Here is a 113596-nt window from a genome sequence, read left to right as displayed (position 1 = left end):
GATAACCTCGGGGCGGTCTTCAATCTGGAATGGGCCACCCCGGCAGACGGCTCCCCCGAGGCTCAGGGCAAAGCCGCGCTATACGACAGCATTTATAACCACTGGTATCTCAGCGGCGTGTTCAAGGGCGCATACCCGGCAAATGTCCTCGAAGAGCTGGAGCCGCACATGCCGCAGAACTGGCAGGACGACTTTCCAACCATCACCACCCCGGTCGATTGGTGCGGCCTGAACTACTATACGCGCAAGCTGATCGGCCCGGACGCCGGCCCATGGCCCGCCCTGAAAGAGATCGAAGGCCCCCTGCCAAAGACCCTCATGGGATGGGAGATATACCCGGAAGGCCTGTACAACTTCCTCACCCGGACCGCGCGTGACTACACAGGCGATCTGCCGCTGATCGTCACCGAAAACGGCCTTGCCTCGCCGGATGTGATCGAAAACGGCAATGTCGATGACCCGCAGCGCATCGCCTATCTCAATGCCCACATGGACAAAGTGCGGAAGGCGATCGCCGAAGGCGTGCCGGTAAAAGGCTATTATATCTGGAGCCTGCTGGACAATTACGAATGGGCCTGCGGCTATGAACAACGCTTTGGTTTGGTCCATGTGAACTTTGACACGCTTGAACGCACGCCCAAAGCCTCTTACCACGCACTGGCAAACAGCTTGAGGCGGTAGCATGACGGATCAACTGGCAGTGGTCGCCGATATTGGCGGAACCAACACACGGGTGGCTTTTTCGCGCGGCACACAGGTGCAGATGCACACGGTCAAACGCTACCGCAACGCCGACCAGTCCGGGATCGAGGTGATCCTGCGCGATTTCCTGGCAGGCACGGACGCCCGCCCGCACGCCGTCTGCGTCGACATGGCCGGTCCGGTCAAGGATGGCGTCGGGCAGATGACCAACCTCAGCTGGAGCATCGCCGCCGACAGCATCGCGGCAGAAACCGGCGCAAAGGTTGTCTCGGTGCTGAACGACATGCAGGCGCAGGGCTTTGCGGTGGCGCATCTGGATCATCACTCGCAAAAGCCGATATTGCCGGGGCGCCCGGCAGAGGCCAACGCGACCCGACTAGTGGTCAATGTCGGCACCGGGCTCAATGCCTCGCCGGTCTATCACATGGGCGGCCAGACCGTGGTGCCCCCCGCCGAGGCCGGTCACATCACCCTGCCTGTCCAGACCGAAGAAGAACTGCGCCTCAAGGAATGGGTGGCGCAAAAGCACGGCACGCCGGGCCTTGAGGATGTTCTGTCAGGGCGCGGCTTTGAGCGTATCCATGCCTGGCTCAGCCATGAGGCCGGTGATGACAGCGCGCCGCTGGACGCGGGCGCCATCATGCAGGCCTTTGAAAACGGCGATCCCCGCGCGACCCATGCCGCCAAACTGTTCGTGCGCTTCATGGGCCGCTATGCCGGGAACCTTGCGTTGATCACCCTGCCCTTTGGCGGCGTCTATCTGGTCGGCGGGGTTGTGCGCCACTTTGGCCCGCACCTGCTGCGCCTTGGCTTTGCCGAAAGCTTTGCCGACAAGGGCCGCTTTGGCCCCTATATGACGCAATTTCCGGTCCATCTGGTGGATGACGATTACGCCGCCCTGACCGGTTGCGCAGGCCATCTGGCCGAGCGTTTGGCAGAGTGAACGGCCAGATCCAAGCTTGGCTCAGAACAGGAAGTCATCCGCGCTCAGGTCGGCAATGGACAGATTTTCAAGAACGATAACCTTCAGGAAACCGGGGAGATTGAGCACGACATCGTTGCCGGCACCGCCTTCAAGCGTGTCGTTTCCAGTCCAACCATTCAGGACGTCATCGCTGTCCGCGCCAGACTGAATGCCGCTTTTCTCGTTCCCGTTCAGAATGTCGTTGCCCGGGGTGTCCTGCAATGCGTCATCCCCTGCGGTACCAACAATTGGACTTGCCATGGAAAACGCCTGCAAAAAAGACGGGGTACATGCAAGGCGCGGAACCGAGCGCCATCCAACTCCCCGCTAGACACATGGACGTTCAAAGCCTCAGAACAACTTTTCCTGCCAATAACCTGTGCCTGCCCTGAGCGCCGATGCTTTGCCCCCACGGGGCGCGCAGCGCCAACCCCGCGGCGCAATTCGAAAGATTGCCCTCAGCGCACCGCCAGACTTGCACGCTGGCCTGTTCCACGCGATACCTTTGTTAACGTTATCAGCACAGCCGAGGCCAACATCATGAGCATTCAGACCGTTGCCACCCAGCCCATCGCGGGCCAAAAGCCCGGCACCTCGGGGTTGCGCAAGACCACACCCGAGTTTCAGAAGCACCACTTCCTTGAGAATTTCATCCAGTCGATCTGGAACGGCATCGGCGGTGTCCAGGGCAAGACCCTTGTGCTGGGCGGCGACGGGCGCCACTTCAACACCGAAGCATCGCAGGTGGTTCTGCGCATGGCCGCGGCCTCGGGCGCAGCCAAGGTGATCGTCGGGCAGAACGCCCTGCTTTCGACCCCGGCAGCCTCGAACCTGATCCGCAAGCGCAAAGCAGACGGCGGGATCATCCTTTCAGCCAGCCACAACCCCGGCGGCCCCGAGGGCGACTTTGGCGTCAAGTACAACACCGCCAATGGTGGCCCCGCGCCTGAAAACGTCACCGCAAAAATCTATGCCGCCACGCAACAGATCAGCGAATACCTGATCTATGAAACGCAAGACATCGACCTGTCTGCCATCGGCGAAAGCACCTTGGGCGGCATGACCATCGAGGTGGTCGATCCGGTCGCCGATTACGCCGAGTTGATGGAGCAGATCTTTGACTTCGAGGCGCTCAAAGCAATGTTCGCGGGCGGCTTTCGGTTGCGCTTTGATGCCATGCATGCGGTCACCGGCCCCTATGCCAAGGCCATCCTCGAAGACAGGTTGGGCGCGGCGCCGGGCAGCGTGATCAACGGCGTGCCCTCGACCGATTTCGGCAAGGGTCACCCGGACCCGAACCCGATCTGGGCAAAACCCCTGGTCGATGAGATGATGGGTCCGGACGCGCCCGATTTCGGCGCGGCCAGCGATGGCGACGGCGACCGCAACATGATCGTAGGGCGCGGCATCTACGTCACCCCTTCGGACAGCCTTGCTGCCCTGGCGGCCAATGCGACGCTGGTGCCGGGTTATGCGGGTGGTCTGAAAGGCGTTGCACGCTCCATGCCGACCTCAAAGGCGGTGGACCGGGTCGCCGAGTCGCTTGGCATCGAATGTTTTGAAACCCCGACCGGCTGGAAATTCTTCGGAAATCTTCTGGACGCTGGCCGCGCAACGCTCTGCGGGGAAGAAAGCGCAGGCACCGGCAGCGACCATGTGCGCGAAAAGGACGGCCTTTGGGCAGTACTGTTCTGGCTGAACATCCTCGCCAAGCGGCAGATTTCGGTGGCCGATCTGATGGCCGATCACTGGAAAACCTACGGGCGCAACTATTATTCCCGCCACGATTACGAAGGTGTCGATGCCGAAGCGGCCAACGCTTTGATGGACAATCTGCGCGCCCGCTTGGCTGACTTGCCCGGCACAAGCGTCGCGGGGCTGACCGTGACCGCAGCAGATGATTTCGCCTACGACGATCCCATTGACGGCTCGCGCAGTGCCAAGCAGGGCATCCGCATCAGCTTTGACGGCGGTGCCCGCGTCGTGCTGCGCCTGTCCGGCACAGGCACGGTCGGCGCCACGTTGCGCGTCTATCTCGAGACCGTGGAAACCGAGGCGCTGGATATGGACGCCCAAGCGGCATTGTCCAAGGTCATCGCCGCCGCCGAGGAACTGGCGCAGATCAAGGCGCGCACCGGCCGCAACGAACCGGATGTGATCACCTGATTTGGACACTCTTCGCGCTATTTTCCTGATGATCCTGGCCATGGCTCTCCTGGCCGGGACGGATACCTTCATCAAACTGTCGACGCAGGTTGCCTCGATCGGGCAGACCATGTTGCTGCTCAGTGTTGGCGGCACCTTGCTGTTCATCCTGCTGGCAAGGCTGCGGCGCGTGGCGATCTTCACGGCCGACGCGCTGCACCCGATGATCTTTCTGCGCAACGCACTTGAGATCGTCGCCGCCGTCGGCATGATTGTCGGCGTCGCCAACACATCGTTGCCGGTTTTCGCCGCCATTACCCAGGCCGGGCCACTGGTCGTGACCATGGGCGCCGCGCTGTTCCTCGGGGAAGAAGTGGGCTGGCGTCGCTGGCTGGCGGTGATCGTCGGGCTGATTGGCATGCTGATCGTCATTCGCCCCTTTGGCGCCAGCTTTACCGGCTGGGAGCTTTTCGCAGTCATGGGCATCACCGCGTTGTCGGCCCGCGATCTGGTCACCCGGCTGTCACCCCTGCATGTCCCGGCGCTGGCGATCTCCACATGGGGGTTCATGGCCACGATCATTCCGGGGCTGATCCTGCTGGCCATGGCCGAAAGGCCCCTGACAACCGATCCGGCAACGCTGTGGTTCATTCTAGGCGCGGTCTTTGTGACCACCGCCGGATATCTGTCGATCACAACCGCCATGCGCATGGCACCGGCTTCGATCGTCTCGCCCTTTCGCTACACGCGGCTGATCTTTGCGACCCTTCTGAGCATCGTGGTTTTCGGTGTTTGGCCAGACACTTGGACCTTGGTCGGCGGTGCGCTGATCCTTGGCGCCGGGCTTTACAGTTTCCTGCGCGAAAGGCGGCTCGCCCGTGTCGCCGTTAGCGGCGATCGTTAGCGCAACCCCCTGCCACAAGGCTCCGTTAGCGTTAACGGAATTGTTTACATTCTCGCCATGCCTGATATGACAGCAGCAAATTTAATCGCCAAAGGGACCGACCCCATGAGCACCATCATCGACATCCACGCCCGCGAAATTCTGGACAGCCGGGGCAACCCGACCGTCGAGGTCGACGTCACCCTCGAAGACGGAACCATGGGCCGCGCCGCTGTCCCCTCTGGCGCCTCTACCGGCGTGCACGAGGCCGTCGAAAAGCGCGATGGTGACAAGTCGCGCTACATGGGCAAAGGCGTGTTGGAAGCCGTCGCCGCCGTGAACGGCGAGATTGCCGAGGCGATCCTTGGCTACGACGCTACCGAACAGGTCGCCATCGATATGGCGATGTGCGAACTCGACGGCACCGACAACAAAGGCCGCCTTGGCGCCAACGCCATCCTTGGTGTGTCGCTGGCCGTGGCCAAGGCCGCCGCGGACTTCACTGGCCAGCCGCTGTTCCGGTATGTCGGCGGCACCTCGGCCCGCGTGCTTCCCGTCCCGATGATGAACATCATCAATGGCGGCGAACATGCCGACAACCCGATCGACATTCAGGAATTCATGATCATGCCGGTCAGCGCCACGAACATCCGTGACGCCGTGCGCATGGGATCGGAAGTTTTCCACACCCTGAAAAAAGAGCTGTCCGCCGCGGGCCTGTCCACCGGCATCGGCGACGAAGGTGGCTTTGCCCCCAATATCGCCTCGACCCGCGAAGCGCTGGATTTCATCCTGCAGTCCATCGAAAAGGCCGGCTACAAACCGGGCGAAGACATCTACCTCGCGCTCGACTGCGCCTCGACTGAATATTTCAAGGACGGCAAATACGAGATGAAAGGCGAAGGCAAATCGCTGACATCCGATGAAAACGTCGCCTACCTTGCAGCGCTGTGCAGCGACTACCCGATCATCTCGATCGAAGATGGCTGCGCCGAGGATGACTGGGACGGCTGGCGCACCCTGACCGAGGTTCTGGGCGAAAAAATCCAGCTGGTCGGCGACGATCTGTTCGTCACCAACCCTGCGCGCCTTGCCATGGGGATCGAGAGCGGCTGCGCCAACTCCATGCTGGTCAAGGTCAACCAGATCGGCACGCTGACCGAAACCCTGCGCGCCGTTGACATGGCACACCGCGCCCGCATGACCAACGTCATGTCGCACCGTTCTGGCGAAACCGAGGACGCAACCATTGCCGATCTCGCGGTTGCCACCAACTGCGGTCAGATCAAGACCGGCAGCCTGGCTCGGTCGGACCGGCTCGCCAAATACAACCAGTTGATCCGCATCGAAGAGCTGCTGGGCGAGACCGCCGAATACGCAGGCCGGTCGATCCTGAAATAAGACTGCGTAGGGGCCGCCGGTGTGGTGGCCCCCAAACGCCTGCCCCCGTAATTGCCATCCCAAAGGACCCACCCTCCGGTTTTTCTTCCCAAATGGAAGTTTTGCGCGTAGCTTAACTGGCTAATAGTTAAGTGATTTGAACGGACCATATGTTTGGCAATTCGGTCGACGCCAAAATTGAAAAACTACGGCGCGCAGACTTTGGTTCCTGGGCAGAGGCGGCGTTTCGCTATGTCCTTGTTACAATTTCCATAACGCTGGTTTTTCTCGCGACGCGGAATGCCTTTTTCCTGTACTGGATCGCGGCCTACCTTCTTGCCGAATTCGTCTTTGCGGTCGCTCTTCATGTCAAACCCAAGAGCAACCGTGAACTGCAATTCGTGGTCTGCCTTGCGCTGTACAATATCTCGGCTCTCATTTTCCTTGCCTGTCCGCTCTACCTGATCACGCTGGAAGGCACGGCATATGTCTTCGTCGGGACGATTGGCTTGGTCGGACTGCTGCTTTACAATTTTCACCGAGGCGATGTTGATACCATCCTTGCGGCATCCGATGCGGTGCAATTTACCTTTGCCATTATCGTCTTGTTCGTCGTTCTGGCGCCCCGAATGGAAGGTATCTACCAGCTCGCCGCCGCAAGCTTTGCCTGTCTGGCCGTGTTGACCTACTATTATCGCGCCATTCTGGGACAGCAGGCACATAACAAGGCGCTGCGCGCGTCGCAGATGCGCTATGCGCAATCGCAAAAGGCCCGTGCGTTGACCCAGTTTGTCGGCGGCGTCGCGCATGATTTCAACAACATCCTGACCGCAATCCTTGGAAATCTGGAGCTGTACAGCGCCGTAATGGACGAAAAGGAGCGTGACCGCGCGGTCCATGATGCCCAACTGGCCGCGCAGCGCGCAGCAATGACCGTGCGCCAGTTGCTGGCCACAAGCGGACGCGCGCGTTTGCGTCCAGTCGCTCTCAAGGCCTCCTGCCTGCATGCGCACATGACGTCATTGCTGAACGACCTTCTGGATCGCGGCATTACCCTGCATTCAGAGGTACAGGATCCCGACTTTGCCGTCTTTGCAGACCGGGACATGCTGGACACCGTTTTGATACAGCTTTGCCTGAATGCGCAGGATGCCCTGAAAGGGCGCGGCACGATCTGGCTGAAGTCCCGCGTAGTCAACGAACGCCCCGGAACCGACGGCGCGCCGGAATCCGCCCCGCCCTATTTGGCGATCACGATCGAGGACGACGGGCCCGGAGTGGACGCGGAATCTTTGCCGATGCTGGCCGAGCCCTTCTTTACAACCAAAGCGGTTGGTCAGGGCCCCGGGCTTGGCCTTTCGTCCGTAAAGGGATTTGCGCAACAATCCGGCGGTGCCCTGAGCCTGGAAAACCGCCCCGAAGGCGGCCTGAGCGCCACCTTGCTGCTGCCGAAAGCCTAACTGCCCGGCTCTTTGTAAACGCCCTGCTCTTTCAGCGCGTCGACAACTTCTTTCGGCATGTAGTTTTCATCGTGTTTCGCAAGGATTTCATGCGCTTCAAAGGTGCCATTCACATAGCGCCCAGTGCCGACCATGCCTTGATTTTCGGCGAAAAGATCGGGCAGCACACCGGTATAAACCACCGGAATGGTCGCGCCGCCGTCGGTCACGCTAAAGCGGATCTCGTGGCCTTGCCCGCGCACCAACGATCCCTCTTCCACAAGCCCGCCAATACGGAACGTTTCAGACGGGCTCGGGGGCGAATCGAAAACCTGACTCGGCGAGCGAAAAAAGTTGATCCCGTCGCGCATGGCATAGCCGATCAAACCGGTGGAGACGATCAGGGCAACCGAGGCCAGTGCAATCACCTGCATCCGGCGTTTCTTTTTCAGCGACTTCAAAGCCATCCGAGGCCTCCTGCAATCGACGCGTTGTTCCAAACCTATATAAGCGATTCAGAATACGAAACGAAGCCCCCGCGCGATTTGCCGCGCCCGAAGCTCCGCCCGAACGGTCTCAGGCTTGGACTTACCCAGTCGCAGGCTGGGGTTTGGGGGCTTGCCCCCAAGGCCTGCGTGGCCTGAACGCATACCAACCTGTGCGCCTCAGGCGCCCCTTTGGATCAAGGAAAGCAAGGCGAAAGCATCAGGCCTGCCGTCTCATCTTCGCCGAGCATCAGGTTGGCGTTCTGCACCGCCTGCCCCGAACTGCCCTTGGTCAGATTGTCCAGGGCCGCCACCACGATGGTCCGCCCGGAGATACGGTCGGAAACCACACCAATATGGCAAAAATTCGAGCCGCGCACATGGTGCGTACTCGGCGTTTCGCCCATCGGGAGAACCTCGACAAACGGCTCCTCAGCATAAGCGCTCTGGAGCGTCTCCAGCACCGCCGATACATCCCCGCGCACATAGGCCGTCGCCAGAATGCCCCGGTTGAACGGTCCAAGATGCGGCGTGAACTGGATTTTCACCTCGCGTCCGGCAATGGCGCTGAATTCCTGATCGAATTCGCCCAGATGCCGGTGCGTGCCGCCGACCGAATAGGCATTTGTCCCCTCGGACAGTTCGGCATGCAGCAGGTTCTCTTTCAAGGACCGTCCTGCCCCCGACACGCCACATTGCAGATCAAGGATGATCTCATCGAGATCAATCACCCCGGCCGCAATCAACGGCCGCAGAATGAACTGACCGGTCGCCGCGTTGCATCCGGTGCCCGCCACCAGCCGCGCTTTGGAAATTTCGGCGCGGTAGAACTCAGTCAGCCCGTAGACCGCCTCTTTCTGCATTTCGATGGCAGCATGTTTGTTGCCATACCACTTTTCATATTCCGCAGGATCGCGGAGCCGGAAATCCGCGCTCAGATCAACGATCTTCACAGACGTCGGCAATTGCGAGATCACTTCCTGACTGGTCTTGTGCGGCAGGGCGCAGAAGCACAGGTCGATCTGGTCAAAGTCGATCTGTTCCCATGTCACCAGATCCGGCAGATCCAGATGGCGCAGATGCGGAAACACCTGAGCCATGCTCTGCCCCGCCTTGGAATTTGCGGCCAGGGCTTTGATTTCAAACGACGGGTGCGTGGCAATCAGCCGGACAAGCTCGGCGCCGGTATAGCCGGACGCGCCGATGATGGCGATGGAATGGGGCATGTGAGAACCTGAATGTAGAGGGGCGCCGGGACAGGCCAAAACGCCGGGATCAAGGGAAAACCAAGACTAAGCGACGTGTGCCGCGCTGGCGCGTTATCGTCGCAAGGACCGGACTGTCTTGGCAAGCATCTGTTGTCTCATTGCCCGTTGCTATATCGGCGCAGCGGTCCGGGATCAATCCTCTTCATTGTCCCCAACGCGCCGCCATCGTTTCCGGTTGGCCAAGGGCTGAACGGAGCCTTGTTTCAAAGACCTTGGCCCGCGCCAATATCGCGGCCTGTCAGGCCGAGGAAAATTCAATCTTGCGACGCAAGAATTGTGTCGCGTGCCGCGAGACTTTCTCGGGGTTGCCGGTGGTCAAAAAACAGCTGTCGGTGCCGCTGCCCAGCATTCCCGGATGGCGCGTCAGATAGTCGGCCAGCGACTCGGCCACCAGATTGGCCTGACTGTAGACATCCACCTCCGCGCCAAGGGCATCCTGGAATATCTCTTGCATCAACGGGTAGTGGGTGCAGCCCAAAATGGCCGCCTCGGGCTTTGGCATCTTGCGTTTCAGCGCGTCCACATGCGAGCGCACCAGCGCTTCGGCCAGGATCATGTCGCCCTCTTCGATGGCATCGACCAGACCGCCGCAGGCCTGCGCCTCCACATCGACCCCAATCGCGCGGAAGGCCAGTTCGCGCTGAAAGGCGCGGCTGGACACGGTGGCGGGCGTGGCAAACAAGGCCACATGTTTCACCGCCACTTCGCGCGGAGGCGAGTTGTCGCCCCACTGGCGTTCGGTCAGCGCCTCGATCAGCGGGACAAAGACGCCCAGTACCCGCTTGTCACGCGGAATCCAGCTTTCCTGCATCCGCCGCAGCGCTGCGGCGCTGGCCGTGTTACAGGCGAGGATCACCAGATCGCAGCCTTCGTCCCAAAGCCGTTCGGTCGCGGCGCAGGTCAGGTTGTAAACGTCATCCGCATCGCGCACGCCATAAGGCGCATGAGCGCTGTCCGCGAAATACGCAAAGGGGACATCCGGCAGCCGCTTGCTGACTGCATCCAGTACCGTGAGGCCGCCAAGGCCCGAATCGAAAACGCCAACTGCCATGGTTCAGGCTCCTGCCACTCAATATATGCGCCGAGGCGGCTCATCGCCGCTCTTTTGTTTTTCCTCGAACTCAAACCCGTACTCATAGGATTTGAGCGGGATTGGGGATAACTCATACGTCGCTTTTCTAAGGAAATCCATAAGCGCGCGCGCATCCCTGGCTCTTGCGGCGATCTGCTCGGGCGCGATGGGTTGGCCGATGGAGACCCGCACCGGTGTATCCACACGTTTGCGGAATTCCTTGATCAAAAGGCCCATGCGCAGGGTGCTGTGCAAGTGGCTGGCCAGTTGGAACAGCCGCGAGGTATGGCCGTCAAAATAGATCGGCACCACGCGCGCACCGGATTTGGCGATCATCTTGGCGGTGAAGGTGCGCCAGCCGGGATCCATCGGGCGCGCGAAGGGTGTAGCGCCAGTCGCCACCGTGCCGCCCGGGAAAATCCCGATGCACCCGCCCTGCCCCAGATAGTCCAGCGCGGCCTTGCGGGTTTCGAGGTTCAGGCGCAGTGCCTCTTTGCTGCCGTCGAAATCGACCGGCAGGATCACCTTGTTCAGATCCTCAGCCTTGCGAAAGACGCTGTTGGCGAGAATGCGGAAATCACCGCGCACCACCGACAGGATATGCCCCATCATCAGCCCATCGAGAATGCCGTAGGGGTGGTTGGCAATGACGATCAGCGGCCCGTCCTTCGGAATGTCATCCAGATGCCCCGCCATCACCTCAAGCCCAAGGCCGTAGCGTTCCACCATAACCTGCCAGAAATCGCGCCCCTCGGCGATCTCGGTCTCATAACCCTGCGCGCGTTTCATCAAGGACAGACGGCCCGTGGCATTCTCCATCAGGCGTATCACCGCCTTCCCGCCCCGCGTCGTGGCCGAGTAGCTGTAGGATATGTCGCGGGCAACCTGACGCCTCTGTGGCATCGCCATGGTCCTCATAATCAGTGCGCAGCTTTTAACGCTGTTTCCCCGTCATGGCGAGAGGATGTAACGCAGAGATAAAGGTTTTCTGACAGGGAAGCCGACAGGCCGCTATTCAGCGGCCTGCTTCATTGGGGCTGGCCCGGCACGCAGCGCGCCCAGCAGTTCTTCGCGCCGCTTTGCCGCCTTGGCCTCATTCGCTTGCTTGACCGCGCCAAACCCCCTGATCTGCAGGGGCAATTCGGCCAGGGCCACAAGCGCGTCCATCCGGTCTGGCCCCGCCTTGGGCAGCCATTCCGCCATGTCTTTCTCATATTGCTTGATCAAGGCGCGCTCCATCCGGCGTTCTTCCGAGCGGCCAAAGGGGTCAAAAGGTGTTCCCCGAAGGCGCTTCATCCGCGCCAGCAGCTTGAACCCGCGCAGCATCCCCGCGCCGTATTCCTTTTTCAGCGGGCGCCCGTCCGAGCCTTCTTTGGACAGGATCGGCGGGGCAAGATGGTAGGACACCTCGAAATCCCCATCGAACTGCTGTTTGGCCTTTTCGACGGTCTCAAGGTGCAGACGCGCGACCTCGTATTCGTCCTTGTAGGCCAGAAGCTTGTGATAACCCTTGGCCACCGCCTCGCGCAGGCGGGCGTCGCTGATCCCGTCCACCAGCTTGCGATAACGCTTGGCCAGCCGTTTGCCCTGAAACTTGACCAGATGATTGGCGCGGAAGGCGATCTTGTCCTCCAGCGATTTGGGAAGCTGAACGACACTGGGCGACACCATCGCCGCCGCTTCATCCGGATGCACCATGGCCCAACGGCCCATCTCAAAGGCGCGCTGGTTCTTTTCCACCGCCGCGCCATTCAGCGCAATCGCTTCGAAAATGGCCTCATGGGTCAACGGAACCAGCCCCTTTTGCCAGGCCGCGCCAAGGATCATCATGTTGGAAAAGATCGAATCCCCCAGCAGCGTCTTGGCCAGTTCCGAGGCGTCAAACAGGCTGAGACGGTCCTGCAGCCGCGCTTGAAGAGCAAGCTCCAACCTGTCGACAGGCAATGAGAATTCCGTATTTCGGGCAAAGTCCCCGGTGATGATTTCGTGGCTGTTGACCACTGCGCCGGTGCGGCCCGTGGTCATCAGGCCAAGGGTCTTGGCACCTGCCGAGACCACAAGGTCGCCGCCGATCAGCGCATCGGCCTCGCCTGTTGCAACGCGCACAGCCGAGATATCGTCAGGCTTTTCCGCCAGCCTCAGATGGATGTGCACCGCACCGCCCTTTTGTGCGAGGCCGGCCATCTCCATCATCGCGGCGCCTTTGCCGTCGATCTGCGCCGCCTGCGCCAGCACCGCACCGATGGTCACAACACCCGTGCCGCCAACGCCCGTGATCACCAGATTATGTGTGCCCTTGATCTTTGGCAGGTCCGGGGTCGGCAGATTTGGCAGGTCCAGCGATTTGGTCGTGGGTTTCTTGATCGTCGCTCCCTTGAGCGTCACGAAGGACGGACAGAACCCCTTGAGGCAGGAAAAATCCTTGTTGCAGCTGGATTGGTCAATCGCCCGCTTCCGGCCAAGCTCGGTCTCGATCGGCACGATCGAAACGCAGTTGGACTGCACCCCGCAATCGCCGCAGCCTTCGCAGACATCGGTGTTGATAAAGACGCGGCGATCCGGGTCGGGGAACTTGCCGCGCTTGCGCCGACGCCGCTTCTCCGCCGCGCAGGTCTGGATATACAGCAGCACCGACACGCCGTCGAAATCGGCCAGTTCCTTTTGCACCCGGTCCAGTTCGGCCCGCTCGTGCAATTCGGCACCCGAGGGATACCCCTTGAGATCGATTTCCTCTTTCTCATCATAGACTACGGCGATTTTCTTAACGCCCATTGCCGCCACTTCGGCAGCGATCCGTTCGGGCGACAAACCGCCTTCGTTGGGCTGCCCGCCCGTCATTGCAACCGCGTCGTTGTAGAGGATCTTGTAGGTGATATGCGTGTTGTTCAGCAGCGCCGCGCGGATCGCCTGCACGCCGGAATGGTTGTAGGTTCCGTCGCCAAGGTTCTGGAACACATGCCCGCGCTTGGAGAATGGCGCCTCGCCGATCCAATTCGCGCCTTCGCCGCCCATATGGGTAAAGCCGATGGTCGAACGGTCCATCCACTGCGCCATATAGTGGCAGCCGATCCCGGCATAAGCGCGGCTGCCCTCGGGCACCTTGGTGCTGGAATTGTGCGGACAGCCGGAACAAAAGTAGGGAATGCGCGCCGCGATTTCTTCGGCGTTGTCCGCTTTGGTTGCATCTTCAATAGCTTGCAGCCCGGCCTTCACACCATCAGTGCCGCGGCCTTCCTCGATCAGGATGTCGCCCAGCTTGCGGGCGATCCAGACCGGATCCAGCGCGCCGCGCGTCGGGAACAGCTCTTCGCGGTGCAGCGCCCCTGATCCGCCCTTGTACCAGCCATAGACGCGCCGCCCGCGCCGGTCATCAAAGATCGCTTCTTTGACCTGCACTTCGATCAGCTTGCGCTTTTCTTCGACGATGACGATCAGGTCCAGCCCCTCGGCCCAATCGTGAAAACCCTTCATGTCCAGCGGAAACACCTGCCCGACCTTGTAGGTGGTGATGCCCAGCCGCTCGGCCTCGGCCTCGTCGATCCCAAGCAGCGACAGGGCGTGCAGCAGGTCGAGCCAGTTCTTGCCCGCCGAAACAAACCCGATCTTGGCCCCCGGTTTGCCCCAGACCCGTTTGTCCATCTTGTTGGCATGGGAAAACGCCTCGGCGGCAAAGCGTTTGTAGTCGATCATCCGCGTTTCCTGCGCGGTGGGCGTGTCGATCAGGCGGATGTTCAACCCACCCTCGGGCATGTCGAACTCGGGCACCACCAGCTTCATGCGATCAGGGCGGCCATCGACCACGGCTGTCGCCTCCACCGTGTCTTTCATCGTCTTCAGGCCAACCCAGACACCGGCAAAGCGGCTGAGCGCATAGGCGTAAACGCCATAATCCATGATTTCCTGCACACCAGCGGGGGAGACGACCGGCATATAGGCATCGACCAGCGCCCATTCCGATTGGTGCAGCACGGTCGAGCTTTCGCCGGTATGGTCATCCCCCATGGCCATGATCACACCGCCGTTCGGCGAAGTGCCCGCCATATTGGCATGGCGCATCACATCGCCTGAGCGGTCCACCCCCGGCCCCTTGCCGTACCACAGGCCAAAGACCCCGTCGAATTTGCCTTCGCCGCGCAGTTCGGCCTGCTGGCTACCCCATAGGGCGGTCGCGGCGAGATCTTCGTTCAGCCCTTCGCGAAACAGAATATCCGCTTCGGTCAGGATCTTCTCGGCCCGGTGCATCTGTATATCAACCGCGCCAAGCGGCGACCCGCGATAGCCTGTCACATAGCCTGCGGTGTTCAGCCCGGCCGCGGCATCACGCATTTTCTGGATCAGCATGAGCCGGACAAGCGCCTGAGTGCCGTTCAACAGCACCTGCTCTTTGGAAAGATCGAAACGGTCGTTCAGTGAAATCTGGTGCGAGCTCATCGGCGCCTCCCAACGCTGAATATTTCGGCAGTATAGACCAAAGTTAGGTCATAAAAGCTGACCTGAACAGCGAATTTTTTGTGTTTTTCACCAGTTACAATAAGATGGCATTGATTTAGTCATTCGTTTCATCAGTGCCGCCTCAAAAGGAAAGATGTTGTCATTATGGACTGGGACAAGCTTAGAATCTTTCACGCGGTTGCGGACGCCGGCAGCCTGACCCATGCCGGGGATGCGCTGCACCTGTCGCAGTCCGCGGTTTCACGGCAGATTCGCGCGCTCGAAGAATCGCTGAACACCACGCTTTTCCACCGACATGCACGCGGATTGATTCTGACCGAACAGGGCGAACTGCTGTTCGACGCCACCCAATCCATGCTGAAACGGATCGACGCCGCCACCGCGCGGATTCGCGACAGCGAAGAAGAAGTCTTTGGCGAATTGCGCGTCACCACGACCTATGGGTTCGGCGCGCTTTGGCTGGCGCCGCGTCTGACCAAGCTCTACGAAAAGTTTCCAGATCTGAACATCGACCTGATGCTGGAAGAGCGTGTGCTTGACCTCCCCATGCGCGAGGCCGACGTCGCCATCCGCATGAAGGAACCAAGCCAGGCTGATCTGGTGCGCAAGCGTCTGATGACCGTAAAGATGCGGCTCTATGCTTCGCCCGAGTATCTCGAGGCGCATGGCACGCCACATTCGATGGAAGAAATCAGCACACACAGGTTGATCTCTCAGAACATCAAATCGGCCCAGGTCAGCGCCGGCATGCAACTGGTTCAAGAGCTTATGACCTATGACATTCAGGCGACCTTGACCGTCAACAACTATTTCGGCGTGCTTCAGGCCGTCCTGTCAAATCTGGGGATCGGCGTGCTGCCCGACTATATCATCGAGGACTTCCCGCATGTGGTGCGGGTTCTACCAGATGTTGAGTCCACCGAAGTGCCCGTCTTCCTCGCCTACCCCGAAGAGTTGCGACAATCCAAGCGCGTAGCCGCGTTCCGCGACTTCGTTCAGGAAGAAATTATCGCGCACCGGCGATCCCGGAAGGCGATGGGGGCGGACTGAAATCTACTTTAACGGGTGTGGCATGCATATCACGCATACCGGCAATGCTGCACTTGCGGCATGATTATCCTTGATTGAATCATTCTTGATGCAATATTTGGCACATGGATGATGAAGCGCTGATTGGCGCAGCATCTTCATACCTCCCTGTTGGACTACGGCCGAGCTTTTTGCTCGGCCTTTTTTTTGGTATTGCCACCGGCTCCACTCGGGTAGAATCGACTCCAGAAACCTCGGAGGCTTGGCATGACAGTGGACCGTACACTCAGTTGCAAATGTGGGTCGGTGCAATGGCAGGTTGAGCCGCAGGCCACAGGCACGCATCTGGCCTGCTACTGCAACGACTGTCAGGCTTACGCCCGCCACCTTGGCACTGACGAGACCTATCTGGACGCGCAGGGCGGCACCGAGATTTTCCAGACCACCCCTGCAAATCTCCGGTTCCTCAAAGGCGATGCGCATCTTAAGTGCCTGAGACTGCGCCCCGATGGATTGCTGCGCTGGTACGCGGACTGCTGCAAATCGCCTATCGGCAACACGCTGAACAGCCCCGCGCTACCGTTTGTCGGCCTCGTCCTGCCCGCCGGGGGGCAAGGCTTTGGCCCGATCCGGGCGCGGGTCAACACTGGATCGGCCAAGGGCGCGGTCCAGGCCAAGGGCCTGGCCGTGACCGTCGTCTCGTTTTTGTGGCGGGCGGCGCTGGCGAAACTGTCGGGGGCAGGACGCCGGACACCGTTCTTCGACGCGTCCGGTGCGCCGATGGCGGCCCCGTTGATCGTCAGCGAAGAACAGGCTTAAAGCGTCAGAAGCCGCCCGTAGCCCGGAATGGCATCGGTGATCCCGGACAGCCGCAGCATGTGCCACGCCAGAACCTGATTGCTGGACAACACCGGCAGGCCGGTCTCGTCCTCCAACCGCGCGATGATATCCAGCGTGCGCAAATTGGTGCAGGACAGGAACACTGCCTGCGCCCCTCCCTGCGCTGCGAGCGTCCGGCCCGCCGCCAACAGCGACTCGCCGTCGATGCGGGCGACCCGGGTTTCCTCGGCCTCGTTGAAGGTGCCGAAAACCGGCGTGGCGATTCCGGCCGCTTTGAGCACCCGGCGCAGGCCCTCTGACACATCGGGAAGATAGGGCGACAACAGCGCAAGATTGCTGATCTCCAGCGCCTCGCAGGCGGCGATCAGGGCTGACACGGGTTCTGTAACCGCGCGGGTCGCGCAGCCCTCGCGCACCAGATCGGCCACCTTCTGCGCTCCGATGACCGAAGTGCCCGAGGTGCAGCCATAGCCTACCGTGTCAAAGCCGATCGGGCGGGGCAGCCGACCTGCGGCATCGGGCATCAGCGCCTCCATCTGGGCCAGGGTGTCACTGGTCACCTCGGGCGCCGAAGGAATGCGTGAAACGAACAGGGATACCCCGGACTCCGGCACCAAACGCCGGAAATCATGCTCGATCGTTTCGTCCGATTGCAACACGACCAGCCCCAGTTTGGCGCGCTGGCCAAGGCTTGGGCCAAGGGTAAAGGGAAAGATCTGCGTCATGAGATCACCGGCAGATCGGGCGCAGCGGGCGGCGACAGTTGATCCACGCCGTAGTCAGTGACGGCAAAGACGTCCTCGTGCACCATGATCCCGCCGCCATCCAAGGCGATGCCCGGCTCAAGTGTGATCACCATTCCCGGTTGCAAGACCGTATGATCGCCGGGGATCAGCGACAGCCCTTCGGTCAGCTGCATCCCCAGGCCATGCCCCAAACGCCCGGCCTCGCCTCCGCCAACGATCCTGTGCATGGCATGGAACAATTCCGCGGCCGTGGTGCCGGGGCGGGCAATGTCGCGCGCCGCCGCCGTCGCCTCTTGCAAGCGGTGCCAGGCGTCAAGCGCCTTGGGGTCCGCGCGGCCCAGCGCCCAGTTGCGATCAAAGTCCGAGAAATAGCCGTCGAACACCAGCCCGGTGTCCAGCATCAGCACGTCTCCTGCCTGCAAGGGCGTGTCGGTGGCGGGCGAGATGACATCGTCATAGCCCAGCGCCCCGGCACCACCTGCCAGATAGGGCACCCAATCGGCCCCCTCGTCCAGACAAAGGCTCTGAAACTGCCGGAACACCTGCGCCAAAGGCACACCGGGCGTGGCAATCTCCGGCACCCGGTCAAAGGCGCGTCCGGCGATCTGGCACGCCTGCCGGATCTTGGCGATCTCAGCCGGGGATTTCGCCGCGCGCAAGGCTGCCACCAAGCCGCCATCGTCGATTATCGCCAAAGTGCCAAGCTCGGCCTCAAGCAGGTTGAAATCGTTCATGGGCATGCGCAACACGCTTTCGCGCCCCATGGGCATACCGACATGCCCGGCGCCCGTCACCTCGCGCAGCGTATCGGCCAAAAGGCTGATCCCATCATCCTGCGGATCGGGCGATGACCAGGTGCGGATATCCTCGACCCATGTCTTGGCCATCAACGCCGCACCAATCGAAGGGATCACGGCAACCGGTTTGCCCCGCGCCGGGATCACAAGGAACCATGGCCGTGACGGGCTTTCCCAAAAGCGGGTGAGATAGCCGGTGAAATAGCGAATCTCGGCTTCGGTGGTCAGCAGCAGCGCGCCCAGACCGGCCCGCGACATGCCGTCCTGCGCGCGCGTCAGCCGCATTTCATATTCGGACCGCTCGAACCCTCTCATGCTTCGGGTTCTTCGCTGAGGATCGCCAGAACGCGGCTGTCCGGCCCAAGGCCCAGCGCCGCCGGGTCCGCAAGGGCCGACGCCAGCCCCGCCCCGCCCGAGGGCGTCGTCTCCAGCCCCTCGGCCATGAGAACGGGCATGGCCTGCGCCGCTTCGCGTTCGGTGATCAGGGCAAAGGCGCTGGCGTCCTTCGACAGCCCCTTCAACGCGATCAGCGAAGGCGCCTTGCAATCCAGCCGCCCCATCGAGGACACCGGACCATGGGTTTCAACCGCATGGCCCGCCTGAATGCTTTCATAGAGCGCAGGCGCGGCGTCTGGTTCAACCACGATGATCCTTGGCCCAGCGCCATAGACTTTGCGGAAGAAGCCCGCGCAGGCCCCCGCCAGCCCGCCAACCCCGGCCTGCAACAGAATATGCGTCGGCGTGTCCATCTGCTGGGTGCATTCCTCGGCCAGACGCAGATACCCCTCCATCAGCCTATACGGCAGATCGGTATAGCCTTCCCAAGAGGAATCGCTCAGCAAGGTCCAGCCGTTTTGCTCTGCCCCCTCAAAGGCAGCCTGCATGCTGGCCTCATAGTCGTGACCGGCGCGCAAAACCTCGGCCCCTTTGGCGCGCAGCCTTGCGGCAAATCCTTCGGGCACGGTTTCGGACAGATAGACCACGGCGCGCGCGCCAAAGATGCGCGCCCCTGCCGCCACCGACAACCCGTGGTTCCCTGCACTGGCCGTCACATAGCACCGCCCGGTCAGCGCAGTAGCAAGATCCCCTCCGGACTGCACGGCCTCATGGGCAATCACATAGGCCGCCCCCAGCGCCTTGAAGCTGCCCAGCCCCATACGGGCGCGTTCATCCTTGACGTATACTCGGGCAACCCCCAGACGCTGCGCCAGCCCCGCGGCGTCAATCATCGGGGTCGTGCCATGTGCGGGACATTGCTCCAACAGCCTGGACGGAGTTTGATTGTCGGTGCTGGGCGCCGGAATATCCGGCATCGCCATCCCCTGCCCCTGATATGGATTGTCGAATATCTGCATAAGCTTCCTTGCCATCGCGCGCCCGGGCATCTGAACCCGCTTTGACAGGCCCGGTCAATCCCGCGGCAGCTTGAGCGGAATACACATCCCCCTCACCGTACAATTCTTCCGCAAACACTTCCCCCTTGCCCGCCCATGTCGTAAAGAGCGCCCGACGCCACACGTGGGGACGACATGCAAGAACCTGCCATCACACCAGAGCTGATCGAAGCACACGGCATCAAGCCGGACGAATACGCCGAGATCCTGCGCATCATGAACCGAGAGCCCACCTTTACCGAACTGGGCATCTTCTCGGCCATGTGGAACGAACATTGTTCCTACAAAAGCTCCAAGATCCACCTGAAGACCCTGCCGACAACCGGGCCCCAGGTCATCTGCGGGCCGGGCGAGAATGCCGGTGTCGTGGACATTGGCGATGGGCAGGCCGTGGTCTTCAAGATGGAAAGCCACAACCACCCCTCGTATATCGAACCCTATCAGGGGGCGGCGACCGGCGTGGGCGGCATTTTGCGCGACGTCTTTACCATGGGTGCGCGTCCCATCGCGGCGATGAACTCGCTCAGCTTTGGCGAGAAAGACCATTACAAGACCCGGCAACTGGTGCATGGCGTCGTCGAAGGTGTCGGCGGCTATGGCAACTGCTTTGGCGTGCCGACCGTGGGCGGCGAGGTCCGCTTCGATCCTGCCTACAATGGCAACTGCCTTGTGAACGCCTTTGCCGCAGGTCTGGCCGATACCGACAAGATCTTTTACTCGGCGGCCAGCGGCGTTGGCCGCCCGGTTGTCTACCTTGGTGCCAAGACCGGCCGCGACGGCGTTGGCGGGGCCACCATGGCCAGCGCCGAGTTTGACGAGACCATCGAGGAAAAGCGCCCCACCGTTCAGGTTGGCGACCCCTTCACCGAAAAGCGCCTGATGGAAGCCACGCTGGAGCTGATGCGGACCGGCGCTGTCATCTCTATCCAGGACATGGGCGCGGCCGGCCTGACGTGCTCGGCCGTGGAAATGGGCGACAAGGGCAAGCTCGGCATCCGGCTCGATCTGGAAAAGGTCCCCCAGCGCGAAGCCAACATGACCGCCTACGAGATGATGCTGTCGGAATCGCAGGAACGCATGCTTATGGTCCTGGACCCGGCCAAAGAAGCCGAGGCCAAGGCCGTCTTTGACAAATGGGATCTCGACTTTGCCATCGTTGGTGAAACCCTGCCCGAAGATCGCTTTCTCATCGTCCATAACGGCGACATCAAAGCCGACATGCCGCTGTCGCGCCTGTCCTCCTCGGCGCCCGAATATGATCGCCCATGGGAGCCCACCGCCCCCGCCGCCCCGCTGGAAGACGTGCCGCAGATCGATCCCATCGGCGGGCTGCGCGCGCTGATCTCCTCGCCGAACTACTGTTCGCGCGAATGGGTGTACGAGCAATACGACAGTCAGGTGATGGGCGACACCGTGCGCATCCCCGGTTTTGGCGCTGGCGTGATCCGCGTCGCCGATACCGACAAGAAGCTGGCCTTCACCAGCGATGTCACCCCGCGTTATGTGCGTGCCAACCCGGTCGAGGGCGGCAAACAAGCGGTCGCCGAAGCGTTCCGCAACCTCAGCGCCGTTGGGGCCAAACCGCTTGCCACCACCGACAACCTGAACTTCGGCAACCCCGAAAAGCCCGCCATCATGGGCCAGTTCGTCGGCGCGCTGGACGGCATTGGACAGGCCTGCATCGCGCTGGACATGCCGATCGTCTCGGGCAACGTCTCGCTTTATAACGAAACCGACGGTCAGGGCATCCTGCCGACACCGACCATCGGCGCCGTGGGTCTGATCGCGGCGGGCGAAGAACCGATCCTCGACTATGCCCGCGACGGCCATGTGGCCCTGCTGGTGGGCGAAACCACCGGGCATCTGGGCCAATCAGCCCTTTTGGCCGAGGTGTTCAACCGCCAGGACGGTGACGCCCCCCATGTCGATCTGCAGGCCGAGCGTCGCAACGGCGATTTCATCCGCGACAATCGTGCGCTGATCAAATCCTGCACCGACCTGTCGGATGGCGGTCTGGCCATGGCGGCCTTTGAAATGGCTGAAGCCTCGGGCGTCGGTGTGCATCTGGATGCCTCGGATACCCCGACCCTGTTTGGTGAAGATCAGGCGCGTTACCTTGTGGCCTGCAACTTCGATCAGGCCGAAGCGTTGATGGGCGCCGCCGCCAAAGCCGGTGTGCCGATAACGACGGTGGGCAAGTTCACCGGCGACACGGTCCGCATGGGCAGCTCCGAAGCGCCGCTGGCTGATCTCGCGGCGCTTTATCGCGGCGCCTTTGGCGATATGTTCGGCTGACCGGCCTGTTCCCCTGACCGCAAAGACGCCCTCGCAGAAACCTGCGGGGGCGTTTTCATGACTGGCCCGAACATGTCTGGTATGCTGCCATTGCGGCGCGTTATGCCGCCGTAGCCCCGGCCGAGCCCCATTCGAGCCAGACGCGTTCTTCAGGCGTCAGAAGGTCCGAAATCGCCGCATCGTAGGCCGCGAGATCGTCCTTGGTCAGCTGACCCTCCCATTTGTTGGACGTCGCGCTGTCGAAAAACCCGGCATCGGCCTTCCAGAACCCTTGCCCGGCGGACGGCGTAAAGCGGTGCGCGTTGGCCTTCATGCTGTCGAAACGCGCGGCGTCCACGATTGCCGCCATCAGCTCTGGCGGGTGCGTAATCCCGACATGGTCTGCAATCTTTGCCACCGCTGCCGCAAGATCGCGCGTCATGTCGGCATAGTGGAGACGAAGCAAATTGCCCCGATCTTCGCGCGCCAATGTCTGGGTGTAATGGTTGACGACGCCGGCAAGCGAGCCTTCCCCGTGATCGCCTCGCAGAAAGATACGAAAGCTCTCGGACGGATCGTCCGGATAGAGGGCATCGACCAAATCGATGTTCATATTGCGCACATGGTTGCGGAATGAAAAATGCACATCGATCGGATTGCGGTAGACCGTGATGTAGCGCAACTCACTCCAGTAGGGCAGCCCATCGAAGGGTGTATGCGATTTCACCTGCCGCCGATGATCCTGCGCGGCCAGACGGGCGAGCACATCTTCAAGAGGGCGCAGCTTCATATCGATCCACGGGCTTTTCATCGAGGTCTGGGCGTCCACATCCGGCTGCCCAGAAATGAGCATGGCAAGAATGCCCTGCGTCCATGTCGTACCTGATTTCGGCGGCGTGTTGACTACGATATCCCCGGCTCGTGGCTCGAACGAATTCCAGCGCGCAGGGTCGCTTTCGGGTCCGGAATAGGTCGTTTGGGCGGGCTCAAATGGTGTGAGCATGGTCTTCCTCTTTTTCGAACCAGCGTAAGGGTGCAGGTGGCAAGATCCCAAGTGAAAAGTTAGCGAATGAAAGCGCAGAACGGTCGTTTGTATTTGTGTATCCGCGCAAACTGATCCCCTGAGAAAATCCCCTGCAATAAACTGCCGGCACGCCCCGGTTTGATTTTCGCGCGCTTTCGACCGGCATCACACACGTCTGCCAAGGTGTTTTGCTCAACGATCCTGTCGCCCCCTTTTCCTTCGCTCCTCCGCGCCCCATATTCCCCTTATGCTGAAGTTTACCCCCATCCTGCTTGCCCTGGCCTATGCCTTTGTCATGTACCACTTTTCCGCATGGCGGACGGGCAAGGAACTGGACGCCAAGTCCACGGAACTGGCCGATGCCAAGCTCAAACAGCTGACCGACCGCATGGCCGCCGCGTTGGGCCTGCCGCGCATTCGCGTGAACATCTACGAGATTGAGCCGGTCAACGGCCTTGCTGCCCCCGATGGGCGCATCTTCATCACCCGCGGTTTTTTCGCCCGCTACCGGTCCGGCGAAGTCACCGCCGAGGAACTGGCCAGCGTCATCGCGCATGAACTGGGGCATGTGGCGCTTGGTCATTCGCGCCGACGAATGATCGACTTTTCCGGTCAGAACGCCCTGCGCACGGCGCTCGCCATGGTGCTGTCGCGCTTTTTGCCGGGCATTGGCGTTGCAATTGCCAATGGTCTGACCTCGTTGCTGGCCGCGCGGCTGTCGCGCTCGGATGAATATGAGGCGGACGAATACGCCGCCGCGTTGCTGGTCAAATCCGGGATCGGGGTCGAGCCGCAGCGTTCACTGTTCCGCAAGCTTGAAGGTCTCACGCAGTCGCGTGGTGGCGCGGTGCCTGCATGGCTCATGTCCCACCCCAAGACCGAAGAGCGTATCAAGGCGCTGGACAAGCTGGAAGCAAAATGGGCCAAAGCCTGACCGCTTCAAAGGCTGCGTAAACCCGCAGAAGGAATGTGATTTACCCAGCCGCGCCTTCGGTCAATTCAAACGGCGCTTCGGCCACGTCCTGCCCGTTGATCTGAACAATCACCGCATGCGTCCCGGGATGCAGGCGAAAGGTTGTCGCATCGCCTTTCATATGGTGGGTCTTTTCCAGAACGACGGGCGCGCCTGCCTTGGCCTTGACGGCCTTCAGCTTGAACACCTTTTCTGCCGCGCCCTTGGGCCGGGCAAAGCGCAATCGGTAATCGACCAATAACGGCAGATCCTCTTGTGCTGTCACGTCGACGCAAAAATGCAGCCTCTCGCCGATGGCCACGCGGTCTTGCGCAATAGTCACCGTCGCTGCGACCTCACCGGTGCGATAACCCAGCAGATCCAAGGCGCCGCGTTCGCCGCGCTTCACGGCTGTGCGCAGGGCGTGGCGGGTCATCCAGCCCATCTCGCGAGGATCCTGCAACGCCTGCTCGCGCCAGTCGCGCAACCGCGCCACCACCACATCGGGCATCACCTTGGACAGATCGTTCATGTGATTGGCCACCGAGCGCGTGACATAGCGCGTGCCATCCCCGTGCAGCACATCCAGAAACCGCAAGGGCACCGCCGGGTCCAGCGTGATGTTGCGCGCCCAGGGCAGTTTTGGCCGCGTGCCTTCGCTCACCAGACGCCGCACGTGATAGTTGTCATCGCGCGCCCAATCTTCCAGCCGCGCCAGCGTTTCTTCCGGCCAACTGTTCAGGAAAGGGCGGATGTAGAACTCCATGGAAAAACGCTGGGTGGCGGCATAAAGCAGGTCCAGCGCCCGCGCGTGATGCGCCGCAAGCCCATGCCGCACCGCCAAAATCCCCGGCACAGCATGAATGAAGCGGCCAAAGTCATTGTCGGTCAGCCCCGGGTCCAGAGGCGGCGGCATCGCGGCCTCCAATGCCTCGGCCATGGCCGGAAAGCTGTCCGGCAGGCGCGGCTCAAGGCAATCGGCGATCCAGTCAAGCCGTTCCAGCAACCCGCGCCCTTCAAGGCCGACGACCACCTCGGCCACAAAGCCTTCGGGGTCAAACCCCGGCAGAACCGCGTAATCGCGGGCCAGATCGCCGATGCTGGCCAAATTGAACAGTTGATCCGCCAACGAAAACCCGGCGCCACCGCCTTTGCCATCCGGCCCGCGCGCCATCGGTTTACATGGTCGACAAGGTCGCGCCGCCATCCAGAAGGATGTTCTGCCCGACGATAAAGCCCGCATGTTGCGAACACAGATAGGCGCACATGTTGCCAAACTCTTGCGGCGTGCCATAGCGGCGCGCCGGAATGGTCTGTTCGCGCTGCGCCTTGGCTTCGTCCAGCGAAATGCCCTGCTGCTGCGCCACGCCGGTATCCAGCGAAACCGCCCGGTCGGTTGCATGAATGCCCGGCAAGAGGTTGTTCACCACAACGCCGAAGGGCGCCACCTGCCGCGACGTGCCCGCGACGTATCCGGTCAGACCGGTGCGCGCCGAATTCGACAGGCCCAACACCGCGATCGGCGCCTTGACCGATTGCGAGGTGATGTTGACCACCCGGCCCCAGCCCTTGTCGATCATCTTGGGCATGAGCGCCGTCATCAGGGCAATCGGCGTCAGCATGTTGCCGTCCAGCGCCTTGATGAAGTCGTCCCGGGTCCAGTCGCTCCACATGCCCGGAGGCGGGCCGCCGGCGTTGGTCACCAGAATGTCGACATCGCCCGCCGCCTCAAGCACCTTGGCGCGGCCCTCTTCGCTGACGATATCGGCGGCAACGGTTGTCACCTGCACCTGATAGCGGTCGCGAATCGTCTGTGCGGTCTCTTCCAACGCCTCGGCGCCGCGTGCGTTCATCACCAGATCAACGCCCGCTTCGGCCAATGCCTCGGCGCAGCCCCGGCCCAGACCCTTGCTGGATGCGCAAACCAGCGCACGTTTCCCGCGAATTCCAAGATCCATTGCTCTCTCCTCGATGCTTTGTTCGCCGCCATTGGCCGGTAAAAGGCCGAATGCGGGGCCATATGATGACACATTCCCCTTGCATACAATGGGGGTTCCGCTTGATTTTGCACCAGCAGTGTGTCCCCTTTTGGCCCAAACATGACCCAATCCGAAGCCCAACGTCCCAGCCAGAGCCTGCCTGTTTACCGGGCAGAATACCTGCGCGTGATCAACGGGGCCAACCTTGGGGATGCGCTCGGCTTTGCCGATGAGCTGATCATGGACGATGTCTATCGACTTTCCCCCCTGTCAGCGACGATCAGGCTGGGGGTGATCAACGCCGCCACGTCGCCCTTCACGATCGCCGAGGACAGCGAAGGCGGCACCCCCGGTGCAGACCTGCATCTGGACTGCTGCGTCACCTTCATGAGCGGCGATGGCGCGACCACCGAATGCCTTGTGCTGGTGGAAACCGACGGCGATGGAAATGTCGCGCAGATCTACATCCTGCCGCTGGCGCCGATGACCCCCAAGGCCGATTACGTCCTGGTCGGCGTGAACCGAGACAATGCCCTGCACCGCTTTGCCCAGGTCGCCTGTGTGTCCTTTACCAAGGGCACCGCGATCACCATGGCCTCGGGCGCGCAGAAACCGGTCGAAGAGATCAGGATCGGAGACAAGGTTCTGACCCGCGATGCCGGCATTCAGGAAATCCGCTGGATCGGCCACCAGACCGTGCGGGCCGTCGGAGCCTTTGCCCCGATCAGTATCCGCCAAGGCACGCTGAACAACACCCGCGATCTGGTCGTTTCGCCGGACTTTCGCCTGTTCATCTATCAACGGCAGGACCGCCTTGGAGCGGGCCGCGCCGAACTGCTGGTCCGCGCCCGCCATCTGGTCAACGGCGACACCATCACGCGCCTGACCGGGGGCTTTGTCGACTACTACCAGATGCTGTTTGACAGCCACCAGATCATCTATGCCGAGGGCATCGCCGCAGAAAGCATGTTGGTCGATACCCGCACCTCGGCGGTTCTGCCCGAGGAGCTGAACGAAAAGCTGTCCGAGCTGATCCCCGGCCACGCGGGGTCCGCCCATCGCGGGATCGAAGTGCAGGAAACCCTGCTGGCCCGCCCGGACGCCGCAGATATCCTGCGAAAGTCATCGGGCGGCTAAGCTGGTCTAGCCTTCCCGCAGCGCCGCGATCAACTCATCCTTGGACATCTCCGAGCACCCTTCGATGCCGATTTCCTTGGCGCGGTCGTAAAGATCATCCTTTGTCCAGTCTTCGTATGGCTGCGCCTTGCCGCCTTTTTTCGACGGGCTCATGTCGTCGTTGGCCTGTGCATTGCTGATCCGCGCTGCCATTTCCTTGGACATGCCTTTGTCGCGCAGCGCCTCGTACTGGTCTTCGTTCTTGATCGACGGGTTTGGCATAACGTGTCTCCTTTCCTGATGAAACGCGGCACGGCGGGCCCGGGTTCCCCCGATGCCATCGCCGCACCGGATCGCTAACGACATCCCGACCGCCGCCCGTGGATTGTGCATCGCCAAATTTCAGGGTAACGCAGCGCTCATGACGAACCGCCCAGACCTGCCCGCCGAAATCGCCCGCCGCCGGACCTTTGCGATCATCTCGCACCCGGACGCGGGCAAGACGACTCTGACCGAGAAATTCCTTCTGTTTGGCGGCGCCATTCAGATGGCTGGACAGGTGCGCGCTAAGGGCGAAGCTCGGCGCACGCGCTCGGACTTCATGCAGATGGAAAAAGACCGGGGCATTTCCGTCAGCGCCTCGGCGATGTCCTTTGATTTCAAGACGTTCCGCTTCAATTTGGTGGACACCCCCGGCCACTCGGATTTCTCGGAAGATACCTATCGCACGCTGACCGCCGTGGACGCCGCTGTCATGGTGATCGACGGCGCAAAGGGCGTCGAAAGCCAGACCCGAAAACTGTTCGAGGTCTGCCGGTTGCGCGATCTGCCGATCCTGACCTTTTGCAACAAGATGGACCGCGAGGCGCGCGACGTCTTTGAGATCATCGACGAAATTCAGGAAAATCTGGCGATCGACGTGACCCCGGCCAGCTGGCCAATCGGCATGGGCCGGGATTTTCTTGGTTGCTATGACATGCTGAACGACCGTCTGGAACTGATGGACCGCGCCGACCGCAACGTGGTGGCGGAATCGATCCAGATCAACGGCCTTGATGATCCTGAGCTGGAAAAGCACATCCCCGAAGCCCTGCTGACGCAGCTGCGCGAAGAGGTCGAGATGGCGCGCGAGCTGCTTCCCGAGCTGAACCCGCAGTCCGTTCTCGAAGGACATATGACCCCGATCTGGTTCGGCAGCGCGATCAACTCGTTCGGCGTCAAGGAATTGATGGACGGGATCGGCACCTATGGCCCCGAGCCGCAGGTGCAAAAGGCGACGCCTCGCGACATCGCCCCCGAAGAAACCAAGGTCGCCGGGTTTGTCTTCAAGGTGCAGGCCAACATGGACCCAAAGCACCGCGACCGCGTGGCCTTTGTCCGGCTGGCCTCGGGGCATTTCTTGCGCGGCATGAAGCTGACTCATGTGCGCACGAAAAAACCCATGGCGATTTCCAACCCGGTGATGTTCCTCGCCTCGGACCGCGAACTGGCCGAGGAAGGCTGGGCTGGCGATATCATCGGTATTCCCAACCACGGCCAGCTGCGCATCGGCGACACGCTGACCGAAGGCGAGGCGCTGAAAGTAACTGGCATCCCAAGCTTTGCGCCGGAATTGTTGCAAGGGGTCCGCGCGGGTGATCCGATGAAGGCCAAGCACCTTGAAAAGGCGCTGATGCAATTCGCCGAGGAAGGCGCCGCCAAGGTTTTCAAACCGATGATCGGATCCGGCTTTGTCGTCGGTGTCGTGGGCGCGCTTCAGTTCGAGGTTCTTGGCAGCCGGATCGAGCTGGAATACGGCCTGCCGGTGCGCTTTGACGCCTCGCAATTCACCAGCGCCCGTTGGGTGACAGGCGACCGCGCGGCGGTCGACAAATTCATCAACGCCAACAAGCAGCACATTTCGTACGACCATGACGGCGATGTGGTCTATCTGACGCGGCTTCAGTGGGACATTGACCGGATCGAGCGGGACTATCCCGACGTGACCCTGTCGGCAACCAAAGAGATGATGGTCTGACACGGCGACTGGTCGCCTGGTGTGTAATTCGCGGCGCGGGTGTGGCCTGACCAGCGGCTTGTAGAAGGCGCTCTTCCCCGGCGCTCAATGCAACCTAAAATTTAATTCCGCGCAAAATGCGCAACATTAAAGTGAAATTTCCTTGACTTAACGTCAACCCGAAGACGAGTGTGAAAGATACATTCAATCGGGGGGAATTCATGTCGGATCATTTCAAACAAACTCGCAAGGCGCAGTCCTTCATCTGGTCAATCGGGCTTGTGACGCTTTGCGGCGCGCTGCCGGTTCAGGCGCAAAACGTCTTGCCGACCGACGCCAAGGCAAGCTGCGCTGTCGATGCGGCGACCTTCAACAGTTGGTTCGATAGCGGCACCGCAGCCGACGGCGGATCGGTCAAACCTGCCAATGGCTTCAACTTTCCGCCCTCGGCCACAAACACCGATTGCGATTTCTACCAATGGGGGGCTCAGATGTTCCTCTGGCTGACCTCGCCGGACCCGGCGGGCGGGATAACCATCGACAACACAGATTTTTACGACGTCGTGTCCGCAGGAGACATGAAGCGAAAGTTTGTCGAAAACGATGGCGGGCCGACCTTGATGCAGTTGCGAAGCGTCAAACCGATCGATTCCGAAGGTACCGGACAGGCGGGCGGCGGCGATGTCCTGATCAGCGCCAACAACTCATTGGTGTATTACGGCGTGCACGCCAATGACATCTACGCCTGGTTCCGAACCGGTGTCACCGACGGAACCTTTACTGGCGACATGGCGGCAAACTTTCCAACCACCGAGGCCGACGTTCAGCAGATCGTGAGTTACGCGGCGGGCAAAGGCGCAACAATCACCGACATCGACGCCAGCACGATGGAGCTCAAGACCTCGTGGGTGGATGCCAGCACGGTGGCGGACAAGTCCACGTTCATCACCGCCAGCGCGGTCGTGCCAAACTACACCAAAGGGTCTGACACGCTGTGGACGCTGGATGGCACCCAGACCATCGAACTGGCGTTGGTTGGCGTTCATATCGCGGCCCCGGTTCTGGGCCACCCCGAACTGGTCTGGATCAGCTACGAACATATCTCGAACGCTCCGATGGCCGACTATGTCTATACCACGACCGGGGACACCCAATCGCTGCAGGCCTATAACGCAGCGGGGACATGGACCTTTGACGTCGACGAAACCTACACGCCCCCGGCGATAGTGCCCAACGCGGCGCAGCAAAAGAACGGCGACATCATGTCCCCGACCGGAACGCCCATTGGTCCGGTTGCTGTCGCGCTCAAGAACCCTTGGGGTGTGGCGCCGGGGCCGAACAATGACGCCTCCAACAATACCGATCTGGTCTCGCTCAATGTATCACTGATGTCGCAACTGGGCGGGCTTGGCGATCTGCGGGCGAATTACTTTCAGATCGGCGGCATCTGGACGGTGGACGGGCAATTGCCCCTAAGCGGCAGCGACGGGAACATTCGTGGCGGGCTGCGGCTGGCGAATTCGACCATGGAGACCTTTCACCAGTACCCCGATCACAACAGTTTCACTTCGGAGAATTGCTTTACCTGCCATGCGGTCGCCAAGGAAACCGATCCGGGCGTCAAGGTCAGCCATATCTTTGACAGCCTCGACGCACTAGGGCAGTAAACTCCCGATCGCAATGAAAAGGCCCTCCCCCCTTTTCGGGGCGAGGGCCATTTTTTCGGCGCGTGGTCAGTTGAGCAGCGGCGTGATGCGGCGCACGGCGGCGCGGCGGTTGGCACGCTCGGACTGGGTGGTTTCGATCATCAGATCGCTTTCACCATAGCCCTGAAGCACCATATTCTCCGGCGGCACATCAAAGTATTCGGTCAGCGCCAGCGCCACGGATTCCGCCCGGCGGTCGGACAGAGCAAGGTTATAGCTGTACTGGCCCACCGCGTCTGTGTGACCTTCGATCAGGAAAACCTCGCCGGGATTGTCGAGGATCATCTTGCGCATGGCATTGCCAAGCGCCGCGAGTTCTTCGGCCTCGTCGGGGCGAATGGCCGCTGAATCCGTGGCAAAGTTGATCGTGTCCACGCTGATCTCGGGCACCAGCTGGCGCACCGCGTCAATGTTGCGGATCTGGTTGAGCGAGAAGCTCCGGCCGACCTGCGTGCCCTGCTGGGCGGCAAGCGCTGCGGCCAGTTGATCGGCCTCGACCTCGCGGTAGTTCAGGCTTTGCCGATCACCGACCTGCGGCAGATCATTCACCACCACCTGAGCGCTGTCCTGCGTGTCGTCGAACAAAAGCACCTCGGTGCCATCAGGCAGAGTGCGCGAGCGGCGCAGCACCCGGCCGTCAGCAGCACGGATGGTTTCGACCACGGTGCCATCTTCGTAGGTCAGCACGTTGCGGGTCGAGCCATCGTCATAGCGGAAGGTCTGCACATCGGTGCCGGGGCGGCGCAGCAATTCGTCGTCGTTGCGCAGGACACGGTACTGGCCGTTGTCTTCGATCACGACGCGGTCGCCGCTGTTGGATACGACACGTTCATCGCCGCTCAGGATGTCGGCCAGCGCCACGGCGCCAAGCCCAAGAAGGGCCGCGCCTGCGATCGTTTCGGCGGTCTTGTCGTTGCCACCACCTGAATCGCCTTTCGGGCTGGGTTTGGCTGTCAAGAGATCCGTCACGAAATCCTCGGACGAGCTGCGCACATCCTTTTTCGAGACTGTTTCCTCGGTCATCTTGGCACCATCATCGCCGGCGCGGCCATCATTTACGGCGGCAGCGGCGGCAGGTTTTTTCTTTTTCTTTTTGGCGACGGCGTCTGCCTGTTCCTGTCCGCTAAGTTCGCGGAACAGATCCTCGACGGTTGCTGGCGCAGCCTTGTCCGCAGTCTGAGCCGGGGCGGCCGGTTTCGCAGGCTTTTCTACAGGCGTTTCGACGGCCCGTCCTTCAGCGGCCGGTTCCTTGGGCGTCTCAGCCACGGTTTCCGCGTCAGTCGGCGCTTCGGGCGCGTCAGCAGCTTCGTCCTTGGCCGGCTCTTCGGGGGCCTGTGTCACCGCCTGATCGGCAGGCTTGGCCGCAGGGGCTGCAGGCATTTCGGCCTGCTTCTTCTTGGCTTTGGGTGCCTTTGGATCAGGCGCAGGTTCCGCCTGTTCAGGTCCATCCAGCCCCAGTTGGTTAAGCAGTTCCGGATTCTCCGCCGCCTTGTCCAGTGCCTCGCAATCCAACCCCTTGGGCAAATCTTTCCCCGAGGCACACAGCTTTTCCAGCTTGCGCATCTGGTCTGCGGCTGGGCCGCTCAGGGCATCGGACAGGGCATTGCCCTGGGCATGGACGGGTAGGCTCAGAGCCAGAACGGTGGCCGATGCGGTGGCAAGCAATAGGGATTTCATGGCGTTTCCTTTCCTTTATGCCCGCTCAGGGGCTTGAGAGAGAAACGCGTCACATCGGTTTAGGTTGCATCGCTAATGCGTGCCCAAAGGTCACATAGGCGGATTGGCGCCGTCAGAGCAGCTGCATCAGCCGGGCTTTTTCACCCAGATCGTCGGGCCGAGAGATCGCCTCGGCCAGATCTTCGAGCGAGGCAATGGAATGACCTGCCCGAAAGCTGTCCACATGGGGCAGCATGGCGCGAATGCCGGTGGCTTTCGGCGCAAAGCCGTCCCAACGCAGCAGCGGGTTCAGCCAGATCAGGCGGCGCGAGGACAGGTGCAGACGCTCCATTTCCTTTTCCAGCGCGCCCGCATCGTCGCGGTCCAGCCCGTCGGTGATCAGAAGGACGACGGCGCCCTGCCCCATGACCCGGCGAGTCCAGTCACGGTTGAATTGGTGCAGGCATTGGCCGATCCGTGTGCCACCTTCCCAGTCGTGCGCCTCGGCGCCCGCCGCTTTCAGCGCCGCGTCCACGTCACGGGTGGCAAGATGGCGGGTGATGTTGGTCAGCTGCGTGCCAAAGGTAAAGGCATGCACCTTGGCCCAGCCCGCGCCTTTTTCGTTGGCCACCGCATGCAGAAAGTGCAGCACCATGCGGGAATACTGGCTCATCGAACCCGAGATGTCGCAGAGCACCACAAGATTGGGCCAGCGCGGACGCGGTTTGGCGCGCGCGATCGAGTGGATCTCGCCCCCTCGGCGCAGCGCGTCACGGATGGTCTTGCGATAATCCACCCGCGCGCCAAGAGCCGAGGCCATCGAGCGGCGGGACTTGATCGGCTTCACCGGCAGTTTGAGCCGCGCCAACATGCGTTTGGCCTGCGCGATCTCCTCGGTCGACATCTGCTCGAAATCCAAGGTGCGCAGCTTTTCCTCGGCTGACATCGTCATCGAGGCGTCAATCTCGATCTGGGTGGCCTCTTCGTCCTGCTCGGTTTCGGGCATTTCGGGCAACTCGTCGCCCAACAGCGCCTGCGCCGCGCGTTTCTCGGCGGCCATCGCCAGCTTTTCCTCCTGCACGCCACGGATCGCAGGCAGCATGAGGCTCATCATATGTTCAAGGTAGCGCGGATCGCGCCAGTAAAGACGGAAGATCTGCGCAAAGACGGTGCGATGCTCAGGGCGGTTCACGAAACAGGCATGCAGCGTCCAGTAGAAATCCATCCGGTCGGTAAACCCGGCGGCCTCGACGGCGCGCACAGCGTCAATCACCCGGCCCGGCCCGACGGGCAGCCCCGCCCGGCGCAGGGCGCGCGCGAAATGGATGATGTTCTGCGCAAGGCGCGGATTCTCGGGGACGTCTATGGGGGCGTATTCGGGCATGGCCGGACTATCCGTCACAGCCGCTCACAAGACAATGAGACGTTTGCATGATAGCCTTGGCAAATTGACGCCCCGCTAACCAACTTCAGCGATGACCCATGAATTTGTTCACCGATAGCAAGACCCCCGCCATCCTGACGATCTTCATTGCTGTGGTTGGCTTCTACATTTCCACCGTTGTGACAGAAATCCGCGGGCAGTCGGTGCTGACCTATCGGTTCGCGACAGGGTCTGACGGCGCCGCAACGTTGAGGTTGAAAAACGTCTCTCTATCCAGCCTCGTGCCACTGACACGCTTCGAGATCGCCTGCTCGGACCAACGGGCAGAGTGCCTTTCTGAAATGCCCGGCGGCGCGTTTCACGCCCTTGGCCGTGTCCCACCGGTGTCCCCGGCCAACACCGAAGGGGTCTCGGACGCGGCGGGCGCGGTGCTGGTCGCGACGCTGGTGCCGGGGGCAATCGTCGAGATCACGGTGCAAGCGGCAACGCCGGGAACGGATCTCGAGTTCTTTTACACCGCGTCCCGGGACAATCCGGAACCTCTGTTGCTGCTGGATGCTGGCAGCCCGACGGCGCTCTTCGTTGACAATTATTTCGACATCATGGTGCTGGCCTTTGTCATCGCATTGGCCGGTCTTGTGATCGTAATCCTCTACCCCCTGCTGCCGGGCCGAACAGCAAAGGCATCGGGCGCCGATGCGCCCAAAGAGTAAGGGCGACCCGAGGGCCGCCCCATTCCGTTTGAAACAAGACGCCTTTACGCCGCATCAAGCGAGGATTTGACCTCGTCCAGAATACGCTTGGCTTCAGAACCCTGAAGTTTGGCAATATCGTCCTGATATTTCAGGATCGCGCCAAGGGTGTCCGAGATGACCTCGGGCGACAGGTCAATCACGTCGAGCGCCAAAAGGCATTTCGCCCAGTCGATGGTTTCGGCAACACCGGGTTTCTTGAAGATATCCTCGGTGCGCAGGGATTGGACGAAGGCGACGATCTGTTTGGACAGCGTCTCGGAAACCTCGGGGGCGCGGCTGTTCAGAATCTCCACTTCGCGTTGGAAGTTCGGATAGTCGACCCAGTGATACAGGCAGCGGCGCTTCAGGGCATCGTGTACCTCGCGCGTCCGGTTGGACGTCAGGATCACGATGGGCGGTTCCGGGGCTTTGATCGTGCCGATTTCCGGAATGGTCACCTGAAAATCCGACAGCGCTTCGAGAAGGAAGGCCTCAAAGGGTTCGTCGGTGCGGTCAAGTTCGTCGATCAGCAGGATCGGCGCGCCGTTTTCATCCGGGCGCATGGCCTGAAGCAGCGGACGTTCGATCAGGAAATCCGGGCTGAACAGCTCTTGGTTCAGCAGGTCACGGTCGGCATTGCCCTGTGCTTCGGCGGTGCGGATGGCGATCATCTGCGCCGGGAAGTTCCATTCATAGACCGCCGAGGAAGCATCAAGGCCTTCGTAGCATTGCAGACGGATCAGACGCCGCCCAAGACACGTTGCAAGCGCCTTGGCGATCTCGGTCTTGCCGACGCCGGCTTCGCCTTCAAGGAACAGCGGGCGGCCAAGGCGCAGGGACAGGAACACCACAGTCGCCAGCGCGCGGCCGCAGACATAGCCGGTGTCGCCCAGAACCTTCTGAACCTCGTCGATACTATTTGGAATTTGCATATGAAGGCCTCCTTGCCCCTAGGAAGTGCCTGCCCCGCCCCAAAGGGTCAATAGCGCCAAGGTCGCAGATAGCCGGGATTTTTTCGTTGAAAAGTTGACGCGTACACCAAGCGGTGCGATGATTCGTGCCATGGTGATCACGGGCGTCGGCCCTAATGAAAACAAGCAATCTGGACGAGCAGTGATGTCCTTTGAACCAGCGGGGGCGCCGAAATGCGCATAACCGCAGTGACCTGTGTCAAGAATGAAGGCCCGTTCCTGCTGGAATGGATCGCCTTCAACCGCCTGCTGGGCGTGACAGATTTTCTATTCTATTCAAATGATTGCACCGATGGCACCGACGCCTTGCTAGATGCCCTGGCGGCGGGTCCGGAAGAGGCGTTCGGCCATGTCGTGCATCTTCCGAACCCGGCCAAGGGGCGCAACTACCAGATGGAGGCTCTGAAAGATGCCGCCCGCCGCCCAATCGTCAAACGTGCCGACTGGGTCTGGATCGCGGATGTGGATGAATTCCTGAACATTCATGTCGGCGATCACACAATCCCGGCTCTGATTGCGGCCTGCGGCGATCCGCAGGCGATCAGTGTGAGTTTTCAGTTCTTTGCCAATTGCGGCGTGGACGGGTTTCATGACCGCCCGGTTATCGAGCAGTTCACCCGCTCGCATAATCCCGACCTGTGGTGCGACCAGACCGCGATCGAGGTCAAATCGCTGATGCGGCGCGATTTCCCGCTGAAGTACTTTGGCGCCCACCGCCCCTTCTTCCGCGAGGATCTGCCACGAGAAAACATGCCGGTCTGGACCGATGGCGCCGGGCGGCGCGTGCCGCACAAATTCCTGATCGCCGCCAACCCGCGCCGGATACGCAAGTTTCCGGCCCATGGCGCTAGGCGCTTTGCGACGCTGAACCACTATGCGCTGCGCTCGCTCGACAGCTATCTGGTCAAGAACGACCGGGGCGATGTGAACCGCGAGAACCGCGCCTTTGACGACAGCTATTGGCGCGAACGCAACGATCCGGCATGGGAAGATCTGAGCATCCAGCGCTATGTGCCAGCGCTACGGGCCGCGCTGGACAAGATGAAAGAAGATCCCAACATTCGCGCACTTCACGCCAACTGTGTGCGCCTTCATAAAGCCAAGCGGGATGAGCTGATGGCCCAGCCCGCCTATGCGCAGATGTATCACCATCTCAAAGCCCTGCCGACGCAGCCGCCCACCGAATACGCGTTGATGCAGGAACTGGGGCTGGCCTCATGAGCGGGGTGAAACTGGTCAATCTCGGGCTGCCCAAGTCCGGCACCACGACCCTGGCCGAAGCGCTGAACAAGGCCGGTTGGTGCGCGGCGGATCACAAGGTGCGGCGCCTGCACACAAGCGAGCCGACCCTTGGCGGCACCTTCGTGGCGCGGCAGCTTTACAACGGCTATTTCAACAGCGGAAACCCTTTTGAGTTTCTGGACATGTACGACGCCCTGACCGAAATCAGCGTGCTGAAGGTCGATGTCTCGCTATGGCCGCAATGCGACTATGCCGTACTCAAAGCGATGCGGATGGTGCGACCGGAGATGTTGTTTGTCGCCACTTGGCGCCCCGCAGCCGAGCTTTCGGACAGCATGCGGCGTTGGAACAATCTTGGCAAAGACCGCCTGCCCTCGGGCACCCTGCCCGGCTTGCCGCGCGGGTTCGGGCAAAGCGACGCGGAACGCATTCGCTGGATCGAGGGCCATTATGACATGCTGCGCGATCTGTTTGGCGATGATCCGCGCTATCTGGAATTGCCCGTGGCGGCGCCGGACGCGCGCGACAGGCTTGCGGCCCATATCGAAATGGATATTCCGTGGTGGGGCCGCGCCAATGTGAACACCGAAAATCCCGCCGATCCGGCCAAGGGCGCCGCCTGATGCGGATTTTCCTGCACATCGGGCCTGATGGTCCGTCAAGCGACCGGATGCAGCGCATCATGGATGCCAAGCGCGGGCAGCTGGCCCGCAAGGGTGTGCTTTATCCGCGCTCACCCGGCGCGCGCAATCACACGCGTATCTTCATGGCGGTGAGCGATCCGGAAAACGTCGACAGCCTGCGCTTGAACCGCGGCTTTGCAGAGCCCGAAAAACAGGCCGCCCTGCGCGAGGATGTTGCCCGCGCACTGATGGACGAAGTGAAGGCCAGCGAGGCACAAACCCTGATCCTGTCGTGCCATCAATTTGGCAGCGCATTGGTCACGCACAGCGAACTGCTGCGCCTTCGGGATCTTCTTTCGCCGATTTCGGGCGATATCACCGTCGTCGCCCATCTGGACGATCCTGCGCGCATGCTGGTCCGGCGCTATGCTGCACAGCTTTTCGAAGGCCGCAGCGCCCCGCTTGATCTGGAACTTGGCCTGCTGGAGGCCGATGATTTTCGCGCCGCCGCGCTGGCCACCCGCCCCGAGACTAACCAGCAATCCGGTCAGTTCGGCGAGGTGCAAGGCGCTTGCTTTTGGCTCGATTTCAAAGGGCTGCAACACGCGTGGGAAGCGGTCTTTGGCGCCGGGTCGGTCCGGTTCCGCAGTCTGGATCAGGACCGTCTGGATCGCGAAAGCGCGACGGAAGAGTTGCGCGAAAGTTTCGACATCGCAAAGCGGATCGGCAAGGCCGAGCCTGAACCGGTCCCGGGCCTGCCCCCCGCCGCATGGATGACGCGCTGCCGGATGTTCAACGAGGTGCTTTTGCGGCTATTGCAGGTGCGCGACATGAGCGTGTCGCGCCCTCTGTGGCGCAAGCTGCTGGGCGAGATCAAGGTGCATGGCACCCCCATCCCGGCGGGAAGCCTTTCAGCGGTTTCCGACCGCTTTCGCGCCGACATTGAGGACCTTTGCAAAACCCATCCGGGCCTGAAGATGCCTCAGTTGAAGCCAGACACCCCCTGCCCGCCATGGGTCGAAGCCGATCCGCTGATGGGGTTTCGCGCAACCCAGTATCTGGCGGCGGTGGATTGGCGGCTGAAGCAGGCGCATAAGGTCGAACAGGCACCCGACCCCAAAATAGTGAAACAGATCGACGACAGTCTTTCACCCGCCGCACGGCAGTTCTTGCCCGCTCGTGCCAAGCAGAACTTCGCACAGATCCGCACCTCGGTCTTTGCGCCGCACAACTGTCTTGGTCAGGTCAACGAAGAGGAACTGGCCGCCGCCTTTCCGCCTGCGCCGCCGCGCGTTCTGCCCGCGGGGTCCGGCGGCAATGTCATCGTCGGCTGTATGAAAAACGAAGCGCCCTATATCCTTGAGTGGGTCGCCTATCATCGCGCCATCGGGGTGGATAATTTCCTGATCTACACCAACGATTGCGACGATGGGACGGACGCGATCCTGACCCGCCTGCAAGAGCTTGGCGTGCTTGAACACCGCGACAATTCGCAATGGACGGGCAAAAGCCCGCAGCAATTCGCGCTGGACGCCGCGCTGGAAGATCCCGTCGTCAAAAGCGCGGACTGGCTGATCCATATCGACGTGGATGAGTTCATCAATGTGCGCTGCGGCAATGGCACGCTGGACGACTTCTTTGCGCGCGTCCCGGACGCCACCAATGTTGCGATGACATGGCGGCTGTTCGGGCACAACGGCGTGACCGGGCTCAAAGACGATCTGGTGATAGACCAGTTCGACGCCTGCGCGCCGAAATATTGCCCCAAGCCGCACACGGTCTGGGGTTTCAAGACCATGTTCCGCAACATCGGCGCCTATCAAAAGCTGTCCTGCCACCGCCCCAACAAACTGACCAAGGGGTTTGAGACCTGTGTGAAATGGGTCAACGGCTCCGGTCAAGACATGACCGCCGAGGCGATCAAGAACGGCTGGCGCAGCTCCAAACGCTCGATCGGCTATGACCTTATTCAGCTGAACCACTACGCTCTGCGCAGCGCCGAAAGCTTCTTGATCAAACGCCAGCGTGGCCGCGCCCTGCATGTCGACCGTTCGATCGGGTTGAACTACTGGATCCGCATGGATTGGTGCGATCACCGCGACATCACGATCAAACGCAACATCCCGCGCACAAAGGCCGAGATGGCGCGCCTTATGGCGGATGACAGATTGCGCCAGTTGCACGAAGACGGCCTTGCATGGCACCGCGGCAAGGCGGATGAATTGCACCAGATGCCCGAGTTTCAGGACCTGTACGAACAGGCACTGGCGCTGCAGCTGAAAGAAACTGAACGGGTCGCCTATGCGCTTGCCCTCGATATGGAGACCTGAGCCATGGATGGCCCCGCCGAAACCCCTCGCAGCCCGTTCATCCGCTCGCGCGGGATGAACATCCCCAAACATCCGCAACTGACCACCGGCCGGGTGCGCGGTGCCCTGCGTGAAGGCACCTATGAGCGCAAGGAATGCGATGCGGTCATGCGGGTGGTCAAAGCCGGGGACCGGGTGCTCGAACTGGGCGGCGGGCTGGGCTATATGTCCACGCTCTTGTCGGTGAAAAAGAATGTCGAACGGGTCATCAGCTACGAGGCGAACCCGACCCTGATCCCCTATATCCGCTCAGTCCATGCGGCCAACAACGTGCAGAACGTCGAGGTGCGCAATGCCCTGCTGTCGCCCGCGGCGGGAGATCCGGTGCCCTTCTACGTGCGCAAGAATTTCCTTGGCTCCTCGATGGATCACGATGCCGACCCCGGCAGCATCGTCGAGACAGTTCAGATCGAAAAGCACCCGATCAGCGACACTCTGGCAGACCTCAAGCCCAACGTGCTCGTCTGCGATATCGAAGGCGCCGAAGCAGAGGTTCTGCTGTCAGGCGACTGGTCCGGCCTGCGCGCCGCGATCATCGAATTGCATCCGCAATGGATTGGTCCCAAAGGCGTGCGCGCGGTCTTTGACGCCATGCACGCCGGTGGGCTGACCTATTTCCCCAAAGCCTCGGAAGGAAAGGTCGTCACCTTCCGGCGCGAGTGGTGATCGCTTGGGCCGCCGATGAACATCACCGCCATTCTATGCGTCCGCAACGAAGGCGCCTTCCTGCTGGACTGGCTGGCCCACCATCTGGCCTGCGGCATCACGCATGTGGTGGCGCTGTCAAACGATTGCGATGATGGCACGGACGCCTTGCTGGACCGTTTGGCCGAATTGGGCCATGTCACCCATATCCGCAACGAAGGCCCTTACGACAGTGGTGGCATCCAGTTCACCGGCCTGAAGCTGGCCGACAAAAGCATGGCCGTTCGACAGGCCGACTGGCTGTTGCCGCTCGACATCGACGAATTCGTCAACATCCATATCGGCGATCACAGCCTGCCTGCCCTGATCGCCGCCTTGCCCGACGCCGATGCAATCACCCTGACGTGGCGGCTGTTTGGCAACAACGGGATCATCCTGTACGAAGACAGCCCGGTGACGGAACAGTTCACCAAGGCCGCACCTGAGATCATGCATTGGCCGTGGCGCGCAGCGATGTTCAAGACGCTCTATCGCAACGATGGCACCTATGGAAAACTGGGCGTTCACCGCCCGCGCAGCCCGGACAAGTCGCGACTGGCACTATGCCGTTGGTTCGATGGCAACGGCAGCGAATTGAGCGAGCCGTTCCGCACCAGGCGCATCTTCTCGAACTACGGGCGGCCAATGTACGGGTTGGCGCAGCTCAACCATTATCCGCTTGGCGCGATGGAAAGCTATCTGCTCAAGGTCGATCGTGGCCGTGCGGTCCATTCTGACCATCTGCTCGGCATGGATTATTGGGTCGAACGCAACTGGATCGAGGACGAAGACCGCAGCATCCTGCGAAGCGCCGGCAAGGTGCGGGACATTCGCGCGGGCCTTGCGGCAGATGCCACCCTGTCGGCCTTGCACGACGCTGCCGTGCAATGGCGCAAGGCCCGGTTTGAGGCGCTGATGACGCAAGAACCCTATCGCGCCCTGTTTGCCCGCCTGCTGATGACCCCGCCTGCCCGCCCCATTACCGAGGACGCCGCGCGCTTTCTGACCGGACATGCGCGGCGCGATCCAGGCAACCAAAGCTTGCCCTGAGGCAGCGCGCCTGCTTTTCTACCGCCATGAGCAGCGCCCCGATCTTTGACATCGACCCCAAGACGTTTCACGCCGATCCCTACCCCTCGCTGGCCCGGATGCAGGCCGAGGCGCCGATTGCCTTTGTGCCGCAGTTGAACGCCACCTTGATCACCCGGCACGCGACGATCTATGCGCAGGAAAAACGGACGCAGGTGTTTTCTTCGCAGCAACCACAGGGGCTGATGACCCGCCTGATGGGCGAAAACATGATGCGCAAGGATGGCGCGCCGCATCTGGAGGAACGCAAGGCCTGCTTTCCCGCCTTTTCGCCCCGAACTGTCAAAAACCACTGGTCCGCAAGCTTTGAAAACTCTGCCAGCGCGATATTAGCCGAATTGCGCCCGAAAGGCGCCTGCGATCTGGTGCGCGACTATGCCATGCGCGTTTCGGGCGAGGCGTTGCGCGCGATCACCGGGTTGCACGATCTGACATGGCAGAAAATGGATGCGGTCAGCCAGGGGATGATCGACGGAATCGCCAATTACGCGGGCGACCCGAAGATCGAGGCACGCTGCCACGCCGCGACGCGCAGGATTGACGCGGCCATCGAGGCCGGGCTGGACGCGCCGCCGCCGCTGTCTCTGCTGGCCGTGCAGCTGGATGCCGGTCTGCCAATGGACACGGTCCGCGCCAACATCAAGCTGGCCATCTCGGGCGGCCAGAACGAGCCGCGCGATGCCATCGCGGGCACCGCATGGGCGCTGCTCAGCCACCCTGATCAACTGGCGTTGGTGCGCAGCGGCACGGCCAGTTGGCGCGACGCCTTTGAGGAATACGCCCGCTGGATGTCCCCCATCGGCATGTCGCCACGCGAGATTGCCCAAGAGGATACAGTCGATGGCGTGACTTTCGCGAAAGGATCGCGCGCCTTTTTGATGTTCGGGATCGGCAACAGGGATGGCAGCGTCTTTGAAAGCCCGAACCGTTTTGATGTCACCCGCGATTGCAGCAAAAGTCTTGCTTTCGGGGCGGGGCCGCACTTTTGCGCCGGGGCGGCAGCCTCGCGCAGTCTGATTGCTGACGTGGCGCTGCCCAAACTGTTTGAAACGTTGCCGGATTTGGCTTTGGACGGGCCGACGCCCTTTGCCGGATGGGCCTTTCGTGGGCCGCTTTCCATGCCCGTGCGCTGGAAAACCTGAGCCTGCCCCTAGAATTTCCGCTCAATTTGCACAATTTAGCCTGAAACCTCGGGCATTGTTTCGGGAAAACCGGTCCACTTCAGGCCCGGAGCAGAGGATCGTGCAGAGATCATGCAGCAGGCAAACCATAATTTTCCACCCGATCTGTCGGGGCTTTCGCGCACGGAGTGGCTGACCTCGTTGCGCAAGATCGGCAATGATACCGGCTTTTCCGAACCCTTGGGGCGCGCTCACGCCGCGATATTCGTCGAAGATGGCGACACCCTGTTGGTCAACTTTGAAACCATGCCGGGAATCGAGGCGCTGTCGCCGACGCGAACTCCGTTCGGCTTTGAAATGACGGGCGCGCTTGGCTGGTCCTCCCTGTCGATCCTCGCGCATCGCGACACATGGTTCCGCGACCCCAAAATCTTTGCGTTTTTCGATCAGTTGCAGGACGACGGCTTTTTCGACGACTTCGAGAGGGTGATTTTTTACGGCGCCGGTCCCTGCGGCTATGCGGCCGGGGCCTATTCCGTGACATCGCCGGGGGCGCGGGTGTTGATGCTGCAACCGCAGGCCACGCTTGATCCGCGGGTCACCGAATGGGACGAACGTTTTGCCGAGTTGCGTCGGCTGAACTTTACCTCTCGCTACGGCTATGCGCCCGATATGATTGACGCGGCCCATCACGCCTATGTGCTGTACGACCCGCACGAGCGGCTTGATGCCATGCACTCCGCGCTGTTTGAAAAGCGAAATGTCACGCGGTTGCGGATGCCCTTCATGGGCGGGGCCTTGCAAAGCGATCTGATGGCGTTGGACCTGCTGCCTTCGCTCATTCAGGCCGTGGCCGAGGATCGGCTGAACACCTTCAGCTTTGCCCAGATGATGCGGGCACGGCGCGATCATCCGCCCTACCTGCGCAAACTTCTGGCCAAGTTGGATGCGGATGAGCGCAAGGAATTGGCGCGGATGCTGTGTTCGAACGTGGTCGCGCGGATGCACGCTCCGCGCTTTCGACGCCGCCTGGCCGAGCTTGAAGCCGAGGACGATCAGCCCTGAGCCTTAACCCTGACGATTGGTCAGGGCATCCCGGATCTCTTGCTGGAAATACCCAAGCGCCGCCCCGATCACAAAGATTGTCGGGCGCCCCGACACGTCGAGCAGCCAAAGCACCAGCGCCGCCCCGAACATGGTCACCAAAAGCGCGGCGATCCGGCGATCCTTGCCTTCGGGCAGCCGTTCGCGCCCCAGTGCAGAGATCAGGATTTCAGTGATGCGCGGCTCGGCCGGGCGTACCGCCCAGCCAGCCAGGGCCGAAAAGATCAAGGTCAGGATCATCATGTTCCCCAAGGGTGTTTTCACAAGGTTAACGCGCCGCTGGCCTCTGGTACAGAGCCGCGGCACATGCTAACGGGCTGGCATGACACATCTCACGATCCGCCGCCCCGATGACTGGCACCTGCACCTGCGCGATGGCGCCATGTTGACAGGGATTGCCCCGGAAAGCGCCCGCCATTTTGGCCGCGCCATCATCATGCCGAACCTGATTCCGCCTGTTGTGACGGGCGATCAGGCATGTGCCTATCGCGACCGCATTCTTGCCGCCCTTCCGGAGGGCGCAGATTTCACGCCGCTGATGACGCTGTACCTGACCGAACAGACCGATCCAGCCGATGTTGTTGCAGCGCACCGTGATGGCATCATCTCGGCGGTCAAGCTTTATCCTGCCGGGGCGACGACAAATTCGGCCTCGGGTGTGACCGATTTCGACAAGGTGCGCGGCACGCTTGAAGCCATGGCCGAGGCTGGCATTCCGCTGTGCGTGCATGGCGAAGTGGTCGACAGCGACGTGGACATCTTTGACCGCGAGGCGGTGTTCATCGACCGCGTTCTGGAACCTTTGCGCCGCGCGACCCCGGGGCTGAAAGTGGTGATGGAGCATATCACCACGCGGCAAGGGGCAGACTATGCCCGCGCGGGCGGCGACACCCTTGGCGCGACGATCACCACCCATCACCTTGTGATCAACCGCAACGCCATTCTGGTCGGCGGGATCAAACCGCATTACTACTGCCTGCCCGTCGCCAAACGCGAAGAACACCGCCTTGCCCTGCGCGCCGCGGCGACCAGCGGCAATGCGACCTTCTTTCTCGGCACCGACAGCGCTCCGCATATCGACCCGCTCAAGGAAAATGCCTGCGGTTGCGCCGGTTGTTTCACCGCGACCAATACGCTGTCGATCCTCGCAGAGGTCTTCGAGCAGGAGGGCGCGCTGGACAAGCTGGAAAGCTTTGCCTCGCTCAACGGGCCCGCGTTTTATGGGCTTGCACCGAACGAGGCGCGCGTGACTCTGACCAAAGGCGATCCGGTGAACTATCCGGCCAAGATCGAGACCGGCGATGGCTCTGTTACCGTGTTTGATCCTATGATGCCGCTGCACTGGCGCGTCGAAGAATAGGGGGCTCTGCCCCCGTCCCTTCGGGACTCCCCCGAGGTATTTTGAGCCCAAAGAAGCACCGGGCCCGCAAGAACAAAGGAAGCTGTTATGATCCCTTCGAGTTACCCCTCTGCCGAAGAAATGGCCAGACTGACCGCACGCATGCTGTGGGAGATCGAGGCGGTGAACTTTATGAAGGATGAACCGTTCAAGCTGGCTTCGGGGCAATTGAGCCCGGTCTATATCGATTGTCGCAAGCTGATTTCCTTCCCGCGGATTCGCAGCACCTTGATGGATTTTTTGACCGTGACGGTGATGCGCAACGCCGGGTTCGAGGCTTTCGACAACATCGCGGGCGGTGAAACGGCGGGCATTCCCTTTGCCGCGCTGGTTGCCGAACGCATGGCCTTGCCGATGACCTATGTGCGCAAGAAACCCAAAGGCTATGGCCGTAACGCCCGCATCGAAGGCGCGATGAGCGAGGGCGAGCGGGTGCTGCTGGTCGAAGATCTGACCACCGATGGCGGCAGCAAGCTGTCCTTTGTCGATGCGATCCGGGAAACCGGTGCCACCTGTGCGCATACGGCGGTGATTTTCTACTACGGGATCTTCCCCGAAACCATCAAGACGCTGGGCGATCACGGGGTGTCCCTGCACCACTTGTGCACTTGGTGGGATGTGCTGGCCGAGGCACCTGAAAAGCACGCAGGTGTGCTGGGCGAGGTTGAGTCGTTCCTGAAAGATCCGCACGGCTGGCGCGCGGCGCGCGCCGAGGATTAACCCCGGGGCAAGAAAATCACGTGGGCCTTCCCTGTGGCCCTGCGGTGACATACCCGAGTCGCACAAACCAGATGTTGACCGAAGCTTGGCAATTCTACACAATATGCGGTGGCGGGTAGGCTCACAGAGTTATCCCCAGAAACATACAATTTGCACCTCCGCGCGGCCACACGATAGGCACCGCGCTTGAGCAGACGGGGGGACAAGAGATGAACGAAATAGCGACAATCAATCCAATCGGCCTACAGGTCGAAGCCGCCGAAACCATGCCGCATTCCATCGAGGCCGAGCAGCAGCTTCTGGGTGCGATCCTGACCAACAACGACATTTATGATCGTGTTGCTTCGATCATTAATTCCAAGCATTTCTACGATCCGGTGCACAGCCGCATCTACGAGGTCGCCGCTGCCCGTATCGCCAAGAACAACCTTGCCTCGCCGGTGACGCTCAAGGCTTTCATGGAAGACGACGAGGGCCTGAAGGAATTGGGCGGTCCTGCCTATCTGGCGCGTCTGGCCGCCAGTGCTGTCAGCAGCTTTGCGGTGCGCGATTATGCGCAGATGATTTATGATCTCGCCATCCGCCGCGACCTGATCGGGTTGGGCCGCGAGATCAGCGAAAAGGCCGCCAAGGTCGATGTCTCGAGCGAGCCGCGCGAACAGATCGTCGAGGCGGAACAGAAGCTTTACAAGCTGGCCGAGCAAGGTCAGACCGAAAGCGGCTTTCAGTCCTTTCTGAAGGCCGTGACCGAAGCGGTGAATGTCGCCAACGCGGCCTATCAGCGTGATGGCGGCATGGCAGGGATTTCCACCGGCCTGAACGATATGGACAAGAAGCTGGGGGGCCTGCACCCTTCTGACCTTTTGATCCTTGCCGGGCGTCCGTCGATGGGGAAAACCTCACTGGCGACCAACCTCGCCTTCAACATTGCCAAGGCCTACAAAAGAGGTCAGCGCCCCGATGGCACCACCGGATCGATCGAAGGCGGCGTTGTCGGGTTCTTTTCGCTGGAAATGAGCGCTGAACAGCTGGCCAGCCGGATTTTGGCCGAAGCGTCCGAGATTTCCAGCCACAAGATCCGTCAGGGCGACATGGACGAAGGTGAATTCCGTCGCTTTGTCGATGCCGCCAAGGAATTGGAGGCCTGCCCGCTTTATATCGACGACACGCCTGCGCTGCCGATCAGCCAGGTTGCGGCCCGCGCCCGACGTCTGAAACGGACGCATGGGCTGGACCTTGTCATCGTCGACTATCTGCAGCTTCTGCGCGGCACCGCCGAAAACCGGGTTCAGGAAATCGGCGAGATTTCGATGGGTCTCAAGGCCATTGCCAAGGAACTCAACATTCCGGTGATTGCCCTGTCGCAGTTGTCGCGTCAGGTCGAAAACCGCGAGGACAAGCGCCCGCAGCTCTCTGACCTGCGGGAATCGGGGTCGATCGAACAGGACGCAGACGTGGTCATGTTCGTGTTCCGCGAAGAATATTATGTGGAGCGGGAAAAGCCCGGCGATCATGAGCTCGACAAGATGGCCGAATGGCAGGAACGGATGAGCCGGTTGCACGGCAAGGCTGAAGTCATTATTGGCAAGCAACGACATGGCCCCATCGGCACGGTCGAGCTGTCCTTCGAAAGCCAGTTCACCCGCTTTGGCAACCTCGCTAAGCCATGGCAGCAAGGGGACGACAATTTCTAGAGCGCAACTTCATTAGACAGCGCTCTCATAGGCGGATGGATCCGCCAAACGGCACTTGGGCGTCCCACCCCCTGGGGGCGCCCGATGCCACCAACGCCGCCTTGATACAGCCCATATGTGTAATGATCAGAGCGCCCTCGGGCGCGGCAGCGATGCCCTGCTGAACCCGGCCATAAAGCTGCGCCACGCTTTCGCCGCCATGGTCGCGGTAGTGGTGGAAATCCTCGGCCCAGGCGTCCAGGTCAGCGCGCGGAAGATCGCTCCAAAGCGTGCCCTCCCACGATCCGAAATCCATTTCCCGCCAATGACTTGAAACGGATACCTCAAGCGACATCTCACTTCCGATGCGTTCGGCCAAGTGGCGGCAGCGCGTCAGCGGCGAACAGATGATCGCGCGCGGCTTGGGCAGGTTTTGCAGCACCGCGGCGACCTCGGCTTCGAAGCTGTCGGCCAAGGATAGATCGGTCATGCCATAACAGGTGCCCTTGGTCACATCGGGCGTGGTATGGCGCAGCAGCGTCAGAGCCATATCAGGACCGCCAGAAGCGCCCCCAATTCGCCCATCTGCTGGGTTCCGCCCAGACAATCACCAGTGTAACCGCCCAGCTTGCGGACAAAGATCGCCCGAAAGGCTTGCCCCAGCAACGTGCTGCCGACGATGGCGCAGAGCGCGACGCCCGGCCCGGCAAGCAGCGCCAGCCCCAGCAGAACCCCGGCCGAGACCAGCAAGGCCACTCGATAGCCATCCTGCGTGACTGATGGCACGGTAAACTTGGCGCCATGATCGCGGGCGTAATCGGTGGTTGCGATCACATGCACCGCCGCCATTCGCCCCAGCGCATGCCCCGCGATCAACATGATCCCGGCCATCCAAGGACCAAGCGACACCAGAATTGCCACCTTCAACGCCAAAGTCGTGCCCAGCGTCACCGCGCCATAGGTTCCGATCCGGGAATCGCGCATGATCTCAAGCGCGCGTTCCTTTGTCAGTCCGCCGCCCAGACCATCGGCCGCGTCCGCAAGGCCGTCCTCGTGAAAGGCGCCCGTGGCCATGATCGTCGCCGCGAGGGACAAGAGTACTGCCACCAAATCCGGCACCCAAAGCTCGAACAACCAAAGTACCCCGGCGCCGATCGCCCCGACCAGACAGCCGACAAGCGGATAGTATTTGGTCGCGCGGACCAGCAGATCATCGGAAAACTCAAGATCGCGCGGCACCGGCAGGCGGGTCAGGAATTGCACCGCCAAGAGGAACAGGGTCCATTCAAGCCGCAGATCGAACCTCATGACGCCCCCGACACCCCGGCATCGTCAAAAGACGCCATCTCGTTCAACATGGCGACAGCGGCGCGTACCAAGGGCCAGGCCAGCGCCGCCCCGGTCCCCTCGCCCAACCGCATATCCAGTTGCAACAAGGGCTTGGCCCCCATCGTTTCCAGCACCACACGGTGCCCCGGCTCTCCGGAGAGATGACAGAACACCATCGCGTCGCGCGCGCTTGCCGTGATGCGCGCAGCCACCAGCGCCGCCACCGTGGCAATATAACCATCGACCAGAACAAGCCGTTTCGCCTCGGCGGCGCCCAGCATGGCGCCCGCCATCATGGCAATTTCGAAACCGCCAAATTCCGCCAAGGCCGCCATTGGCCCCAATTGTCCCGACACCCGCGCGCTGGCGCGTGCCAGCGTGTCGTGTTTCTGGATCAGACCATCGTCATCCAGCCCGGTCCCGCGCCCGACAAGCGCCTGCAGCGGCGCTTCGGTCAGCCGGTGCGCCACAAGCGCTGCGGACGAGGTGTTGCCGATCCCCATTTCGCCAAAGGCGCAAGCGTTCCAATCCCCCTCGGCCCCGATCTGATAGCCCGTCTCAAGCGCCTTTTCGCAGGTGGCGGCACTCATCGCCGGGCCGATCACGCAATTGCCTGTCCCCTCGCCCATCGAAGCCTCGCGCACCTCGGGATGATCGAACGATCCGCCGACGACGCCGGCATTCACCACGGTCAGATCCAGCCCGTTCGCGCGGGCAAAGACATTGGCCGCCGCGCCGCCGGATGCAAAGTTCAGAACCATCTGCCGGGTCACTTCGACCGGATAGGCAGAAACTCCCATCCGGGCGATCCCGTGATCACCGGCAAAGATCACCAGCCGCGCGCGCGACATTTCCGGGTCAAGCCGCTTTTGCAGGCGCGCCACCTTGGCAGCCAGAATCTCGATCTGGCCAAGTGCCCCCAATGGCTTGGTTTTCCCATCGATCTTGGCTTGAAGCCTGTCGTCAAAATCCATCATGCCCAAGCAGTAGCGCCGCGCGCGCGGCCTCACAAGCTGTCATGCGGCGCAATTCCCCCTTGACGCCCCGGCGCGGCATGCCAAACACGCATCATGACACAAGCACGTCTTTCTATTGATCTGAGCGCCCTGCGCGCGAACTGGCACACCCTCGCCGAGAAAAGCCGCACCGAGACCGGCGCCGTGGTCAAGGCCAACGCCTATGGCCTTGGCATAGACAAGGTTGCCCCGGCGCTTGCCGCCGAAGGCGCGCGGCGGTTTTTCGTGGCCATTGCCGAGGAAGGCGTCGCCCTGCGGCGCATCCTTGGCCCCGGCCCGGACATCTTTGTGTTTTCCGGGCATATGGCAGGCGATGCGGACCTGCTGCGCGAGGCGCGGCTGATACCGATGATCAACTCGATCGACCAGATGTTGCGCCACGTCGAGGGCCTGCCCGGCAGCCCCTTTGGCATCCAGCTTGACAGCGGCATGAATCGATTGGGGATGGAGCCCGCCGAATGGAGTGCGCTGCGCGACATCGCCCTTGCCCAAAAGCCGCAATTGGTGATGAGCCATCTGGCCTGCGCCGATGAGCCTTGCCATGGCATGAATCCCCACCAGTTGCGCGCCTTTCAGGATATGACCGACGGCATAGATGCGCCGCGCTCGCTGGCTGCGACGGGCGGCATCCTTTTGGGCGAAGACTATTGCTTTGACATCACCCGCCCTGGCATCGGTCTGTATGGCGGCCTGCCCTTTGTAGACGCGCGCCCGGTTGTCACGCTTTCCATCCCGGTGATTCAGGTGCGCGAAGTGGAGCCCGGCGAATCCGTCGGCTATGGCAACAGCTTTATCGCGCGCACGCCGATGCGCGTTGCCACCATCGCCGGCGGCTATGCCGACGGCATCCTGCGCGGCATGGGCCCCAATGCCTATGTCTGGGCCGGAGAGACCCGCTGCAAGATCCTTGGCCGCATCTCGATGGACCTGATCGGCGTGGATGTCAGCCACCTTGAGCAGCCCCCCGAAGCGTTAGAACTGCTGGGCCAGCACCAGTCGATCGACACACTGGCCGATTGGGCCGGCACCATCGGCTACGAGATCCTGACCTCGCTGGGCACTCGCTATGCCCGGGATTACCACGGCGCATGAACATTCTGTCCCCCATCGGAACGCTTGGCCGCACGGCGCTGATGTTTCTGGCTTCGGTCGGGCGCGTGGCCCTGTTCGGCTTTTCTGCGATAGGCCACATGTTCCGCCCGCCGTTCTACGGACGCGAATTTGGTCTTGCCCTGCTGAACATCGGCTGGCTGTCGCTGCCCGTCGTGGGCCTGACCGCGATCTTCACCGGCGCGGCGCTGGCCTTGCAGATCTACGCTGGTGGCGCCCGCTTCAACGCCGAGGCAGTGGTCCCCCAGATTGTCGCCATCGGTATGGTGCGCGAACTTGGCCCGGTGCTTGTCGGACTGATGATCGCGGCGCGTGTGACATCCTCCATCGCCGCCGAAGTCGCCACCATGAAGGTGACCGAACAGATTGATGCGCTGGTCACCCTGTCCACTCATCCGATGAAATACCTCACTGCGCCGCGGGTTCTTTCGGCGCTGATCGTTGTGCCCGTGCTGGTCGGCGTCGGCGATATCATCGGCATCTTTGGCGGCTATGCCGTGGCCACCGGATCGCTTGGGTTCAACCCTGCGGCTTACATCAAGAACACCGTCGATTTCCTTGAACCGCTGGATATCATCTCATCGCTTGTTAAAGGCTGTGTCTTTGGCGGACTGGCCGCGCTCATGGGCTGCTATTTCGGCATGAACTCGGGCCGCGGCGCGCAGGGCGTGGGCCGCGCCACCAAAGGCAGCGTCGAAGCCGCCGCGGTGCTGATTCTTGCGGCCAACTTCCTGCTGACGGGGGCTTTCTTCTCGCTATGACTTGCCCCATGAACGCGTGCTTTGCATCACGCCTCAAATCCGCTCCTGTCCCCGGAAAGGCGCCGAAATGATCGAGCTGTCCAAGGTCGAGAAATCCTTTGGAGAAAACCGCGTATTGCGCGGCGTTGACCTGACGATCGCCAGCGGCACGTCGATGGTCATCATCGGCGGATCGGGCACCGGAAAATCGGTTCTGCTGAAATGCATCCTCGGGCTGGTCACCCATGACGAAGGGATGATCACCCTTGATGGACAAGACGTCACCAAAGCCGACCGCGACGCCTTTCTTGCCCGCTTCGGCATGCTGTTTCAGGGCGGCGCCCTGTTCGATTCCCTGCCCGTCTGGCAGAACGTCGCCTTTCGTCTGTTGCGCGGATCACTCAAGCGGCCCAAGGCCGAGGCGCGCGAGATCGCCATCGAAAAGCTGCGCCGTGTCGGTCTGAAGTCCGAGGTCGCCGATCTTTATCCTGCCGAGCTGTCGGGCGGCATGCAAAAACGTGTCGGCCTTGCCCGCGCCATCGCCGCCGAGCCCGAGATCATCTTTTTCGACGAACCGACAACCGGCCTCGATCCGATCATGGCGGGCGTCATCAACGACCTGATCCGCGAGATCGTGGTCGAAATGGGCGCCACCGCCATGACCATCACCCACGACATGTCCAGCGTGCGCGCGATTGCCGACAATGTCGCCATGCTGCACGACGGGGTGATAAAATGGACCGGACCGGTCAGCCAAATGGACAATTCGGGGGACCCCTACCTTGATCAGTTCATCTCAGGCCGCGCCGAGGGGCCGATCGAGGCGGTAAGATGACACCGCTGTTCGAGCCGGACCCGATCCTGCTGGGCTTTATCTTCGTCAAAAAGTTCGTCTACCTCGAAGTTCTGGCGGTGCTGGCCCTTTTGCGCGTGATCCTTGGCAATGGCCTTGCCCGCTGGCCCGCGCTGGTGACATTGCTACTGGCGCTTGGCGGGATCACCACAAGCTTTGCACCGGCGCTGGGGCTGACCTCTGGCCCCTTCTACACCAAGGCGGCGCAGATGATGGCGCAGGGCGGCGGCATCACGGCATTACTGGTGCCATCGGCGGTATTCTTGATCTGCGGCATCACAAAGGGCGCGCGCTGGCGCTGGATCGACGCGGTGCACGCGCTTATGTTGCTGGCGCTTCTTGTGCTGTGGTGGTGGGTGTCTTGATCCGCTGGCTGAACCTTTTGCTCTTTGTCCTTTATCCCGTCGCCTGGTTCGCGCCCTTGCTGCGCGCGGGTTTCCTGCCACTCTTCGGACTGAGTGAAATCTCGGTCATCTCAGGCCTGCAAAGCCTTTGGGACTCGGATATTTTTCTTGCTCTTCTGGTCACGATCTTCGCGCTTTTTGCGCCGATGCTGAAGACGCTGGGACTTGCGCTGATACAATTTGACCTGCTGGACCGGCGCGCCATTCCAGTGGTGAATGTGCTGGGCAAATTTGCCATGGCGGATGTCTTTCTGATCGCCGTCTATATCACAGTCTCAAAAGGGCTGGGCGTTGGCCGGGTCGAAACGGCCTGGGGCCTTTACCTGTTTACCGCCTGTATCCTTGGATCAATTCTGCTGGGTGTGCTCGAGAGCAAAAAAGGTTCACAGCCCCCTGCACCAACGACTTGCGGAGAGGCATAGGGCTTCGCAGTTCAGGAAAACCGCGTGGCCGAACCGCGCGGCATTGGCGCGCGTGCAAGAATGGGGCATAAGGCCCCCGCCCCCCTTTGCGATCCGGACGTTTCATGGCCAAACCAACTCTCAATTTCGTCTGCCAGACCTGCGGAGCGGCCTTTTCCAAGTGGTCGGGCCGCTGCGATGGCTGCGGCGAATGGAACTCCATTCAAGAAGAAAAGCCGCTGTCCGAAGGCCCCGCCAAGCAGGCGCTGGTGGGCCGGGGGCGTGCTGTCAAGCTGACGGATCTCGATTCTACTGAGGCGCCTCCGCCGCGCACCGCATCGGCGCTTGGCGAATTGGACCGCGTTCTGGGCGGCGGGCTGGTGCCTGCCAGCGCGGTTCTGGTGGGCGGCGACCCGGGCATCGGCAAATCGACCCTGCTGTTGCAGGCCGCGGCGGCCTTTGCCAATGCCGGCCTCAAGGTCATCTATGTTTCGGGCGAAGAGGCCAGCGCGCAGGTGCGGCTGCGGGCGCAGCGTCTTGGGCTCGGGAACGCTCAGGTCAAACTGGCCGCTGAAACGAACCTGCGCGACATCCTGACGACATTGGATCAGGAACGCCCGGATCTTGCCATCGTCGATTCGATACAGACCATGTGGGCCGACAATGTCGGCAGCGCGCCCGGCTCGGTGTCTCAAGTCCGCGCCGCAGCGCATGAGCTGACCAGTTTTGCCAAGAAGCGGGGCAGCGCGGTGATCATGGTGGGCCATGTCACCAAGGACGGCCAGATCGCCGGGCCGCGCGTGGTCGAACATATGGTCGACACGGTGCTTTATTTCGAGGGCGAGCGTGGGCACCAGTTCCGCATTCTGCGCAGCGTCAAGAACCGCTTTGGTCCGGCCGACGAAATCGGCGTTTTTGAAATGACCGGCGGCGGGCTGGCGCAGGTGCACAACCCATCGGCGCTGTTCCTGTCTGAACGCGGGCAACCGGCCCCCGGCTCGGTGGTGTTTTCCGGCATCGAGGGCACGCGCCCCGTGCTGGTTGAACTTCAGGCGCTGGTCGCCCCCTCGCCGCATTCGCAACCGCGCCGGTCAGTCGTGGGCTGGGACGGCTCGCGCCTTGCGATGATTCTCGCGGTGCTCGAATCGCGCTGCGGCATCCCCTTTGCCGGGCTCGATGTTTACCTGAACGTGGCCGGCGGCATGAAAATCAACGAACCGGCGGCCGATCTGGCTGTGGCGGCTGCGCTACTTTCTGCCCGCGAGGACACCGCCCTGCCCGCCGAGACTGTCGTTTTCGGAGAAATCAGCCTATCAGGGGCGCTAAGACCGGTCGGGCAGACCGAAAATCGGTTGAAAGAAGCGCAAAAACTTGGTTTCTCCACCGCAATCCTGCCTGTTGGCGGTAAAGCGGCCTCGAACAAAGCGATGAAGCTGACCCGAATGGGCGATCTTGCTTCGTTTGTGGGCGAGATCTTTGGCGCCGGTTAAGGCGTTTGAACTGAGATAACGAACGACAAAGAAAGAAGGACGGGCAGAACGGATGGAAGGTTTCACGATTGTAGACGGCGCAGTGGCCGTCATCATCGTTCTGTCGGCCTTGTTGGCCTATTCGCGCGGTTTGGTGCGCGAAGCGATGGCCATCGCGGGTTGGGTTGTTGCGGCCATACTGGCCTTCATGTTCGCACCGCAGGTGCAACCGCTGGTCAAGGAAGTGCCCGTTGTCGGCGATTTCCTGACAGACAGCTGCGAATTGTCGATCATTGCCGCATTTGCCGCCGTGTTTACTGTGGCGCTTGTCATAACTTCGCTCTTCACGCCGCTGTTTTCGTCGCTGATCCAGCGATCCGCCCTTGGCGGGCTGGATCAAGCGCTTGGGTTCTTCTTTGGCGTGGCGCGCGGTGTGCTTTTGGTCGCCATCGGCTTTTTCGTCTATGAGACGGTGATCACCGCGCAGGACATTCCAATGATCGACGATTCGCGTTCGGCAGCGGTTTTTTCGCGATTTACCGGCCGTATCGAAGAACAAAACCCCGAGCAGGCGCTTGGCTGGATCACCAACCAGTATGAACAGTTGGTGGGCGTCTGTGCCGCCGCTACGGGCGGCGACACCTGACACGGGGTATATTTGGCGACAATGCGAAAGCGGGCGGGCTGGCCTAGCCCGCCTTTTTGTTGTCCTGCCCGCGCTGGGTGAACGGCCCAACCATCTTGCGGATATCCATCGTCACCTCGCCCAGACGCTTGGCCGCTTCTCGGCTCAGCACCGCCTGATTTTCGACCCGGTCCGCCGAGTCGCTCAGGCTGAGTTCAAGATCGTCCATGGCGGTCTTGGCTTCGCTCAGACCATCGGCCTGCCGCGTGGTGATTGAAGACACACCACCAATTCCGCCAGAAATCCCGTCCAAACAGCGCACCAGTTCCTGCAAACGCTTGTCTCCGCGATCCACACTGGTGACCACATCGCTGACCTGATCCGACAAGCCTGCGATCCGGCCAGCAATCTCGCGCGACGCTTCGGCAGCGCGCCCGGCCAAACCGCGAATTTCAGCCGCAACCACCGAAAAGCCCGCCCCGGCCGATCCCGCCCGCGCGGCTTCGATCCCGGCGTTCAACGCCAACAGTGACGTCTGAAACGATACGCTGTCGATCAAGCGGTTGATCTCGATCATCGCTTCGGCCTGATCGTGCATCGCCTGGGCCGCCTGCGAGGCCTTCTGCATTTCGATTGTGCCTTCCTGCGCGATGCTGACGCCGGTAGAGACTTGTTCAAGGTTGCCGCCAATTTCCTTGGCAATCTCGGCAAGGGCTTCATCCGCCACATCCATAACCGCCTTGGCGCCTTCGCAGCGCTGCGCCTGCACCCGGGCATCCTTGGCGATCTTGTCTGTTCTGAGCAGCGTCTCACGCGCATCGTCGTTGAGATAGTCGAGCGTCGACAACGTATGCTTGAAAGCGTTCTCCAGCGCCTCCATCGCCACATTGAACGACGAATCGAGATGATCGAAGCCTTCGATTTTCGGCAGATTCAGCCGTGTATCCAAACGCCCCTTGCCCAAGTCCTCAAGCGCATCGCGAATTAGGTTCCACGCAATGAAACGCTCGGTAATGTTGCGGGAAATCTGCATGAAACGCGCCAGTTTCCCTTCGCCATCATAGACCGGGGCTATGGTGGCAGAGAGCCAGATCGTGCTGCCGGATTTCGATCGCAGCTTGATCGGCCCGGAAAAACTTTGCCCCTCTTCAAGATCCATCCAAGGTTGATCGGCATCCGCGATCTCCTTGCTCAGTCCAAGAATTTCCCGCGACTGCCCTTGAAGTTCCTCAAGAGAATATTCGGTCAATGCCAGAAAATTGCTGTTGGCCCAGTTGATCTGCCCATCCGGGCTGAATTCGACACGACACATGGTCGTGTCGATCATCTTCATGATCGCCCCAAAATTCTGAGGACCTTCCTGAAAAGCCTGTTTACGACGAAACATTTCACCCTCACTGCTCACTCAATGATCTGAGTAGATCAAAAATCTTTCAGGAGGCTTTGGATTTCCGAAGCGATTTTGAACAAAGTGTTATCGTTTCGTGACACTGGGCCTCACAGCTATTATGTGGGGGGCATCTCGCACAGTCAGGATTCGGAGCCACCATTGTCCGACCGCCATATGCCCCCCGCCCATCCGTTTGATTATGACGCAGTCATTGGCGGCTCTTCAGACGACAAACTGCATGAAGAATGCGGTGTTTTCGGCGTTGTGGGCGTCACCGACGCCGCCAACTTCGTCGCCCTTGGCCTGCATGCCTTGCAACACCGGGGACAGGAAGCCGGGGGAATCGTTGCGCATCACCCGGATCACGGATTCAACTCGGCCCGCCGCTTTGGTTATGTCCGAGACAATTTTACCAAACAATCGCTGATGGAAACCCTGCCCGGAGCGGTGGCCATCGGCCATGTGCGCTATTCGACCGCAGGCTCCAAGGGGCAAACCGCGATCCGCGATGTTCAGCCATTTTTCGGCGAATTTTCCATGGGCGGGGCGGCGATTGCCCACAACGGCAACATCACCAATGCCGATGCCCTGCGCAAGGAACTGATCGAGCGTGGCTCGATCTTCCAGTCGTCATCCGATTCGGAATGTATCATCCACCTGATGGCTCGTTCGCTTCAGCGCAACATCCCCGAGCGGATGGAAGACGCCTTGCGCCGCGTCGAGGGTGCCTTCTCCGTCGTCGCCATGACCCGGACCAAGCTGATCGGCGTGCGCGACCCGTTGGGCGTGCGCCCGCTGGTGTTGGGCAAGATCGGCGATGGCTGGGCACTGTCGTCGGAAACCTGCGCACTGGACATTATCGGGGCTGAATTCGTCCGCGAGATCGAGCCCGGCGAGATGGTCGTCATCACCGCCGAGGACGGCGTCGAAAGCGTACGCCCCTTCCGTCCGCGCCCGTCGCGCTTTTGTATCTTTGAACATGTTTATTTTTCGCGTCCCGACAGCATCATCGGTGGTCGCTCGGTCTATGAGACCAGGCGCCAGATTGGTGTGGAGCTGGCGCGTGAAGCCCCGGTCGAGGCGGATCTGGTCTGTCCAGTGCCGGACAGCGGCACTCCGGCTGCGATTGGCTATAGCCAGGAAAGCGGCATTCCCTATGCGATGGGCATCATCCGCAACCAATACATGGGCCGGACCTTCATCGAGCCGACGGAACAGATTCGCAATATGGGTGTGCGCCTGAAACTGAACGTCAACCGCGCCCTGATCCGCGGCAAGAAGGTGATCCTGGTCGACGACTCGGTGGTGCGCGGTACGACCTCGCGCAAGATCAAGGAAATGATCCTCGATGCCGGCGCCAAAGAGGTGCACTTTCGCATCGCCTCGCCGCCCACGGCTTGGCCCTGCTTTTACGGGGTCGACACGCCGCAGCGCGAAAAGCTGCTGGCCGCGACGATGTCCGAAGACGAGATGCGTGAACATCTTGGCGTCGATAGCCTCAAATTCATCTCTCTCAACGGCCTGTACCGCGCCGTTGGCGAAGCTGAGGGCCGCGATTCAAAATGCCCTCAGTATTGCGACGCCTGTTTTTCAGGGGAATATCCCGTCGAACCTGCGGATATGATCCAGAAGGGTTTTCAGATGAAGGCGGCGGAATAACCCGCACCTTGCGGAAATCCGCCTTTGGAATGCATCATTAGGCAAAGGGGCGCCGAGCGATCGGCGCCCCTATTTCGCACCTGCAGCATTGTATGTATTGGCACACAGTCGCTCTGACCGCAAACTCAGAGCGACGTGAAAATGCTGCCAAGAGAACCCCAACCATGCTCGCCAAATCCCTTCGTCCGCAGGCGCGGCCCAAAAGCCTGTCCATCAAGGCATCCGTCGCTTCAGCCGATGACACGCCAACCAATGTGCAGGACATCGCCACCACCGAAGTGGACCTGCCCGCCAACCAACCCATCGTTCTGGGCGTTTTCGGCAAGGAAGACGCGCCACATGCGCTGATCCGGCTGCCCTCCGGCCGGATCATGAACCTGACTGTCGGTGGCAGCCTGGGAGACCAGCAGGTCATCGCCATCGCGGCCGATGCCATTGTCCTGTCGAATTCGCGCAGGCTTCATATGCCCTGAACCGGATGAACGCGCGGATTTCCCAAGCCTGCGACACGCACCCCGCTTGACCTTTCCGCGCATCCGCCGCAAACCGCCCTCATGACCAAGCTTGCCCTTATCACCGGCGCGTCACGCGGCCTTGGCTTTGCCCTGGCAGAAGCGCTTGCGCCCGAGTACCACATCATTGCCGTCGCCCGCACCGTGGGCGGTCTCGAGGATCTTGACGACCGCATCAAGGCCAAGGGCGGCGAAGCGACCCTCGCACCTATGGACATCTGCAACCGCGATGCCATGGCGCACCTGTGCCGCTCGATCTTTGATCGCTGGGGACCCATCGCCCTGTGGGCGCATACGGCGATCCACGCCGCCCCGCTGACCCCGGCCCATCATCTGGACCAGAAGGACTGGCAGAAATCGCTGTCGATCAACGTCGATGCCATGGGCCATATGATCCCCTTTGTCGCGCCCCTTCTGGGCAGCGAAGGACAGGCGCTTTTCTTCGACGACCCGCGCGGTGGGCAAAAGTTCTTTGGCCACTACGGCACCACCAAGACAGCGCAGATCGCTCTTGCCCGCAGCTGGCAGGCCGAAACGGAAAACATCGGCCCCAAGGTGCACATTCTGGCGCCGAAACCATTGGCCACGGCCACCCGCGCGCGATTTTTCCCGGGCGAAGACCGCAGCCCCCTTGCCGCGCCCCGCGACGAAGCGGCCCGGCTTTTGGCGGAACTGTCGCTCTGACCTGATCGGGCGGCAGGTGATCAAAAAGCAACCTGCCACAGCCCCCAAAACCTGCCAAAGGCCTCTGACGCTGGCGATGCTTGCCCCGCCCGTGGCCTTCCCCTATTGAGGTCTCAAGCAAGACAGGCTCTCACATGCGCATTCTGATTACCAATGATGACGGCATCAACGCCCCCGGGCTCGAGGTGCTGGAGCAGATCGCCACTGATCTGGCTGGCCCTGATGGCGAGGTCTGGATCGTTGCCCCCGCCTTTGAGCAATCCGGCGTGGCGCATTGCATATCCTACACCCATCCGACGATGATCGCCCAAATGGGAGAGCGGCGTTTCGCCGCCGAAGGCAGCCCGGCCGACTGTGTGCTGGCCGGTGTGCATGACGTGCTCAAAGGAACGCTGCCCGATCTGATCCTTTCGGGTGTCAATCGCGGCAACAACTCTGCGGAAAATGCGCTTTATTCCGGGACGTTGGGCGGCGCGCTGGAAGGCGCTTTGCAGGGCATCCCGTCGGTCGCGCTGTCGCAGTATCTTGGGCCGGAAACCCAAGGTCTGGAAAACCCGTTCGAGGGCGCCGCAACCCACGGCACCGCGACGCTGCGAAAGATCCTGAACGCTGGCGCGCTCGACGACCAACCCTACAAGCTGTTCTGGAACGTCAACTTCCCCCCGGTCCCCGCTGCGGCCGTCAAGGGCGTCAAGCTGGCCGCACAGGGCATTCGGCAGAACACCTGTTTCTCAGTCGAGCCGCACGAGTCGCCCTCGGGTCGGCGCTTCCTATGGGCGCGGGGCGGCAATCAGCGGATCAGTACAGCGGCGGGCACCGATGCCGCAATCAATCTTGATGGCTATATCTCGGTCACGCCGATGCGCGCGGACCTGACCGCCCACGACACGCTGGCCGCGCTGAAAGACGCCTTCGAATGAGCTTTGACGCCGACGCCAAGATGCAGCTGGTCTTTGCTCTGCGCTCCAAGGGCGTGACCGACAGCAGCGTGCTGGGAGCGATGGAACGTGTTGATCGCGGCGCCTTCATTCAGGGATATTTCACCGACCGCGCCTATGAGGACATGCCACTGCCGATTGCCTGCGGGCAGACCATCTCGCAACCCTCAGTGGTTGGGGTGATGACGCAGGCCTTGCAGATCGGCCCGCGCGACAAGGTTCTCGAGGTCGGCACCGGCTCGGGCTATCAGGCGGCGATCCTCGCGCAACTGGCGCGGCGCGTCTATACCGTGGACCGACACAAACGGCTGGTGCAGGCCGCGCGCGAGATATTTGACCGGCAGGGGATCACCAATATCACCGCCTTTACCGCTGACGGATCACACGGATTGCCCGATCAGGCACCGTTTGACCGGATTTTAGTCACAGCCGCCGCAGAAGACCCGCCCGGGCCGCTCTTGGCCCAGCTCAAGATTGGCGGTATCATGATCGTGCCCGTTGGACAGTCCGACACTGTTCAGCGGCTGATCCGCGTGACGCGGCACGAGGGTGGCTTTGACTATGAAGAGCTGCGCCCGGTGCGGTTTGTCCCGCTGGTCGAAGGGTTGGGCAAGGACTAGGCAAGGACTGGCCCGACCGACACAATTCAATGCCCCGATCAACAAGGGGTGCGCTGTGAGGACATCGAGATGACGATTACACGCTTTCCCCGTATCACCTCGGCTTTAGCCCTGGGCGCCTTGCTTGGCGCCTGCTCGCAGCCGATCGATCTGGACCTGAGGGGCAGGATCGGCAGCGATTTCGATACCTCGAGTGCGGCACAAAACGCCTCGGTGGCGAACCGGCCCCAGCCTGACGATCGCGGGGTGCTGTCCTATCCGAATTACCAGGTCGTTGTCGCGCGCCGGGGTGACACGGTCGCCGATGTGGCCGCGCGCGTTGGCTTGCCTGCGGATGAACTTGCGCGCTACAACGGCGTCAAGACCACCGACCCGCTGCGCCGGGGCGAGATCATCGCCCTGCCCCGCCGCGTCGCCGAACCCTCTCCAGCCACCGGCGCTACAACCACCGGCCCGATCCGCCCTGCGGCGCAGGTCGATGTCGCCACACTGGCAGGCAACGCGATCGAACGCTCCGCCTCGACCAGCCCCAAACCTGCGGGCACAACCGCCGGGGTCGAACCCGTGCGTCACAAGGTCGAGCGCGGCGAGACCGCCTTCACCATCGCGCGGCTTTACAATGTTTCCCCGCGGTCGCTGGCTGAGTGGAACGGGCTGGATCAACAGTTCTCGGTACGCGAAGGACAGTTCCTGCTGATCCCCGTCAACCGGGACGCCAAGCCGCAGGTCGCAGCCGCCGCGGTGACGCAACCGGGTGCCGTTTCTCCGACACCGCAGCCGCCGTCGGCGTCGAAGCCCCTTCCGGCCGAAACCTTGCCGCCCGCAGGCGCAGCCGCCGGCGCTGCGACCGCCGTCAAACCAGAGCCGCCAAAACAGCCGGTCGCCGATATAGGCCAATCACAAAGCAAACCCGCCTCGAACGCCGCGATGGTCATGCCGGTCGCGGGAAGCATCATCCGCGATTACTCAAAGGGCCGTAACGAAGGCATCGACATTTCCGCCAGCCCCGGAACTTCGGTGAAGGCGGCGGCCTCGGGACAGGTCGCCTCGATCAGCACAACAGCGGAAGGCGTCAAGTTTCTGCTGATCCGTCACCCCGACGACGTGATCACGGTCTACACGCACCTTGACAATATCACTGTGAAAAAGGGCGATGCGGTCAGCAAGGGTCAGGTCGTGGGCAAGGTGCGCGCAGGCGATCCGTCCTTCCTGCACTTCGAAGTGCGCAAGGGCTTTGAAAGCACCGATCCAATGGCCTACCTGCAATAGCAAAAGACAGGTTCACGCCCCGGTTTCTTTGGGCCGAAAATACCTCGGGGGTCTGGGGGCAGCGCCCCCAGCCAGCCTTGCATCGGCGCAGCCGGTCCGAAACTATTCAAACTGAAGCGTTGCGTCTAATTCAGGCTGACGCCCTTGCGACCAGCCAGATCCGTGAAGAACTGCCATGCCACCCGGCCTGACCGCGCGCCGCGCGTGGCCTGCCATTCGATGGCTTCGGCCTGCATTTCCTCGGCATCGACCGTGACACCATAGGCGGTGCAATAGCCGCGGATCATCGCAAGGTATTCGTCCTGCGAGCAGGGATGGAACCCCAACCACAGCCCGAAACGATCCGAGAGAGAGACCTTCTCTTCCACCGCCTCAGATGGGTTGATCGAGGTCGAGCGCTCGTTCTCGATCATGTCGCGCGGCATCAGGTGTCGGCGGTTCGACGTGGCGTAAAACACCACGTTCTCCGGACGCCCTTCGACACCGCCATCCAGCACCGCCTTGAGGCTTTTGTAGTGCTCGTCATCGTGGCTGAAGGACAGGTCGTCGCAGAACAGGATAAACCGTTGCGGCGCACCGCGCAGCAAGTTCAGCAACCGCGAGACTGACGACAAATCCTCGCGCTGGATCTCGATCAGCTTGAGATCATGACCTTCCTCGGAAACGGTGCCGTGGACCGCCTTCACAAGGCTGGACTTGCCGGTTCCGCGTGCGCCCCAAAGCAGGGCGTTGTTGGCCGGCAGACCGCGCGCGAATTGCCGCGTGTTGGTCAAAAGCGTCTCGCGCGAACGTTCCACCCCGACCAGAAGTGCCAGCTCGACCCGGTTCACCTCGGCCACGGGGACAAGGCGATCGGGTTCTACATGCCAGACAAACGCCTCGGCCTTCGCGAAATCCGGGGCCTTCAGCGGCGGCGGAGAGATCCTCTCAAGCGCCGCCGCGATCCGTTCCATAGGGTCGCTCACTTTTTGTCGTCCTCGTCAAACTCGGCCATCAGCGGATCTTCCTCTTCATCGTCTTCGAACCAGAGGCCCTGCGCACGCAGGTCTTTTTCCCGCTTCCGTTCGACCAATCGCACGAGGAAGATAGAGATTTCGTAAAGACCGTAGACAACGGTGAAAAGAATGAGCTGTGTCGTGACATCCGGCGGCGTGACGATTGCGGCCAGCAACAAGATCCCGACCATCGCATATTTGCGCACCGCCGCCAGCCCGGCCGAACTGACCAGACCGGCTTTGCCCATCAGTGTCAGCAGCACCGGCAGCTGGAAGCAAAGCCCAAAGGCGATGATGAATTTCAGCGTGATATCAAGGCTTTCGTTGACCTTGCCAAAGAAGGTAATGCGCACGCCTTCGGTGGTTTCAGGCACCACCGCCGCATCAACCGGAAGCCCGGCCCCCGTGGCATCCCCGGCCGCCGTAAGCAGGTTCGCAAAGATCGACGAGACATCGGCAAACCCAAGGAAAAAGGCCATGGCCAGCGGTGTGACAATGAAATGCGCAAAGGATGCGCCCAGCAGGAACATGAAAGGTGAGGCGATCATGAAGGGCAGAAAGGCGCCCTTCTCGGACTTGTATAGCCCCGGCGCCACAAAGCGCCAAAGCTGGTAGGAGATCACCGGAAAGGACAGGGCAAAGCCGAAGACCATCGAGATCCTGAACAGTGTGAACAGGTATTCCTGCGGCGAGGTATACTGCATTGTCGGCGAGGGGTCGCCAAGGCTGCGCAGGGTTTCCTCGATCGGGCCCAGCAGGAATTGCAAGATCGGTTCGGCCACGGTGAAGGCCAGAACCATGCCCACCACAAAGGCCAACACGCAGCGAATAAGCCGCGTGCGAAGCTCTGCCAGATGCTCGATCAGCGGGGCCGAGCTGTCCTCGATGTCGTCTTCGGCGCTGCTCATGCGTCCCCCTTGTCGGCGTCCGGGGCCGGAGCGGCGTCGTCTGCCAGAGATTTCTCAAGCTCATCAGCCTTCTTCAAGGCATCTTCGGCCTCGCGCTTTTTGCGCTCGGCAGCCATGCGGGCGGCGTTGGCCTCGATCTTCTTGCGGGCGTCGTCGCGTTCCTTGGCCAGCTTGCCCGTTTCGCTGTCTGGATTCAGATCGGTCATGGATTTGGCCGCATCCTTGACCCCGTCCATGGCGCTGCCCACAGGGTTCGTGGCCGACTTGAAAGTCTTGGCCATGTCGCGCACGCCGGAATCATCCGCAGCATCGTTCATCGCTTTGGTGAACTCGCGCGCCATTCCACGCGCTTTGCCCATGAAGCGTCCGACATTGCGGAACAGCACCGGCAGGTCCTTGGGGCCGACAACAATCAGCGCCACGACTCCGATGACCAAAAGCTCGGTCCAGCCGAGATCAAACATGGCCCGTTACGCCTTGTCTTTTTCTTTTTCTTCCGCGGGGGTGACGTCAAGCGCGTCTTCTGCCTTCGCGTCTTCAAGTTCTTGCTTGCCCTCGTCCACGCCCTTTTTGAACGCGGTAATTCCTTTACCGACTTCGCCCATCAGGCTGGAAATCTTGCCCCGGCCAAACAGTACGAGGACAACGACAGCGATCAGCAGAAGGCCCGGAAGGCCGATGTTGTTGAGCATGGCTCATCTCCTTTGTCAGCAGGCATCCCCTGCCCGCTTGAAAATCATCACGGGTATCTAAGGCCTAATTCATCCCACGAAAAGCACCAAAGCGCCGCAGATCCCGTCAAGTTTTGTCATGATCTTGTCAGTTGTCAGGATTTTGTCAGTATGTGAGTCGATGAGGAGCCAGCCATGAGTCGCAAAACCCGTCTTTATGCCCTGATGGAGCGCCTGCGCGACGGGCAATTGCACACCGCCGAAGCGATGGCGCAGGACCTTGGGGTATCGGTGCGCACGATCTACCGCGACATGGAGGTTCTGGCCGCCTCGGGTGTGCCGGTCGAGGGCGCGCGGGGCTATGGCTATACCGCGCTTGCCGCCGTGACCCTGCCGCCCCTGAACCTGACCGAGGCCGAACTGGACGCCTTGCACATCGCTTTGGCGGCGCTTGGAGCCTCGGACCTGGAGGAACATGCACAGGCGGCGCGCAGCCTTGCGACCAAGATCGAGGCGGTCTTGCCCGAGGATACCGGTGGCCCCGTTGCGCCATTTGGGTTCGCCACCGACGCCTTTGCCGAAGCCGCGCGCGGCTTTGCCCACATGCCCGCGATCCGCGCGGCGATCCGAGCGCGGCAAAAGCTGCGCGTCATTCTGGCGGGCACGCCGCATGATATCCGGCCGCTACATCTGGATTACTGGGGGCGTGTCTGGACCTGCGTCTGCTGGGACGAAGCCTTGGGCGATTTTCAGCGGTTTCCGCTGGAGCAGATCGAACGACTCAGCCCTTTGCCCGGGCTGTTCGTCGATGAGCCCGGCAAACGACTGGAAGATTGGCAGGCACGGAAGTAGCGCCTTTGATCGTCAACCAAAGTGCCTTGGTTCTTCGCGATCAGGCAAAATGTCAGTCAACCGAGCGGATCAGCTTGCGCTCGAGCACCCGCAGGACCGTGCGCAGATCGTGGCCGCGCTTGAGCACCTGCCCGTCCATGCCGATCACGGCATATTCCCCTTGCCGGTTGCGCAGCTTGGGGCGTTTTTCGATCTTGTACAAAGGGTTTTCGGCGGTGCGGCGAAAGACCGAAAACACCGCCACATCGCGCAGCGTGGATATGCCGTAGTCCCGCCATTCCCCAGCGGCGACCATACGTCCATAAAGCGACAGGATGACGTTCAGTTCCGTGCGATGGAACATGACGCCCTGCTCAGGTGTCGGTGATCCCGGAAAGGGCGTGAAACTGTTCATGCAATCAGACTTGCGCCAACGCCCCTTAAAATCAAGGGGCTTGCATGGACCCGCCGCAAGATCGCCGTTCACGAAGTTTCCGATCGGCGCAGTATTGCGCGCGGATTTGTACGATTGCGGCGATTTGGGTGCAGTTTCCGACTTGCCGCGGCACAGCGACTCCCATAAGTCCGGCGGTGGGACACCCTTCCCCAACGAAGGGCATCTATCTGGAAGGTTAGCAGATATGACGACTAAGCACCCGGCATCGCGGCCGGAAAATCCGCGTTTTTCCTCGGGCCCCTGCGCCAAAATCCCCACATTCGAGCTGAGCAAACTGGCCGATGCCCCCCTTGGGCGATCGCACCGCGCAGCCGTTGGCAAGGCCAAGCTGAAAGCCGCGATCGAAGAGACGCGCGACATTCTCGGCATTCCCGCAGACTACAAGATCGGCATCGTTCCCGCCTCGGACACCGGCGCGGTTGAAATGGCCATGTGGTCCCTGCTGGGCGCCCGCAAGGCGACCATGGTCGCTTGGGAAAGCTTCGGCGCCGGATGGGTGTCCGATGTCGTCAAGCAGTTGAAAATCGACGCCGAGGTGCGCGAAGCGGGCTATGGCGAGATCGTCGATATGGCCGCGATCGATTATGACACCGACGTTGTCTTTACCTGGAACGGCACCACCTCGGGTGTGCGGATGCCGAACGGCGACGCCATCCCGGCGGATCGCGCTGGCCTGACCATCTGCGACGCCACCTCGGCCGCTTTCGCGATGGACCTGCCTTGGGACAAGCTGGATGTCACCACCTTCTCGTGGCAGAAAGTCATGGGCGGCGAAGCGGCCCACGGCATGATCGTGCTGTCACCCCGCGCCGTGGACCGGCTTGAAACCTACACCCCCGCATGGCCCCTGCCGAAAATCTTCCGCATGACCAAAGGCGGCAAACTGATTGATGGCATCTTCAAGGGCGAAACCATCAACACCCCGTCCATGCTCGCGGTAGAGGATTACCTTGTCGCGCTGGACTGGGCCAAATCGATCGGCGGGCTGCCCAAGCTGATCGAACGCGCCAATACCAACGCCAAGGTGCTTTGGGACTTCTGCGACCGGAACGACTGGATCGCTAACCTTGCTGTGGACCCGGCAACGCGGTCGAACACCTCGGTTTGCCTCAAGTTCACGGACGACCGGATCAAGGACGGCGCTGCCTTTGCCAAGGCCGTAGCGAAAAAGCTGGACGACTACAACGCCGCCTATGATATCGGCGCCTATCGCGATGCCCCTGCGGGCCTGCGCGTCTGGTGCGGTGCGACCATCGAAGCGGCGGACGTCGAAAAGCTGACGCTCTGGCTGAAGTGGGCCTTCGAAGCCGTTCTCGAAGAGCAGACCGAAGCCGCCTGAGCATGTTCGCCGACCCTTTGACAGCGCGCCTTGTGGAGTTTGTCCGCAGCGTTGGGATCGGCGTATCGGCGCAGGAGCTTGGGGACGATACGTTTCTGCCCGGCCTCGACATTCGCGATGGCGTTCTTCTGATCGACGCCGCCCGCCTCAAACACCCCGGAGACATTCTCCACGAGGCGGGTCACTTCGCGGTTGCCGATCCCGAAAGACGCGTAAAGCCCCAGCTCAAACCGACGAAAGGTGAGGAAATGGCCGCCATGGCCTGGTCCTATGCAGCGATTACCCATCTGGGATTGCCGCCCGAAATTGTCTTTCACCCAGACGGGTATCAGGGCGGCAACAAAGAGATGATCGCCGCGTTTGCGGACGGATCCGGACCGGGCACGCCGCTGCTGGCCTGGTTCGATATGACCGCCGCGCCGCACGGACCGGACAACGGGTTTGCCACCTTTCCGCAAATGCACCGCTGGCTGCGCTGACAGCGCCATCTGTCACCGCGCTGGCCCATCGAAAACCGGGATTGCCCCAAATGCGGGGCGGCCTGCCACCTCTTCAATCCTGTTTCCCGGTCGCAAGCCGGCCCCAAACACACTGGAACACGACATGACCGCACCCAAAGTTCTCATCTCTGACAAACTTTCCGACGCCGCCGTTCAGATCTTTCGCGATCGCGGGATCGACGTCGATTTCATGCCCGATCTGGGAAAGGACAAGGACAAGCTGGCCGAGGTGATCGGCAAATACGACGGCCTTGCCATCCGTTCGGCCACGAAGGTGACCCCGGCGATCCTTGAACATGCCACCAACCTCAAGGTTGTGGGTCGCGCCGGGATCGGCACCGACAACGTCGACAAGGAAGCAGCCTCCAAGCACGGCGTGATCGTCATGAACACGCCCTTCGGCAACATGATCACCACCGCCGAGCACGCCATCGCCATGATGTTCGCCGTTGCCCGCCAGATCCCCGAGGCATCGGCCTCCACCCATGCGGGCAAGTGGGAAAAGTCCAAGTTCATGGGGGTCGAGCTGACCGGCAAGACCCTTGGCGTCATCGGCGCGGGCAACATCGGTGGCATCGTCTGCGACCGCGCGCGCGGCCTGAAAATGAAGGTCGTCGCCTATGACCCCTTCCTGTCCGACGAGAAGGCCGAGAAGATGCAGGTCGAAAAGGTCGATCTTGAGACCCTGCTCAAGCGTGCCGATTTCATCACCCTGCACGTGCCGCTGACCGATCAGACCCGCAACATCCTGTCGCGCGAAAACCTTGAGAAAACCAAAAAGGGCGTGCGGATCATCAACTGTGCCCGGGGCGGTCTGGTTGACGAAGAGGCGCTGGCCGATCTGCTGAAATCCGGCCATGTGGCGGGCGCAGCCTTTGACGTCTTTGCCGAAGAGCCCGCAAAGGAAAACGTGCTGTTCGGTCTGCCCAACGTGGTCTGCACCCCGCACCTTGGCGCTTCGACCACCGAAGCACAGGAAAACGTCGCGCTTCAGGTCGCCGATCAGATGGCGAACTACCTGCTGACCGGCGCTGTCGAGAACGCGCTCAACATGCCCTCTGTCACCGCCGAAGAGGCCAAGGTCATGGGGCCATGGATCAAGCTGGCCGAGCATCTGGGCAGCTTCATTGGCCAGATGACCGACGATGAGCCGATCAAGGCGATCAATATCCTCTATGATGGCTACTCGGCCGAGTTGAACCTTGAGGCGCTGAACTGCTCGCTGATCGCGGGCATCATGAAAAGCATCAACCCCGATGTGAACATGGTTTCGGCCCCGATGATTGCGCGGGAACGTGGCATCAAGGTCTCGACCACCAATCAGGAACAGTCGGGTGCCTTCGAAGGCTACATCAAGGTCACCGTGGTCACGCCGCGGCGCGAACGTTCGATCGCGGGCACCGTGTTCAGCGATGGCAAGCCGCGCTTCATCCAGATCAAGGGCATCAACATCGACGCCGAGGTCGGGCGCCACATGCTCTACACCACCAACGAAGACGTGCCGGGCATCATTGGTGCGCTGGGTCAGACAATGGGCGACAACGGCGTGAACATCGCCAACTTTACCCTTGGTCGTGCCGCCGCCCGCGGCGAGGCGATTGCCCTGCTCTATGTCGATGAACCCGTGCCCGCCGAAGCCCGTGCAAAGCTGGCGGAAACCGGTCTGTTCAAGCAGATCAAGCCGCTGGAATTTGACGTCGCTTGAACCCGTCCGGATTTGAAAACGACAACGCCGCCCCGGTCCGGGGCGGCGTTTTTCTGTGTCAGCGCCGGGCGGTCTTCAGCACCACAACGCCAAAGGTCACCATCGACAGGATCGTCAGCACCGAGCCGATCTTGGCCGCCGTCTCGCCGGTTTGCTGGATCGCCCAGACAATTCCCGGCACGATCACCACCACGCCGCTGACAGCAAGCGCGAAATGAACCTTGGCCAGCATGCTTTGCGCCGCTTCGGGCACCGCGTGATAATAGAACGCAAAGATCGAATAGCTGACCCAGCCCAGCAGGTTCAAATGCGCATGGGCCGGTGACAGGGTGTGATCTGCCGTTGCGGACATCACAATGCCCCAGCCCATCCCGATCAGGGCGCAAAGAATGCCAAGCCCCAGAAAACCCAAAGAAATACCTTTCATAGCGCGCTCCTTACGCTTTTGCGCCCAAGGGCGGGCCGGTGAATTCCAGCCCATGCGCCTTGGCGATTACGGTGATCTGCTCCATGTCTTCGGGAATGCGGCAACCGTGCTGCGACATCTCCTGAAAGAAGGCCTCGAAGCCAGAGGGGGTCAGAATGACCAGATGACGACAGGGTTGCTGGCCAAAGACCTGAAAACTGTGCTCCTTGCCGCGTGGCACAAAGGCGGCCTCGCCGGGACCGCGCACAAAGCTCTCGCCCTCCAGCCAGAACGTCGCTTCGCCGCTGAGCACGACAAAGCTTTCGTCCGCGTCGTGGTGTATGTGCCTTGGCGGGCCGCTCATCGGCGGGCTGACACTGTCGGTGATCGACAAGGCGCCACCGCTGTCTGACGCGCCAAGCAAGGGGCGGTACTGGACACCAAGCCAGTCAAAGGCGCCCTCGCCCAATATGTGTTCCTTCATGATGCTCCTCCTGATCGGCCAAACCTTCCCCGCAGGCGCAAAACCACTGTCTGCGCCGGGGCCTGTTCGGTCTGTGCGGGGTGCAGCGCGATGGCGCCGCAGTGCCGATCATGGCAAAGGAAAATTCATATCGGAAATCGATTGTTTGTATGTTAACTATTTGTCTTATGAATTTTGCATCCTTCGACCTGAATCTGCTGCGCGTTCTCGATGCGCTTTTGGAAACCGGTTCGACCACCGAGTCCGGGGACAGGATCGGCTTGTCGCAACCTGCGGTCTCGGCGGCCTTGGGGCGTCTGCGCCAAGCGCTGGACGATCCACTGTTTGTCCGGCAGGGGCGGCGCATGGTGCCCACCGATTTTGCCCGCAGCCTGCGCGACCCACTGCGCAAGCTGTTGGATGAAACCCAGGCGCTGTTGTCTGGCCCGCAGGTTTTCGATCCGATGCGCACCACCGCCAGCTTCAAGATATCCGGCAGCGATTTCTTTGCCGATCTGCTGATGCCCAAACTGGCCGAACGGATGCTGCGGCTGGCTCCGGGCATTGTCGTGCAAATGGTGGACCTTGTGCCCGACAGCTATGCGGCGATCATTGACCGCCATCAGGCCGATCTGGCCCTGATCCCGCGCATGCCAGTGCCCGACTGGATTTTGCAGGAATCGCTTTTCCATTCGAGCTTTGTCACCATTGCCCGCAAGGGTCATCCGCGCCTGTGCCGCATCTTGCCCGGCGATGTCATCCCGATCGATTTGTTCTGCGATCTTGGCCATGTCCTGTTTTCGCCCGAAGGCAACCTGACCGCGATGGGCGACAAGGCTTTGGCGCAGGTCGGCCGCGCCCGGCGGATCATGATGACCATGCCGGTCTTTTCCGGGGTCTATACAGCAGTGGCGCAAAGCGATCTGATCGCCCTGATCCCAAAGCAATTGGCGCTGGAAAAGGCAGAGATGTTCGGGCTGGATCTTTACCAGCCGCCGATGCCCGTCACGCGGGCCGAGATCACAATGGTCTGGCATCGCCGCGCCGACCGCAATCCCGCGCTCCTTTGGCTGCGCCAACAGATCAGTGAATTGATGGCGCCGCTGGACGAAGGGCTTTCCCCTGATGCCCGCATTGTCTAGGACTCGCGCCAAGAACAGGAGCGGCAGATGACCACTTACACGATCGGCGACATTCACGGACAACTGGGCATGCTGGAAGACACGCTTGCCCTGATCGAAAAAGACGGCGGCAGCGCGGCGCGCATCGTGTTCCTGGGCGATTACGTGGATCGCGGTGCTAATTCAAAAGGGGTGATTGACCTGTTCCTGCGCGGTCAGGCCGAGGGCCGCGACTGGATTTTCATCAAAGGCAATCATGACCGCATGTTCCAGCGGTTCGTCGAGACCGGCAAAAGCGATGATGAGCGGATCTTGTCGGGCAAACGCTGGCTGCATGAACGGCTGGGCGGGGTGGATACCTTGAATTCCTATCTCGACACCACCGAGCTATTGCAAAGCCTGAACGCGCCAAGCGATCAGATGATCGACTATGGGATCGACCCGATCCCCCAGCCCCAGCTTGGTCAGGTTTTGGAGGCCCTGCGCGCCGCCATTCCCGAAACGCACCTGCGGTTCCTGGAGGGGCTTCAGCTGAACCATATCGAGGACGGCAAATTCTTTGTCCATGCCGGGGTGCGCCCCGGCGTGCCGCTGTCCTTGCAGCAAGAGGATGACATGCTGTGGGTGCGCGACGAATTCCTGCCCGACACACGCGACCACGGCGCCTTGATCGTGCATGGCCATTCGCCCGTAGAGACTGACTATCCCGATCTGCGCCCCAACCGTCTGAACATGGACACCGGGGCGGGCTATGGTCGCCCGCTCAGCGCCGCCGTCTTCGAAGGCGATCAGGTCTTGCACCTGACCGCCAAGGGCCGCGTTCCCTTATGAGACCGCGCGCAGGGGCTGTGACTTGAGCTTCTGCCAGGCGTCGTATTGCGACAGGAAAACCTCGCCCGTCAGTTCATCAAGGAAATGGCTGCGCTTCAAGCGATCCATGACCGGGCCTTTGACTTCGGAAAGGTGCAGCTTGATGCCCATTTCCTCAAGACGGCGGTTCAGTTCTTCCAGCGTTTCCAGCGCGCTCATGTCCACTTCGTTCACAGCCGGGAACATCAGGATCACATGTTTCAGCGGCTGATCGCAGGCCACCCGGTTCAGCACGTAGTCCTCAAGAAAGCGGGCATTGGCGAAATACAGGCTTTCATCCACGCGCAATGTCACGATCTCGTCCTGCGTATCCACCTGATGGCGGTGAATGTTGCGGAAATGCTGAGTGCCGGGAACAAGGCCCACCTCGGCCACATGCGGGCGCGAAGTCTTGTAAAGGTGCAGACCGATCGACAGGATCACCCCAGCGGACACCCCAGCCTCGACCCCGATGCCAAGGGTCAGAAAGATCGTGGCGGCAACGGCGGCGAAATCCACCTTGGAATAGCGCCAGGCTTTGCCAAGGATAGAGAAATCCACAAGGCTGAGCACGGCAACGATGATGGTTGCGGCCAGCGTGGCCTTGGGAAGGAAATACAGCAGCGGCGTCAGCAGCAGCGTCGCGATGGCGATGCCGACGGCGGTATAGGCCCCGGCAGCAGGCGTTTCAGCACCGGCGTCAAAGTTCACGACCGAGCGTGAAAACCCGCCGGTGACCGGGAAGCCACCCGACATGGCTGTCGAAATGTTCGAGGCCCCAAGGCCGATCAGCTCCTGATCCGGGTCGATGCGCTGGCGGCGTTTTGCGGCAAGGGTTTGCGCCACCGAAACGGATTCAACAAAGCCGATGATCGAAATCAGCAGACCCGAGATGAACAGCTGGCTCCAAAGATCGGGCGACAGGCTGGGCATGGTCAGCGGCGGCAGACCCATGGGCACTTCGCCGACGATCTTCACGCCTTTGTCGTTCAGACCGAACAGGAAGGTCGCCAACGTGGTCACGATCACCGCCCCCACTGGCCCGGCCTTGGCCAGAATATCAGCCATACGCGGCTTGAGCCCCATGTTCAGCAGCAAAGGCTTCAACCCCTTGCGGACCCAGAACAGGAAGGCCACGGCGAACACCCCGATGAACAGCGTGATGACATTGGTCTCGGACTGATGTTCGAACAGCGTTTCGACCAATCCGATCAGCGTGTGGCCGTGCATGTCGATGCCAAAGATATGTTTGAGCTGGCTGGCGGCGATCAACACCCCCGAGGCAGTGATAAAGCCTGCGATCACCGGATGGCTCAGGAAGTTGGCCAGAAAGCCAAGCCGCAGCACCCCCAGCACCAACAGGATCACACCCGAGATAAAGGCCAGCGTGCCCGCCGCGATGGCGATCTGCACCGGATCGGAAAGCCCCAGATTTCCAATCGCGGCCGCCGTCATCAACGAGACAACCGCAACCGGCCCCACCGCCAGCGCCCGGCTGGTGCCAAAGATCGCATAGGCGATCAGCGGCAGGATGGAGGCATACAGCCCCATTTCCGCCGGAAGCCCTGCCAGCAAGGCATAGGCCAGCGATTGCGGGATCAACATGATCGTCACGATCACCGCCGCCACCAGGTCCGAGGTCGCGGTATCCCGGTTGTAATCTTTCGCCCATGTCAGGATGGGCAGGTAACGGGTAAAGCTGGAAGCGGTCAGCCGGGGCATTTGCATGGGCTCTGTCCTGTATCACCAAGTCGAAAAAGAGACTCGGGGTTTAGCGCGATTTGGCGTCTATATATTCAAAATTGAGAATTTGTGAAGGGGCAAACGCCTCCTGTTCCAAAAATGTTGTAAAAGCCCAAGCGAAAATCCCAGCATTTCAAGGGCTGTGCGCCCCGGGCCGGACCCGGGGCGCAGCGTTTCACTTGGCCGAAACCTTCTCGGGCTTGGCCATCCACTCTTTGCCGCGCAACATGGCCTTCCAGTAGATCGGCGGCAGGATCTGCTCTTTCAGCAGCCAAGCGGCCCGGGTAGGTTTGGTGCCGTCGATGACCCACTTGGGAAAGCTGGGCAACAGCGTGCCGCCATAGCCGAACTCGGCCAGAACGATCTTGCCCTTCTCCACCGTCAACGGGCAGGACCCATAGCCGTTGTACATCGAGGTGGGCGATTTGCCGTCTATATCGGCGGCGATGTTGTCGGCCACCACGGGCGCCTGCATCCGCGCCGCGGCGGCGGTCTTGGCATTTGGCGCGTTCATCACGTCGCCAAGGCTCCAGACGTTGTCATAGGTCTTGTGCCGCAGGGTGGCCTGATCGACATCGACCCAACCCGCCGCATCCGCCAAGGGCGAGACGCGGATAAAGTCCGGTGCCGTCTGCGGCGGACAGACATGCATCATGTCAAAGTCGACCGTCACCTCGGTGGCCTCGGTGTCCGGCTTGGCGATCTTGAAGGTGGCCTTCCTGGCCGGGCCATCGACCGCCACGAGGTTGTGGAAGAAGTTCAGCGTCGCGTCGTATTTCTCGATGTATTTCTCAAGCGCCGGAACATAGTCCTTGACGCCGAACAGCACGCCGCCCGCGTTCATGAACTGAATGTCGATGTTCTTCAGAACGCTATTGCGGAACCAATGATCGCCCGACAGATACAGCGCCTTTTGCGGTGCGCCGGCGCATTTGATCGGCATCGGCGGCTGGGTGAACAGCGCGCGGCCCTTTTTCAGCCCCTTCACCAGCTCCCATGTATAGGGCGCCAGATCATAGCGGTAGTTCGAGGTCACGCCGTTCTTGCCCAGTGTGTCCACAAGGCCTTCGACGCCGTGCCAGTTCAGCTTGAGCCCCGGGCAGACGATCAGGCGATCATATTTCACCACCCGGCAGCCATCCAGGATCACCGCGTTGTTCTGCGGCTCAAAGGCCGCCACAGCGGATTTGATCCAGTGAACACCCTTGGGGATGAGGCTGCCCATGGTGCGCACGGTGCTTTCCGCCTCAAAGATGCCGCCACCAACCATGGTCCAGCCGGGCTGGTAATAATGCACCTCCGCCGGGTCGATCACTGCGATTTCGAGGTTCGGCTTGCGCGCCTTGAGCGAAGACGAAACGGCGATCCCCGCCGCGCCGCCGCCAACCACGACCAGGTCGAACTTTGCGTCACCCTCATCCGTCGGGGTCTTGCCGCCGTTGACGATGCGGCGCACAACGCCCGCCATGTCGTAGCCTGCCGCCTTTGTGGCTTGAAGGATCTCTGCCGGCGCCATGGTCTTGGCCTGGCTGAGCGACCACAAGGTCGCTGACCGCGTACCGGTGCGACAATAGGCGAAGATCGGGCCGGGCAATTCGCGCATCGCCTTGCCAAAGGCGTCGGCGTCTTCGTCCGTGACCTTACCGCTGACGATGGGCAGATTCCGAATCTCAAGGCCAGCATCGGCCGCCGCCTGGGCAATCTCGTCATAGGTGGGCTGGTCGGCACCTTCGCCGTCAGGGCGATTGCAGATGACCGACCGATATCCCGCCGCTGCGATCTCGGCCAGATGTCCGGGCGCGATCTGCGGCGAGACTGTGATGTCCTCGTTGATTTTCTTGAATTCCACGGCAGGTCTCCTCGGATCCGGGACTCAGATGATGGTCGCTTTTACATTCATAAAAGCGAATAACATATGGGTAATCCCGTCGCAGCGGCCAAGGCCTGCGCCAAAATTCGTCCCCATGACGCAAATGCAGTGAAATTTTCGCCTGAATTTCTCGTCTTTCGCGCAAAATTCGGGCGCATTCACCGGAAAGCCAAGCATTTTAGGACCAATAGCCTGCGCAACCTCTGCTAACCTAGAGTTGTGCCAAGATAAGGCATGACATCTGACAGGGAGTTCAAGATGACCGACAAATTTGTCGTCGGCTTTGATGGCAGCGAAGCCGCCAATCGGGCGCTGGCGTTTGCTACGGGTCGCGCCCACGCGCAGGGGGGCAGCGTGGTGATTGCCCATGTTCTGGAATGGTCGCCCTATTCGTTCCTTACGCCGACCGAACTTGAAGAGCGTCACAAGCGCCGCAAAGAAGAAATGCAACGCGCGGAAACCGCGATCCTTGCCCCGGCCAAAGCTGCGGCGGAAAAAAGCGGGGTCCAGATCGAAACGGTGATCAAATACGGCCATATCGCCGAGACCATCTGCAAGATCGCCGAAGCCGAAGGCGCCACGCAGATCGTCCTTGGACGTGATGGGCATTCTTCCTTTGGCAGCCGGGTCTTCGGATCGGTCGCAGGATCGCTGGTGCAGATCGCACCGGTGCCTTGCACGATTGTTCCTTAAAGCGCTTCGACAGAACAGGACAGTTTCATGACAACATTCAAGACACGCGCGGCGCTGGCCGCTGCGGGACTGGTGGCCACGGCATCGCCGGTATTGGCACAGGCCCAGACCATCGACGAAAAGGTCAACGAGATATTCGCCAACTCGACCGGTTGGTTTGTTTCCGCGATCTTCAGTCCCTTTCCCGGAACCAGTTTCCCATGGATCGTGGCCTGGCTGGTGACCGCGGCCACGGTTTTCACGATCTACTTCGGCTTCATCCAGTTTCGGGCTGCCGCGCATTCGATCGCGCTGGTCAAGGGCGACTACTCCGATCCCGATGACGCAGGCGAGGTCAGCCACTTTCAGGCGCTCGCAACCGCCCTTTCCGGCACCGTCGGACTAGGCAATATCGCCGGCGTGGCAGTGGCCGTCGGCATTGGCGGGCCGGGCGCGACCTTCTGGATGATCCTCGCTGGCCTGATGGGCATGGCGTCGAAGTTCACCGAATGTACGCTGGGCGTGAAATACCGCAATGAATACGAAGACGGCACGGTGTCCGGTGGTCCCATGTACTACTTGACCAAAGGCTTTGCCGAGCGCGAACTGCCGGGCGGGCGGTTTTTGGCGATCATGTTCTCGATCTTCTGTATCCTCGGCTCGCTTGGTGGCGGCAACATGTTCCAGTCCAATCAAGCGCACCAGCAGATTTCGGGCATCGTCGGCGACTACCCCGGCTGGATCACTGGCGTGATCTTTGCCGTCATCGTCTTTGCCGTGATCATTGGCGGCCTGAAGTCCATCGCGCAAGTCACCGAAAAGATCGTGCCTTTCATGGGCGTGATGTATGTGGCGGCGGCGTTGATCATCATCGTGATGAACTATGACCAGATCGGCTGGGCCTTTGGCCAGATCTTCGCGGGTGCCTTTACCGGGCTTGGCGTGGCAGGCGGCATGGTTGGCGCGCTGATCCAGGGCTTCAAGCGGGCGGCTTTCTCGAACGAAGCGGGCGTCGGCTCCGCAGCTATTGCCCACTCGGCGGTGCGCACCAAAGAACCGATCACCGAAGGCTTTGTCTCCCTGCTCGAGCCCTTCATCGACACGGTGGTGATCTGCACCATGACCGCGCTGGTCATCGTGATCACCGGGCAGTTGGTGACCGATCCGGAAACCGGCCTCTATATCGTCGAAGGCGGCGCTATCAAGACGGCCACCGGAGCCTCGGGCGTTGGCCTGACCTCGGCAGCGTTCGAATCCGCCTTCTCGTGGTTCCCCTACGTTCTGGCCCTTGCGGTGGTCCTGTTCGCCTTTTCGACCATGATTTCCTGGAGCTACTACGGCCTCAAGGCATGGACCTACCTCTTTGGCGAGGGCAAAGGCAAAGAAGTGACCTTCAAGGTGATCTTCTGCATCTTTGTGGTGATCGGTGCAGCGGCCAACCTTGGCCCGGTGATCGATTTCTCGGACGCGGCGATCTTTGCCATGGCCGTGGTCAACATCTTCGGCCTCTACTTCCTGATGCCCATCGTCAAGCGTGAGTTGGACAGCTACCTGTCCCGCCTCAAGTCCGGCGAGATCAAGAAGTTCAAGCACTGACGCCTGACTTTCCACACACAGCAAAGGGGCCGCAAATCGCGGCCCCTTTTTGATTTTCAGCGTCCGGTTTGCCCGAGCCCCAAGCGACGGCCGGATCTGTCAGGCGGCGGCAAACCCCGCGTCCAGCGCCTTGACGATCACATTGACCTCGGGTTCGGTGATGGTGAGGGGCGGCGACATCAGGATGTTGTGTGCGCCCAGACGCACCATTGCCCCGGCCTCATAGGCGGTCTGGTGGATGCGCTTCATGGTGTCCATGTCCATCGGCGTCTTGGCCGCCTTGTCGCTGACCAGTTCGATCCCCGTCATCAATCCATGCCCGCCGCGCACATCGCCGATGATGTCGTACTTTTTCGCCAGCCGCTGCACGCCTTCGAACAGTTGCGCGCCGCGCGCCGCTGCGTTGGTCTTGGTGTCCAGACGCAGGGTTTCCGACAGGCAAGCGGTCACCGCCGCCGCCCCCACTGGATGCGCCGAATAGGTATATCCGTGATAGATTGCGCCCTCGGCATCCGAGCTTTCAAAGACCTCGGCCACCTTGCCGCCAATCAGCGCCGCGCCGACCGGGAAATAACCCGAGGTGATGCCCTTGGCGGTGCTCATCATGTCGGGCTTCACGCCCCAGTGCCGCGCGCCCGACCAGTGGCCGGTGCGGCCAAAGCCGGTGATCACCTCGTCCGAGATCAGCAAGATGCCATGACGGTCGCAAATCTCACGCATCAGCGGCATGAATGTCGCGTCCGGAACGATGACGCCGCCTGCCCCAAGGATCGGCTCCATGATCAACGCGGCGATGGTGTTCGCGCCCTGGAAGGCGATCTCGTCCTCAAAGGCCTGCGCGATCAGTTGCGCCAGCTTGGCCGGGTCGGTTTCGTTGAATGGGTTGCGATAGGGGTACGGCGCGGGCAGATGGAAACAGCCCGGCAAGAGCGGTTCATAGTTGATGCGGAACCGGTTGTTTCCGTTCACGCTTGCGCCGCCGAAATGGGTGCCGTGATAGCCCTTTTTCAGACTGATGAACTTGGTGCGCGTCGGCTCTCCGCGCAGGCGGTGATACTGACGTGCCAGCCGCATGCAGGTCTCGACACTGTCCGAGCCGCCCGAAGTAAAGAACACCCGTTCGATCCCGTCCTCGGCAAAAAACTCCTGTACGGCATAGGCGGCCTCGATCGCAGCCGGGTTGCTGCTGCCCGCGAAGGCGGAATAGTAAGGCAAGTCCTGCAACTGCGCGGAAATCGCGTCTTTGACCACCTGATTGGAATAACCAAGGTTCACGCACCACAACCCGCCAACCGCATCCACCGCCGTGTGGCCGTCAATATCGGTGATCTTCACGCCCTCGGCCCCGGTGATGATCTTGGGCGGCTGTTCTTGCATCTCGCGCGGGTGGCCCATTGGGTGCCAAAGCTGACGAGCGTTATTCTCTTTAAGGAAATTTGCGTCCTTCATGGGAAGACTCCAATGTGATTTGATCAAATGCTGACAGGCGACAGGACGCTTGTCCAGATGGGCGATACTTCTGATGTGGCTTCTGCCATATTAAGCTGCATAGGTTTTTCCACATGAGGCGATTTTCATGACCCTTCGTTTTGCCTGCGCCCTGTTCCTTGGCTTTTATGCAAGCGCCCTCTTGGCCGAACCCGCCACCATCGTCGTTCCCGGCGAACAAAGGCCAAAGATCACCGTGATCGACCAAACAGCCATGCGCGGCTTTGCCCAGGACAGGATCACCTATATCACCTTTCATCACGAAGGCTTTGCCGGTAATGATGCCGCCCTCTTCGCCAAGGCAAGCAAGGCCCGCCTGCGCCAAAGCGCCAGCCAGAGAGTGCTTAACATCAATGCTTATCACGCCAAAGAGGCAGGCCTTGGCATGATCGCCTATCACTATGCGGTTGGCCCCGATGGCAGTATCGTCAAGGGCCGCCCCGTCCGGTTCAAACCGGCCACAAAATCCACCGCCCTCGGCTCGAAAAAGCTGGCGGATTTCGACGGGCATTTTGCGGTCATGGCTTTGGGTGACTTCACCCATGAACGCCTGACCGACGCCGCGCGATTGTCGATGGTCAAGGTGATGTCCGAAGCACAGCGCCTTTACCAAGTGCCCACTGCACACATCCAGCCCCACATGGCCCACGCCCAGACCGCCTGCCCCGGCGCGCATATAATGGAAGAGGCCGAGGCCCTCGCCCGCATGGTGATGAGCTATTCGCTTCAGGCGGAACTCTCGGCGCGCGGTTGTGGGCCGATCACGCCGGATGGATTGATCGGCAAGCGCAGTCTGGCGGAATTTGAACGGTTTCGACAATCAGCAGGCGGCCAGTTCAGTTCCAAGACGCCCGAGGATGCGGCCTTGATGGAAATGCTGGCCAAGCCGGATTTGCGCTGCAAGTAAGTCCTTTGCATCATTCGCCACAATTGTCCAAAATCTCGAATTGATAAGTTTACTGATCATCAGCTTTTTGGCAGATTGAATCGGATGTGCCCCTACGTAAGGCACGCAATTTGGCAAATGGTTACCTGACTGGACCCCCCATGATGCTGGCCCACAGAAAAGAGATGGAACGTCTCTTTCAGGTTGAATATGGCGACCGCCCCGAGGTTGTCATCCGCATGCTTGGCGTGGGGCTGGGCGGCGTACTGATCTATGTCTACGATGGCTGGCTTTCGGCTTGGCTTTGGCCCGCCAGTTTCCTTTTCTTGCATGCGGTTTTCTACCTCTACCTCCGCAAGTACCGAAGCATCAACTCGGCCAGTGCAGCGCATTTTGCCGGCGTTCTCTTTGTCTTGATCCTGATCGCCTTTTTGTGGATGCCGGCCTATCTCGCGGGAACGAACGACCCCGGGTTGTCCTTTACCGGAACGATCCTGGTGGCAACCGTGGTCATTTTCCTGATCCGCCGCGCGGATACTTATGTCTGGATGATCACGGCGGAAATTGCGATCGTCGTTGCGGCGCTGATGTGGATCCTGATTTGCAAACTGCAGGAAATCGCCGATCCGGTTTCCAGAACGGCCGTGGTTGTCGCCACAGTCGCCATTTCGGGCTATATCGCGCAGGCCATGCGAAGCTCGCGAAGGACTCGCCTTGACGGTGAAGCTGCTGCGGAAAAGGCCGTTCAGGAACAAAAGATGTCGGCCATAGGTCAACTGGCGGGCGGCGTTGCACATGACTTCAACAACGTTCTGACTGCCATCAGCGGGAACCTTGAATTGCACGGTCACCTGACTGATCCGCGCGAACGCACGCACGTATTGGAAGAAGCACAAATAGCCGCAAAGCGGGCCGCCGAGGTGGTGCGGCAATTGCTGATCTACGCCCGCAAGGCCCCGATGCAGCGCGTTCAAATCGACGCGAACGACAGTGTCCGGCAGATGCTGACTCTGGCGCGCAGCCTCGTGCCACAGTGGGTGCGGATCGACCTGCACTTACAAGAACAGCCCGCGCAGGTTATAGTAGATGACAGTCAGTTTCTGACCGCCATGCTGAATATCGTTGTGAACGCAGTCGACGCCATGCCCAAGGGCGGCCAGCTGAGCATTGCGAGCTGCGAGGTCGATGTCGCGTCAGCCATGGCGATGATTGATGGCAGCGACCTTGCCATTGGCCGCTATGTGAAATTGAGCTTCACCGACACCGGCAACGGCATCCCTGACGCAACTCTGAACAAGGTGATCGAGCCGTTCTTTACCACCAAACCGCCGGGCAAAGGCACCGGGCTTGGATTGCCCATGGTTTTGGGGTTTGCGAGCGAAAGCGGCGGCGGGCTGGACATCGACAGCTCCGACAGCGGGACAGCCATATCTCTGTTCCTGCCTCTGACGGACTCCCCTTCCTGAAACGGAAAACGCCGCCCCGAGGGACGGCGTTTCCAATCAATTCGAAGCGTTGGTTCAGAAACCCAGACCTTCGTATTTCTTCTTGAACTTCGACACCCGGCCGCCTTGGTCCATCAGGCGCGAGTTGCCGCCGGTCCATGCGGGGTGCACGGTCGGATCAATGTCCAACTGCAGCGTGTCGCCTTCCTTGCCCCAGGTGGTGCGGGTCTGGAATTCGGCCCCGTCGGTCATCTTGACGGTGACGAGGTGGTATTCGGGATGCAGGTCCTTTTTCATCTCGTCTCTCCTTACGCGTCTGCGCCCTTGCGGGGCTTGTAGTGGCTGTCTTCTGCGATACGGGCCGACTTGCCGCGGCGATCGCGCAGATAATAAAGCTTGGCGCGACGGACACGGCCACGGCGCACAACCTCGATGGTTTCGATGTTGGTCGAGTGCAGCGGGAACACACGCTCCACGCCCTCACCGAAGGAAATCTTGCGAACCGTGAACGAACCCGCAATGCCGGCGCCGTTCTTGCGGCTGATGCAAACGCCTTCGTAGTTCTGAATACGCGTGCGGGTGCCTTCGGTCACTTTAAAGCCGACGCGAATGGTGTCGCCGGCCTTGAAATCGGGAATGGTCTTCCCGAGCGAGGCGACTTGCTCCGCCTCAAGCTGTGCGATCAGATCCATCTGATCTCTCCTTATGTCTTCGCGGTTTGCCCGCGGGTGATGTCTGGCCAGAGCTTTGATCCCGGAGGGAAAAAGATACGTCAGCTGTTCTTTGTTTGGCGAGGGGCCGGGTTAGGCACCCCCAATGACCCAAAGCACCGAGTCGCCCCGATGCTCTAAGTTGCGCCCGTATAGGCCGCAGCGCGACACAGATCAAGGATGGAATGCGGGAAGGCTGTTCAAGCCGCAGAGTGGGCAAACGGTTCAGACATCACGCGACCTTTGCTCGGCGTTCAACAAACGGGCGCGTCCCTACAGCACCTTCTTGAACCCCACGTGGCTGGCTTCGAACCCCAGCCCTTCGTAAAATCGGTGGGCGTCGCGTCGGCTGGCATTGGAGGTCAGTTGCACCATGCGGCAGCCGCGCGCCTTGGCCTCATCGACCGCCCACAGGATCATGCGTTTTCCCAGGCCGATGCCGCGCGTCGCGCTATCGACCCGGACCGCCTCGATCTGGGCGCGCCAGCTGCCGCGATGGGACATGCCCGGAAGATAGCTGAGTTGCAGCGTGCCGACGACGCGCCCGTCAACTTCGGCCACTACCAGATGCTGGTTGGCATCCTCCGCGATGGCCCGAAAGGCGGCGAGATAGGCAGGGTCCACCGGGTCGCTGACCACTTCGCGCGCCTTGCCCAGTTCATCATCGGCCAGCATGCGCAAAATCCCGGGGATGTCCGCCTCGATTGCCGGGCGCATGGTCAGGATGTGTTGGGACATGTCAGAGGTCCTTTCGGGATGCGTGGGCCTGCCACAGATCGGGGCGGCGTTCCTTCGTCAGGGCTTCGGACTGGGCCTGCCGCCATTTGGCGATCTCGCCGTGGTGGCCGGACATCAGAACATCGGGGATGCTCAAGCCGTTCCATTCGGCGGGGCGGGTGTATTGCGGATGCTCCAGAAGCCCGCTGGAGTGGCTTTCCTCAATCGCGCTGTCAGCATTTCCCAACACGCCGGGCAGCAGCCGCACCGTGGCGTCCAGCATGGCCTGCGCGGCGATCTCGCCGCCGGTCATGACGAAATCCCCCAACGAGACTTCGGCGATGCGGTAATGGTCCAGTACCCGCTGGTCGAGCCCTTCAAAGCGGCCGCAAATCAGGGTGACCCCCGGCAGCGCCGCCCAGTTGCGCGCCATCGCCTGATCGAACCGCCGTCCGCGCGGCGACAGATAGACCAAAGGCCCGGGTGCGCGGCGCAGCGCGTAGTCGATGGCACGGCCCATCACATCCGGGCGCAACACCATCCCTGCCCCGCCGCCGGCCGGGGTGTCATCGACATTGCGATGCTTGCCTTCGCCGAAATCTCGCAGGTTGACGGTTTGCATCTGCCACAGCCCGTCCTTCAGCGCCTTGCCGGTCAGGGACATGCCAAGGATGCCGGGAAAGGCCTCGGGGAACAGCGTGATGACCTGCGCGCGCCAGGCCTGCGCCAGATCGGGGTTGTCCTCCATCAGGCTGCGCGGTTTCAGCGTCGGGCGGATGGTCTTGCGCCCGTGGGACTTGGTTGGAGGAGAGGTCTTGGGGGGAGTATCCATCGGCGCGCTTCCTTCTTTGCGCCCTGACTAATCCGAGCAACCGGTCAGGTACAGCCCCTAAGGCGCGCGCGGAACATCCGGAAAATAGTCTTGCGCGCGCGGTTCCGCGATCAACGCTCCGCTGCACAGGCACCAGTTATCGCGCGGATAGGGCGCGCGGCCGGGGTAATCGGTAAACAGCCCCACGGGCGCGGGCCAGCGCGCCTCTCCGGTCAGGTCAGCCAGCTGCGCCAAGGCCATGGAAAACTGCTGATCTTCGCCTGCCACCGCGTCGCGCGGGGACAGAGCGATCTCGGCCTGCGGATATTTTCCGTCATTCACGGCTTCAATCACCGCGCGCAGGCGATCAAGCAGGGCAATGTCGCCACATTGTGCCGCACGGACAAGCCTGCCGCTTGTCACCAGATCAGCCATGTATCTGGCGATGCTGGCCCTGTCGCAAGCGGGTTGTTCAATGCACCAGAGGGCCGCCTCGCGCTGGTTCGAATCCGCTTTGTCGTGTTCAAGGATCACGCGGTGCCAAAGATCAGGATCGGGAACGCCCATCGCTTGCAGCGCAGGCAACAGACCGCTTGGCGATGCACCGTTGGTCTGCTCGGTCCACAAACGCTGCGTTGTCTCCAGCGCGTTTCGATTTCGGTCGTGGATGGCGCGCCGGGCGGCGATTTCATTCACCCCGTCGCGCAGATCCAGCATCAGATCGGGCCGCACAAAGTGTTGCGCCAGCGCCCCTGCCTCTTGTGGCGGGGCGCGCAACAGGCGGTCAAGCACATCAAGTTCGCACACAAGATCAGGCGGCAGATCCCCTGCCCAGGTATAACCCCAGCTGCGCATGACGCGGGTCAGGACATCGTTCACAGCGTCCTCACGACTGGGCGGGAGATTTCGATCTTCAATGAGCGGAATCGAGGATTGCAGCAATCGCAGGCGCGCTTTTTCGGTATCCGAGGCGCTGAGTGCAAACTCTGTCGGCTGACCGCGGAGCAAGTTCTGTGTCGCGGCGCGCGTTGTCTGCTGGCTTCCGAACGAGGCCCAAAGACTGAAGAAACTGCCCGCACCACTCAGTGCAAGTGTTGCGGGCATACTCATTGCAGGCAGAGGCAACAACAAAACCGCCAGTGCCGGAGCAATGGCCAAACCAGCAAGATACAAACGACGCACTGTCACAATTAAAAATCCGCTCTGCGTTACTAGAATGCGGCTAAAAATTGCCGAGAATTATGGCGGCAGCAGGGTGCCGCTTGGCGGTTTTCAGGTCCGGGATTTCTGCTTTGGCAACACTCTGGACCGATGAAACCGGGTTGTGCAGCAAGCCGGGCCAATCGAAGAAGAGCGGCCCAAACCGCGCGCAACCCCAGCGAGAAAAAAGTTGACGCCTGCGTTTTGAACCAACTTCTGTGGACGAATCACGCGACAAAAAAACGGGACAGAAAGGCTGTGCGCCTTTCCATCCCGCCAGAGCTGAGCGCTTGAAACGCCCGGTCAGAAACAACCCTCAGAGAGAGGCCTGATAGATCTTGTCGATATTACTGCCAAGCGCGGCATTGAATTCACTGTCGGACATCTGCTTGGTCAGCCCCTCGGCCAAGGCACGGCTGAACGACGCGATCATCTTGGGCTGGCGCGCCAGACGTTCGCAGGCCTCGTCGGTGGAATAACCCCCCGAAAGCGCCACGACACGCACCACATTGGGGTGATCTGCCAGCGAGTCGTACAGGCCGTCCTCGGTCGGGATCGTCAGTTTAAGCATGACGCGCTCGCCCTCGCCCAAAAGATCAAGCTGCGCGGCGATCTTGTCCTTGAGGATCGCTTCGGCCTCGGCCTTGGTGGGCGAATGGATGTCGATTTCGGGTTCGAGGATCGGGATCAGGCCCGCATCCACGACCGAACGGCCAAGCGCGAATTGCTGACCGACGATGGCAGTGATCCCGGCCTCGTTCGCCTCGTGAATGACCGAGCGTTCCTTGGTGCCAAAGATCCCGAAATTCCGCGCGTCCTGAAGCAGTTCCGCCAGACCGGGGATCGGCTTCATCAGTTGCACGCCATTCTCTTTTTCTTCCAGACCTTTGTCGATCTTCAGGAAGGGGATGATGCCGCGATCTTCCCAAAGCACCGCAGGCACAGGCTTGCCGTCGATCTCGCCGCGCATGGTGCGTTCGAACAGGATCGCGCCCAGCACCTTTTCGCTGGTGAAATCCGGGGCCATGATAATGCGCGAGCGCATGGCGTGGATCTCGGCGAACATGGCTTCATCGCCATCGTATTGGTCTTCTTCAACGCCATAAAGACGCAGCGCCTTGGGGGTCGAGCCGCCCGACTGGTCAAGAGCCGCAATAAAGCCCTTGCCCGTGGCCATCTGCTGGACCTGCTTTTCAAAGGTTTCGGGATCTTGTGCCATCTCTGTCCTCGTCTGAAAAATTCGCATTTACAATTTGAATAGACGAGCGTTCGGCCTCTGGGTAGTGGCGCGCGGCGGCTTTATCGCTAACAGTCGGAAAGTATTTTCCAAGCCCGAGTGTAAGACGCGCGTTCAAGCGAAAATCGCGTCACCGTCTGCTGACCTTCAACCAGATACCATCCCGCGACCGCACGGTCAGATGCGCCTCTGGGACGGGCTCTTTGCCTGCCACCGGCGCCACTTTCATGTCGCGCAGCAAAAGCGACAGCAGCAGAACCCCTTCGACCATGGCAAAGCCCGCCCCGGTGCAGACGCGCGCGCCCGCCGAAAATGGCATATAAGCCTCACGCCCGCAGGTCTTGCCGTTTTCGGTCTGCCAGCGTGCCGGGTCGAAGTCATCCGGACGGTCCCACAGCCGTTCATGACGGTGCAAATGCCAAGGGCTAAGCACCACCTGCGATCCCTTGGGCAAGGTGCGGTTGCGAAAATGTTCAGGGCAAGTCGTTTCGCGCACCATCATCGGGACAGGCGGATAAAGCCGCAGCGCCTCGCGGAACACATCGCGGCTGACCTTCAGTTTCGAGACCTCGGAAAAATCCCCCGAAAGCGCCTGCGCCTCTGCTGCCACTTTGTCCTGCCACTCAGGATGCGTGGCCATCAGGTAAAGCGTCCAGGCCAGCGCGCTGGCGCTGGTTTCGTGGCCGGCCAGAAAGAAGATCGCCACCTGATCGACCATCTCCTGCGCGTCAAAGGTCTCACCGGTTTCCGGATCGACGGTGGTCATGATCTTGGTCGCCAGATCGTCGGGTGCGGTGCTAGACGTGATCTCGGCGGCGCGGGCTTCACACAGGCCGGAGATCAGGGTGCGGATGCGGCGGGCGGTGGCCTTGGTGTCCTTGCGGAAAAACCGCGGCATCCAGTTTGGCAAAGGCACAAAGGCAGCAAGGTTCAGGATGGGCTGACTGCGCTGATAGGTGCGGAATTCGTGAAAGACCTGTTGGGCCACCTCGTCTTCGATCGGGATCGAAAACAGCGTGCGAAAGATCACATCGGCGGCGGCGTGGCTGGTGAACTCTTCAATCTCGACCTCCTCGCCCGCCCGCGCGATCAGCCGGGTGCGTGCCGCATCAGAGGCGGCCCACATCGCGGCAAAGGTTTCCCGCAGGCGCCCGCCCTCGAACGCCGGATCGATGATCCGCCGCTGGCGCTGCCATGTCGCGCCATTGGTCAGAAAAACGGATTCCCCCAGCAAAGGCCGCAGACCTTCGCTGATCCGCCCGGATTTCGGGAAATCCATCGGCCGATCCTTGAGCACGGTTTTCACAAGGTCGGGCTGGTTGACCAGATACGAGCGAAAGAACGGCGTTTTGAACTCGGCCATCCAGGCGCGATAGAGTCGTGCCGGCTGGGCAGACAAGATGTCCTGCCGAAAAAGTTTGACGTAGCGCCAAAGCGAGACGCGATCAGGCCGCGCCTTGGGCTTTGGCGGGATCATGCGGCCATGCTCGTGAATTTGGACACCGCGTGATCAATTCGGCTCGCCGAGGGCGGGCGATCTGCGTAGCGCGTGCCAAGGGTCAAAGGCCCGGCGGTGATCTGGAAATAGTCATAGTCCAGCGGCGCATCAAAGGCGCAGAGATACTGGAAATGCAGCCGGAAAAAGCGCCAGCGCAGTTCCTTCCAGCGTTTCGGCGACAATGATTTGGTGAACTGCGCCGAAAACACCAGCGGCCAGCGTTTGTCGTCAGGGGCAACCCCCGAAACACTGACCGGATCACAAAGCGCAAAGGCACAGCCATCGCCTGGGGCCGTAACATCGATCCAGGTGAGCTCGGACCTTGCGGACAGATACCGAAGATCGGCGCGCAGACGATCGGCGTTGCGCAAGAACGAGACCATCGGCACCACCTGCCCAAGACTGAGGAACGACAGTTTCGGCCCATCACCCGGCACCTGTCCGGCGCGGATCAAATCCGACAGGATCGAGACCGCCAGATGCGCGCCCGAGCTGTGGCCGACAACCAGCACTTCGTCGACGTCCTGATGCAGCGCCTCGACGATCACCTTGGCGAAATCGGCCATGCGGGCCTCAAGCTCGGGCGGGTTGGCGCCCTTGTACCGCGCGGAATAGGCGTAATCATGCATCAGATAATAGGCAAAGAACTTCCCGTCTTTCTTCTTGAACCAGCGCAGCAGGAGCCAAAGCGCCGCGATCATGCCGACAAGATAGGCGGTTGAACCCAGCATCTTGTGCGCGGCAAACGCCGTGCTTTCGGACCCAAGCGGCACAAAGCGCGTCAGCCATGCCAGCCCCAGACCCAGCAGATGGCCCGCCAAAAGCGCGACCAGAAGCTGCACCAGCAACATGCCAATCGGGTACAGCGCCGCGATCACAGGGCCCTTGCGCAGGCGCATCAACCGCCAAAGCGCACCCGAGCCGATGTATTCCCACGCGGTGCGGATCAATTGCGCATAGGTCGCGGGGATCGAGGTTTCCATGCTGTCGCGCACGATATCGGACCAGACCAGCACCTCGACATCGGCCTGCACGGCGGTGCCATTGATAGTGCTCTCGACATGCCAGCCGTAATTGCCGCCGCTGGTCTTGGGGCTGAGCGCGATCTCGTAGCCTGAGATTCCGGCCTGCGCCGCGCCTTCCTTACGGTATAGCTCGCGATAGCGGCGGGGATGGATGGGGTCATAGCCCGGAATGTAAAAGACCCGGCGGCGCGTCACCTCGGGCTTTGATCCCATTTGCGTGGGACTGACCTGCTGATTGCCCATTGCCCAAGACCTCTGATTGCGAGGCTACAGTAGCGGCGATTTTCGGCAAGAGTAAGGCCTGTGTCGGGCGGGTTGGGGGGCGTTGCCCCCGTCCCTTCGGGACTCCCCCAGGGTATTTGGAACAAAATGAAGACGCGAGGTCAGCCTAGCGCGCCAAGCGCCGGGAAGGTGTCGAGCAGCCAGAAGGCCAGCGCCGAAAAGCCCCCGGTCAGCATCAACAGACCAATGGTCCAGAGCAAGAGACCCATGGCGCGTTCAATCTGCTCCATGTGGCGCTTCATCCATGACATGGCGCCAGTAAGTTTTGGCAGGAAGGCCGCAACCATCAGGAAGGGAATCCCAAGACCCGCCGCATAAACGCCCAACAGCAGCGTACCGCGCGTCACCGACGCCTCGGAGGCGGCGAGCGAGAGGATCGCACCCAGTTGCGGGCCGATGCAGGGCGTCCAACCAAAGGCAAATGCAAGCCCAAGCACATAGGCGCCAAAGGCGCTGCCGCCGCGGTCCCCGGCGTCCAGACGCGCCTCGCGGTCAAGAAAACCGATGCGATAGACGCCAACGAAATGCGCCCCGAAGATCATCACGATGATGCCCGCCAGCGTGTTGAACTTGTCCTGATACTGCAGAAACACCGAGCCCACCGCAGAGGCAGCGAACCCCAGCAGCAAAAAGACCGTCGACAGACCAAGCACAAAGAACAGCGCGGCCATCAGCACTTTGCCGCGTCCCGTGTCCTTGTTCATGTCGCCCAGCGACACACCGCTCATGTAGGCCAGATAGGGCGGCACCACCGGCAGCACGCAGGGCGACAGGAAAGACACCAGTCCAGCTAGAAGCGCCACGAACATGGCGGGCAAAAGCGATGCGTCGATGATCTCGATTCCAAACATAGGTAAGGGGATAGGCGATTGCGCGGGCGCCGTCACCTTGGCTTTGAGTCACATCCTCGTGGTGGATTGTGACAAGCGCGCATAATCCGGTGCAAAACGGATTCCCTTTTGCTGTGAAAGGCTTTAATTCCCGTGGCTATGACACATGATCTCGATGCAATCGGGCTCCTCTGCCCCCTGCCCGTCCTCAAAGCCCGCAAGCGGCTCAAGAGCCTTGCGGTGGGCGATCGGCTGATCGTGCGCACCGATGATCCTGCCGCTGTGGTGGACATGCCGCATTTCTGCATTGAGGCCGGGCACGATTTGGCCAACAGCCGCGAAGATGGCGCGGTGATGATCTGGGAAATTGTCAAAGGCGGCTGACGGTTCGCTGTCCGGCAGAATTTGATGGAACGGCCCCTTGGGCCTTGCCGATGCCACGCCCGAGACATTCCTAAGGGTCAGGTGTCGTCCATCATGACTTTTGGCACCGAATGGATCATTTCCTGCATCGCCTGTTCCGCATTGCGATTCAGCGAACCGTATAGCGCATCATCAAAGTCTGTATCACTCTGGTCCAGGATCATCTGTCGATACTTGTACAAGTCTTCTTCCGATAGGTCCGACACTTGGCCATCGAACGTCAATACGGGACTTTTTGTGCCAACCAGCGGACGCACAACGGAAAGCACATTTTCCGGCACATCGCGTCGCTCAAGATTGGCAATCGACTCCTCATCAAAATGACGCGTCGCTTGCTCGGCCTTGCGGCCCTCATCCGTCACGGCCATGACAGCATTTGCGTAGGTCTGGTCCAGATAACTCGTGCCCGCCCTCACCGCTTCGCGGGTCTTTTGATAAAATTCCTGCAACCGTTTCAGATAATCGTTGTCTCGGTACACAATATGCTCAACCGAATGATCGAATTCTCGCAAATACCCAGAGATGGTTTCGACGTGTTGGCGCCGTGCCCGCATGAAATCCGTGAGCAGGTCGTGATTTACCTTCAGGCTCATCAGGTGTTCCTGATGAGTTTTGTTCAGGTTTGCCAATTCCTTATGAAGCTGAGCATCCCGGTCTTTCTGTTTCTTCTGAAAACTCTGATCGCGTTTCGTCAATTGGTCGCGAATGTCCGCTTCGTAAAGCTTCAAACGTCGTTTGAACAAATGGTCGAGCAGCAAGAATGAAACCGCCCAAAGCACCGCGAACAGAACAAGCGGCCACAGAGGCACGCCTTGATCGATGATTTCCTGGATGAGCTGCGACGGCATGTCTTCCCTCCTTCAGAGCATCGCTCGAGCGGGACAATACCACAACAGTGCGTCCAGTCGGCCTGTCGCATCGACGGCACATCACATCTTCAACTGCCGTCAGGCGACAAGGTCACAAAATGTCGTCGATATACGAGCCTTCAAACCGCATCACAAAATGCAAAAGGACGGACCATCGGCCCGTCCTTTTCGTAATGGTCCGGCGTCGCGGTTTAACGGCCCAGCGACCACCAGCCGCGTTTCTTCGGCTTGTCCGGGTCGTTGTCCGAGACCGTTTCAGCGACCGGTTCGGGCTGCGGAGCAGGCGCAGGCTCGACTTCCGCTTCTGCGACGGCTGCGGCAGGTTCGGATGCCTCGGCCGGGCTGGTTTCGACGGTTTCATCGGCCGTGCCAACAACCTCGGCGATCACCTCAGAGGCCTTGCGCCGGGTGCGGCGCGGTTTGGCAGCGGTCTCTGCTTCGTCAGCGGGTTCTGCTGCACTCTCTTCGCTGGCCACAACCGGAGCTTCCTCGGGTTGTGGTGCTTCAGACGGGGCCTCGACCACAGCAACTGTCGCTTCGGCTTCGACCTCGGGCGCCACATCAACGGTTTCCGCGACGGGTGCTTCGGCTGCTGCTTCGCTTTCGACAGGCTCGGGCGCTTTCTTTTTGCGCGTCCGGGTCCGTTTCGGCTTGGGGGCCGGTTCAGCATCAGCCTCGGTCGCCTCGGCGGCTTCGGCCTTGGGGGTTTCCGCATCAGCGGTTTCCGCCTCGTCGTCGCTTTTCTTTGACCGGGACCGCGAACGCGACCGGGAGCTGCGCTTTTTCTTGGGCTTCTCTTCACCCGTCTCAGCGCCCTCTTCGGCAACCGCGTCAGTGGCGACCTGAGCTTCTGCCTCGGCCTCTTCCGTTTTGGCTTCGACGACTTCGGCCTGGGCCGTCTCAGAGCCGTTGGCGCTTTCGCCCTCCTGCCCTTCGGACGCGTCTTGCCCATTGTCCGCATCACCGGACTTGGACCGCCGACGACGCCGACGACGACGCTTTTTCGGTTTGTCATCCTCATCCGTCGAAGGCGTTTCCTCGGGAGCGGCGGCCTCGACCACGGCTTCGTCTTCTTCATCCTCGATGGCTGCGGCCGCAGCGGCGGCTTCGTCAATCTTGTCCATTAAAGAGGCATCGACCGACACCACGGGCGATGACACCTCGGGAACGGCCCGCGTCGCCGTCTTGAACTTTTCAAGCGTGAAGTCCGGGGCAATCAGATGCACGTCGCCTTCGATCCGAACGGCCATGCCATAGCGGGCCTCGATCATCGCGATATGTTCGCGCTTGGCGTTCATCAGGTAGTTGGCGATCGACACCGGGCATTTGACCAGCACTTCGCGCGAACGGCGGCGGGTGCCCTCTTCTTCGATCTGGCGCAGCACCTGCAGGGCCATGTTGTCGTCCGAACGGATCAGGCCGGTGCCGTGGCAGGCCTGACAAGGCTGGGTCGTCGCCTCGATCATGCCCGGGCGCAGACGCTGGCGGGACATTTCCAAAAGGCCAAAGCCGCTGATACGGCCGACCTGAATGCGGGCGCGGTCGGTTTTCAGCTTGTCCTTGATCTTTTTCTCGACGGCGGCGTTGTTCTTGCGCTCGTCCATGTCAATGAAGTCGATGACGATCAGACCGGCCAGATCGCGCAGGCGCAACTGACGGGCCACTTCTTCGGCGGCTTCAAGGTTGGTCTTGGTCGCGGTTTCCTCGATGCTGCCTTCTTTGGTGGCCCGGCCCGAGTTAACGTCGATGGCCACCAGCGCTTCGGTCACGCCGATCACGATATAGCCGCCGGATTTCAACTGAACCGTCGGGTTGAACATGCCCGACAGATAGCTTTCCACCTGATGGCGCGCGAACAGCGGCATCGACTCGGCGTAATGTTTCACGTTCTTCGCGTGGGACGGCATGATCATCTTCATGAAGTCCTTGGCGATGCGATAGCCGCGCTCGCCCTCGACCAGAACCTCGTCGATCTCGCGGTTGTACAAATCGCGGATCGAGCGTTTGATCAGGTCGCCCTCTTCATAGATCTTCGCCGGAGCGATGGATTTCAGCGTCAGCTCTCGGATCTGCTCCCAAAGGCGCTGAAGGTATTCGTAGTCGCGCTTGATCTCGGTCTTGGTGCGGTTGGCACCGGCGGTCCGAATGATCAGGCCCGCGCCCTTGGGCACGTCGATCTCATTGGCGATGGATTTCAGTTTGGAGCGGTCGGCAGCATTGGTGATCTTGCGGGAAATACCGCCACCGCGCGCGGTATTGGGCATCAGAACGCAATACCGGCCTGCCAGCGACAGATAGGTTGTCAGAGCAGCGCCCTTGTTGCCGCGCTCTTCCTTGACGACCTGCACCAGAAGAACCTGACGGACCTTGATGACTTCCTGGATCTTGTATTTGCGCGGACGCGGTTTGCGGCGTGGGCGAATGTCTTCTTCGGTGTCGTCATCGGCGACGGATTCGATATTTTCATCCTTGTCCGAGGCTTCAGTGGCCTCGTCGTCAGACTCGTCCTCGTCGTCATGCGCTTCCACAACCGCAGCTTCGGCGGCCTCTTCGGCTTCCGGTTCAGCCGCATCGCTTTCAGCCACGGGGGCTTCGGCGACTTCGGCTGCGACTTCGGGTTGACCGTTTTCGCTGGGCTCTTCTACCGGGGTTTCTTCGACCGTCGCCATCGGCGACAGACCTTCGCCCGGCGCGCCGGCTTCAAGTTCATCGGCCTCGTCGCCAAGGTCGATGGTCTCCATACCGTTGATTTCACGGCGCGGTTCGAGCGAAGGTTCGGCTGTGACGACCTCATCATCCGTCTTTGCGCTTTCCGCACGCGTCGGTTTGCGACGCGACCGGCTGCGCGGGCGCTTTTTCGGGCGTTCGCGTTCTTCTTCTTCCTCGGCAGCCAGCGCCGCCTCTTCCTCCATCAGGGCCTGACGGTCCGCGACGGGGATCTGGTAATAATCGGGATGGATTTCCGAGAAGGCCAGAAAGCCGTGACGGTTGCCGCCGTAATCGACGAAAGCCGCCTGCAACGAGGGTTCGACCCGCGTGACTTTGGCTAGATAGATATTTCCTGCAAGCTGTCGCTTGTTTTCGGATTCAAAGTCGAATTCCTCAACCTTGTTTCCGTCAACCACCACAACGCGGGTCTCTTCCGCGTGGGTGGCGTCGATGAGCATTTTCTTTGCCATGTTGTCCGTTTGCACAGGAAAACGCCCTCGGGCCCGGGTGGGGCCGAAGGGCGTGTGCTGTGTCTTGTCTGAGCGAGGTGGCGCGCGCGGGCATGGAGGGACTGTTTGATCCCTGCCTCATGCCTCGATGTCGTCGCGCGCTTCATCGCGTTTCTTCTCCGACGCTCTACCCGTCCTGGAACCGGGGGCGCCCATTCAAGGCCCGTCGCTTTTGGCGGTCCGGGCGCAGTACTTTGGTCCGAGGACCAGATCGGTCTGACGGGGAGCTTTTGTCTTGGCATCCGGGTCAGCGAAACTTTCGGGCTCTGCCCTTATTGGCAGCAGCCTGACTTTCAGCATAAGGCCAGCAGGATATAAATTACAATGGGCAATCGTGCTGACCTGTCCGGCAGGTCAAGATAATTCGAGGTTTGCCTGTCTGCGCAAAGGGATTTTGCCAAAAAGAAAACGCGCCACCTAAAATTGCAAGCAGCGCGATTAACTCTCTTTATAATAGATTTTCAGCCGAACTCGCGCAGGCGTTTGATCAGGCTGGACGTGTCCCAGCGACCGCCGCCCAATTTTTGCACATCCTTGTAGAACTGGTCGACCAACGCTGTAACCGGCAGCGAGGCGCCGTTTTCATTTGCGGTTTGCAGGCAGATTCCCAAATCCTTGCGCATCCAGTCCACGGCAAAGCCATGTTCAAAGTGATCGTCCAGCATGGTCTCGTAGCGGTTGACCATCTGCCAGCTGCCAGCAGCACCGCCGCCGATCACCTCGACCACGGCGCGTCCGTCAAGACCCGCCTTTTCGGCAAAGTGCAGCCCTTCCGAAAGCCCCTGAACCAGACCCGCAATACAGATCTGATTGACCATCTTGCACAGCTGGCCCGACCCGCTTTCGCCCAACCGTTTGCACAGCTTGGAATAGGCGTCGATCATCGGCTCGGCTTTGGCATAGGCGCCGTCTTCGCCGCCGCACATCACCACAAGCGCGCCGTTCTCGGCCCCCGCCTGCCCGCCCGAAATCGGCGCATCGACAAAGGCGATACCTGCGTCCGCAGCCGCAGCGTGCAATTCGCGCGTGACCTGTGCCGAAACCGTGGTGTGATCGACAAAGATGCTGCCCGCGTCCATGCCCGCAAAGGCGCCATCCTCGCCCAGACAGACGCCACGAAGATCGTCGTCATTGCCGACGCAGGACATCACGAATTCGGCACCCTGCGCGGCCTCGCACGGGGTCGCAGCCATCGCGCCGCCATGTTCCTTGACCCAGTTTTCCGCCTTGGCCGCCGTGCGGTTATAGACCGTCACCTCGTGTCCAGCCTTGGCGAGATAGCCCGCCATCGGATAGCCCATGACGCCCAAACCCAGGAATGCAACCTTTGCCATTTTCCTTCTCCCTCACAATGATCTGCAATTCTTCGCCGCCCGCGCCCCTTGGCATCTGGCCAAGGGCAGGCTAAGCCCGCTTCACCCCCCAGTTAGCGCAAGAAAAGGGCGAGGGAAATGGCGCTTGTGTTCAGATGGCTCCTGCGATTGGTGAGCCTTAGCATCGTTTTGACCGTGCTCGGTGCGCTGATGGTCTATTATCTCGCCTCGCGTTCGCTGCCCGAGTACGACAAGACCATGCCCGTCGCGGGCATCACTGCCGATATCGAAATCATTCGCGACAATGCCGGCGTGCCGCATATCATGGCCCTGTCGGACCGCGACGCCTTTTTCGGCCTCGGCTATGCACATGCGCAGGACCGGCTTTGGCAGATGATCCTGATGCGCCGCACCGTTCAGGGCCGCCTGTCCGAGATTTTTGGCACCCGCACCGTGGAAACTGACACGCTGATGCGTCGGTTGGATCTTTACCCGTTGGCGGTGCAATCGGTCGCCCATCAGGACGCTGCGACGCTGGATGCGCTCGAAGCCTACAGCGCCGGGGTCAACGCCCGTCTGGAAGAGATCAACCAAGGCAGCCTTGGGCGTGGCGCGCCCGAGTTCTTCATGTTCAGCGCCCCGCTTGCGCCGTGGAAGCCCGCCGATTCCATCGCCCTGACCAAACTGATGGCCTTTCAGTTGACCGGCCAACTGCGGGACGAAGTGCTGCGTGCGCGCACCTCGCTGTTGATCCCGGACGCGGACCGCCTGTCCGATATCCTGCCCGACATGCCCGGCAGCGGCACCGCCGCCTTGCCCGCCTATGCCAGCCTCGTGCCTGGCCCCTTGCCCAGCTTCACCCCCAGCCAGCCCCGGCAGGCCTTTCTGGCCGCCACGCCGCCGCGCGGCCTTGCGGGCGCGTCGAACGCCTGGGCCGCCGATGCCTCGCGCTCGGCCGGGGGCGGCACATTGCTGGCCAATGACCCGCACCTTGGGCTGACGGCGCCGTCGATCTGGTATCTGGCGCGGATGCAGTTGCAGTCGGGCGGTGTCATTGGCGGCACCATCCCGGGAATTCCGGTGGTTCTGGTGGGCCGGTCCGAGCGGCTGGCATGGGGGCTGACCTCAAGCTATCTCGATGATCAGGATCTCTATATCGAGGAACTCAACCCCGATAACCCCGAGCAATACCGCACACCCGATGGCTATGCCCGCTTTGTGACGCGCAAGTCGATCATCAACATCAAGGATCACACCCCGGCCACCATCACCATGCGCTGGACGGACAATGGCCCGGTTCTGCCGCGCGCCAATTTCGACCTTGATGCGATCACCCCGCCCGGACATGTGGTGTCACTGGCCTGGACCGCGCTGTCCGGCAAGGATACCTCGATGACGGCGGCGATCGGTCTGATGATGTCAGGCTCGGTCGAAGAGGCGATCGAAGCCAGCCGCGCCTATGTCGCCCCTTCGCAGAACCTGACGCTGATCGACGAAGACACAGTTGCGATGAAGCTGATCGGCGCCATGCCGCTGCGCGATGCCGCCAACCAAAGCAAGGGCCGGATGCCCAGCCCCGGCTGGATCGCGGAAAATCGCTGGCAGGGGATGCTGCCCTATTCTGCCAACCCGGCGTTTCTGGCGCCCGAAGGCGGGATCGTCGGCAACACCAACAACAAGATCACCGATGCCCCCTTCCCGCGCCACGTCAGCTTTGACTGGGGGGACAGCCAACGCGTGCAACGTTGGAAGGCTCTGATGCAGGGGCGGCAGGTGCACACGCGCGACAGCTTTATCGAGGCGCAGTTGGACACCGTGTCGGTGACCGCCCGCACCCTGCTGCCGCTGATCGGCCGCGATCTCTGGTTCACCGGAGAGGCCGCCGCCGAAGGCACCCCGGAACGCCAACGCCAGCGCGCGCTGGAGCTTTTGGCCAACTGGAACGGTGAGATGAACGAACATCTGCCGGAACCGCTGATCTATTCCGCTTGGCTGCGCGCCCTTCAGAGCCGTCTTATTCAGGATGACCTTGGCCCGCTGGCAACCGAGTTCGACCATGTGGAACCGCTGTTCATCGAACGCGTCTATCGCGATGTGAACGGGGCGTCGAAATGGTGTGACATCATCCGCTCGGCCCGGACCGAGACCTGCGCCGACATTGCCCGCCTTGCGCTGGACGATGCGCTGGTCTGGATCGACGAGAACTATGGCGGTGCCCTGGAAAGCCTGCGCTGGGGCGATGCCCATCAGGCGACGCACGACCATCAGGTCTTGGGCGATGTGCCGGTGCTGCGGTACTTTGTGAACATCCGGCAAAGCACCTCGGGCGGGGACAATACACTGATGCGCGGGCGCACCGCTGGCACCGGCGCCAATCCGTATCGCAATGTGCATGCTGCGGGCTATCGCGGTGTCTATGATTTTGCCGATCCGGACAGCTCGGTTTTTATCATATCGACCGGCCAATCGGGGCATTTCCTATCGCGCCATTATGACGATCTGGGCCAGCTTTGGCGACGTGGTGAGTATATCCCGATGTCACTGGACGAAGGTCTGGCGCGCGCCGCCTCGGTCGGGATCACCCGGCTGGTCAAACCGTGAGTGATGAGCGGCTAAACGATGACATCGCCCGACAGCGGGCGGGGGCGGCGCTGAGCGCGCTTTGGCCGGACTGGTCTGGGACGCTTTGCGAACTTGGTCCGGTGGGCCGTTCGGCGGTCTTCCGGGTCTTAGGCGCGCCAATACCGGCGGTGGTCAAGCTGTGGTGCAACGCCGATCACGCCAAGGCCCACGCGCAGGCGTTCCGGCAAAGCGAAGTTGCCCAAGCGCTGCGCAGAGGGCCACATCGAGCGCCTGACGTGCTGCATTTCGACAAGACCCTGCCCGCGATGGTCATGCAGGACTGCGACGGCCTTGCCTTTGACGCGGCACTGAGCAGCTGTGAACCCGCGCGGGCCGAGCAGTTGGTCGAAGCGGCGGGTGGCTGGATCGCAGCGCTTCACGCGACGAGCCTGCGAGAGGCCCCCTTTCGCCCCGTCGGGCACCTGAACTGGCTTGACAAACTGTTGGCTCAGGCCGAGGCGGGGGATCGCCAGATCAGCGATCTGCCCCGGTTCCGCAGCCATTGCGCGGCGATGCACGAGATGTTTCAGGATGTGCGCCGCAAACCGACAATCAAGGCCGTGACCCATAAGGACCTGAACGCGGGAAACCTGCTGTTGGGCCAGGACGGGACACTTTGGGGCATCGACTTTGAGAACGCCCGCGAAGACGAGCCGCTGCGCGATCTGTTCACTCTTGGCGTCGATGTGCTGGCTTTCGCCCCCTTTGGACGGGACCGCCACCGGGCGCTGGCCACGCTGGCGCGCGGCTATGGCGACCAAGCGAGCGACCCTGCAGTGCGGCTGTTCCTGCAACGTACCTTTGCCTTGGGGCTTTGGGCGCGCACACCCGAGCGGGCCTCAAAGCGGCAAAAGGCGCGTCTGGCGGTAACGGACTGGATTTTGGAACAGGACAGCGCGGTATTTTGAAGGGATTCGGGGGCGCTGCCCCCGCGCAGACAAGCTGCGCTCCCCCGGGATATTTTTGGACCAGTGAAATGGCGGGCGGTTACAGGGCGTCGAAACGGGCTTTGTCCGTGGCGGACCAATGGACCGTGAGGGTGTAGCCATCCTCGGTTTGGCTTTCCTCTTCGACAAGGCCTTTGTCAAAAAGCCATGCGCGGCGGCGGCCCTGATCGAAGGGCAACGTAAAGGTTTCGCGGCGTTTTTCTTCGCCGAGGGCGCGGGTGACCGCGTCCAGAAATCCTTGCAGGCCTTCGCCCGTCAGGGCCGATATGGCAAAGACGCCCTCTTCGCGGGCGGCGCGGGTGCGGATGGCTTCGGCTTTTTCGTCGTCCAGTTGGTCGATCTTGTTCCAAAGTTCGAGTTGCGACACCTGATCGTCAACGCCAAGCGTGGCAAGAATGGTGCGCACGTCGCGCGCCTGTTCCTCGGTTTCAGGATGCGAGATGTCGCGCACGTGCACGATGACATCGGCGGCCAGAACCTCTTCGAGCGTGGCGCGGAAGGCCGCGACAAGTTCGGTCGGCAGGTCCGAGATAAAACCCACCGTGTCGGAGAGGATCACATTGGCGCCGGTCGGCAGTTCCACCTGCCGCATTGTCGGATCCAGCGTGGCGAACAGCATGTCCTTGGCCATGACGTCAGCGCCAGTGAGGCGATTGAACAAGGTGGACTTTCCGGCGTTGGTATAGCCCACAAGCGCGACGATAGGGAATGGCACCTTTGCGCGGGCTGCGCGGTGCAACTCGCGGGTTTTCACGACCTTGTCGAGCTGCCGGCGCAGGCGCACCAGTTGTTCGTCGATGGCGCGGCGGTCAGCCTCGATCTGGGTTTCGCCGGGGCCGCCCACGAAACCAAGCCCGCCGCGCTGGCGTTCGAGGTGCGTCCAGGCGCGGACCAGCCGGGTGCGCTGATAGGACAGTGCGGCCATTTCCACCTGAAGCACGCCTTCGCGGGTGGCGGCACGGTCGCTGAAAATCTCGAGGATCAGGCCCGTCCGGTCGAGCAGCTTTACCCCCCAGGCCTTTTCAAGGTTGCGCTGTTGAACGGGAGTGACCGGGCCATCAACCAGAACCAGCTCGATCTCATCCGCTGCGAAGCGGCCCTTGAGTTCCTCGATCTTGCCCTTGCCGAACAACATCCCGGGATGCGCGCGTTGCAGCGGAACGACGGTCTGGCCGACTACGGTCAGGTTGGGCAAGGCATGCGCAAGCGACACGGCCTCTTCCAAGGCCCTGTCTGCCGCGCGGCGATCCTTGACGGATTTCATGTCGGGATGCAGGACCCATGCGCGGGTCACATGCGTGTCGTGGACTATGTCGCTCAAGAAGCGTCTTCACCGTCATAAAGGTTGATAGGCTGAGACGGCATGATCGTGCTGATCGCGTGTTTGTAGACCAGCTGTGACTGACCATCGCGGCGCAAAAGCACGCAGAAATTGTCAAACCAAGTGATCACACCTTGCAGCTTCACACCGTTAATCAGGAAAACCGTCACCGGAACCTTGGTTTTGCGCACATGGTTAAGGAATGCGTCCTGCAGGTTCTGTCTATCCGAAGCCATTGAAATTGCCTTTGTTCTTGTATCGCGCCGCGCGGGGCACGCCCCTATCATCGGCAGAGTATGTCTTGGACAGGGGCGAGTTTCCAGCGCAAAAATTGGACTTTTTGAAAACAGGTCCGCAATGCTGACCGGTTCCAAAGGATGCAAGCATGGCGCGAGACGTCTTGTGCGTCCAGCTTCGCGCCGCTCAACTGCGCCACAGACCGGGCGAGAGCATCACCACGATGGCCAGAAGCTCCAGCCGCCCCAGCACCATGGCGGCGCTGAAAAGGTACTTGGCCTCGGTCGTCAAACTGCTGAGCACAATCGGCTCGGCCCCGGAGTAGACGATCAGGGGCCCGGTGTTGGACAGCGCCGCCACGGTCAGGATGATCGACTGCTCGAACGCGATCCCGACCAGACCGAAGGCCATGGCGAAACCCGCCAGCGTCACCGCGAAAAGCATGAAAAAGACCCAGGCGATAAAGGCCCCTTCGCGCCGGATGCGGCGGCTGACCAGCTGCGAGCGCCCGACGGAATGCGGATGGATCAGGCGCTCCAATTCGCGGGTGCCGTTCAGGTACAGCGCATAGACGCGCAACAACTTGACCCCGCCTGCCGTTGTGGCGACGCCCCCGCCGACCATGGCAAGGCCCATCAGGATGATCCCCGGCGTCGACAGCCCGGACCAATCCTGCGCCGTCGACCATTCGACGCTGAGAAACCCGGTCGTGCTGAGGAAGGACAACGCGGTAAACAGCCCCCCCCAGAAGGCCCGCAGACCCGCGCCAATGTTCTGCTCGTCCCCGACTTCGAACGAGGCCGCCCAATGCCGAATGAAAAACAGGACTGGCACGATGACGATTATGAACAGGCCCAGTCGGAATTCCGGGTCGAAGAGCAGCCCCGGTCGTGTCGCCTGGCTGGTGTCTGTGGAAAAGGTCAGTCGCGACAAGGCGAAAAACATGAAGCAGAACAGGATCATCTCTCCGGGCATACCGCTGGCCGCCCCTGAAACCCCGCCCACCGGCGATATCCCCGAGGTCGCCATCACGGCCATGGCGTGCATCAGCGCCACCAGCGGCGGATCCCCAGCCACCAGCAGCATCACGCACAGCGATAGCGTCAGCCCGGCATATACCGGAAGTAGAACCTCGGCGCTGCGCCGCAACCGATGCGCCGGATCGCTGCGCACCCCGCGTGCGGCGCCCTGCGCGATCACTTGCCCCGGCTCACCGCTCGCCGTGACCTCGAAACCGCCCAAGGTCAAAGGTGCCAGAATGGCCGAGGCCGAAACCCAGATGATCAAACCGCCCATCCAGCCGACCTGCCCGCGCCATAGATGTTCGGGGCCAGACAGCCTGCCCGGTTCAAACAGCGTCGCCCCGGTGGTGGTCAGGGCCGAGACCATTTCCACATAAGACGACAGGAACGTCGTGGTGCGCACGGCCTCGAAGAACGGCACGGCAAGGAAGATCGGCAAAAAGATGAACGCCGCCAGCAAGGCCAGAAGCTGCCGCACGCCGCTACGATTGTGCGCGCGGTTCGACAGGGCAATGGCAACCAGTGCCGTCAGGATCAGCCCCACCAGCGCCGAATAAAAGAACGCCCGGGCGTCGTGGAATTCTTCGATAGCCAGCGCATAACAGGCCGGCACGATCATCGAAGCCGACACAAGGCCCAGCAGCATCAGAAACAGAGGCAGTCGGGAGAGCCGGTTCATGGTCTAGAAAAAGTCGATCGAGACCTGCAGGAGGCGCTCGACCTCCGGCACGTCCTTGGCCAGAGCAAAGATCACAATCTGGTCGCCCGCCTGAATGCGCAGACTGCCCGCCGGTTTGATCACCTTGTCGCCGCTGCGAATGGCCCCTACCAGCACGCCTTCGGGAAAATCTATGTCACGCAACCGCTCACCAGCGATCGACGAGGTCGAGAGTACCTCAGCCTCAATCACTTCGGCTTCGGCATCTCCGACGGAATAGACCGCGCTGACCCGGCCATGCCGGATGTGCCGCAGGATCGAACTGACCGTGGTGGCGCGCGGGTTGATATAGGCGTCGATGCCCAAGGGCTCCATCAATTCGACCAGCGTCGGATCATTGACAAGGGCAATCGCCATCGGGCAACCCGCAGCCTTGGCACGCACTGCGGCCAGCATGTTGGTCTTGTCATCATCCGTCACACACAGCACCGCGTCGGCGCGTTCGACGCCCGCTTCGCTCAGCAGGGTCGCATCCAGACCGTCGCCATGCAGCACGATGGTGCGCTCCAGCGCTTCGGCGGCGCGTTCGGCGTTCTTGCGATCACGCTCGATCACCTTGGCCCGCACCCGTTCGCGCCCCTTTTCCAACTGCTGGGCCACGGCGAGGCCAATGTTGCCACCGCCAACGATGACCACCCTCTCCTGCTTGCGCAGCGATTTGCCAAAGATTTCAAGTGTCCGGCGGACATCTTCCTGATGCACCATGACGTAACAACTGTCGCCGACGAAAAGCTGGTCCCGTGCCTCGGGGGCGAAGAGCGTGCCCTCGCGGCGCACCGCGACGACGACCGAGCGCAACGTCGAAAACAGATCGGTCAACTGGCGCAGAGGCGTGTTGACGATGGGACAATCGGCATCGATCGACAGCCCCATCAGATGCGCCTGCCCGTCCAGAAAGGTCTCGGTGTCAAAAGCCGCAGGCGCCGAGAGCCGCCGCAAAGCTGCCTCGGCCACCTCGCGTTCCGGGCTGATGACCACATCGATCGGCAGGTGATCGCGCCGGTAAAGGTCGGAATAGATCGCGGTGAGATAGCTTTGCGCCCGCAGTCGCGCGATCTTGCGCGGCACTTCGAACACCGAGTGGGCCACCTGACAGGTGACCATGTTCACCTCGTCGGAATAGGTCGCGGCGATGATCATGTCGGCATCGCGCGCCCCGGCTTTTTCCAGCACGTCAGGGTAAGAGGCAAAGCCCGCAATCCCCTGAACATCCAGCGTATCCGTCGCGCGGCGCACCAGATCGGGATTGTTGTCCACGACGGTCACGTCGTTGCGTTCGCCCGAAAGATGCCGCGCGATCTGCCAACCAACCTGCCCAGCACCGCAAATGATGACCTTCATGGTCGACCCTCACACAAATCAGACCCCGGGCATGGCACGAGACGGCAGCACGGTCAACGCCATCAAGCTGCATGTCACCTTCCCGCTTGCTGAATAAAAGCGCGCGGAAGCGCTCAATTTGAGAACAGGCGCCTAGCGTTCAGCCTGCGCTTCCCGTGCCGCGCGCCATTTACGCTTGAACGCAAAGACCTCTTGCCGGGGCGTCCAGCGGTACTTCTTATCCTCCAGCACCTTGGCAAAGAACAACCGACCGCCGCCTTGTCGCCAAGGGTCCAGCACGATCCCGTCGTACATCGACGCGCCCTTGGCCGAGACGATCAGCGTCGAATGTTCAATCAGGATCGTGTCGTGATTGGCAATCGCCCTGTGCCAATCCAGCGTCTGCACCTGCTCGCGCGCCATCCGCACCTGCAAGTCCTCCGCCCAATGCTTGCACAGCCCACGCGGGCGCTTGCCGCTGTTGACCTTCATGTTGTGGATCAGGGGCGGATCGGTCACCTGCCAATCCTGCGCCCATTGCAGCGGCTCCAGAACTGCGATCCGCGCCACGCGCGCCGCCTCTTCGCGGCTCACGTCCGGGCCAAGCGCGGCGATCGCCTCGGTCAAGGCGGCGATCTTTTCTTCATTGGCCTCATGCGCCGACAGGCCCTTGCCCGGCGGCGCGCCCGAGCAACCGCCCAGCATCAGCCCCGTCAGCACCAGAGCACAGATCAGGCGCACAAAGCCCATCAGGAGCCCCGCCTCAAGAGGCCCGCTCGACCGCCTCGTCATCGACCCGCGCCACGCGCGAGCCCGATTTCTGGCTGGTCACCACCCCAAGCGACTTGAGCTTGCGGTGCAGGGCCGAACGTTCCATCCCGACAAAGGAAGCCGTGCGCGAGATATTCCCGCCAAAGCGGTTGATCTGCGTCAGCAGGTATTCCCGCTCGAAGGCCTCGCGCGCCTCGCGCAGCGGCAAGGTGGCCAATGTCCCGGACAGCACCACGCGATCTTCTTCGGTATCGCCCGGCGTTGTTTCCTGTGGCAACTCGCGCGCCTCGATCGGGCCGGTGCCATCGCCAAGGATCAACACGCGCTCCACAAGGTTCTTGAGCTGGCGCACGTTGCCGGGCCAGACCATCGTCTGCATCAGCGCCGCCGCATCTTCCGAGATCACGCGGATTGGCAGGCCCTGCGCCTGATTGCATTCGCTGATGAAATGTTCAGCGAGCACCGGAATATCCTCGCGCCGTTCGGCCAGCGACGGCACGGCAATCGGCACGACGTTGAGCCGGTGGTACAGTTCCTCGCGGAACCGTCCGAGCGAGATTTCCTCTTTCAGATCGCGGTTGGTTGACGAAATCACCCGCAGATCGACGCGCACCTTGTCGTTGCCGCCAACCCTGGTGAATTGCTGATCGACCAGAACGCGCAGGATCTTGGACTGCGTGCCCGTCGGCATATCTGCGACCTCGTCGAAATAGATCACCCCGCCATGCGCCTGCTCCAGCAGGCCCGGTTCGACCCCGCGTTGCGAGGATTCGCGCCCAAAAAGCATGGCTTCCATCATCTCGGGTTCGACGCCAGCACAATTGACGGTGACAAAAGGCGCATTCGCCCGGTTCGAGCGCGAATGGATGTAACGCGCCGCGACTTCCTTGCCGCTGCCTGCCGGGCCGGTCAGCATCACCCGGCCGTTCGACTTGGTCACCTTGTCCAATTGGCCAACCAGCGTCCGGAACGCCGCGCTGTCGCCGATCATCTCGGCGCTCTTGGTCTCACCACGTTTGAGCTGCTGGTTTTCACGCCGCAGCAACGAGGTTTCCATCGCCCGGCGGATCACCACCAGAAGCTGGTCGATGTTGAAGGGCTTTTCGATGAAATCATAAGCCCCCTGTTTGATCGCAGCGACGGCAATCTCGATATTGCCATGGCCGGAAATGATCACCACCGGCACATCCGGGTTGTCGCGTTTGACCGCCTTGAGAATGTCGATCCCGTCCATCTTGCTGTCTTTCAGCCAGATATCGAGGATCAGCAGCGCCGGCGGTTCGGCGTTGATCTCGGCCATCGCATCCTGAGAGTTGCCCGCCAGTCGCGTGCTGAACCCTTCGTCCTCCAGAATATCCCCGATCAACTCGCGGATATCGCGTTCATCGTCGACAATCAGAATATCGCTCATTGCTTCCCCTCAACCATTCAAGACCTCAAACCTCCTGCAACTTTTTCGCCTGCTCATCCGCCTCGGTCACCACACTGAGCGGCAGGCGGACGATGGCCATTGCGCCCGGGTGGGCGCCCTCCTCAAAGGCGGGCGCGTCCTCAAGGGTCAGCGTGCCGCCATGCTCTTCGATAATCTTCTTGACGATCGGCAGACCAAGGCCGGTGCCTTTGTCGCGCGTCGTCACATAGGGTTCAAACAGCCGCGCCCGGTCTTCGGGCAGGCCGATGCCGTTGTCCATGATGCGGATCTCGGCGCGGCCGTCTTCGTCAACACGGGCGCTGACGCGGATTTCCGGCTTGTGCCCTTCGGGTGCGCCCTTTTCCTGCAGCGATTCAATGGCTTCGCCTGCGTTCTTGATCAGGTTGGTCAAGGCTTGCCCGATCATCGTCGCATCCAGTTCAGAGGGCATCGGTTCGCGCGGGATGTCGGTCTTGAAGCTGACCCCCGGCTGGCCGGTTTCCTGCAACAGCACCGCGCCGCGCAGCAGATCGCCGACATCCTCGGGTTTGCGTTCCGGTTCTGGCATCCGCGCGAATTTCGAGAACTCATCGACAATGCGCCGCAGATCGCCGGTTTGCCGGACAATCACATCCGTCAGATCATTCAGCGAGGTCACGTCGTCGCCTTCCAGCTTGCGGCCGAACTTGCGCTTGATCCGTTCCGCCGACAGCTGGATCGGCGTCAGGGGGTTCTTGATCTCATGGGCGATGCGCCGGGCCACGTCGCCCCAGGCTGCCGTCCGCTGGGCGCTGACCAGATCGGTCACATCGTCAAAGGCGACCACAAAGCCTTCGAGGCTGCCATCGCCGCGGCGCCGGGTCGCCAGCCGCACCAGAAGATGTTCCAGCCGCCCTTCCCGACTGACCTTGACCTCTTCCTGAAGGCTCTCGCGGCCCTCGTCGCGCATCCGGTCGAACAAGGCCCCAAACTCGGGCACGGCCACGGAAATCGGGTCCGCGCGGTGGTTTTCGTTCCAGCCCAGCAGCCGTTGCGCCGAGCGGTTCACGAAAGTCACCTTGCCGCCGTCATCCAGCCCGACCACACCCGAGGTGACAGAATAAAGCACGGAATCGAACAACCGTTGGCGGCGTTCGATCTGCCGGGTGTTTTCCAGCAAGGTCTCGCGCTGCGCCTTGAGTTGCCGGGTCATCTGGTTGAAATAGCGCCCGAGCATGGAAATCTCGTCGTCGCCTTCGTCTTCGATGACCTGCACATCCAGATCGCCGCCACCGACGCGCTGCGCCGCCCCCGCAAGCCGTCCCACCGGACGCGACAGGCGTTCGGCAAACCAAAGCCCCGCCCATGTCGCCGCAAGGATCAGCAGCAGGGCAAAGCCAAGATAGAGCAAGGCAAAGTCAAACAACCGCCGCCCCCGTTCGTTTTCTTGTTGCTGATAAAAGCGCGCAGTTTCCTGCGTCTCATCCAGCAGGTTCAGGATACGTCCGTCGACCTCGCGACTGACGTATAAATAGCGGTCCACAAAGGCGCTGAGTGGCACCAGCGCGCGATATTCGTTGTTGCGCCAGTCCGGGATCAGGGCAAAGCCGTTTTCATCGGCGCGGGCGAAATCGGCGATGTTGGGGCGTTCATAATCGAACAGATAGGATTGTTCGCCCCGGGCCTGAATTTCCCCTGCACTGTCGATAACAAAGGCCTCTTGCAGGCCGCGCTGGATTTGTGACTGTCCTTCCGAAAGCAACTCGCGCAGCGTCACCGTCGGGTTCAACAACAGCAGCCGCCGGTTTTGGTTCACAAAGCCGCCCAAGGCCCAGGCATCTTGTTTCAGCGCGGCACTTTGTTCGCTTTCATAGGCCTCCGCCGCGGCCAGCGAGGCCCCCACCACGTTCTGCACCCGGCTGGAAAACCATGTCTCAAGGCCGATGTTGATGGTGATTACCGCAAAGACTGCAACGGTGATTGCGGGCAGCAGCGCCATCAGCGCAAAAGCCCCAGTCAGCCGCAGGTGCAGCCGAGATCCTGCCGATTGCGCCCGACGATCCGCAACCATGCGCGCCACACGCGCCAGCACAAGCGCCGCGATCAAAAGGACATAGACGAGATCCGCCAGTAGGATCAACCGCAGGCTGAGTTGCGTCCCTCTGCCCGAGTCCAGCGGCCCCAGCACAAGAAACGTCGCAAGCGCAAGCAACGGACCCAGCGCCACCAGCGCCAATGTCATCGCATTCTGCACCTGCCGTAGCCGTCTAAAACGACTTATGCGCGCCCAGATGCCCCCGGACGTCGCAGACCGTGCTCGTGTGGCCACAGCCGACCCTCGCAAAGATGTGCTACCCTTCGGTAGCGACCGCCATATCTTGTGGTCTTGTCACCGCATCATGGCGGCGCTGCCACAGTTATGTGGCCCTTTTACATCAATTTGCGGCGTCGTGTCACGCGAATATCAAGGTCGGTGATTTTTTTCCGAAGGGTATTGCGGTTGATCCCCAGCAGATCGGCGCATTTCGCTTGATTCCCGCCGGTCGCCTCTAACGCGATCTCGATCAGTGGGCCCTCAACTTCTTTGATGATGCGCGCATGCAACCCCGGCGGCGGCAACATCGCCCCGTGCAGATCGAAATATCGCCGCAGATGCCGGGCCACGGAGGCGCCCAGCTTTTCGGCATCGCCGCCTTGCATCACCGGGCCGGTGTCGGGTTGATTGCCCAGAACCGCCTCGACCTCGGAGCGAGAGATTTCTTCGGCCATGCTGGTCAGGCTCAGACGGCGCACCGCGTTTTCAAGTTGCCGCACGTTGCCGGGCCAACTGTAGACACGGAACAGCTCGGCCGCGTCCTTCGACAGCCAACGCTTGGGCGCGCCCTCCCGTTCGGTACGTGCAAAGAAATGGGCAGTCAGCAGACTGATGTCCTCGACCCGTTCGCGCAACGACGGAACCGTGATTGTCGCTCCATCGAGGCGGTAGAACAGATCCTGCCGCACCTTGCCGCTGTCCATGAGCGAGCCCGAGTCGTACTGCGTCGTCGCCATGAACCGCGGCACATGTTCGCCCGGCACATCCATCATCCGCACGATGCGCGCCTGAACCTCGTCGCCGATATCGGCAATCTCGTCGATCAAGAGCGTGCCGCCCTTGACCCGCGCCAACACCTTTGCCGGCCCTTCAAGATCGGCCAGGTCAGCGCCCGTCACCGTCACGAAAGGCAGCGTGCGGCGGTCAGAGAAATCATGCAGCGCCCGCGCGATCAAAGACTTGCCCGTCCCGCTTTCACCGCTGACCAGTACCGGCAGATCGGTGTTCATGACCCGCGCCACCAACCTGTAGAGCGCCTGCATCGCCGGGGTCTTGCCCACCAGAGGCAGTTCGTCAGGTTCATCCGCCCCGACCACAGGATCTTCGCGGCGCGGCGCGCGATTGCGGTTTTCCAGCGCCTTGGCCGTGCGTTTCATCAGGTCCGGCAGGTCGAACGGCTTGGGCAGATAGTCATAGGCCTCGGCCTCGGCGGCCTGAATTGCAGTCATGATGGTGTTCTGCGCCGAAATCACGATCACCGGCAGATCAGGCCTGTCCTCGTTGATCTTGGGTAGCATCTCCAGGCCATTGCCGTCGGGCATCATGACATCGCTGATCACCACGTCGCCCTTACCCTCGCCAACCCAACGCATCAGCGTCGTCAAACTGCTGGTCGCATGCACCTTGCACCCGGCGCGGGTCAGCGCCTGTGTCAGAACGGTTCGGATCGTGCGGTCGTCATCGGCGACAAGTACTGTGCCATCCATCACTTACTCTCCTGCGTTTCCCCGGTGTATCGAGGCAATGAAATGCGAAAGACGGTCTTCCCGGGAATGCTGTCCACGGAAATCCAGCCGTCATGGTCCGAGATGATCTTGCTCACCAAGGCGAGGCCCAGCCCGGTGCCGTTTTCGCGGCCAGACACGAAGGGATCAAAGATATCCCCACGAATGTCGTCCGGCAGGCCGGGACCATCGTCGATGATCTCGATCTGCAGCGGCAGCGATTGCCCGGAGCCATCCGCCCGGCGCATCCGGAACGAGTGGTCATAGAAGGTGTGAAGACGGATCTTGCCGCCCTCTTTCGGGTCTGCCGCCTCCGAAGCGTTCTTGATCAGGTTCAGCACCACCTGAAGCAGTTGATCCGGATCGCCAAGCGCCAAGGGCAGCGACGGATCGTAATCCTCGATGATCTTCATATGGGCGCCGTACCCCAGCGCCGAAGACCGCCGCGCGCGGTCCAGAACATCATGGACATTGACCGGTACACGGTCCGGCGCCGACAGGTTGCCGAATTGCTCGACCTGCTCAAGAAGCTTCACGATGCGGCGAGTCTCGGCAACGATTAAGTCTGTCAGTTCAAGGTCTTCCTTTGGCAAGTTCATGCTAACCAATTGCGCCGCGCCAGCGATCCCCGCCAGCGGGTTCTTGATCTCATGCGCCAGCATCTCGGCCATGCCGATGGCCGACTTCGCCGCTGATTTCACCGAATGGCTTTGCGTCATGCGCCCGGCCAACTCGCGCGGCGAGATCAGCATCAGCATCCAGCCCTCGCGCCCCTGCAGCGGCGCGATTTGCAGATTGCAGACCAGCGGGGCGCGGCTTCCGGTGCCCACATCCACGTCATTGACGAACAGCGGCGTGCCGTTTTCGCGGGCACGCGCAAGGCTTTCCTCAAGCGGTGCATCCACCGCAAGGCGATCCCAGATCGGTTGCCCGCGCAGCCATTTGGCCGAATTGTTGAAAAACCCCTCGCCCGCAGGGTTGAGATCGCCAATACGTTCGTCCGGATCAATCAGGATCGCCGGAACAGGCAATGAGGACCAGATCATGGCTTCGGTGTCTTCTTCCATCACGCAACGGCTCCGCTGAGGCAAAGGGGCCGGTTCAGCGCATCCGGCAACAACTCAAGAACATTCGCAGGGGTCTTTTCGGTTAAAATCTCGCGGCGCAATCCCAGCGGCGTAGCGGCGCGGTCCATGTACCAGCCAAGGTGTTTGCGCGCGACGCGGTTGCCCAGTTGCGCGCCATAGAACCCCAACATTGCTTCGTAGTGGTCGCAGACCATGTTGGCGAATTCTGCGCCACTGGGGATCTTTGGCGCCGGGGTGCCGTAAAGCTGTGCGGCCACTTCAGCCAGCTTCCAAGGCGCCCCCTGCGCGCCGCGTCCGATCATCACGCCATCCGCCCCCGACTGGGCAAGCGCCTGTTTGGCGCTGGCGGCGTCATCCACGTCTCCGTTTGCAATAACAGGGACTTGAACGGCTTTCTTCACATCGGATATCGCGGCCCAATTGGCGCGACCTTTGTAAAACTGGCAGCGCGTGCGCCCGTGGATCACGATCATCTGAATGCCCGCGTTCTCGGCTCGGCGGGCCAGATCGGCGGCGTTCAGGCTGCCTTCGTCCCAGCCAAGCCGGGTCTTGAGCGTCACCGGCACATCCACCGCCGCGACAACGGCCTCGATCAGCGCCAGAGCATGATCCGGCGCCCGCATCAGGGCTGACCCCGACCAGCCGCCTGTCACTTTTTTAGCCGGGCAGCCCATGTTGATGTCGATCACTTTGGCGCCCATATCCGCAACCATTTTGGCCGCCTCAGCCATCGGCCCCGGCGCCCGTCCGGCGATCTGCACGCTGGTGTTTTCAATCCGCGCGCCCAGCTCGGCCTTTTCGCGGGTGCCAGGCCGTTCGGTCAGGAACTCGCCGCTGGCAATCATTTCGGACACGACCAAGCCCGCCCCGAACCCGGACACGAGGGTACGAAACGGCAAATCGGTGATCCCGGCAAGCGGCGCCAGCAGCACCGGAGGAGTGATGTCTTTTTCGTTGAGACGGAAGCTCAAGCGCCTATTCCTTGTGCATCTCAACCCGAGGTAGCCTGCCGCCCACAGGCGTTCAATGAGTCGCAAGGCCACGGCGCCCGAGAAAAAAGCGATTGCCTAAAAATTGTGCATAATTCGATGGGCAATTGCACCCACCTTCGGCAAGGCTTAGACATCCGGCCAAATTCAGGAGGGCCCATGCGCACAGCCGTCATCCTTGTCGCCGCAGGTCGCGGCAGTCGCGCGGGCGGTGCTTTGCCCAAGCAATGGCAGCCCCTTCTTGGCCAGCCTGTCGCCCGGTGGACGCTACAGGCTTTTGCCCATCTTGGCCCGCTGGTGATGGTCATTCACCCGGCGGATCGCGCCCTGGCGGAAACGGCGGCCAAGGGTCTGCCTGTGACCCTGATCGACGGCGCAGAGACCCGCGCAGGCTCGGTTCGCGCCGGGTTGGAGGCCCTGACCGAAACCTCACCGGAATATGTCTTGATTCAGGATGTTGCCCGCCCCTGCACGCCGCCAGACGTGATCCGGGGCGTTTGCGATGCGCTTCGGCGGTCCCCCGGCGCCGCGCCTGCTGTGGCGGTCAGCGATGCGCTTTGGATCGGCGCAGGCGGCAAGGTCGTCGGCACCCAGGATCGCTCGGCCCTGTTCCGCGCCCAGACACCGCAGGGGTTTCACTTTGACGCCATCCTCAAGGCCCATCGCGCCCACCCGCCCGAGGCCGCCGATGACGTGCAAATCGCCCGCGCCGCCGGGCTGGACGTCGCCATCGTTCCGGGCGATGAGAACAACCTGAAGATCACCACGCCGGGCGATTTCGCCCGCGCCGCCCAGATCCTGAAAGGAGAGGCCATGGACATCCGCCTTGGCAACGGCTTTGAC

104 protein-coding genes (2 of these 104 running past the window's edge) are annotated in these 113596 nt (G+C 61.3%); 51 read left to right on the top strand and 53 right to left on the bottom strand.

Features of this window, described 5'->3' with window-relative positions; all coding sequences use genetic code 11:
* Positions 1–681, top strand: partial view of a GH1 family beta-glucosidase gene (locus tag ACOYQJ_RS01880; RefSeq protein ID WP_422904299.1) — the 3' portion only. 639 nt of this gene lie to the left of the window's left edge; only the last 681 of its 1320 coding nucleotides appear in the window; its start codon lies beyond the left edge, outside the window; the stop codon is at positions 679–681.
* A gap of 1 nt (position 682) precedes the next feature.
* A complete protein-coding gene (locus ACOYQJ_RS01875) occupies positions 683–1645 on the top strand; it encodes a glucokinase (protein WP_422904298.1) in 963 nt (320 codons plus the stop codon).
* 21 nt (positions 1646–1666) lie between these two features.
* Here ACOYQJ_RS01875 and ACOYQJ_RS01870 read toward each other — a convergent pair whose 3' ends face one another.
* A complete protein-coding gene (locus ACOYQJ_RS01870) occupies positions 1667–1927 on the bottom strand; it encodes a hypothetical protein (protein WP_422904297.1) in 261 nt (86 codons plus the stop codon).
* Between the two features lie 279 nt (positions 1928–2206).
* Between ACOYQJ_RS01870 and ACOYQJ_RS01865 the strand changes: the two genes are divergently transcribed.
* The 4 genes from ACOYQJ_RS01865 to ACOYQJ_RS01850 all read left to right on the top strand — a co-directional run bounded on the left by ACOYQJ_RS01865 (position 2207) and on the right by ACOYQJ_RS01850 (position 7534).
* On the top strand, positions 2207–3832 hold the full coding sequence (locus ACOYQJ_RS01865) for an alpha-D-glucose phosphate-specific phosphoglucomutase (RefSeq protein WP_422904296.1): 1626 nt from the start codon (positions 2207–2209) through the stop codon (positions 3830–3832).
* A gap of 1 nt (position 3833) precedes the next feature.
* Positions 3834–4715 carry a DMT family transporter gene (locus ACOYQJ_RS01860; protein WP_422904295.1) on the top strand — a complete coding sequence of 294 codons (882 nt, stop codon included), beginning with the start codon at positions 3834–3836 and terminating at the stop codon, positions 4713–4715.
* Between the two features lie 105 nt (positions 4716–4820).
* A complete protein-coding gene (gene eno, locus ACOYQJ_RS01855) occupies positions 4821–6095 on the top strand; it encodes a phosphopyruvate hydratase (RefSeq protein WP_422904294.1) in 1275 nt (424 codons plus the stop codon).
* A 149-nt stretch (positions 6096–6244) separates the two neighbouring features.
* Positions 6245–7534: a sensor histidine kinase gene (locus ACOYQJ_RS01850; protein WP_422904293.1), complete on the top strand. Its 1290-nt coding sequence runs from the start codon at positions 6245–6247 to the stop codon at positions 7532–7534.
* Here the strand turns inward: ACOYQJ_RS01850 and ccmE are convergent.
* The 5 genes from ccmE to ACOYQJ_RS01825 form a co-directional block, all read right to left on the bottom strand.
* Positions 7531–7980 carry a cytochrome c maturation protein CcmE gene (gene ccmE, locus ACOYQJ_RS01845; protein WP_422904292.1) on the bottom strand — a complete coding sequence of 150 codons (450 nt, stop codon included), beginning with the start codon at positions 7978–7980 and terminating at the stop codon, positions 7531–7533. The two genes, ACOYQJ_RS01850 and ccmE, sit on opposite strands and share 4 nt — an antisense overlap.
* A gap of 215 nt (positions 7981–8195) precedes the next feature.
* Entirely contained in the window at positions 8196–9224 is a 1029-nt protein-coding gene (gene argC, locus ACOYQJ_RS01840; protein ID WP_422904291.1) for an N-acetyl-gamma-glutamyl-phosphate reductase, read from the bottom strand.
* 280 nt (positions 9225–9504) lie between these two features.
* On the bottom strand, positions 9505–10317 hold the full coding sequence (gene murI, locus ACOYQJ_RS01835; protein ID WP_422904290.1) for a glutamate racemase: 813 nt from the start codon (positions 10315–10317) through the stop codon (positions 9505–9507).
* An 18-nt stretch (positions 10318–10335) separates the two neighbouring features.
* Entirely contained in the window at positions 10336–11241 is a 906-nt protein-coding gene (locus ACOYQJ_RS01830) for a lysophospholipid acyltransferase family protein (RefSeq protein WP_422904289.1), read from the bottom strand.
* Between the two features lie 108 nt (positions 11242–11349).
* Positions 11350–14769, bottom strand: a complete 3420-nt coding sequence (locus ACOYQJ_RS01825) for an indolepyruvate ferredoxin oxidoreductase family protein (protein WP_422904288.1) — start codon at positions 14767–14769, stop codon at positions 11350–11352.
* Between the two features lie 165 nt (positions 14770–14934).
* On the opposite strand from ACOYQJ_RS01825, the gene ACOYQJ_RS01820 reads away from it, so the two are divergent.
* Together ACOYQJ_RS01820 and ACOYQJ_RS01815 are read left to right on the top strand one after the other, a co-directional pair.
* Complete coding sequence (locus tag ACOYQJ_RS01820) at positions 14935–15840, top strand: LysR family transcriptional regulator (RefSeq protein WP_422904287.1); 906 nt, start codon at positions 14935–14937, stop codon at positions 15838–15840.
* A 246-nt stretch (positions 15841–16086) separates the two neighbouring features.
* Positions 16087–16638 (top strand): DUF6151 family protein, encoded by a 552-nt coding sequence (locus tag ACOYQJ_RS01815; RefSeq protein ID WP_422904286.1) that lies wholly within the window; start codon positions 16087–16089, stop codon positions 16636–16638.
* Here ACOYQJ_RS01815 and ACOYQJ_RS01810 read toward each other — a convergent pair.
* Genes ACOYQJ_RS01810 through ACOYQJ_RS01800 form a run of 3 tightly spaced genes read right to left on the bottom strand, consistent with a single transcriptional unit; the run spans position 16635 to position 19572 of the window.
* Positions 16635–17384, bottom strand: a complete 750-nt coding sequence (locus ACOYQJ_RS01810; RefSeq protein WP_422904285.1) for a maleate cis-trans isomerase family protein — start codon at positions 17382–17384, stop codon at positions 16635–16637. The genes ACOYQJ_RS01815 and ACOYQJ_RS01810 overlap by 4 nt on opposite strands.
* Positions 17381–18517 (bottom strand): M24 family metallopeptidase, encoded by a 1137-nt coding sequence (locus ACOYQJ_RS01805; RefSeq protein ID WP_422904284.1) that lies wholly within the window; start codon positions 18515–18517, stop codon positions 17381–17383. Before ACOYQJ_RS01805 ends, ACOYQJ_RS01810 begins: the two co-directional genes overlap by 4 nt.
* Positions 18514–19572 (bottom strand): pyridoxal-phosphate dependent enzyme, encoded by a 1059-nt coding sequence (locus ACOYQJ_RS01800; RefSeq protein ID WP_422904283.1) that lies wholly within the window; start codon positions 19570–19572, stop codon positions 18514–18516. The genes ACOYQJ_RS01805 and ACOYQJ_RS01800 overlap by 4 nt, the downstream gene beginning before the upstream one ends.
* Before the next feature lie 159 nt (positions 19573–19731).
* Here ACOYQJ_RS01800 and purL point away from each other — a divergent pair, with 159 nt between their 5' ends.
* Complete coding sequence (gene purL, locus ACOYQJ_RS01795; RefSeq protein WP_422904282.1) at positions 19732–21891, top strand: phosphoribosylformylglycinamidine synthase subunit PurL; 2160 nt, start codon at positions 19732–19734, stop codon at positions 21889–21891.
* 100 nt (positions 21892–21991) lie between these two features.
* Here the strand turns inward: purL and ACOYQJ_RS01790 are convergent, their stop codons facing one another.
* Positions 21992–22873 (bottom strand): sulfotransferase domain-containing protein, encoded by an 882-nt coding sequence (locus ACOYQJ_RS01790; RefSeq protein WP_422904281.1) that lies wholly within the window; start codon positions 22871–22873, stop codon positions 21992–21994.
* 268 nt (positions 22874–23141) lie between these two features.
* Here ACOYQJ_RS01790 and ACOYQJ_RS01785 point away from each other — a divergent pair, with 268 nt between their 5' ends.
* Positions 23142–23828 carry a M48 family metallopeptidase gene (locus ACOYQJ_RS01785; protein WP_422904280.1) on the top strand — a complete coding sequence of 229 codons (687 nt, stop codon included), beginning with the start codon at positions 23142–23144 and terminating at the stop codon, positions 23826–23828.
* 40 nt (positions 23829–23868) lie between these two features.
* Here the strand turns inward: ACOYQJ_RS01785 and ACOYQJ_RS01780 are convergent, their stop codons facing one another.
* The gene (locus tag ACOYQJ_RS01780) at positions 23869–25020 is read right to left on the bottom strand and encodes a YhaZ family DNA alkylation repair protein (RefSeq protein ID WP_422904279.1); all 1152 of its coding nucleotides are present in this window, start codon (positions 25018–25020) and stop codon (positions 23869–23871) included.
* A gap of 4 nt (positions 25021–25024) precedes the next feature.
* Entirely contained in the window at positions 25025–25804 is a 780-nt protein-coding gene (locus tag ACOYQJ_RS01775; RefSeq protein WP_422904278.1) for an SDR family oxidoreductase, read from the bottom strand.
* 141 nt (positions 25805–25945) lie between these two features.
* Between ACOYQJ_RS01775 and ACOYQJ_RS01770 the strand changes: the two genes are divergently transcribed.
* Positions 25946–26962 (top strand): Hint domain-containing protein, encoded by a 1017-nt coding sequence (locus ACOYQJ_RS01770; protein WP_422904277.1) that lies wholly within the window; start codon positions 25946–25948, stop codon positions 26960–26962.
* A gap of 6 nt (positions 26963–26968) precedes the next feature.
* Here ACOYQJ_RS01770 and ACOYQJ_RS01765 read toward each other — a convergent pair whose 3' ends face one another.
* Entirely contained in the window at positions 26969–27223 is a 255-nt protein-coding gene (locus tag ACOYQJ_RS01765; RefSeq protein ID WP_422904276.1) for a DUF7218 family protein, read from the bottom strand.
* 139 nt (positions 27224–27362) lie between these two features.
* Here ACOYQJ_RS01765 and ACOYQJ_RS01760 point away from each other — a divergent pair, with 139 nt between their 5' ends.
* Entirely contained in the window at positions 27363–28958 is a 1596-nt protein-coding gene (locus ACOYQJ_RS01760) for a peptide chain release factor 3 (protein ID WP_422904275.1), read from the top strand.
* Positions 28959–29158: 200 nt separating this feature from the next.
* Positions 29159–30604, top strand: coding sequence for a hypothetical protein (locus tag ACOYQJ_RS01755; protein ID WP_422904274.1), 1446 nt, complete (start codon positions 29159–29161; stop codon positions 30602–30604).
* A gap of 66 nt (positions 30605–30670) precedes the next feature.
* On the opposite strand, the gene ACOYQJ_RS01750 is transcribed toward ACOYQJ_RS01755, so the two are convergent.
* Positions 30671–32320: an OmpA family protein gene (locus ACOYQJ_RS01750; protein WP_422904273.1), complete on the bottom strand. Its 1650-nt coding sequence runs from the start codon at positions 32318–32320 to the stop codon at positions 30671–30673.
* A 112-nt stretch (positions 32321–32432) separates the two neighbouring features.
* Positions 32433–33683 carry a vWA domain-containing protein gene (locus ACOYQJ_RS01745; RefSeq protein WP_422904272.1) on the bottom strand — a complete coding sequence of 417 codons (1251 nt, stop codon included), beginning with the start codon at positions 33681–33683 and terminating at the stop codon, positions 32433–32435.
* 98 nt (positions 33684–33781) lie between these two features.
* On the opposite strand from ACOYQJ_RS01745, the gene ACOYQJ_RS01740 reads away from it, so the two are divergent.
* On the top strand, positions 33782–34396 hold the full coding sequence (locus ACOYQJ_RS01740) for a hypothetical protein (RefSeq protein WP_422904271.1): 615 nt from the start codon (positions 33782–33784) through the stop codon (positions 34394–34396).
* A gap of 44 nt (positions 34397–34440) precedes the next feature.
* On the opposite strand, the gene ACOYQJ_RS01735 is transcribed toward ACOYQJ_RS01740, so the two are convergent.
* The gene (locus ACOYQJ_RS01735; RefSeq protein WP_422904270.1) at positions 34441–35349 is read right to left on the bottom strand and encodes an AAA family ATPase; all 909 of its coding nucleotides are present in this window, start codon (positions 35347–35349) and stop codon (positions 34441–34443) included.
* A 213-nt stretch (positions 35350–35562) separates the two neighbouring features.
* On the opposite strand from ACOYQJ_RS01735, the gene ACOYQJ_RS01730 reads away from it, so the two are divergent.
* The 7 genes from ACOYQJ_RS01730 to ACOYQJ_RS01700 all read left to right on the top strand — a co-directional run bounded on the left by ACOYQJ_RS01730 (position 35563) and on the right by ACOYQJ_RS01700 (position 43581).
* Positions 35563–36609 (top strand): glycosyltransferase family 2 protein, encoded by a 1047-nt coding sequence (locus tag ACOYQJ_RS01730; RefSeq protein ID WP_422904269.1) that lies wholly within the window; start codon positions 35563–35565, stop codon positions 36607–36609.
* Positions 36606–37253: a hypothetical protein gene (locus ACOYQJ_RS01725; protein ID WP_422904268.1), complete on the top strand. Its 648-nt coding sequence runs from the start codon at positions 36606–36608 to the stop codon at positions 37251–37253. The genes ACOYQJ_RS01730 and ACOYQJ_RS01725 overlap by 4 nt, the downstream gene beginning before the upstream one ends.
* Positions 37253–39583 carry a glycosyltransferase family 2 protein gene (locus tag ACOYQJ_RS01720; RefSeq protein WP_422904267.1) on the top strand — a complete coding sequence of 777 codons (2331 nt, stop codon included), beginning with the start codon at positions 37253–37255 and terminating at the stop codon, positions 39581–39583. Before ACOYQJ_RS01725 ends, ACOYQJ_RS01720 begins: the two co-directional genes overlap by 1 nt.
* Positions 39584–39586: 3 nt before the next feature.
* Complete coding sequence (locus ACOYQJ_RS01715) at positions 39587–40288, top strand: FkbM family methyltransferase (RefSeq protein ID WP_422904266.1); 702 nt, start codon at positions 39587–39589, stop codon at positions 40286–40288.
* A gap of 15 nt (positions 40289–40303) precedes the next feature.
* A complete protein-coding gene (locus ACOYQJ_RS01710) occupies positions 40304–41356 on the top strand; it encodes a glycosyltransferase family 2 protein (RefSeq protein ID WP_422904265.1) in 1053 nt (350 codons plus the stop codon).
* Positions 41357–41382: 26 nt separating this feature from the next.
* Positions 41383–42537, top strand: a complete 1155-nt coding sequence (locus ACOYQJ_RS01705) for a cytochrome P450 (RefSeq protein WP_422904264.1) — start codon at positions 41383–41385, stop codon at positions 42535–42537.
* A gap of 111 nt (positions 42538–42648) precedes the next feature.
* Positions 42649–43581 (top strand): PLP-dependent aminotransferase family protein, encoded by a 933-nt coding sequence (locus ACOYQJ_RS01700; protein WP_422904263.1) that lies wholly within the window; start codon positions 42649–42651, stop codon positions 43579–43581.
* Between the two features lie 3 nt (positions 43582–43584).
* On the opposite strand, the gene ACOYQJ_RS01695 is transcribed toward ACOYQJ_RS01700, so the two are convergent.
* The gene (locus ACOYQJ_RS01695; RefSeq protein WP_422904262.1) at positions 43585–43860 is read right to left on the bottom strand and encodes a hypothetical protein; all 276 of its coding nucleotides are present in this window, start codon (positions 43858–43860) and stop codon (positions 43585–43587) included.
* An 82-nt stretch (positions 43861–43942) separates the two neighbouring features.
* Between ACOYQJ_RS01695 and pyrC the strand changes: the two genes are divergently transcribed.
* The 3 genes from pyrC to ACOYQJ_RS01680 all read left to right on the top strand — a co-directional run bounded on the left by pyrC (position 43943) and on the right by ACOYQJ_RS01680 (position 47433).
* Entirely contained in the window at positions 43943–44980 is a 1038-nt protein-coding gene (pyrC, locus tag ACOYQJ_RS01690) for a dihydroorotase (protein WP_422904261.1), read from the top strand.
* A gap of 87 nt (positions 44981–45067) precedes the next feature.
* On the top strand, positions 45068–45739 hold the full coding sequence (locus ACOYQJ_RS01685) for an orotate phosphoribosyltransferase (protein WP_422904260.1): 672 nt from the start codon (positions 45068–45070) through the stop codon (positions 45737–45739).
* 209 nt (positions 45740–45948) lie between these two features.
* Positions 45949–47433 (top strand): replicative DNA helicase, encoded by a 1485-nt coding sequence (locus tag ACOYQJ_RS01680; protein WP_422904259.1) that lies wholly within the window; start codon positions 45949–45951, stop codon positions 47431–47433.
* Between the two features lie 25 nt (positions 47434–47458).
* Here the strand turns inward: ACOYQJ_RS01680 and cobC are convergent, their stop codons facing one another.
* From cobC to cobT, 3 genes are read right to left on the bottom strand one after another with little or no spacing between them, the layout of a single operon-like run.
* Positions 47459–47962, bottom strand: coding sequence for an alpha-ribazole phosphatase family protein (gene cobC / locus ACOYQJ_RS01675; RefSeq protein ID WP_422904258.1), 504 nt, complete (start codon positions 47960–47962; stop codon positions 47459–47461).
* Positions 47953–48720 (bottom strand): adenosylcobinamide-GDP ribazoletransferase, encoded by a 768-nt coding sequence (gene cobS / locus ACOYQJ_RS01670; protein ID WP_422904257.1) that lies wholly within the window; start codon positions 48718–48720, stop codon positions 47953–47955. The genes cobC and cobS overlap by 10 nt, the downstream gene beginning before the upstream one ends.
* The gene (gene cobT, locus ACOYQJ_RS01665; protein WP_422904256.1) at positions 48717–49718 is read right to left on the bottom strand and encodes a nicotinate-nucleotide--dimethylbenzimidazole phosphoribosyltransferase; all 1002 of its coding nucleotides are present in this window, start codon (positions 49716–49718) and stop codon (positions 48717–48719) included. The genes cobS and cobT overlap by 4 nt, the downstream gene beginning before the upstream one ends.
* A gap of 93 nt (positions 49719–49811) precedes the next feature.
* Between cobT and alr the strand changes: the two genes are divergently transcribed.
* The 7 genes from alr (at position 49812) to ACOYQJ_RS01630 (ending at position 55380) form a co-directional block, all read left to right on the top strand.
* Positions 49812–50849: an alanine racemase gene (gene alr, locus ACOYQJ_RS01660; RefSeq protein ID WP_422904255.1), complete on the top strand. Its 1038-nt coding sequence runs from the start codon at positions 49812–49814 to the stop codon at positions 50847–50849.
* Positions 50846–51628, top strand: a complete 783-nt coding sequence (locus ACOYQJ_RS01655) for an MlaE family ABC transporter permease (RefSeq protein ID WP_422904254.1) — start codon at positions 50846–50848, stop codon at positions 51626–51628. Before alr ends, ACOYQJ_RS01655 begins: the two co-directional genes overlap by 4 nt.
* A 67-nt stretch (positions 51629–51695) precedes the next feature.
* Positions 51696–52442 (top strand): ABC transporter ATP-binding protein, encoded by a 747-nt coding sequence (locus tag ACOYQJ_RS01650; protein ID WP_422904253.1) that lies wholly within the window; start codon positions 51696–51698, stop codon positions 52440–52442.
* A complete protein-coding gene (locus ACOYQJ_RS01645; RefSeq protein ID WP_422904252.1) occupies positions 52439–52825 on the top strand; it encodes a hypothetical protein in 387 nt (128 codons plus the stop codon). The genes ACOYQJ_RS01650 and ACOYQJ_RS01645 overlap by 4 nt, the downstream gene beginning before the upstream one ends.
* A complete protein-coding gene (locus tag ACOYQJ_RS01640; RefSeq protein ID WP_422904251.1) occupies positions 52822–53286 on the top strand; it encodes a paraquat-inducible protein A in 465 nt (154 codons plus the stop codon). The genes ACOYQJ_RS01645 and ACOYQJ_RS01640 overlap by 4 nt, the downstream gene beginning before the upstream one ends.
* 104 nt (positions 53287–53390) lie before the next feature.
* Positions 53391–54755, top strand: coding sequence for a DNA repair protein RadA (gene radA / locus ACOYQJ_RS01635; RefSeq protein WP_422904250.1), 1365 nt, complete (start codon positions 53391–53393; stop codon positions 54753–54755).
* Between the two features lie 52 nt (positions 54756–54807).
* Entirely contained in the window at positions 54808–55380 is a 573-nt protein-coding gene (locus tag ACOYQJ_RS01630) for a CvpA family protein (protein WP_422904249.1), read from the top strand.
* A 43-nt stretch (positions 55381–55423) separates the two neighbouring features.
* Here the strand turns inward: ACOYQJ_RS01630 and ACOYQJ_RS01625 are convergent, their stop codons facing one another.
* Positions 55424–56746, bottom strand: a complete 1323-nt coding sequence (locus ACOYQJ_RS01625; protein ID WP_422904248.1) for a methyl-accepting chemotaxis protein — start codon at positions 56744–56746, stop codon at positions 55424–55426.
* 177 nt (positions 56747–56923) lie between these two features.
* Between ACOYQJ_RS01625 and purF the strand changes: the two genes are divergently transcribed.
* The 6 genes from purF (at position 56924) to ACOYQJ_RS01595 (ending at position 62431) form a co-directional block, all read left to right on the top strand.
* Entirely contained in the window at positions 56924–58408 is a 1485-nt protein-coding gene (purF, locus tag ACOYQJ_RS01620) for an amidophosphoribosyltransferase (RefSeq protein ID WP_422904439.1), read from the top strand.
* Between the two features lie 164 nt (positions 58409–58572).
* Positions 58573–58881 (top strand): amidophosphoribosyltransferase, encoded by a 309-nt coding sequence (locus tag ACOYQJ_RS01615; protein WP_422904247.1) that lies wholly within the window; start codon positions 58573–58575, stop codon positions 58879–58881.
* Positions 58882–58962: 81 nt separating this feature from the next.
* Positions 58963–59604 carry an SDR family NAD(P)-dependent oxidoreductase gene (locus ACOYQJ_RS01610; RefSeq protein ID WP_422904246.1) on the top strand — a complete coding sequence of 214 codons (642 nt, stop codon included), beginning with the start codon at positions 58963–58965 and terminating at the stop codon, positions 59602–59604.
* Between the two features lie 134 nt (positions 59605–59738).
* Positions 59739–60524 (top strand): 5'/3'-nucleotidase SurE, encoded by a 786-nt coding sequence (gene surE / locus ACOYQJ_RS01605; protein WP_422904245.1) that lies wholly within the window; start codon positions 59739–59741, stop codon positions 60522–60524.
* Positions 60521–61162, top strand: a complete 642-nt coding sequence (locus ACOYQJ_RS01600) for a protein-L-isoaspartate(D-aspartate) O-methyltransferase (protein WP_422904244.1) — start codon at positions 60521–60523, stop codon at positions 61160–61162. The genes surE and ACOYQJ_RS01600 overlap by 4 nt, the downstream gene beginning before the upstream one ends.
* Before the next feature lie 69 nt (positions 61163–61231).
* Positions 61232–62431: a peptidoglycan DD-metalloendopeptidase family protein gene (locus tag ACOYQJ_RS01595; RefSeq protein WP_422904243.1), complete on the top strand. Its 1200-nt coding sequence runs from the start codon at positions 61232–61234 to the stop codon at positions 62429–62431.
* A 125-nt stretch (positions 62432–62556) separates the two neighbouring features.
* Here ACOYQJ_RS01595 and ACOYQJ_RS01590 read toward each other — a convergent pair whose 3' ends face one another.
* Genes ACOYQJ_RS01590 through ACOYQJ_RS01575 form a run of 4 tightly spaced genes read right to left on the bottom strand, consistent with a single transcriptional unit; the run spans position 62557 to position 65026 of the window.
* Positions 62557–63396: an ATP-binding protein gene (locus ACOYQJ_RS01590; protein WP_422904242.1), complete on the bottom strand. Its 840-nt coding sequence runs from the start codon at positions 63394–63396 to the stop codon at positions 62557–62559.
* Complete coding sequence (gene tatC / locus ACOYQJ_RS01585) at positions 63393–64334, bottom strand: twin-arginine translocase subunit TatC (RefSeq protein WP_422904241.1); 942 nt, start codon at positions 64332–64334, stop codon at positions 63393–63395. The genes ACOYQJ_RS01590 and tatC overlap by 4 nt, the downstream gene beginning before the upstream one ends.
* The gene (gene tatB, locus ACOYQJ_RS01580) at positions 64331–64798 is read right to left on the bottom strand and encodes a Sec-independent protein translocase protein TatB (protein WP_422904240.1); all 468 of its coding nucleotides are present in this window, start codon (positions 64796–64798) and stop codon (positions 64331–64333) included. Before tatB ends, tatC begins: the two co-directional genes overlap by 4 nt.
* A gap of 6 nt (positions 64799–64804) precedes the next feature.
* A complete protein-coding gene (locus tag ACOYQJ_RS01575) occupies positions 64805–65026 on the bottom strand; it encodes a twin-arginine translocase TatA/TatE family subunit (protein ID WP_422904239.1) in 222 nt (73 codons plus the stop codon).
* Positions 65027–65200: 174 nt separating this feature from the next.
* Between ACOYQJ_RS01575 and ACOYQJ_RS01570 the strand changes: the two genes are divergently transcribed.
* Positions 65201–65857, top strand: coding sequence for a helix-turn-helix transcriptional regulator (locus ACOYQJ_RS01570; RefSeq protein WP_422904238.1), 657 nt, complete (start codon positions 65201–65203; stop codon positions 65855–65857).
* A gap of 52 nt (positions 65858–65909) precedes the next feature.
* On the opposite strand, the gene ACOYQJ_RS01565 is transcribed toward ACOYQJ_RS01570, so the two are convergent.
* The gene (locus ACOYQJ_RS01565; protein WP_422904237.1) at positions 65910–66251 is read right to left on the bottom strand and encodes a DUF2794 domain-containing protein; all 342 of its coding nucleotides are present in this window, start codon (positions 66249–66251) and stop codon (positions 65910–65912) included.
* Positions 66252–66477: 226 nt separating this feature from the next.
* Here ACOYQJ_RS01565 and ACOYQJ_RS01560 point away from each other — a divergent pair, with 226 nt between their 5' ends.
* The 3 genes from ACOYQJ_RS01560 to serA all read left to right on the top strand — a co-directional run bounded on the left by ACOYQJ_RS01560 (position 66478) and on the right by serA (position 69837).
* Positions 66478–67632 carry a phosphoserine transaminase gene (locus ACOYQJ_RS01560; protein ID WP_422904236.1) on the top strand — a complete coding sequence of 385 codons (1155 nt, stop codon included), beginning with the start codon at positions 66478–66480 and terminating at the stop codon, positions 67630–67632.
* Between the two features lie 2 nt (positions 67633–67634).
* Positions 67635–68111: a hypothetical protein gene (locus ACOYQJ_RS01555; protein ID WP_422904235.1), complete on the top strand. Its 477-nt coding sequence runs from the start codon at positions 67635–67637 to the stop codon at positions 68109–68111.
* 124 nt (positions 68112–68235) lie between these two features.
* Positions 68236–69837 carry a phosphoglycerate dehydrogenase gene (serA, locus tag ACOYQJ_RS01550; protein ID WP_422904234.1) on the top strand — a complete coding sequence of 534 codons (1602 nt, stop codon included), beginning with the start codon at positions 68236–68238 and terminating at the stop codon, positions 69835–69837.
* Positions 69838–69895: 58 nt separating this feature from the next.
* Here the strand turns inward: serA and ACOYQJ_RS01545 are convergent, their stop codons facing one another.
* A complete protein-coding gene (locus ACOYQJ_RS01545) occupies positions 69896–70264 on the bottom strand; it encodes a hypothetical protein (protein ID WP_422904233.1) in 369 nt (122 codons plus the stop codon).
* A gap of 10 nt (positions 70265–70274) precedes the next feature.
* Positions 70275–70727 carry a cupin domain-containing protein gene (locus ACOYQJ_RS01540; RefSeq protein ID WP_422904232.1) on the bottom strand — a complete coding sequence of 151 codons (453 nt, stop codon included), beginning with the start codon at positions 70725–70727 and terminating at the stop codon, positions 70275–70277.
* 167 nt (positions 70728–70894) lie between these two features.
* On the opposite strand from ACOYQJ_RS01540, the gene ACOYQJ_RS01535 reads away from it, so the two are divergent.
* Both ACOYQJ_RS01535 and ACOYQJ_RS01530 read left to right on the top strand, forming a co-directional pair.
* Complete coding sequence (locus tag ACOYQJ_RS01535) at positions 70895–71848, top strand: LysR family transcriptional regulator (RefSeq protein WP_422904231.1); 954 nt, start codon at positions 70895–70897, stop codon at positions 71846–71848.
* A gap of 27 nt (positions 71849–71875) precedes the next feature.
* Positions 71876–72658, top strand: a complete 783-nt coding sequence (locus ACOYQJ_RS01530) for a metallophosphoesterase (RefSeq protein ID WP_422904230.1) — start codon at positions 71876–71878, stop codon at positions 72656–72658.
* Here the strand turns inward: ACOYQJ_RS01530 and ACOYQJ_RS01525 are convergent.
* Both ACOYQJ_RS01525 and ACOYQJ_RS01520 read right to left on the bottom strand, forming a co-directional pair.
* Complete coding sequence (locus ACOYQJ_RS01525) at positions 72653–74404, bottom strand: SulP family inorganic anion transporter (RefSeq protein ID WP_422904229.1); 1752 nt, start codon at positions 74402–74404, stop codon at positions 72653–72655. The two genes, ACOYQJ_RS01530 and ACOYQJ_RS01525, sit on opposite strands and share 6 nt — an antisense overlap.
* Before the next feature lie 190 nt (positions 74405–74594).
* A complete protein-coding gene (locus ACOYQJ_RS01520) occupies positions 74595–76268 on the bottom strand; it encodes a bifunctional protein tyrosine phosphatase family protein/NAD(P)/FAD-dependent oxidoreductase (RefSeq protein ID WP_422904228.1) in 1674 nt (557 codons plus the stop codon).
* 279 nt (positions 76269–76547) lie between these two features.
* Here ACOYQJ_RS01520 and ACOYQJ_RS01515 point away from each other — a divergent pair, with 279 nt between their 5' ends.
* Positions 76548–76982 (top strand): universal stress protein, encoded by a 435-nt coding sequence (locus ACOYQJ_RS01515; protein WP_422904227.1) that lies wholly within the window; start codon positions 76548–76550, stop codon positions 76980–76982.
* Positions 76983–77009: 27 nt separating this feature from the next.
* Positions 77010–78557, top strand: a complete 1548-nt coding sequence (locus tag ACOYQJ_RS01510) for an alanine/glycine:cation symporter family protein (protein ID WP_422904226.1) — start codon at positions 77010–77012, stop codon at positions 78555–78557.
* A gap of 99 nt (positions 78558–78656) precedes the next feature.
* Here the strand turns inward: ACOYQJ_RS01510 and ACOYQJ_RS01505 are convergent, their stop codons facing one another.
* Positions 78657–80006 carry an aminotransferase class III-fold pyridoxal phosphate-dependent enzyme gene (locus ACOYQJ_RS01505; protein ID WP_422904225.1) on the bottom strand — a complete coding sequence of 450 codons (1350 nt, stop codon included), beginning with the start codon at positions 80004–80006 and terminating at the stop codon, positions 78657–78659.
* Between the two features lie 127 nt (positions 80007–80133).
* On the opposite strand from ACOYQJ_RS01505, the gene ACOYQJ_RS01500 reads away from it, so the two are divergent.
* Together ACOYQJ_RS01500 and ACOYQJ_RS01495 are read left to right on the top strand one after the other, a co-directional pair.
* Entirely contained in the window at positions 80134–80952 is an 819-nt protein-coding gene (locus tag ACOYQJ_RS01500; RefSeq protein WP_422904224.1) for an N-acetylmuramoyl-L-alanine amidase, read from the top strand.
* A 143-nt stretch (positions 80953–81095) separates the two neighbouring features.
* Positions 81096–82397, top strand: a complete 1302-nt coding sequence (locus ACOYQJ_RS01495; protein ID WP_422904223.1) for a sensor histidine kinase — start codon at positions 81096–81098, stop codon at positions 82395–82397.
* A 54-nt stretch (positions 82398–82451) separates the two neighbouring features.
* On the opposite strand, the gene rpmE is transcribed toward ACOYQJ_RS01495, so the two are convergent.
* The 9 genes from rpmE to ACOYQJ_RS01450 form a co-directional block, all read right to left on the bottom strand.
* Positions 82452–82673, bottom strand: coding sequence for a 50S ribosomal protein L31 (rpmE, locus tag ACOYQJ_RS01490; protein WP_422904222.1), 222 nt, complete (start codon positions 82671–82673; stop codon positions 82452–82454).
* An 11-nt stretch (positions 82674–82684) separates the two neighbouring features.
* Positions 82685–83068, bottom strand: a complete 384-nt coding sequence (gene rplS, locus ACOYQJ_RS01485) for a 50S ribosomal protein L19 (protein WP_422904221.1) — start codon at positions 83066–83068, stop codon at positions 82685–82687.
* Positions 83069–83359: 291 nt separating this feature from the next.
* Positions 83360–83824, bottom strand: coding sequence for a GNAT family N-acetyltransferase (locus ACOYQJ_RS01480; RefSeq protein ID WP_422904220.1), 465 nt, complete (start codon positions 83822–83824; stop codon positions 83360–83362).
* 1 nt (position 83825) lies between these two features.
* Positions 83826–84635: a tRNA (guanosine(37)-N1)-methyltransferase TrmD gene (trmD, locus tag ACOYQJ_RS01475; protein ID WP_422904219.1), complete on the bottom strand. Its 810-nt coding sequence runs from the start codon at positions 84633–84635 to the stop codon at positions 83826–83828.
* Positions 84636–84692: 57 nt separating this feature from the next.
* Positions 84693–85493, bottom strand: coding sequence for a hypothetical protein (locus ACOYQJ_RS01470; RefSeq protein ID WP_422904218.1), 801 nt, complete (start codon positions 85491–85493; stop codon positions 84693–84695).
* Between the two features lie 637 nt (positions 85494–86130).
* Complete coding sequence (locus tag ACOYQJ_RS01465; RefSeq protein ID WP_422904217.1) at positions 86131–87033, bottom strand: fructose bisphosphate aldolase; 903 nt, start codon at positions 87031–87033, stop codon at positions 86131–86133.
* A gap of 148 nt (positions 87034–87181) precedes the next feature.
* The gene (locus tag ACOYQJ_RS01460) at positions 87182–88528 is read right to left on the bottom strand and encodes a cytochrome P450 (RefSeq protein ID WP_422904216.1); all 1347 of its coding nucleotides are present in this window, start codon (positions 88526–88528) and stop codon (positions 87182–87184) included.
* Complete coding sequence (locus tag ACOYQJ_RS01455; protein WP_422904215.1) at positions 88525–89817, bottom strand: hypothetical protein; 1293 nt, start codon at positions 89815–89817, stop codon at positions 88525–88527. Before ACOYQJ_RS01455 ends, ACOYQJ_RS01460 begins: the two co-directional genes overlap by 4 nt.
* A gap of 140 nt (positions 89818–89957) precedes the next feature.
* Positions 89958–90707: a cytochrome c biogenesis CcdA family protein gene (locus ACOYQJ_RS01450; RefSeq protein ID WP_422904214.1), complete on the bottom strand. Its 750-nt coding sequence runs from the start codon at positions 90705–90707 to the stop codon at positions 89958–89960.
* 138 nt (positions 90708–90845) lie between these two features.
* Between ACOYQJ_RS01450 and ACOYQJ_RS01445 the strand changes: the two genes are divergently transcribed.
* A complete protein-coding gene (locus tag ACOYQJ_RS01445) occupies positions 90846–91070 on the top strand; it encodes a sulfurtransferase TusA family protein (RefSeq protein ID WP_422904438.1) in 225 nt (74 codons plus the stop codon).
* 77 nt (positions 91071–91147) lie between these two features.
* Here ACOYQJ_RS01445 and ACOYQJ_RS01440 read toward each other — a convergent pair whose 3' ends face one another.
* The 3 genes from ACOYQJ_RS01440 to ACOYQJ_RS01430 all read right to left on the bottom strand — a co-directional run bounded on the left by ACOYQJ_RS01440 (position 91148) and on the right by ACOYQJ_RS01430 (position 96530).
* Entirely contained in the window at positions 91148–91957 is an 810-nt protein-coding gene (locus ACOYQJ_RS01440; protein WP_422904213.1) for a hypothetical protein, read from the bottom strand.
* A 212-nt stretch (positions 91958–92169) separates the two neighbouring features.
* The gene (locus tag ACOYQJ_RS01435; RefSeq protein WP_422904212.1) at positions 92170–95157 is read right to left on the bottom strand and encodes an Rne/Rng family ribonuclease; all 2988 of its coding nucleotides are present in this window, start codon (positions 95155–95157) and stop codon (positions 92170–92172) included.
* Between the two features lie 500 nt (positions 95158–95657).
* Complete coding sequence (locus ACOYQJ_RS01430) at positions 95658–96530, bottom strand: NAD(P)-dependent oxidoreductase (RefSeq protein WP_422904211.1); 873 nt, start codon at positions 96528–96530, stop codon at positions 95658–95660.
* A 117-nt stretch (positions 96531–96647) separates the two neighbouring features.
* On the opposite strand from ACOYQJ_RS01430, the gene ACOYQJ_RS01425 reads away from it, so the two are divergent.
* Both ACOYQJ_RS01425 and ACOYQJ_RS01420 read left to right on the top strand, forming a co-directional pair.
* Positions 96648–99110 (top strand): penicillin acylase family protein, encoded by a 2463-nt coding sequence (locus ACOYQJ_RS01425; protein WP_422904210.1) that lies wholly within the window; start codon positions 96648–96650, stop codon positions 99108–99110.
* Positions 99107–100039 carry a phosphotransferase family protein gene (locus ACOYQJ_RS01420; RefSeq protein ID WP_422904209.1) on the top strand — a complete coding sequence of 311 codons (933 nt, stop codon included), beginning with the start codon at positions 99107–99109 and terminating at the stop codon, positions 100037–100039. Before ACOYQJ_RS01425 ends, ACOYQJ_RS01420 begins: the two co-directional genes overlap by 4 nt.
* 79 nt (positions 100040–100118) lie before the next feature.
* On the opposite strand, the gene hflX is transcribed toward ACOYQJ_RS01420, so the two are convergent.
* The 10 genes from hflX to dusB form a co-directional block, all read right to left on the bottom strand.
* On the bottom strand, positions 100119–101390 hold the full coding sequence (hflX, locus tag ACOYQJ_RS01415; RefSeq protein WP_500797220.1) for a GTPase HflX: 1272 nt from the start codon (positions 101388–101390) through the stop codon (positions 100119–100121).
* Positions 101391–101395: 5 nt separating this feature from the next.
* Positions 101396–101635: an RNA chaperone Hfq gene (gene hfq, locus ACOYQJ_RS01410; RefSeq protein WP_097802888.1), complete on the bottom strand. Its 240-nt coding sequence runs from the start codon at positions 101633–101635 to the stop codon at positions 101396–101398.
* Positions 101636–101822: 187 nt separating this feature from the next.
* On the bottom strand, positions 101823–103337 hold the full coding sequence (locus tag ACOYQJ_RS01405; protein ID WP_422904208.1) for a TrkH family potassium uptake protein: 1515 nt from the start codon (positions 103335–103337) through the stop codon (positions 101823–101825).
* Between the two features lie 3 nt (positions 103338–103340).
* Positions 103341–104717, bottom strand: a complete 1377-nt coding sequence (trkA, locus tag ACOYQJ_RS01400; RefSeq protein ID WP_422904207.1) for a Trk system potassium transporter TrkA — start codon at positions 104715–104717, stop codon at positions 103341–103343.
* A 132-nt stretch (positions 104718–104849) separates the two neighbouring features.
* On the bottom strand, positions 104850–105446 hold the full coding sequence (locus ACOYQJ_RS01395) for a hypothetical protein (RefSeq protein WP_422904206.1): 597 nt from the start codon (positions 105444–105446) through the stop codon (positions 104850–104852).
* Between the two features lie 13 nt (positions 105447–105459).
* On the bottom strand, positions 105460–106878 hold the full coding sequence (ntrX, locus tag ACOYQJ_RS01390) for a nitrogen assimilation response regulator NtrX (RefSeq protein ID WP_422904205.1): 1419 nt from the start codon (positions 106876–106878) through the stop codon (positions 105460–105462).
* 25 nt (positions 106879–106903) lie between these two features.
* Complete coding sequence (locus tag ACOYQJ_RS01385; RefSeq protein WP_422904204.1) at positions 106904–109099, bottom strand: sensor histidine kinase; 2196 nt, start codon at positions 109097–109099, stop codon at positions 106904–106906.
* Between the two features lie 188 nt (positions 109100–109287).
* A complete protein-coding gene (locus ACOYQJ_RS01380) occupies positions 109288–110658 on the bottom strand; it encodes a response regulator (protein ID WP_422904203.1) in 1371 nt (456 codons plus the stop codon).
* The gene (locus ACOYQJ_RS01375) at positions 110658–111743 is read right to left on the bottom strand and encodes a two-component system sensor histidine kinase NtrB (protein WP_422904436.1); all 1086 of its coding nucleotides are present in this window, start codon (positions 111741–111743) and stop codon (positions 110658–110660) included. Before ACOYQJ_RS01375 ends, ACOYQJ_RS01380 begins: the two co-directional genes overlap by 1 nt.
* On the bottom strand, positions 111743–112735 hold the full coding sequence (gene dusB / locus ACOYQJ_RS01370) for a tRNA dihydrouridine synthase DusB (protein ID WP_422904202.1): 993 nt from the start codon (positions 112733–112735) through the stop codon (positions 111743–111745). The genes ACOYQJ_RS01375 and dusB overlap by 1 nt, the downstream gene beginning before the upstream one ends.
* A gap of 177 nt (positions 112736–112912) precedes the next feature.
* Between dusB and ACOYQJ_RS01365 the strand changes: the two genes are divergently transcribed.
* Positions 112913–113596: the 5' portion of a bifunctional 2-C-methyl-D-erythritol 4-phosphate cytidylyltransferase/2-C-methyl-D-erythritol 2,4-cyclodiphosphate synthase gene (locus ACOYQJ_RS01365; RefSeq protein WP_422904201.1), read on the top strand. Its footprint extends 450 nt past the window's final position; the window shows 684 of its 1134 coding nt (coding positions 1–684); the start codon lies at positions 112913–112915; its stop codon lies beyond the right edge, outside the window.

Origin of the sequence: Pacificoceanicola algae, assembly GCF_049341065.1 — a bacterium.
Lineage (GTDB): Bacteria > Pseudomonadota > Alphaproteobacteria > Rhodobacterales > Rhodobacteraceae > Pacificoceanicola.
Note: the sequence above shows the minus strand (reverse complement) of the source record. Positions and strands in the feature narration are given on the sequence as shown.

Bases quoted from the DNA above. Each gene is read 5' to 3' on its own strand.
- ACOYQJ_RS01760 (WP_422904275.1), top strand. From the start codon at position 27,363: ATGACGAACCGCCCAGACCTGCCCGCCGAAATCGCCCGCCGCCGGACC.
- ACOYQJ_RS01750 (WP_422904273.1), bottom strand. From the start codon at position 32,320: ATGAAATCCCTATTGCTTGCCACCGCATCGGCCACCGTTCTGGCTCTG.
- cobC (WP_422904258.1), bottom strand. From the start codon at position 47,962: ATGGCTCTGACGCTGCTGCGCCATACCACGCCCGATGTGACCAAGGGC.
- ACOYQJ_RS01450 (WP_422904214.1), bottom strand. From the start codon at position 90,707: ATGTTTGGAATCGAGATCATCGACGCATCGCTTTTGCCCGCCATGTTC.
- tatC (WP_422904241.1), bottom strand. From the start codon at position 64,334: ATGAGCAGCGCCGAAGACGACATCGAGGACAGCTCGGCCCCGCTGATC.
- pyrC (WP_422904261.1), top strand. From the start codon at position 43,943: ATGACACATCTCACGATCCGCCGCCCCGATGACTGGCACCTGCACCTG.
- ACOYQJ_RS01790 (WP_422904281.1), bottom strand. From the start codon at position 22,873: ATGCTCACACCATTTGAGCCCGCCCAAACGACCTATTCCGGACCCGAA.
- ACOYQJ_RS01545 (WP_422904233.1), bottom strand. From the start codon at position 70,264: ATGAAAGGTATTTCTTTGGGTTTTCTGGGGCTTGGCATTCTTTGCGCC.
- ACOYQJ_RS01630 (WP_422904249.1), top strand. From the start codon at position 54,808: ATGGAAGGTTTCACGATTGTAGACGGCGCAGTGGCCGTCATCATCGTT.
- ACOYQJ_RS01695 (WP_422904262.1), bottom strand. From the start codon at position 43,860: ATGATCCTGACCTTGATCTTTTCGGCCCTGGCTGGCTGGGCGGTACGC.
- ACOYQJ_RS01565 (WP_422904237.1), bottom strand. From the start codon at position 66,251: ATGAACAGTTTCACGCCCTTTCCGGGATCACCGACACCTGAGCAGGGC.
- ccmE (WP_422904292.1), bottom strand. From the start codon at position 7,980: ATGGCTTTGAAGTCGCTGAAAAAGAAACGCCGGATGCAGGTGATTGCA.
- ACOYQJ_RS01780 (WP_422904279.1), bottom strand. From the start codon at position 25,020: ATGGCGCGCGGGCCGGATGGCAAAGGCGGTGGCGCCGGGTTTTCGTTG.
- murI (WP_422904290.1), bottom strand. From the start codon at position 10,317: ATGGCAGTTGGCGTTTTCGATTCGGGCCTTGGCGGCCTCACGGTACTG.
- cobT (WP_422904256.1), bottom strand. From the start codon at position 49,718: ATGATGGATTTTGACGACAGGCTTCAAGCCAAGATCGATGGGAAAACC.
- ACOYQJ_RS01685 (WP_422904260.1), top strand. From the start codon at position 45,068: ATGATCCCTTCGAGTTACCCCTCTGCCGAAGAAATGGCCAGACTGACC.
- serA (WP_422904234.1), top strand. From the start codon at position 68,236: ATGACCGCACCCAAAGTTCTCATCTCTGACAAACTTTCCGACGCCGCC.
- ACOYQJ_RS01720 (WP_422904267.1), top strand. From the start codon at position 37,253: ATGCGGATTTTCCTGCACATCGGGCCTGATGGTCCGTCAAGCGACCGG.
- ntrX (WP_422904205.1), bottom strand. From the start codon at position 106,878: ATGAGCGATATTCTGATTGTCGACGATGAACGCGATATCCGCGAGTTG.
- purF (WP_422904439.1), top strand. From the start codon at position 56,924: ATGCCCCCCGCCCATCCGTTTGATTATGACGCAGTCATTGGCGGCTCT.
- ACOYQJ_RS01455 (WP_422904215.1), bottom strand. From the start codon at position 89,817: ATGGGCAATCAGCAGGTCAGTCCCACGCAAATGGGATCAAAGCCCGAG.
- ACOYQJ_RS01725 (WP_422904268.1), top strand. From the start codon at position 36,606: ATGAGCGGGGTGAAACTGGTCAATCTCGGGCTGCCCAAGTCCGGCACC.
- ACOYQJ_RS01865 (WP_422904296.1), top strand. From the start codon at position 2,207: ATGAGCATTCAGACCGTTGCCACCCAGCCCATCGCGGGCCAAAAGCCC.
- ACOYQJ_RS01625 (WP_422904248.1), bottom strand. From the start codon at position 56,746: ATGTTTCGTCGTAAACAGGCTTTTCAGGAAGGTCCTCAGAATTTTGGG.
- ACOYQJ_RS01650 (WP_422904253.1), top strand. From the start codon at position 51,696: ATGATCGAGCTGTCCAAGGTCGAGAAATCCTTTGGAGAAAACCGCGTA.
- hfq (WP_097802888.1), bottom strand. From the start codon at position 101,635: ATGGCTTCGGATAGACAGAACCTGCAGGACGCATTCCTTAACCATGTG.
- ACOYQJ_RS01405 (WP_422904208.1), bottom strand. From the start codon at position 103,337: ATGAACCGGCTCTCCCGACTGCCTCTGTTTCTGATGCTGCTGGGCCTT.
- ACOYQJ_RS01645 (WP_422904252.1), top strand. From the start codon at position 52,439: ATGACACCGCTGTTCGAGCCGGACCCGATCCTGCTGGGCTTTATCTTC.
- ACOYQJ_RS01775 (WP_422904278.1), bottom strand. From the start codon at position 25,804: ATGGATCTTGGAATTCGCGGGAAACGTGCGCTGGTTTGCGCATCCAGC.
- ACOYQJ_RS01500 (WP_422904224.1), top strand. From the start codon at position 80,134: ATGACCCTTCGTTTTGCCTGCGCCCTGTTCCTTGGCTTTTATGCAAGC.
- ACOYQJ_RS01535 (WP_422904231.1), top strand. From the start codon at position 70,895: ATGAATTTTGCATCCTTCGACCTGAATCTGCTGCGCGTTCTCGATGCG.
- ACOYQJ_RS01465 (WP_422904217.1), bottom strand. From the start codon at position 87,033: ATGGCACAAGATCCCGAAACCTTTGAAAAGCAGGTCCAGCAGATGGCC.
- ACOYQJ_RS01820 (WP_422904287.1), top strand. From the start codon at position 14,935: ATGGACTGGGACAAGCTTAGAATCTTTCACGCGGTTGCGGACGCCGGC.
- ACOYQJ_RS01570 (WP_422904238.1), top strand. From the start codon at position 65,201: ATGAGTCGCAAAACCCGTCTTTATGCCCTGATGGAGCGCCTGCGCGAC.
- ACOYQJ_RS01825 (WP_422904288.1), bottom strand. From the start codon at position 14,769: ATGAGCTCGCACCAGATTTCACTGAACGACCGTTTCGATCTTTCCAAA.
- ACOYQJ_RS01615 (WP_422904247.1), top strand. From the start codon at position 58,573: ATGCTCGCCAAATCCCTTCGTCCGCAGGCGCGGCCCAAAAGCCTGTCC.
- ACOYQJ_RS01480 (WP_422904220.1), bottom strand. From the start codon at position 83,824: ATGTCCCAACACATCCTGACCATGCGCCCGGCAATCGAGGCGGACATC.
- ACOYQJ_RS01870 (WP_422904297.1), bottom strand. From the start codon at position 1,927: ATGGCAAGTCCAATTGTTGGTACCGCAGGGGATGACGCATTGCAGGAC.
- ACOYQJ_RS01710 (WP_422904265.1), top strand. From the start codon at position 40,304: ATGAACATCACCGCCATTCTATGCGTCCGCAACGAAGGCGCCTTCCTG.
- ACOYQJ_RS01770 (WP_422904277.1), top strand. From the start codon at position 25,946: ATGACCCAATCCGAAGCCCAACGTCCCAGCCAGAGCCTGCCTGTTTAC.
- ACOYQJ_RS01765 (WP_422904276.1), bottom strand. From the start codon at position 27,223: ATGCCAAACCCGTCGATCAAGAACGAAGACCAGTACGAGGCGCTGCGC.
- alr (WP_422904255.1), top strand. From the start codon at position 49,812: ATGACACAAGCACGTCTTTCTATTGATCTGAGCGCCCTGCGCGCGAAC.
- ACOYQJ_RS01425 (WP_422904210.1), top strand. From the start codon at position 96,648: ATGGCGCTTGTGTTCAGATGGCTCCTGCGATTGGTGAGCCTTAGCATC.
- ACOYQJ_RS01595 (WP_422904243.1), top strand. From the start codon at position 61,232: ATGACGATTACACGCTTTCCCCGTATCACCTCGGCTTTAGCCCTGGGC.
- ACOYQJ_RS01380 (WP_422904203.1), bottom strand. From the start codon at position 110,658: ATGGATGGCACAGTACTTGTCGCCGATGACGACCGCACGATCCGAACC.
- ACOYQJ_RS01495 (WP_422904223.1), top strand. From the start codon at position 81,096: ATGCTGGCCCACAGAAAAGAGATGGAACGTCTCTTTCAGGTTGAATAT.
- ACOYQJ_RS01680 (WP_422904259.1), top strand. From the start codon at position 45,949: ATGAACGAAATAGCGACAATCAATCCAATCGGCCTACAGGTCGAAGCC.
- ACOYQJ_RS01540 (WP_422904232.1), bottom strand. From the start codon at position 70,727: ATGAAGGAACACATATTGGGCGAGGGCGCCTTTGACTGGCTTGGTGTC.
- rpmE (WP_422904222.1), bottom strand. From the start codon at position 82,673: ATGAAAAAGGACCTGCATCCCGAATACCACCTCGTCACCGTCAAGATG.
- ACOYQJ_RS01785 (WP_422904280.1), top strand. From the start codon at position 23,142: ATGCTGAAGTTTACCCCCATCCTGCTTGCCCTGGCCTATGCCTTTGTC.
- ACOYQJ_RS01510 (WP_422904226.1), top strand. From the start codon at position 77,010: ATGACAACATTCAAGACACGCGCGGCGCTGGCCGCTGCGGGACTGGTG.
- ACOYQJ_RS01735 (WP_422904270.1), bottom strand. From the start codon at position 35,349: ATGCAAATTCCAAATAGTATCGACGAGGTTCAGAAGGTTCTGGGCGAC.
- ACOYQJ_RS01575 (WP_422904239.1), bottom strand. From the start codon at position 65,026: ATGCTCAACAACATCGGCCTTCCGGGCCTTCTGCTGATCGCTGTCGTT.
- ACOYQJ_RS01440 (WP_422904213.1), bottom strand. From the start codon at position 91,957: ATGCCGTCGCAGCTCATCCAGGAAATCATCGATCAAGGCGTGCCTCTG.
- ACOYQJ_RS01800 (WP_422904283.1), bottom strand. From the start codon at position 19,572: ATGGCAAGGAAGCTTATGCAGATATTCGACAATCCATATCAGGGGCAG.
- ACOYQJ_RS01555 (WP_422904235.1), top strand. From the start codon at position 67,635: ATGTTCGCCGACCCTTTGACAGCGCGCCTTGTGGAGTTTGTCCGCAGC.
- ACOYQJ_RS01740 (WP_422904271.1), top strand. From the start codon at position 33,782: ATGAATTTGTTCACCGATAGCAAGACCCCCGCCATCCTGACGATCTTC.
- tatB (WP_422904240.1), bottom strand. From the start codon at position 64,798: ATGTTTGATCTCGGCTGGACCGAGCTTTTGGTCATCGGAGTCGTGGCG.
- ACOYQJ_RS01430 (WP_422904211.1), bottom strand. From the start codon at position 96,530: ATGGCAAAGGTTGCATTCCTGGGTTTGGGCGTCATGGGCTATCCGATG.
- ACOYQJ_RS01655 (WP_422904254.1), top strand. From the start codon at position 50,846: ATGAACATTCTGTCCCCCATCGGAACGCTTGGCCGCACGGCGCTGATG.
- ACOYQJ_RS01530 (WP_422904230.1), top strand. From the start codon at position 71,876: ATGACCACTTACACGATCGGCGACATTCACGGACAACTGGGCATGCTG.
- surE (WP_422904245.1), top strand. From the start codon at position 59,739: ATGCGCATTCTGATTACCAATGATGACGGCATCAACGCCCCCGGGCTC.
- radA (WP_422904250.1), top strand. From the start codon at position 53,391: ATGGCCAAACCAACTCTCAATTTCGTCTGCCAGACCTGCGGAGCGGCC.
- ACOYQJ_RS01805 (WP_422904284.1), bottom strand. From the start codon at position 18,517: ATGAGAGGGTTCGAGCGGTCCGAATATGAAATGCGGCTGACGCGCGCG.
- ACOYQJ_RS01705 (WP_422904264.1), top strand. From the start codon at position 41,383: ATGAGCAGCGCCCCGATCTTTGACATCGACCCCAAGACGTTTCACGCC.
- argC (WP_422904291.1), bottom strand. From the start codon at position 9,224: ATGCCCCATTCCATCGCCATCATCGGCGCGTCCGGCTATACCGGCGCC.
- trmD (WP_422904219.1), bottom strand. From the start codon at position 84,635: ATGGATACTCCCCCCAAGACCTCTCCTCCAACCAAGTCCCACGGGCGC.
- ACOYQJ_RS01395 (WP_422904206.1), bottom strand. From the start codon at position 105,446: ATGGGCTTTGTGCGCCTGATCTGTGCTCTGGTGCTGACGGGGCTGATG.
- ACOYQJ_RS01830 (WP_422904289.1), bottom strand. From the start codon at position 11,241: ATGCCACAGAGGCGTCAGGTTGCCCGCGACATATCCTACAGCTACTCG.
- ACOYQJ_RS01375 (WP_422904436.1), bottom strand. From the start codon at position 111,743: ATGGAAGAAGACACCGAAGCCATGATCTGGTCCTCATTGCCTGTTCCG.
- ACOYQJ_RS01610 (WP_422904246.1), top strand. From the start codon at position 58,963: ATGACCAAGCTTGCCCTTATCACCGGCGCGTCACGCGGCCTTGGCTTT.
- ACOYQJ_RS01445 (WP_422904438.1), top strand. From the start codon at position 90,846: ATGACACATGATCTCGATGCAATCGGGCTCCTCTGCCCCCTGCCCGTC.
- ACOYQJ_RS01460 (WP_422904216.1), bottom strand. From the start codon at position 88,528: ATGATCCCGCCAAAGCCCAAGGCGCGGCCTGATCGCGTCTCGCTTTGG.
- ACOYQJ_RS01715 (WP_422904266.1), top strand. From the start codon at position 39,587: ATGGATGGCCCCGCCGAAACCCCTCGCAGCCCGTTCATCCGCTCGCGC.
- ACOYQJ_RS01560 (WP_422904236.1), top strand. From the start codon at position 66,478: ATGACGACTAAGCACCCGGCATCGCGGCCGGAAAATCCGCGTTTTTCC.
- rplS (WP_422904221.1), bottom strand. From the start codon at position 83,068: ATGGATCTGATCGCACAGCTTGAGGCGGAGCAAGTCGCCTCGCTCGGG.
- cobS (WP_422904257.1), bottom strand. From the start codon at position 48,720: ATGAGGTTCGATCTGCGGCTTGAATGGACCCTGTTCCTCTTGGCGGTG.
- ACOYQJ_RS01505 (WP_422904225.1), bottom strand. From the start codon at position 80,006: ATGAAGGACGCAAATTTCCTTAAAGAGAATAACGCTCGTCAGCTTTGG.
- ACOYQJ_RS01875 (WP_422904298.1), top strand. From the start codon at position 683: ATGACGGATCAACTGGCAGTGGTCGCCGATATTGGCGGAACCAACACA.
- trkA (WP_422904207.1), bottom strand. From the start codon at position 104,717: ATGAAGGTCATCATTTGCGGTGCTGGGCAGGTTGGTTGGCAGATCGCG.
- ACOYQJ_RS01810 (WP_422904285.1), bottom strand. From the start codon at position 17,384: ATGACGCAGATCTTTCCCTTTACCCTTGGCCCAAGCCTTGGCCAGCGC.
- ACOYQJ_RS01515 (WP_422904227.1), top strand. From the start codon at position 76,548: ATGACCGACAAATTTGTCGTCGGCTTTGATGGCAGCGAAGCCGCCAAT.
- ACOYQJ_RS01815 (WP_422904286.1), top strand. From the start codon at position 16,087: ATGACAGTGGACCGTACACTCAGTTGCAAATGTGGGTCGGTGCAATGG.
- ACOYQJ_RS01730 (WP_422904269.1), top strand. From the start codon at position 35,563: ATGCGCATAACCGCAGTGACCTGTGTCAAGAATGAAGGCCCGTTCCTG.
- eno (WP_422904294.1), top strand. From the start codon at position 4,821: ATGAGCACCATCATCGACATCCACGCCCGCGAAATTCTGGACAGCCGG.
- ACOYQJ_RS01755 (WP_422904274.1), top strand. From the start codon at position 29,159: ATGTCGGATCATTTCAAACAAACTCGCAAGGCGCAGTCCTTCATCTGG.
- purL (WP_422904282.1), top strand. From the start codon at position 19,732: ATGCAAGAACCTGCCATCACACCAGAGCTGATCGAAGCACACGGCATC.
- ACOYQJ_RS01385 (WP_422904204.1), bottom strand. From the start codon at position 109,099: ATGACATTGGCGCTGGTGGCGCTGGGTCCGTTGCTTGCGCTTGCGACG.
- ACOYQJ_RS01745 (WP_422904272.1), bottom strand. From the start codon at position 33,683: ATGCCCGAATACGCCCCCATAGACGTCCCCGAGAATCCGCGCCTTGCG.
- ACOYQJ_RS01435 (WP_422904212.1), bottom strand. From the start codon at position 95,157: ATGGCAAAGAAAATGCTCATCGACGCCACCCACGCGGAAGAGACCCGC.
- ACOYQJ_RS01700 (WP_422904263.1), top strand. From the start codon at position 42,649: ATGCAGCAGGCAAACCATAATTTTCCACCCGATCTGTCGGGGCTTTCG.
- ACOYQJ_RS01850 (WP_422904293.1), top strand. From the start codon at position 6,245: ATGTTTGGCAATTCGGTCGACGCCAAAATTGAAAAACTACGGCGCGCA.
- ACOYQJ_RS01600 (WP_422904244.1), top strand. From the start codon at position 60,521: ATGAGCTTTGACGCCGACGCCAAGATGCAGCTGGTCTTTGCTCTGCGC.
- ACOYQJ_RS01525 (WP_422904229.1), bottom strand. From the start codon at position 74,404: ATGCAAATGCCCCGGCTGACCGCTTCCAGCTTTACCCGTTACCTGCCC.